The sequence below is a fragment of the Streptomyces sp. NBC_00358 genome (assembly GCF_036099295.1).
Classification (GTDB): domain Bacteria; phylum Actinomycetota; class Actinomycetes; order Streptomycetales; family Streptomycetaceae; genus Streptomyces.
Window position 1 is genome coordinate 859115 of the sequence record NZ_CP107976.1, and the last position, 115343, is coordinate 974457.

Here is a 115343-nt window from a genome sequence, read left to right on the forward strand (position 1 = left end):
GATGCTGGGAAGCACATGCTTCAGCAGGGTCCGGATCCGCGCCTCCAGATCCACCCATCCGGTCATGACCTGCGAGAAGAGCTGCACTCCGGTGAAGCAGGAGCAGAGCAGCTCGGCCGTCTCCATCAGATCCACGTGCGGGCGCAGCTCACCCTGGGCGCGCGCCTGTTCGAGGATCCGGTGATTGCGGTCGACCCAGGTCCTGAAGGGAAGCTTCCGGTCCAGTCCGACCGAGTCCAGTTCCAGTGACAGCCGGACGCTGCCCTGCAGCACGGGGTCCCTGGTCAACTGACACGCGAAAACCAGCCCCAGGTCGACCAGTTCCTGGAGCTTGATGTCCCGGACGACGACCGGGATGTCCGCCTGGCTGGCGAGCACGGTCCGCGCGAGCTCCTCCTTCGAGGAGAAGTGGAAGTAGACCGCCCCCCGGGTGAGGCCCAGCCTCTTGAGAACGTCGGCGACGGTCGTGGCGCTGTAACCACGTTCGGCGAAGACGGATCCTGCGGCCTCCAGGATCATGCGTCGGGTCGCGAGACCTCGTTCCTGCGTCGCCATGGGCCTTACCTCCGGGGCTGTGCGGCAATCTGTGCGGGCGGAGCCGGTTTAACCCACCATTAATCTCACTATGTGAGACACCCCATTGAGCTACATACCGACTCGCACGTATGTTACGTCCCGCTCGGGGTCAACTCGAGCTCAGCTTCAGCATTCCTGGGGGGAAGGCATGCAAGCCATAGCTGTGCGCGTGGAAGAGAGACAGGACTCTACGCGAGAAGAAACGGACATATCACTTGATATACCGTCCCATTCGGTCACCAAAGAGCTGGTGCACCGCACGAACCCGTCGGATGTCCTGCCCGTCGGATGGCGACCTCTGACCAAGGATCGCTATCTGATCAGCGTCGCATGGCCCGAGGACCACCCGTTCTACACACGGGTGCATGGTAACCACGCGGCGAACCTGATCGGCGAGACCATCCGGCAGTGCGGTCTGCTGCTGGCCCACGCCGCCTACGATGTTCCGCTCGGCCACCAATTCGTGATGTGGGACATGACGTACACCCGGGAGCCGGCCCGTCCGGCCGCCCGTCCCGGGACCCACCGGATCGAGGTCGAGGTGGTCTGTTCGGACCTCCGCGTCCGCGGTCGCCGGCTGGGAGCCATGACCTGCGAGATGACCCTGCGCGCGGACGGCAGGACCGTGGCTCGGGGCGGCGGTCGCTTCGACATCGTCAGCCCCGCCGCGTACCGCAGGCTGCGCGGGGACCAGATCCGCACCGCCGCGCAGCCGGCGGTCCAGCCCGCGCCCGTCGCGCCCGGCATCGTCGGCCGCACACGGGCGATCGACGTACTGCTCGCTCCGGCTCCCGAGGCGCAGTGCACGACGGACACACCGTCGGGCCGATGGCAACTGCGCGCGGACTTCGGGCACCCGACCCTGTTCGACCACCGCAACGACCACTTCCCGGGCATGGTCCTCGTCGAAGCGGCGTTCCAGGCCGCAAACGCGATCACCGCACCGGCCCTGCACCACCACACCTCCGCCGAGATCGCGTTCCTCGGGTACGTCGACTACGGCCACCCGTGCTGGATCGAGGCCCGCACCCGGCCCGCCGACCCGGCGCAGCCGGCGGCGATCGAGGTCACCGGGCACCAGAACGGCCGACTGATGTTCTCGGCCCTGCTCGAAGGCACTTCGGCACACGGCTGACAGTCCCTTCGTCCGCTCGCCCGTCGTACGACGGGGCCTGTGTCGCCGTCGACCGCCCCGCTTCACCCGCGCTTCGCCACCGCTGCCGGAGCCTCTCGTTCCTCATCACCGAACACGGTGTCCGGCATGGGACAGACCTGCGCGAATCCCTTCTCGTCACCGTCACTGACGCCTGGTGGCGCCCATTCGTACGCCCTGTGCACAGGGCCTCCGCGGGGGTGCCACCAGGCGGTTCACACGGCTGCCCGCCGAGGGGGACGGCGAAGCCACCACGCGCCGCACGACGCCTCGCGGTGCGTCGGCGCGCGACCGACACTCCGCTTCAGAACAGGAAAGGATCCGACTCCTGTGACGCACGTCTTCACGGCCGAGAACACCGGCCGGCCATCCCCGCACACGTCCAACTCCCGTCCACAGCAAGTCTTTTCCAACGGTGACAGCGCTGTCATCGTAGCCCGCACCACCGGAATTCCCGCCTCCCGCACACAGAGCTGGCCGGTCTCTTTCGCAAACAGGCGTGATCACGAGCGGTGGGTGAACGCGGCGTGAGCGACGACTCGTCCACCATCCTCGTCACCGGCGCGACCGGGTACATCGGCCACCGGGTCGTCCACCGGCTGCTGGCCGACCCGACGCGGCCACGGCTGCGGCTGCTGGCCCACGAGACGAACGTGCCGGACTGCTGCGCGGAGACGGCGTCCGTCGTCCGCGGCAGCCTCACCGAGCCCACGTCCCTGCGCGATGTGTGCCGCGGTGTCGACACCGTCCTGCACCTCGCCTCGGCGATCACACAGGACCCTGCCGTCGCCCACGCCGTCAACGCCCGGGGAACCGAGAACCTGCTGGCCGAGGCGCACCGGTCCGGCGTACGTCGCTTCGTACGGCTGAGTACCGCCGCCGTCTACGGGAAGGGGCCCCACCGGGGTGAGCCGCGCCCGCCCGAGCGTCCGCTGTCGGTGACCAGCGCCTCGCGGCTCGCGGGCGACACGAGCGTCCTCGCCGCCGGCGGTGTCGTCCTGCGCCCCTACCTCGTCTACGGCGCCGGTGACCGGTGGGTCGTCGCCTCGCTCGCGAGGATGATCACCCTGCTGCCGTGCTGGATCGACGGGGGGCGGGCCAGGCTGTCGCTGATCGCGGTCGACGACCTGGCCCGCGTCACGGCGGCCCTGGCAACCCGGGCCGCGCCGCTTCCCGCGTCAGCCGTTCTGCACGCGGCCCATCCCCGGCCGGTGGCCGTGCGCGATCTGCTCACGACGTTGTGCCGGCACCTGGGGCTTCCGTCGCCGCACGGTGACGTGTCGTCGGCGGAACTGGCGGAGCGCTTCGGCGGCTCGGCCGATCCGGCCATGGCTCTGCGGCTCGCCCAGTTCGGCACCGACCACTGGTACGACAGCGCTCCGCTGTGGGCCCTGACCGGTGTCGAACCGGGCCCCGGGTTCACGGACGACTTCGGCGCCTGTGCCCCCTGGTACCGCGAGCACCTGCGGGACCTGGTACCCGCCGCCGCAGTTCCCGCCGCCGTACCTCCGGCCGCCTGACCATGCGTCCTGCCATCGGCCACCCCCACCAGAAAGCGGAATCGACGATGCACCCCACGCAGTCCCCCCAGCAGCCCGCGACGTGCCCCTTCGCCATCGACCCCAGCGGCCGTGACATCCAGGGCGAGATCGGCCGGATCCGGCAGCGCGGCCCGGTGACCCGGGTCGAACTCCCCGGGGGCGTACCCGCCTGGTCGGTCACCAGCGCCGATCTGATCAAGCGGCTCCTGCTGGACCCGCGCGTCTCGAAGGACGCCTACCGGCACTGGCCGGCCTGGATCGACGGGGAGGTCACCGCGGAGTGGCCGCTGTCCATCTGGGTCTCGGTACAGAACATGGTCACGGCGTACGGCTCCGAGCACGCGCGCATGCGCCGCCCGGTCGCCGGCGCGTTCGGTATTCGCCGCGTCAACGCGCTGCGGCCCCGCATCGAGAAGATCGTCGAAGAGCTGCTGGAGCGGCTTGCGGATCGGTCGGCCGCCGCGCCCGACTCCGTCGTGGATCTGCGGGAGCACTTCGCGCACCCGCTGCCCAGCAGTGTCGTGTCCGAACTCTTCGGCGTGCCCGAGTCGGCTCGCGGGGAACTGCTCCAGATCATCAAGGGGTTCTTCGCGACCACGTCCTCGGCGCAGGAGGCGCAGAGCAATGTCGTCCGCCTCTACGCGACCATGAACGACCTCATCGCCCTGAAGCAGCGGGAGCCCGGCGACGACCTGACCACGGACCTGATCGGCGCCCGTGACGAAGACGGCGCGGTGATGAGCGAGAAGGAGCTCGCGGACAACCTCATCCTGCTGCTCACCGCCGGTTACGAGACGACGGTGAACCTCCTGGACAACGCCGTCACCCGGCTGCTCGCCCATCCCGACCAGCTCGAACTCGTCCGTTCCGGGCAGGCCTCCTGGGACGACGTCATCGACGAGTCACTGCGCCTGGACGCGCCCGGTGCGCACTCCGTACTGCGCTACGCCGTGGAGGACCTGGAGATCGGCGGGGTGACCATCGCCCGCGGTGAGGCGATCACGATCTCGTACGCCGCCGCCGGCCGGGATCCCGACCTGCACGGGGACGACGCCGACCGTTTCGATGTCACCCGCGCGACCCGTGGTGACCATCTGTCCTTCGGGCACGGCGTGCACTACTGCCTGGGGGCCCAACTGGCCCGCCTGGAAGCGTCCATCGCGCTCTCCGCGCTCTTCGCCCGCTTCCCCGGCCTGCGCTCCGCCGTACCCGCGGGCGGGCTGCGGCCGCTGGAGTCCTTCATATCCAACGGCCACCAGGAGGTTCCGGTCGCGCTGACCACGCCGTGACATCCCCGGGGGCCGAACGGTCCCCGGGACTCGGACACTCACGGTGACTCCACGCAGGCCGTCGCCCTCTTCCCGAAGGCCGTCGCATGACGCGAACGACCTTCACGGACACCGGAGTTCGAGTCCGGTCTCCGGCGTTCCCGAACGCCGGAGGCCGAGGCCGGCCCGCGTCGGAGCGTCAACTCGCCCTGTGGACGACAGCCGTGGCGTCGTGGGTGCGGTCGTGCTCCACCCGGGCCGTCTCCAGGAGGTGCAGCCAGGAGGTGACCGTCGGGCGGCGGCGCAGCAGGGCCCGGCGCTCGCGCTCGGTCATGCCTCCCCAGACGCCGTGCTCGATGCGATGGTCCAGCGCGTACGCGAGGCATTCGGTGAGAACGGGACAGCCGCTGCACAGTATTTTGGCCCGGTTCTGCGCGGCGCCCTCGACGAACAGGTCGTCGGGATCGGCCGTACGGCACAATCCCCGGTCGCTCCAGTCGGTGCTCGTCATCTCGTGATGCCGTCCTCTCCCCTGGCCCCCGCCTGCGAGTTGCCCGCCTGCCCTGAGCAACAGGCATATGACACTACGCCTTTCGAGGACCGTCACTCTATCTGCAGTACGTCACCACACCTTCGAGTGAGCGCGGCTTGCCTCTCGCACACAGGAGCGCTATGGAGGTGACTCATAGGTTTACGGTCCGGGTCGGGGTTCGGTTCAGCGCGGCCGGGTAGTGGTGCTGCCGGTGATCGAACTCAAGGACAACGACTACCGCTGAGCCCATCGGCGACACCGGAGACCTCGGAGGCACACCCGCGAATCGGCCGGCTACCGGAAACGCCTCGGGGAACGCCGGGGCCGCCCTGTTCAGACCGTACGCAGCGTCGCCGCCGCCTTGTAGGTGCGCAGCACCGGCGCCGTCTCGATCCGTGTCACCGCTTCCCAGGCCACCCGCCGCGTCAGGTAGTGGTGCAGCGCCTCCCCGTCGCGGCACAGCGCGTGGGCGACCAGGTTCGTCGGACCGGTCGTCGCCGCGACCACCGCGAGTTCGTCGTGGCGGGCCAGCGCCGTCGCCACCGTCTCCAGGTGGGCGGGGGCGACCTGCATCCACAGCAGCGCGGACACCGTCACGCCCAGCAGCGCCGGATCGATGTCGACGTCGAAGAACAGCGCGTCGCGCGCCCGTAGTCCGGCCAGTCGGCGGGCGGCGGTGGCCGCGGTGGTCCCGGTGGCGCCGGCCAGATCCGCGTAGCTGAGACGCGCGTCCTCGCGCAGCGCGGAGATCAGCAGCCGGTCCGCTTCCGTGAGGAGGTGTGCGGGGGCGTCGAACACTGCCGGGCCGGAGCCGCCCGCCGTGCCCGACCGGCCGGAGCCGGCCACCGTGCTCGACGTGCCCGCCGCGCCCGCGCCGCCCGCCGTACCCGTGCCGCCCGCCGTGCCCGCCGTACCGGTCTCGGCGCGCAGTCGCGCCTCCTGGTCGGAATCCAGGGCGTCGATCCGCCCGCGCCAGGCTGTCGGGCCGCCCAGATAGGTGTGCAGCAGATAGTGCGCCGACACGGCGGTGATCCCCGCGGTACGGGGGATGTCACGCAGCAACAGCGCGTGCGCGTCCGGACCGGCGGGCTCGGTGTGGATGATCGCGACGATCTCGGTGCCCCCGGAGGTCAGTCGTACCCAGGAGGTGTCAGGACGCCGGGCGAGCGCCAGCGCGATGTCGTGCGCGCTGCGCGTCGCCGCGGTCAGCCGTACGAACCACTGGTGTGTGCCCGAACTGCGGGGCGCGGGCAGGGCGACCACGCGCAGACCGGCCTGCGCGTGGAGCCGGCGGTAGCGGCGGACCACGGTCTGCGTGGAGGAACCCAGAATCTCGGCGACGAGGGTGAACGGCGCCCGTGCGTCCACGTGCAGGGCATGGATCAGTCCCCGGTCCAGCTCATCCAGTACGAGCACATTCACCAGATTAGTCGCCGTGGATGGAAGTAATCATCGATGTCGGCCGAAGGAATGGAAGCCCACCGGAACAGGACGGCACCGTGGTCCCGGCCGCTTTCCGTGCGGCGGCCGCGTCGTCCACGGCCCGGCCGTCACCGGCAGCCAGGCCGTACAGCCCCCCGGGGGGAACCCATGTCCCGCGCCCCTGAACGCTCCACGCATCGCACCGCCGGCCCAGGCGGGCCCGCCACCCTTGCCCCGCAGGAGTCCAGCCACCGCGGGCTCGCTCTCGCCGCGGTGCTGACCGCCGAGGCGATGAACCTGCTCGACGCCACGATCGTGCAGGTCGCCGGCCCCGTCATCCACACCGACCTCGGCGGGGCGCAGGCCGCGATCCCGTGGTTCAGCGCCGCCTACACCCTCGCCTTCGCCCTCGGTCTGCTGACCTGTGCCCGGCTCGGCGACCTCGTCGGCCGCAGGCGGGTCTTCCGCGCCGGTGTCGTCGCGTTCGCAGTCACCTCCCTGGCCTGCGCGCTCGCACCGGGCGCCGCGACCCTGATCGCGCTGCGGGCCGTGCAGGGCGCGGCAGCGGCCGCGATCATCCCGCAGACCTTCGGACTCATCCGCGCCCTGTACGAGGGTGACGAACTCACCCGGGCCCTCGGCATGATCGGCCCGGTCATGGGCCTGTCCGCGGTACTCGGCCCGGTCCTCGGCGGCGTCCTGACCCACGCGGACCTGTTCGGCTCCTCATGGCGTGCGGTCTTCCTCGTCAACCTCCCCCTGGCCGCCGCGGTCCTGGCCGCATCCCCGTACCTGACCGAGGACCGCGCGCCGATCCGGCCCCGCCTCGATCCGGTCGGCACCGTCCTCGCCATGCTCGGCACCGCCCTGGTCGTCTGCCCGTCGGCCTCCGGGAGTCCAGGGGCCGGCCAGTGGGCCGTCGCCGCCGTGGGAGCCGTGCTCCTGGGCCTGTCCGTGGTGCATCAGCGCCGCGCCGGCCGGCGCGGGCGTGCCCCGCTCGTCGAACCGGCCCTGCTGCGCGGCCGGGCGTTTCCCGCCGCGCTGGCCACGTCGACGCTGTTCTTCGCCGTCATGAACGGCGTCATGATCACCGTCGTCCTGCATCTCGAACTGGGCCTCCACGACGGTCCGCTCACCGCGGGACTCACTTTGCTGCCGTGGTCCGCCGGACTCGCGATCGGCTCCTGGGCGGCCGGTACCCGCCCTGTCACGCGGTACGGAACCCGCGTCATGCACACCGGCGTCGCCGTCCTCGCGGTCGGCCTGGCCGCCGCCGTCCTGGCGTACCGGGGTGCCGACCCGGGCGGCTATCCGGCCGTGCTGCCCGCCGCGCTCGCCGTGGCGGGGCTGGGCACCGGCCTGTTCACCCCGCCGTTCTTCGGTACGGCGCTGCGCGGGGTCGGCCCGCAGGAGACCGGCTCGGCCGCCGGTCCGCTGAACGCCGTGCAGCAGCTCGGCGGCACGCTCGGCGTCGCTGCCATCGGCGGCGTCTACCTGGGGACGGCCGGGGACGCGCGTACCGCGGCCGAGCACGCGCTCGGAGCCACCGCGGTCGTGCTGGCCGCGACGGCGGTGGCGGCCACGGTGATGACCGCGCACCCGTCCGACCGCGCACGCCCGGACCACGCGCGATGAGCCGCCGACGGCTGATCGCGGACCGGGAGACGGCCGCGGCCCTCTCCCGGGCGACCGGCGCCGCAGCCGCAGTCGCGGCCGCGGGGCATCAGGCCCGGCTCACGCTTCCGCGCGCCTCGGCAGCCGCCAGTTCGGACGTACGAAGTGGCAGGTGTAGCCGTCGGGGTAGCGCTGCAGGTAGTCCTGGTGTTCCGGCTCCGCGTTCCAGAAGGGACCGGCCGGCGCGACCTCTGTCACGACCTTCCCCGGCCACAGGCCCGAGGCGTCGACGTCGGCGATGGTCTCCTCGGCGACCCGCTTCTGCTCGTCGTCGGCGTAGAAGATGGCGGAGCGGTAGCTGAGACCGATGTCGTTGCCCTGCCGGTTCTTCGTCGACGGGTCGTGGATCTGGAAGAAGTACTCCAGGATCGTCCGGTAGTCGGTCTCCGTCGGATCGAACGTGATCTCGATCGCCTCGGCGTGCGTGCCGTGGTTGCGATACGTCGCATCGGCCACGTCGCCGCCGCTGTATCCCACCCGGGTGTCCAGTACACCCGGGAACGTCCTGATCAGATCCTGCATGCCCCAGAAGCAGCCGCCCGCCAGCAGCGCCTTCTCCTCGTTCCGGCTCATCGCACGCACCCTTCTCCCTTGTCTCCGTCGAACGCGCACGGGCACCGCGCGCGTTCCCGGCGGTCCGTCTCCCCCGCCGTCGTGGCGCCGTGGCACCGATCTGCACAAGCCGGAGGGGCCGGTCGAAATTCCCGGCCCGGCCCCTTCGGGCCGAGGGAAGCCGATCATCACCCCGGCGGTCCGGTCCGACCGCCCGGAGGACAGCCATAACGATCGTGCAATGTTCAATCAGCATCGGCCTGAGAATTTGCTATCGCTACCAAAGAAAGGGCTCAATGTCCTTGCTATGTCAGCAGAAAAGCGTTAGGGAGCGGATGAACGGCACGATCGACGGCTTCAGCTACGGGCTGGTCACACCGGTGGCCGCCTACGTCATGGCCTGCGTGGGCTCGGCGTTGGGGCTGCGCTGTGTGGTGCGGACGGTGCATCACGAGCCCGGCTGGAGGCTGGGCTGGCTCGCTCTGGGAGCCAGCGCTCTCGGCTGCGGCATCTGGACGATGCACTTCATCGCCATGACCGGGTTCTCCGTAGCGGAAACACCCATCACCTACGACGTCCCGCTGACCGTGCTCAGTCTCGTCGTGGCGATCGTGGTGGTCTCCGCGGGCGTGTTCATCGTCGGGCATCGCGGTGCCACCCGGACCTCCCTGACCGTGGGCGGAAGCATCACCGGCCTCGGCGTCGCGATGATGCACTACCTCGGCATGTTCGCGATGCAGCTCAACGGAGACATCAGCTACAACGCGTTCACCGTGGGCCTGTCCGTGGTCATCGCCCTCGTCGCGGCCACCGCCGCGCTGTGGGCGGCCGTCTCCGTGCAGGGCTTTCTCCGCACCCTCGGTGCCAGCCTCGTCATGGGCCTGGCCGTCACCGGCATGCACTACACGGGCATGGCCGCCGTGAGCGTCCATCTCCACAACGGAATTCAGACGGCCACCAGCGGCCAGGAGGGCACCTCGCTCCTCCTGCCCATGCTCCTCGGCCCGATCATCTTCCTCATCCTCGCCGCGGCCATCGTCATGTTCGACCCGGTCCTGATCCTCGGGGACAGCGACTGGGACAAGCCCGCCAAAGGACGCTCCAAGGTCGTGGCGCGCGGCAAGCGGAACGCGGCGCCCGTTCCCGCGCCCGTGCCCGCCCCGGCGTACGGTGTCGGGGCCCCTTCGGTGCCGATGGCGCAAAGCGGCGCTCAGGGCGACGGCTGGCCGTCGGCCCCGCACCAGCCCCACGCCGCCTACGAGCGCGCCCCCCAGTACAACGACACGGGCGCCCGGTACGGCGACACGGGCTCCACCGACGTCTACGGAGCCCGGCACGAGGCGGAGTAGTCCCTCCGTCCATCCATTCCCGGCCGATGGCCCGGCCGACGCGTTCACCTCGCGTCGGCCGGGCCATCGCCACAGGTGGCCCTTTTCAGCACGCAAACCGGCCCGGCCGCTCCGGCGAGGGGTGCGGCGCGAGGTGATTCCCGGTGGCGGAATCCGGTCCGTGCCACGCCCCTCGGAATGATCTTGAGTCTAGGGTGCGGGACATGACCTCCATGACCGCGCGCGGCACCACGCTCCACTACGACGACACCGGCTCCTCGACCGGGCTGCCCGTCCTGCTGATCCACGGGCATCCCTTCAACCGGACGCTGTGGGCCCCGCAGGCCGAAGCCCTCGCCGCGGCCGGACACCGTGCGATCACCCCGGACCTGCGCGGCTACGGCGACAGCGGGGTGGAGGCCGGCACCGTGTATCTCGCCGACTTCGCCGACGACCTCGTCGGGCTGCTGGATCACCTGGACATCGACCGGGCGGTGGTCGGCGGCGTCTCGATGGGCGGGCAGATCGCCATGGAGGTACAGCGCGGCCACGCAGATCGGGTACGGGCGCTCGTCCTGTCGGACACCTCGGCGCCCGCCGAGACGGACGACGGCAGGGCCTTCCGCAACCGGTTGGCCGACCGTCTCCTGGCGGAGGGGATGGACAGGTACGCGGACGAGGTCATCGGCAAGATGCTCGCGGACTACAACGTCACCGCGATGCCGGAGGTCGCCGCGCACGTGCTGCGCATGATGCGCGCCACCGATCCCCGCGGCGCCGCGGCGGCCCTGCGCGGCCGGGCCGAACGGCCCGACTACCGGGACACCCTCGCGGCCGTGCGGTCGCCCGTGCTGATCGTGGTCGGCGCCGACGACTTCTACACGCCGGTCGCCGACGCCGAGGCCATCCGCGCCCTCGTCCCGCACGCGGTCCTGACCGTCGTCGACGGCGCCGGCCACCTCCCCGGTGCGGAACAGCCGGGTCGGTTCAATACGGCGTTGCTGGACTTCCTCGCCACCCAGGTGGCCGCCCGTACCTGAAGGGCCGGACCGGTCGTCGCCGGGTCGTCACCCGGTACGCCGGAGAGGGCGTCCCGCCACGCCGGAGCGGGCGTCGGGCGCGGTGTGTACTGATGAGTCCGTCACCACTCGCTCGGGGGGTGCGTCATGGGGCGGGTCGCTGTTCGGGGCCGCCCCTAGGCGGCACTCAGCGCCCTCTTTCCGCGGTGGCGGAAACCCGGGCGCTGGACAGTCGGTACCCGCAGCCTGATCGAGGGGCGGGAGTCGCCTCCGTTCGGTCCTTACGGGAAGGGTCACCGTGCGGTCCGTACGGAAGGGGTCGCGGCAGGAATTACGACGGAGTCTGCGTCGGCATCTCGAACCACATGGTCTTGCCGGTGGGCGTGCACGTGCTGCCCCAGCTCTCGGCGAGCAGATCGAGCAGTTCGGTACCGCGCCCGCCTTCCGCGTCGGGGTCGGCCTCGCGGCGTACGGGGCAGACGGGATCGGTGTCCTCGACCTCGCACAGCAGCCGGGATTCGCGCACGGACAGGTTGAGCCGCAGCGGGCCGCGCGTATGGCACAGGGCGTTGGTGACCAGCTCGCTGACCAGAAGCTCGGCGGTGTCCGCCAGATCCTCCAGATCCCATTCCTCCAACTGCGCCGTCACCAGACGGCGGGCTCTGCGCGCCGAGGTCAGTTCCCGGGACAGGGGCCAGGAGGCGTCCCAGGCGGTGGCACTGGCGCGGGGCGCGTCGAACGGCCGGATCGGTTCCAGAACGCGCGACCAGAGTGCCATGTTCCGGGCGAGCCAAGAGGTGGGTGCGGCTTCAGCTGACGTTTCCTGCTCCTGAGCTCGGTCCGTGGCATCCTCGCGCCCCGATGCCTCAGGTCGGCGGTAGAGCCGGGCGAAGCGCCCCCGGCGGGATATCGCCGGGAAGTCGATGGCCCCCGGGGCCATGGAAATCAGTCCCTTCTGCACTGCTGGCGACAGACTGCCGGAGAGGCGCGGACCCGTCGACGACCGGTCCGGGCATGTGGCCAGGTCACGCGTTCACGTAACGTCCGTCACGATAACAAATATACGTGTAGCACTCGCTACGGCAAGAATCCTTTCCTAGGGTACGGATCCGGACATATGAGACGTGTTTGGTCTCACGCCGCCACACTGTAGCCACCCGGGGGTTCCTCATGGCACGCACAGCTGACCCGGACAAACGACGCGATCTCATCGACCGGGTCCGCGCGTACCTGATCCGCAACGGCCTGGCCGACCTGTCCCTGCGCCCGCTGGCCCGAGCCCTGGGCACCAGCGACCGCATGCTCCTGTACTACTTCGGGAGCAAGGAGACCATGGTCGCCGAGGCGCTCGCGCTGGACGAGAGGCGACCGCTGCTACAGGCCCGGAGCCGGCTCGAATCCAGCGAAGCCCCCAGGGGCCCGGCGGGAGTCCGCCGCTTCATGGAAGAGGTCTGGCAGCAGTTCAACGCCCCCGAGCTGCGCCGCGCGCTCCCGCTCTATCTCGAGATCATGACCGCCGGCCTGCTCCACCCGGACCGGTACGGACCCGTCATGCGGGACACCCTGGCCGAGTGGACCGGCCTGCTCACCGCCGCCTTCCTCGACCTCGGCATGACCGGGACGCGGGCCCGGACAGAGGCCACGGTCCTGGTCGACGCGACCTTCGGACTGCTCGTCGCCTCCCTGGCGGACAGCTACCGGGACCGGTACGACGCGGCCTACCGCGCCCTCCTCGATCGCCTCGAACCCGGCTGGCACGTCACCTGAGCGGGGCCGGGCAAGCCCGGGTCGGACAAGCCCCTGACCGGCGTCGCCCCGTTCGGAAAGGCTCACCGGGCCTTACAGCCTCGCTCCGAAGTCCTGCGTCCACCACGGACCCCCCGGCCCCTTGTGCACACCCACTCCTATGTTCTTGAACGAGCAGTTGAGGATGTTCGCGCGGTGCCCCGGGCTGTTCATCCAGGAGTCCATCACCGCCTGCGGGGTCTGCTGGCCCATGGCGATGTTCTCGCCGTACGTGGACCAGCGATAACCCGCGGCGGTGATGCGCTCACCGGGGTCGACGCCGTCGGGGTTGGTGTGCTCGAAGAAGTCGCGGGCCGCCATGTCGTCGGAGTGGCGCCGGGCTGCGTCCTCCAGTTGGGCGTCCTCCGTGACAGGACCGCAGCCGGCCGCCGCCCGCTCCCTGTTCACCAGCGCCACCACCTGCGCCACGGTGCTCGACGTGGCCGACCCCGCCCGGGGCGTCCCGGACGCCCGCAGGACCGACCGGGACGAGGACGCTCCGGCCGACGCGCTCGGACCGGCGGAACGGGGTTTCTTCGAGGTCTTCGGCTCGGCCCGTTCCGACGCGGACCGCGACGAGGAAGGAGATGACGAGGCCGGGGCGGTGGCCGACGCGGAGCCGCCGGGGGCGCCCGTTGCCGAGAGGTCCATGACGGGGTCGCCCGCGGTCCGCGCGGGCTCGGCCCCGTCGGTACGGGTTCCGGGCCCGATACCGAGGTACCAGAGGCCACCGCCCGCCATACAGGCCGCCACGAGGGCGGCTCCGAGGGCCCGGCGCCGGAAGCGGCGGCGCCTGCGGGCCTCGCCGCGCGAGGTCGCTCCGCCGCGGGACGCGCGGTGCCCGGCCCCCGCCGGACGCGCTCCTTGACCGGCGCCGGACGCGGTCCGTGACGCGGAGCCCGTGGCCGCCATCCCGCCCGGCTCGGTCCGCAGCGCCTCTATCAGCCCGGGCGCCACGGCTATCAGCGCCAGGCCTGCCAGCAGTCCCTCCGCGGGCACCAGTCCGCTCCACAGACCGGAGCAGCGCACGCAGTCGCGGGCGTGCCGGGCTATGCGCTTGCGCCACAGCGGGGAGGGCCGACCGTCCCAGGTGGCGAGGACGCCCCGCAGTTCCTCGCAGGGCGGACGTGACGCGTCGAGGGCCCGGACCACCACCCGGGCGGTCTCCAACTGGGCCTTCATCCGCTGCACTTGGACCGCGGTGTGCCGGGGCGACAGTTCCAGGGCGTCGGCGACCTCCGTCCGGGTCAGTTCACCGGCGCATTCCAGCCACCACAGCGAGAGCACACCACGGTCGTCGGGTTCGAGCCAGCGGGTCGCCAGCGCGGTCTCCCGGCGCTGGCCGGAGAGCTGGAGCCGCACCATGGTCAGGTCCACGAAGTCGGAGCCGGGGTCCGCGAGGTCCTCCGCCTCGTCCATCGCGCCCAAGGCGAGCCGGCGGTCCCGCCAGTGCGCCCGGACCTGGTTCATCGCGATCGCCACGAGCCAGGAGCGGAAGCTCTCCGGCGCACGCAGCCCGTCCAGGCCGTCCAGGGCACGGAGCATGGTGTTCTGCACGACGTCGTCGACATCGACCGAGCCGTTCAGCGCGCGTCCGACGATGTTGTAGACCAAGGGGAGGAACGCGCTGACCAGGGCGTCCTGGGCCGCCGAGTCTCCCGCTCGGGCGGCGGTCACCAGTGCCGCCGGCTCGACCGCGTGCTGTCTCCTCATGAAAACTTCCCTGCCCTCGACTCCGAACGATGCTGCCGTTGTCTGGGAGACCGCCCGCGGGACCCCGGATAACAGTTCTTCGGGGACTCGTTGCCGCAGAGACTGTCCGCACCGTCCCGCCGCCCGCAAGGAGCAGGGACGAAGGTCACATCGCGGGCGGCCGGGTGCACCACCGGGGCCCGCGGGTGCCCTCGGGCCCGCTGGTAAAATGGGAGGACGCTTCGAAGTCGCCGGGGCCCGTGCCAAGAGGTACGGGCCCCGGGGCGTTCCGGGCGTCAGACTGAGGAAGGTTCCCCATGAACGCGAAGCCGCCGGCCCCCGGCCTCTCCGATGCCGGCGAGGAGCAGCCGCCGACAGCGCCGCAGGAAGACGTCCCGACACCGCGGACCGTCTCCACGGGCCTGCCCGCGGCCGCGTCGTTCGACGCGCTCGGCCTGCCGCCCGGCCTGGTGGAGAAGATGACCGCCCTCGGGGTGACGGAGCCCTTCCCCATCCAGGCCGCGACGCTGCCCAACGCGCTCGCCGGGCACGACGTCCTCGGCCGGGCACGGACCGGTTCCGGCAAGACGCTGGCCTTCGGACTGGCGCTGCTGACCCGGACGGCGGGCCGGCGAGCGGAGGCGAAGCGGCCGCTGGCCCTGGTCCTGGTACCGACCCGGGAGCTCGCGCAGCAGGTGAGCGACGCGCTGGAACCGTACGCGCAGACCTTGAACGTACGGCTGGCGACGGTGGTGGGCGGTCTGTCGATCAACCGCCAGCAGGCGCTGCTGCGGGCCGGCGTCGAAGTGCTCATCGCGACGCCGGGGCGGCTGACCGACCTGGTGTCACGCAGGGACTGCGTCCTGAACCACGTGCGGATCACGGTGCTGGACGAGGCGGACCAGATGTGCGATCTGGGCTTCCTGCCTCAGGTCTCCGATCTCCTCGACCAGATCCCCGAGGACGGGCAGCGGCTGCTGTTCTCGGCCACGCTCGACCACAACGTCGACCAGCTCGTGCGGAACCACCTGCACGACCCGGTTCTCGCCTCGGTCGACCGGGTGGCGGCCTCGGTGACCACGATGGAACACCACGTGCTGAACATCCACGGCGCCGACAAGTACGCGACGGCGACCGAGATCGCCGCGCGGGACGGCCGCGTGCTGATGTTCCTGGACACCAAGGCCGGCGTGGACCAGTTCACCCGTCACCTGCGGGCCAGCGGTATCCGGGCCTCCGCCCTGCACAGCGGGAAGTCGCAGCCGCAGCGGATGCACACGCTCGCCCAGTTCAAGAACGATGAGATCAACGTTCTGGTGGCCACCAATGTCGCCGCGCGGGGCATTCACATCGAGGCGCTCGACCTCGTCGTCAACGTCGACCCGCCCGCCGACGCCAAGGAGTATCTGCACCGGGCCGGGCGCACGGCGCGCGCCGGGGAGTCCGGGAGCGTGGTCACCCTGGTCACCCACGGCCAACGGCGGGATGTGAACCGGCTGATGTCCGACGCCGGAATCCGGCCGACCGTCACCCAGGTGCGCTCCGGCGAGGCGGCCCTGACCGACATCACGGGGGCCAAGCGCCCGCCGACCGGACCGAAGACCGGCAACGCGCCCTTCCGCGGCATCGGCACCCGCCCGGGGCGCCCCGCCAAGGAGTCCCGCAAGACCGCGGACGCCCGAAAGGCGGCGGAGGCCCGCGCGGCGGCCCGGGTACGCAAGAGCCGCTGACGCCGCAGTCGACGCACCGCCGAGGAGGACGGAGGGGGCCCGGAGCGCGACGCTCCGGGCCCCCTCCGTTCCGCCACGGCGGGTGGCGGTGCAGCGGGACGACAACTCCCCTGCCCGTGCCGGTCCGTTGTGGTCAGGGTCGTGCGCCCGGCCTGTCGACGACGTCCCAGGCGTCGCGCACGGCGGCGATGGCATGGGACGAGTCCTGCGGATCCGCCGACGGTACGTGGACGCCCTTGGGCAGGGCACCGGCACGGCGTGCATCACCGCTCCAGGTGCCCGGTGGGCGTCGGCCCACCGATAGCATCACATCGTGCTCACCCCAACACCCCGCCGCAAGCTGCTGATTGCCCTGCTGGTCGCGGCACTTGTCGCGTTCGGCTTCTTCGCTCTGCGGCCTGTCCGGGAAACCTGCACGATCACCTCCGAACCGTACGGCTCCGTCTTCGACCCCGACAGCGTCGAAGGCTCCGGCAACGGCCGGTGCGGCGAAGAGCGCACACGCTTCTTGACCTGGTTCGAGGGATAGGGACGTTCCACCAAGTCAAGGCCACCGACTGCGAGATGCCCGTGGTCGGGGCGCGGTCAGGCGGGCGCCGCGTGGGCCCCCGCGTCACCGCACGGCGACCACCTTGACCATGGTGTCGGAGTCCGGCCCCGACTCCACGGTCGTGAAGCCTTCGTCGAGATACAGACGGCGTGCCCGATTCGCCCGTTCGACGCTCAGGCAGATCCGGGTGAAGCCGCTGTCGCCGGCTCGCCGGGCCATCTCGGCCATCAAGGCGCGCCCCACGCCCCTGCCCCGCCACGACGGGACGACTCCGAGCGACACTTCCGGGACATCCGCGGCCACGAAGCCGTACCCGGCGTCGTCGGCACCGAACAGACGCAGCCACACCGCGCCGACGGGGTGTCCACCCGGGTCGACCGCGACCACACCGAGATCGCCCCGCCGGACCCACCCTTCGACGTAGTGCGCCGTCCGACGGTCTTCGCGAGCCTGATCACGGCTGACCGCCTCCCGGGTGGGGTCCCAGTTCACGGCGGCCAGGAGCATGTCCCAGAGGAACTCCGCATCGTCAACTGTGGCTGCCCGCAACGAAAATCCGATGTCTCCCATACGACAGATCCTCCCTGCCCGGCCATCGCGAGGCACAGCCCCTTCACCAATGCATCGGGTGCGAGGACGTATGCCCACCGAGCGGCAGTCGGGCCGATGCGCTCCCCCGGAGCTGGGAGCCGCGGGTTCGGGGGAAGCGGACGGCCTCCTGGACGGTCAGCGGCGTCGCAGTGACGCGTCGAGGAGCGCGGGCGGAGTGTCGAACTTCTCGTGGGCGGCCAGATCGGTGCCGGGGGCGACGATCGCGTCGATGGCGTCGAGGACGTCGGCCGGGAGCACGGTGTCGGCCGCGGCGAGCTGCGCGTGCAGGTGGTCCGGCGTACGGGGGCCGACGAGCGCGCTCGTCACGCCGGGGTGCGCCGTCACGAATCCGAGCGCGAGCTGGATCATCGTCAGACCGGCCGCGTCGGCCACTCGGGCCAGTTCCTCGACGGCGTCGAGCCTGGCCCGGTTGGCGGGGACGGTGGTGTCGAAGCGCTGCGGCATGAACGTCGAGCGGCTGGTGGTGATCTCCCGGCCCGCACGGACCGCGCCCGACAGCCATCCCGAGGCCAGCGGGCTCCACACCAGCACTCCCAGTCCGTACTCCTGGGTCACGGGCAGGACGTGCGCCTCGATCCCGCGCTGCAGGATCGAGTAGCTGGGCTGTTCGGTGACGTAGGGCCTCAAGTGGTGCTCGCGGGCGGCCCATTGAGCCTGCACAAGACGGTGGGCGGGGAAGGTCGAGGAGCCGAAGTGGCGGATCTTTCCCGTGCGTTGCAGGTCGGTCAGGGCCGACAGGGTCTCCTCGTCACTGGTGTTCGGGTCCCATCGGTGGATCTGGTAGAGATCCACGTGGTCGACACCGAGACGGCGCAGGCTGTTGTCCAGCTCGGTGACCAGCCAGCGGCGCGAACCGCCCCGGTGGTTGCGCTCGTCGCCCATCGGCATGCCCGCCTTCGTGGCCAGCACGATGTCGTCGCGGCGGCCCGCGACGGCTTTGCCGACCATCTCCTCCGACTCGCCGTCGCTGTACATGTCGGCGGTGTCGATGAGGTTGATCCCGCCGTCGAGCGCGGCGTCGACGATGGCGGTCGCCTCGCTCTGGGTGGTGCGCCCGATCCTGCCGAAGTTCATCGCGCCCAGCGCGAGGGTGCTGACCTGTATGCCGGTGCGGCCCAAGGTGCGGTACTGCATGGCCGTGTCTCCTCCATGGCGAATGAAGCGTGGTGGCAGCGTGGATTGGTCGCCGGGTCCCTGGTCTGCCATCATGAACAAACGGAACACCGTCCCGTTTGACGATACGGAACACTGTTCCCCTTGGCAAGGCGATACGGAACGACGTTCCGTTTGATGGACCGGACACGGAGGAGCGACGCGATGAACGACCGCGACGAGACCGCGGGGCAGGCGGCCCGGCCCCGGCGGGCCGACGCCCGGCGCAACCAGGAGACGCTGCTGGAGGCGGCCTCCGCGGTCTTCGCCACGTCGGGCGTGGAGGCGCCCGTGCGCGACATCGCGGCCCGGGCCGGCGTCGGGACGGCCACGATCTACCGCCACTTCCCCACGCGGGCGGATCTCATCGTCGCCGTCTACCGGCACCAGGTCGAAGCCTGCGCCGAGGCGGGTCCGGCCCTCCTGGAGACCTCCGCGTCCCCCCATGCCGCGCTGGCGCGATGGATCGACCTCTTCGTCGACTTCCTCGTCACCAAGCACGGACTGGCCGCCGTCCTCCAGCCCGACAACACCGGCTTCGACGCCCTGCACACCTACTTCCTGGACCGTCTTCTCCCCGTGTGCGCCCAACTCCTGGACGCCGCAGCCCAGTCCGGCGAGATCCGGCCCGGTCCGACCGCCTACCAACTGATGCGCGGCGTCGGGAACCTCTGCATCGGCGCCCACAACGACCCCCGTTACGACCCGCGACGCCTGGTCGCACTGCTCATCGAGGGCCTGCGCCGTACCGACTGACCACCGCTCCGCCCGGTCCCGCCGGTCTCGCTAGCTCTCCCTCGAACTCACCTGAACTCCCCTACCGGACAACGGAGTTCATGACATCGGTCCTCTAGAGCGCCACCAGTCGGCCGCTACGGCCCCGCAGACGGACAGAAGCCAGGGCACCGCAGATCAGCGCCACGCACAGGAGCGTTCCGCAGGCCGCCGCCACCGTGTACGTGTCGCCGCCGAGAGCGGCGCGCACGCCCCGCGCGGCCCAGTAGCCGGGCGAGGCCGGGGCCGCGTCCGAGACCCAGGCCGGCAGCGCGTCGAGCGGGACGAGCGCGCCGCCGACGCTGCTCAGCAGCATGCCGCCGATGTCGAAGGCGGCCGAGAGCGCGCCCGCACTACGGACGAGCACGCCGATCAGCGTGCCGATTCCGAGCAGGGCGCAGCTCCAGCTCAGCAGGACACCGAGCAGCAGGAACGGGTACGGGACGCGCAGGCCGAAGACGCACACACCGAAGCCGACGATGAGGAACTGCTGGACGAGCAGGGCCGCGAAGGCCGGGACGACCTTGCCGACGAGCAGTTCCGCGGGGCGCAGCGCGGTGGCGCGCAGCCGGTCCCAGGTGCGGCCCAGCCGTTCGGTGAGGACCGCGCTGCCGCAGATGCCGAGGGCGAGCAGCGAGAAGGTGACCAGCGTGCCGACGACCGCCTGTTCCGTGCCGGCCGTGCGGCCCTGCCCGGACACGTAGAGCGGTCGCAGCAGCGTGACGAAGACCAGCGGCAGGATCATCCTGCTCAGCACCGGGCCGGGTTCGCGCACCATCAGCAGCAGGTTGTGGCGCATCAGCACGGCCAGGCGGGCGGCGGACTCACGCGGCATCGCGGACCTCCGTCCCGGTCGCGGTCGCCGCGGTCTCCATGGACCGGTAGAGGTCGTCCAGGCCCGGGCGGTGAACGTCGACGGACGTGGGGGTACGGCCCGAGGCGAGAAGCGCCGCCAGATCCGCGCCGGGGTCCGTGGTCGGGAGTCGCAGTTCGGGTTCGGCCGGGTCGGCGAACGTGACCCTGAGTTCGCCGGGCAGGTGGCGGGTGAGCTCCGTCCGGGTACCGCGCGCGATGATCCGCCCGTCCCGGGCGAGAGCCAGTGTGGCATCGAGATCGACGAGCTCCGGCAGGTAGTGGGTCGTGTAGACGACGGCGGCGCCCGCCTCGGCCCGTGCCCTGACGGCGCTCAGCAGGGCCGAGCGTGTTTCCGGATCGGCTCCCGCGGTCGGTTCGTCCAGCAGCAGGAGCGGCGGCGAGCCGACCATGGCGGTGGCCGCCTGGACCCGGCGGCGCTGGCCTCCGGACAGGGCGGCCACGGGCCGGTCCGTCACGGCCGTCAGGTGGAGTTCGTCCAGGACCCGGGCGATCTCCGCGTCCCGGTGCCGCCCCCGCAGCCCCGCCAGCCCGGCGAACAGCCGCACGTTCTCCCGCACGGTGGCCGCGCCGTACAGGGCCGACTCCTGCGGAGCCATGCCGAGGAACCGCCGTGCGGCCCGGCCGGCACTCAGCGCGTCGAGCGCGGCGATGGTGACCCGGCCGGCGTCGGGACGTACGAGACCGGCGACGATCTCGACGAAAGTGGTCTTGCCGGCACCGTTGTGACCGATCAGGCCCACGATCTCGCCGGCCGGGACCGTCAGGTCGAAGCCGTCGAGCGCGCGACGCGGGCCGTAGCGCTTCACCAGTCCCTCTGCGATCAACATCCGTCCTCCATGACGTCTACGGCGTACACGTATACGCCGTACACGTCTACACTGTAGACCCATGAGTGGCAGGCGGGAAGAGATCCTGGACGCGGCACTGGACATCGCCGACGAGCACGGCGTCGACGCGGTCTCGATGCGCACGGTGGCGGATCGCGTCGGTGTGACACCGATGGCGCTGTACCGGCACGTCAAGGACAAGGCAGCGCTGCTGGACGCGATGGTCGGACGCCTGCTCACCGCTCTGCTGCCGGCCGATCCGGCCGAGGATCAGACCTGGGACGAAAGGCTGGACGCCCTCGCGCACGCCTGCCGGAAGGTGACCCGGCAACACCCCTGGTCCGCCCACCTGCTCTTCTCCCGGCCCGCGGTCACCCCGGACGCCCTGCGAGCGGTGGACATCATCTACACCGCCCTCATCGAAGCCGGGGTGCCCGAACCCGAGGTCCCCCGGCTGGAGAGGCTGGTCAGCACCTTCGTCATCGGTTTCGCCGCCTCGGAGGCCGCGGGCCGCTTCACGCCCGGCGTCCTCGACCCGCGCGGCCGTCGCGGTCACCTCCCGGACAGCGAACTGCCCGGCCACCGCGCGCTCGGGCCGTGGCTGGACCTGCCCGTCGACCTCACGACGGAGTTCGAGGCCGATCTCGCCGACATCCGGCGACTGGTCGAGGCGGTCGCACGGCGCAGGTGACCAGCGCCGACGGTGCGCCGCGCCGGACGGGTGCCACACACGGTTCAGGCCGGACGGGTGCCACATACGGTTCGCGCCGGACGGGTGCCACGCACACGGTTCGCGCCGGACGGGCCGCTCCGGTGCGCGGGAGGGGCCGCTCAGTCGGTGAGGCCCAGCGCTCCCGCCGCCTGGATCGCCAGCCAGACCTCGGCCAGGGCCCCCGTCGACGTCAGATCACGGTCGGCGAGAGCGCCGAAGCGGCGCAGCCGGTAGGCCAGGGTGTTGGCTTCAACCGCGTCCAGGCCACCTTCTTCATCGGTGTCCTGTCCATCGGATTCATCTTCCTCGGCCGCTTCGCGCTCAACCTCACGCAGTCCATCTCCACCTTCGCCACGCTGATCATCACCTGCACCGCACCGTGGATGGTCGTCATGGCGCTCGGCTACGTGACCCGGCGCGGCTGGTACGACGCCGAGGCGCTGCAGGTCTTCAACCGGCGTCAGCGCGGCGGCCGCTACTGGTTCGCGCACGGCTGGAACTGGCGCGGCATGGGCACCTGGATCGTCAGCGCGGTCGTGGCACTCCTCTTCACCAACCTGCCGGGCCAGTTCGTCGGCCCGCTGGGCAACCTCGCGAACGGCGCGGACATCTCGCTGCCGGTCGGCCTCGCCCTGGCCGTCGTCCTCTACCTCGCCGCGCTCGTCGTGTTCCCCGAGCCGCGCGCCGTGTTCGGTCCGGCCGGACCGCGCCTCGTCCCGGTGTCCGACGCCGACGTCGCGCCGATCACCGGTGGCGCCGAGGAGATGACCCCCGAGCCCGCCGCGGCCCGCTGAGTCCCCGCCGTCACCGACACCCCCGACCGGGCGCCCGGTCCTGACCACCGGGCGCCCCTCACCAGGAGCCGTGCATGAGCACCACCACCGTCCAGGAGATCCGGTCCGCCGCGGACGCGCTCGTCGCCGCCTTCGCCGAGGGCCGCCTCGACGACTACTTCGGCGCCTTCGCCCCGGACGCGACGTTCGTCTTCCACACCACACCGCAGCGGCTCGGCTCCACGGCCGAGTACCGCGCCCTGTGGCAGCAGTGGGTGGAGGAGGACGGTTTCCGCATCCTCGGCTGCACCTCGTCGGCACAGTTGATCCAGCCCTTCGGCGACACGGCCGTCTTCAGCCACGACGTGGAGACGCGGGTCGCCACCAACGCCGGCGCGGAGACGGTCCACGAGCGGGAGACCATCGTCTTCGCCCGCTCCGAGGACGGCACCTGGCCCGCCGTCCACGAGCACCTGTCCCCCCGTACCGCAGCCTGACCAGGAGAGACGTTCCATGAGCAGCACGTTCCGCAACTACATCGACGGCGCCTTCGCGGATGCCGCCGACGGCCGGACGCTCGATGTGGTGGACCCCACCACCGGTGACGTCTACGCGACCTCCCCGCTGTCGGGCGCGGCCGATGTCGACGCGGCGATGGCGGCCGCGGCCGCGGCGTTCCCCGTCTGGCGCGACGCGACCCCGTCCGTGCGCCAGCGCGCCCTGCTGAAGATCGCCGACGCGATGGAGGCACGGGCCGAGGAACTGGTCGCCGCGGAGAGCCGGGACACCGGCAAGCCGCTGCACCTCACCCTCAGCGAGGAGCTCGGCCCGGCGATCGACCAGGTCCGCTTCTTCGCGGGCGCGGCCCGGATGCTGGAGGGCCGCTCGGCCGGCGAGTACATGGAGGGGATGACCTCGATCGTCCGCCGCGAGCCGGTCGGTGTGTGCGCCCAGGTCGCGCTGTGGAACTACCCCCTGCTGATGGCGGTGTGGAAGTTCGCACCGGCGCTCGCGGCGGGCAACGCGGTGGTCCTCAAGCCCTCGGACACCACTCCGGCCTCCACGGTGCTGATCGCGGAGATCATCGGCGGTGTGCTGGAGGAGCTGGACCTGCCCCGGGGCATTTTCAACGTCGTCTGCGGCGACCGCGAGACCGGCCGGCTGATGGTGGAGCACCCGACCCCGGCGATGGCCTCCATCACGGGTTCGGTGCGCGCGGGCATCCAGGTCGCGCAGAGCGCGGCCAAGGACGTCAAGCGGGTCCACCTGGAGCTCGGCGGCAAGGCTCCGGCCGTGGTCTTCGAGGACGCCGACCTGGCGAAGGCGGTCGAGGACCTGGTGGTCGGCGGCTTCTTCAACGCCGGCCAGGACTGCACGGCCGCGACCCGCGTCCTGGTCCACGAGTCGGTCCACGACGAGTTCGTCGCCGCCCTCGCCAAGGCCGCGGCCGGGACGAAGACCGGGCAGCCGGACGACGAGGACGTTCTCTACGGCCCGCTGAACAACGCCAACCAGCTCGCCCAGGTCAGCGGCTTCATCGAGCGGCTGCCCGGACACGCGAAGGTCGAGGCGGGCGGTCACCGGGTCGGCGACAAGGGATACTTCTACGCCCCGACCGTCGTCTCGGGCCTGAAGCAGGACGACGAGATCGTCCAGAACGAGGTCTTCGGCCCGGTCATGACCGTCCAGTCGTTCACGGACGAGGCCCAGGCCGTCGCGTTCGCCAACGGCATCGACTACGCGCTGGCCTCCTCGGTGTGGACCAAGGACCACGCGCGGGCGATGCGGATGTCGAAGAACCTCGACTTCGGCTGCGTGTGGATCAACACGCACATGGCACTCGTCGCCGAGATGCCGCACGGCGGGTTCAAGCGGTCCGGCTACGGCAAGGACCTCTCCGCGTACGGCTTCGAGGACTACACCCGGATCAAGCACGTCATGACGTCGCTCTGACCGGATGTTCCGACGGCGGAGGGGTGAACGCGGCGAAGCCCCGCGTTCACCCCTCCGTCATGTGCGACGACCGTCAGCCGTGCGAGACGTTCAGACCGTAGAAGGCGACTCGCGCCCCCTTCGTGGTGCTGTCGGAGGACGACTGGTTGTACGAGCCGGCCTTGAAGTACTGCTTGTAGGGGAAGAACGACGACGGTATCGAGTAGTGGGTGGTGCTGCCGTTGACGGTCAGGTCGACGGTGTTGCCGCCGGAGACGGCGATCGTGTAGGTCCAGGTCTTGCCGACCGCCACATGCCCCACCGTGTGGGTCGTCTGTCCGCCGGACGGCGAGTTCTCGGTGCCGAGGACGATGTCGCCGCTGGAGCGGTAGTACAGCTCCACCAGCGGTTTGGTGGACGATCCGCCGGAGCCGAGGTGGATCTGGCCGACACACACGTTGGACGTCACCGACACCACCCGCAGTGTCGCGCTCAGCCGGTGACTGCCGCTCAGCGACCAGTCCGCCGCGCTGCCGCTGCGGTTCATCTCCCGCAGCTCGGAGCGGGCGTAGGACGAGTTCGGCGTCGTGACGCCCTTCTCCGGTGCCCAGAAGGTCATCGCGCCGTCGCGGGTGTCGGTGTAGAAGTACGCGTCCTGGTAGCCGTTCGCCCCCTGCAGACGGGCTGAGGAGATGGTGGTGGGCGAACCCGGGGAGCCCACGGGCTCCTGAAGCTGCCAGACGGACAGGTCGAAGTTTCCGCCGGGCGCGACGTTCGGGTCGGCGGCGCCGGCACTGGAGGTGCCCAGGACGGTCACCGCGGCGACGAAGCCCGCGACGGTGATCGCCGTCAGAAGCCTGGATCGGGTCATGTTGACGTCCTTCGCTGATCGTGGGGGAAGAGAAGGTCGGCAGACTGCGCCGGGCGTCCCGGAGGCGGAGGGCACCTCCGAGAGGATGGCGATGTTCACATGGGTGAACAATAGGTTCACCTGTGAACGAGTGCGTGCCGTGACCGTAAAGGTCTGAACCATCGCCGTCAAGGGGTCGCGCGAGGACCCGGGCGTCGCGGCCCGCTCGGCCTGAAGGCCCGTCAGCGTCCGCGCCGGGTAGCCTGAAAGGCGTGTATACGACGCGGGTCTCGCGGCGGGTGAACGCCTCGCGAGCGGACATCTACCGGGCGCTGCTGGACGCGACGGCTGTCGCGAAGTGGCGGATGCCGGCCGGAATGCGCAGCGAGGTGCACGAGTTCGACGCCCGCGAAGGTGGTGCGTTCCGGGTCTCGCTCACCTATGACGTGCCGAGCGGGACCGGCAAGTCGACGGCACGCACCGACACGTACCACGGCCGCTTCGTGGAACTCGTCCCGGACGAGCGGGTGGTCGAGGTGGTCGAGTTCGAGACGGACGATCCCGCGCTCCGCGGCGAGATGACCATGAGGACCGAACTGACCGAGGCGGACGGCGGCACCGAGGTGGTCATCGTGCACGAGGGGGTGCCGGACGCCGTGCCCGCCGCCGACAACGAGACCGGCACGCGTATGGCACTGGACCATCTCGCCCGGCTGGTCGAACCGGGTCACGACGTCAACCCCGGCGGTTCTCAACGGGGTTGACGCGTGCGCTCGCTCCGGGGCTCAGGTCACCGTCCGCTGTCGGGACGGCCCCCGGCCCCGGTCGGGACCTTCACCTGCGTCCCGCAGGGTCGGACCTGCGCGCGCCGGGTGGCACCGGTCCGGTGCCGTCCCGCCAGGGCCGCCGGGCAGCGCGGTCGCTCGTGCGGCCGACGAGTCCGAACAGGAAGCCGGCCGGGATGGTGATCAGCCCGGGGGTCTGGAGCGGGAACCAGCGGACGTCGTGGTCGGGGAAGACCGCGAACGGGGTGCCCGACATCGCGGGCGATCCCGCGATCAGCAGTACGACGAGGGGAAGGGTCCCGTAGACGGTCCAGCGCACTCCGGTGGCCGAGTGGCCGGGCAGGAAGAGCGCGTACAGCAGGACCGGCGCGAGCACCGAGGCCGCGACGGTGAACGACAGCGAGATCAGCGTCAGTCTGCCGCGGTCTCCGAGGCCCGCCGACACGACGACGGCGGCGGCTCCGACGAGGACGATCCCCAGCCGCGCCCGGCGGATCTCCCCGGCGGCCGAGCGGTGTCCGCTCCCGTGGGCGGGCCGGCCGGCGAAGTCGCGGGCGAGGCTGGAGGCGGCCGCCAGGGTGATGCCCGCGACGGCCGCGAGGGTGGTCGCGAAGACGGCACAGGCGACGACCGCGAACAGCATGCTGTGCCCGGCACCGCCGGAGACCGGGTCGAGCGCGCCCGTCACCATCAGCAGGGCGGTCGCTCCCCCGGGGTCTGCGGCCCGCACCGGGCCCCGGCCGATCAGGGCGCAGGCGCCCAGTCCCGCCACCACCACCGCGGCGCACACCACCATGACGGGGCCGACCGCCCAGCCGACGGCGCGCCGTGCGGTGCGGGCCTTCCCGACCGGGTGCAGCCGCATGGTGATGTGCGGCAGACAGGCGGCGCCGACCAGGAGGGTGGCCTCGAAACTGATCAGGTCGAGGCGCCCGGCGACGGAGTGGCCGAAGTGGAGTCCGGGGCGCAGATAGGCGGCGCCCGCTCCGGAGTGGTCCCGGGCGGAGTCGAGGAGTGCCGGTGGTGACCATCCGAACCGGGCGAGGACGACCCCGGCGAGCAGCAGCATGGCGACGAGCGCCACACCGACCTTCAGGATCTGCACGTATCCGATCCCGCGCATCCCGCCGAACGCGGCGTAACAGACCATCAGCGCGCCTCCGGCGACCGTGCATCCGGCGAGCGCCGCGTCGGGAAGCCCGAGCATGGCCGCCATGATGCGTCCGGCGGTGGACAGTTGCACCAGCAGCAACGGGGTGAGGACGACGAGGGTGGCGACACCTGGAGCCCGGCGCGCGGAGGGGGTGTCGAGCTGGTCGGCGAGGAAGTCCCCGAGGGTGAACACACCCTTGCGGCGTAGGGGTTCCCCCAGGATCCGCAGGACCAGGAAGAGCGAGACGACGGTGGCACAGGCGAAGAGAACGCCGTCCGCGCCGTCCAGGGCGACGGCACCCGTGGTGCTGAGCAGGGTGGCGGCGGAGATGTAGTCGCCGGCGATGGCCAGTCCGCCGCCGACGGGACCGAAGGCCGCGCTGCCGCCCGCGTAGAAATGCTCGGGGTCGTCCAGGTCGGCCGCGGCCAGTCCGCACAGCAGCAGGGACACGGCGACGAAACCGAGGAAGACCACGACGGCGAACGACTGTCCGTCGCCGGCGCTCAACGGTGGCGCTCCGCTGCCGCCGTGGCGTACGGGCGGGCCGTTGCGCCCGGAGCCGGGGACGAGGGCATCGACGGAGGTGCCGGGATCGAGGGAGGCGCGGGAGACGTGTGAGACGCGGGAGACATGCCGGGCATGGCATCAGCCGGGCGGTGCCGCGTACAGGGGCCGGTCCGTTCGGGAGGCGGGTGCACAGCGGTCGTCGGGCACGCCTGTGCGGGGGCACAGATCCCGTGGTGGCGGGCGGACCGGGTTGGTCCATTGGAATGATTCAGCTGCGCCTCAGGGTGAACGAGGGGAGGGTGCGCCCCGCGGGGACGGCCGCCGGTCCCTCGCGGTCACTAGCGTGGCTCCCTGTGTCGATGAGCTATGCCTTTGTGAACCTGAAACCCGGAGTGGGCAAGACGACGAGCGCGGTGTGGTTGGCTCACGCACTGCACGAGTCGGGCCTCTCACCGCTGCTGGTGGACAGTGACCCCGCGTCCTCGGCGCTGCGGTGGAGCGAGCTGGCGGGGGGCTTCCCCTTCCCCGTGTTCTCCCTTCCGGTGGGCGACGTGCACCGGCGCGTGAACGACTTCCTCGGGGACCGGCGGGCCGTGGTGTTCGACGCCCCGCAGATGGAGGACCACGCCCATATCGCCCGGAGCGTCATGCGGTACGCGAGCGAATGGATCGTGCCGGTGACCCCGTCCCCCATCGAACTGGACCGCATGGCACCCATCGGCGGCGAGATGGGCGACGTGCAGTCCCTGCGGGCCCGGCCCGCCCGCTCCGCCGTGCTGCTGAACCGTACGAACCGCCCCGACGCCACGCGCACCGGTCCCGACGCCGACGCCCGCGAAGCGCTCACCGAGCGGGGCTTCGACGTGTTGTCCACCCACATTCCACGACTCGACCTGTACTCCCAGTCGTTCGGCAGTCCCGTCGAGGTCAAGGGATCGGCGTACATGGATCTCGCGGACGAGCTCATCAAACGTCAGGACACGATGTGAACCAGCGCAAGGACACCTACCGAGCCGCCCTGCAGCGCGAACCGGACGCCGCCGCGCCGCGCCACGCGAAGGTCGCGCGGCTGCACACGCGCTATGTCCGTGTGACGATCGAGCTCGACCCCGCGCTGCCGCGCGAACTGTCCCGATGGGTGGGACCGCCGGTGTCCGCGCTGCTGCGCGCCGGCGCCACCGTGCTGCGCCCGCTGACAGGCACTCCGTAGACGCGGTGCCCGTGCCCGCGGGCCGAAAGGTCAGGTCTCCATCGGGTGGCCGCCGTCGCCTTCGACGACGACCCGGTCGACGCCCGGCTCGTCGGCCCGCTCGACCATCGTCAGGTCGATCTCCCCGTCACCGGTGGTGTCGAACTGGTAGAGATCGGCCTTGCCGTCACCCGTGGTGTCGGTCATCCAGATGTCGGTCTTCCCGTCGCCGTTGGTGTCGGCGCTGAGGACGACGTGATGCTCGTCCCCCTGGGTCTCGATCACTTCGTCCGTGCCGTCATTGGTCTCCATGACGGCCGGTTGCCCCGGCCGCCCCGTCCAAAACAAGACCCGCTCAGGCCAGGAACCGCCTCAGCACACGGTCGAGTTCGGCCGGCTGTTCCGTGGGCAGGGAGTGGTGGGAGGCGTTCGGAAGGAGGTCGACAGTGGCTCCGGGCATGAGCCGGCGGGCCCGCGGGGCCACCTTGCGCGCGTTGTGGGCGCGGCTCCTCGCGGCCAGGAGGACCAGCGTCGGAACGGCGCAGATCCTCAGCTCGTCCGCCTTCGGGCGCCGCATGCGGACGACCTTCGACCGGCGGGCCTGCGCGGTGCTGCCGAGGAACGCCCGCCAGGCGGGATTCTCCGGAGTACGGCCCGTCTCCCACCGGTGGAAGGCCTCCACGCGTCCGGCGGTGGGTCTGATCAACACCGGCAGGGCGCGCAGAAGGTAGGCGGGGCTCATGCCGGCGAAGCAGTCGGTGGGATCCAGCAACGCGAGGCGGGTGATCCGGTGCGGTGCGCGCAGCGCGTAGTTGAGGGCGATCCAGGCGCCGTAGGAGTGGCCGCACAGGTGCGCGGCGTCGAGCCGCAGCGCGTCGAAGAGCGTGTCGAGCCAGGCCACGAGGTCGTCGGCGCCGCGCAGGGGCGCCCCGTCGTGCACGCTGCGGCCGATGTCGCCCATGAGGTCGGGGGCGTACACCCGGTGTGCGGCGGCCAGGGCACCCACGTTCGCGAACCACACCACGGAGGTCGCCCCGCCGCCGGGCAGCAGCACCAGCGGGGTGCCGTTCTTCGGACCGGTGACGTGGACCCGGGTGGTGCCGTAGGCGGAGGGCACGTCGACGGTGTCGACCTCCCCGGGCCACTGCCGCAGGACGCTGTCGTACGCCGAGAGGAACGCCGTCCCGCCACCCATGATCGCCGCCTCGTGATTACTCGACCAACGATAGTCTCGATGAACGAGATAATATCCCCGGGAGGGACAACGTGGACGACCCTGGCAGGGATGACCATGGCGGAAACGACCGTGGCGTGGACGACCGGGACCCGGACCTGCAACTGGTCCATCTGCTGCGGGCCGTCACGGTGGAACTGGATCTCTTCGCCGCCGAGTTCGCCGGCCTCCACGGTCTGCATCCCACCGATGTGCGCGCCCTGATCCACCTGCTGGACGCCGGGCGGGCCGGCACGCCCGCGACCCCTGGATGGCTCGGGGCCCGGCTGGGGGTGAACTCGGCGTCGACCACCGCCCTGATCGACCGGCTGGAGCGGCTGGAGCTCGTCCGCAGAGGACGGGACACCCGCGACCGCCGACGGGTCCTGCTCACCGTCACGGACCGCGCCGTCTCCCTGGGCTGGTCGTTCTTCGGGCCGCTGATCGACGAGATGGTCGCCTCGACGCGCACCTTCGACGAGCGGGATCTGGCCACGGTGCGTCGTTTCCTGCTCGCCATGCGCGACGTCGCCGTCGCCGGGCGGAGAAGCCAACGGGACGCCTCCGGCGGAGGGTGAAGGCCCGCGGGGTGCCCGCCGGGCCGGTCCCGCGTCCGGGCCACGCGCGCACGCAGGGCCCCACCACCCCGGCCACCGGCCCCTGCCTCACCCGTAGGGCAGGATGGGTGTCATGACCGAGATCCGCACCCCCCGCCTCCTCCTCCGCCGCTGGTACGACCACGACCTCGCCCCCATGGCGGACATCAACGCGGACCCCGAGGTCATGCGCTGGATCGACGACGGGTCGGTCCTCGACCTGGACGCCACGGCCGAGGCGATCGAGCGGTGGGAGGACGAATGGGACGAGGAGGGCTTCGGCATCTTCGCCGTCGAGCTGCTCGCCTCGGGCGAGCTGGCCGGCTTCGCGGGACTGTCCGTACCCGAGTACCTGCCCGAGGTGCTGCCCGCCGTGGCCATCAGCTGGCGGCTGGGATCGTCGTTCTGGGGCCAGGGCTACGCGTCCGAAGCCGCCCACGCCACACTGGAGTTCGCGCTCCAGGACCGCGGCCTCGACCGCGTCATCAGCATCGACCGGCCGGGCAACGAAGCCTCGGAGAACGTCGTCCGCAAGCTCGGCATGAAGCCGGAGAGCGAGACGGCGCACCCGCTGTACGGCTTCCCACTGAGCGTGCACGCCATCGACCTCACCGAATTCGAGGCGTGACCCCTCTTCTCATGACCGTCGGCACGCTTCGGTGACCCTCAGCGCGCCCCGGTCGAGCCGGCCGTCGCGCCCTCCGGACCCGTGGGCCGGCCGGGCGCGGTGCGGCGAAGGGTCTCGGCCACCGCCGTGTTGGCGACCACGACGATCGCCATGACCACGGCGGCGAGGGGATGCCCCACTCCGTACACGGCCGCCGCGCCACCGCCCAGCACCACCGCCTTGACGAGGAGCACGAGGGGCAGCCCGGGCCGCAGCCGTGCCTTCGGCGCCGCGAACAGCGCCCAGAGCGCGATCGCCACCAGAGGCACCCCCACGCCGAGCAAGAAGTGGGGCAACCAGCCGTGGCCGGTGCTGAACCCCCACCAGCTCAGACAGGCCAGCGCGGCCAACTCCACGACGAAGGCCAGGAGTTCGTTGGCCGTGAACCACGGCCGCTCGGCGAACAGGGCTGTGCCGGGGTCCGTTGACATGACGTCCTCTCGCTGCGCCAGGACGCCCAGCATGACAGGGCGGGACCACGCGACGGGCCTGTTCACCGAACCCGTGGCCAGAGCCTCTTCGAAGGCCGGTGAAAACCTCCGCGAACCACCGCCCCCGGGAACAGAGTTGCGTGTCTGAACTGTTCAGGGCGATGGCATGGTCGGTGCGCGGCCGGCCGGGGCATGACCGGCCAGGGAATCTCCGAGCGAGGAAGAGCGGTGATCGCGGATGAAGGCGGTGCGGTTCCACGAGTACGGCGGGATCGACGTGCTGCGGGTGGAGGAAGTGGAGCGGCCGGCACCGGGCCCCGGGCAGGTGCTGGTCGAGGTCCGCGCGGCCGGGATCCAGCCCGGCGAGACGATGATCCGCGAGGGCGCGCGGCACGGACGCTGGCCGGCGGCCTTCCCCTCCGGACAGGGCAGCGATCTGGCGGGCGTGGTGGTGGACGTCGGTCCCGAGGTGCGCGGCTTCGCGGTGGGCGACGAGGTCCTGGGATTCACCCATGACAGGGCGAGCCACGCGGAGTTCGTCGTGGTCGACGACGTGAGGCTGACCTCCCGCCCGGACGGGCTTCCCTGGGACGTGGCCGGGTCGTTGTACGTGGCCGGTACGACCGCGTACGCCACCGTGTTCGCGGTCGACCCCGGACCGGCCGACACGGTCGTCGTGTCCGGTGCGGCGGGTGGCGTCGGTTCCCTGGCCGTGCAGCTCGCACGGCGGCGCGGTGCCACCGTGGTCGGGCTGGCGAGCGAGCGGAACCACGCTTGGCTGAGGGATCGCGGTGTCGTCCCGGTCGTGTACGGGGAGGGCGTGGCCGAACGGATCCGGCAGGCCTCGGGCGGGAACGTCGACGCGTTCATCGACACGTTCGGCGACGGTTACGTGGAACTGGCGGTGGAGCTCGGCGTGCGGCCCGAGCGGATCAACACGATCCGCGACTGGCAGGCCGCGGCCAAGATCGGCGCGCGGACCTACGGAGAGGGCTCGGCGGCGTGCGCGGTCGTGATCGGCGAGCTGGCCCGGCTCGCCGCGCGCGGGGAGCTGGAGGTGCCGATCGCCCGCGTCTATCCGCTGGAGCGCGTCCGGGACGCGTTCCGCGAGCTGGAACGGCGACAGACACACGGCAAGATCGTGCTGCGGCCCTGACTTCCGGTCTCGAACACCGGACGCCAGGGCCGAGTTCGAGCCGCCCCGCGACCGGCGTCACCCGTCCGCGGTCACTGCCTTGAGACCGGCGAACGACTGTCCGATGAACTCGGACAGTTCCCTGTCGTCGGTCCGATCGACCCAGAGCCGGAACGCGATCTTGAAGATCGCGATGCCCACCTCCGCGGCGAGACCCGCGGAGGCGTCGTCGACACCGCGCTGCCGCAGCGCCCCGGCCAGCGCGGTGGACAGCGAGGCCAGTTTGATCAACTCGCGTTCCTGCAGTTCGGTGTTGGCGTCGATGACCGACTGCCGCCTGCGGGCGTGCTCCTGGCGTTCTTGCAGCACGGCCGCGGCAGCCCCGAGGGCGGCCGCCACGGCGTCCAGGGCAGTGAAGGACTCGGGAGCACCGGCGACAGCGCCCACGAGCGCCTCCTGCAGGAGGCTCGATCCCGCGAACAGCACTTCGCGCTTGTCCGCGTAGTGCCGGAAGAACGTCCGCTCCGTCAGCCCCGCCCGTTCGGCGATCTCCGCCACCGAGGTGCGCTCGAAGCCGCGCTCGACGTAGAGCTCCAGTGCCGCCCGTTCGAGGCGTCCGCGCGCGTCCGGCTGCCATCGACCCATGTCCGCATCGTACTCGATGACAGTCCCTGACATCGAGTGCTACGGTTGATGACAGTGACTGACATCGCTCGGTCGCCACCCTCACGCCCTCCGGCGCGCGGGGTGATCACCCAACGCTGGAGGCTTTCTCATGCGTGTTTTCGTCACCGGGGCATCCGGATGGATCGGCTCCGCACTCGTACCCGAACTCCTCGACGCGGGGCACCAGGTCGTCGGGCTCGCCCGCTCGGACGCCTCCGCCGCGGCCCTGACGAAGGCCGGGGCCGACGTGGTGACCGGCACCCTCGACGACCTCGACGTCCTGCGGGAGGCCGCCGCGGCGGCGGACGGCGTCGTCCACCTCGCCTTCAAGCACGACATCGCCTTCTCCGGAGGCTTCCAGGACGCCGCCGACGCGGATCGCCGTGCCGTCGAGACCTTCGGTGAGACGCTCGCGGGCTCCGGCCGGCCGTTCGTACTCGCCTCCGGACTGATCGGGCTCACCCCCGGGCGGGTGAGCACCGAAGCGGACGGGCGGACCCCCGACGCACTGTCCGCGCACCTGCCGGGCGGCCCGCGCACCCGGATGGGCACCGCCCACCTGACCGTCGCCCTCGCCGACCGGAACATCCGCTCGGCCGTCGTACGGCTCCCCCCGACCGTGCACGGCGACGGCGACCAGGGGTTCATGGCGTCCCTGATCGGCATCGCCCGTGACAAGGGCGTCGCCGGGTACATCGGCGACGGTTCGCAGCGCTGGCCGGCCGCGCACCGCGGCGATGTAGCGCGGCTGTTCCGGCTCGCCCTGGAGGGCGCGCCCGCCGGATCGGTCCTGCACGCGACCGCCGAGCAGGGCGTACCGATCCGTTCGGTCGCCGAGGTCATCGGCCGCCACCTCGACCTGCCGACCCGCTCCGTCCCCGCGGAGGACGCGGCCGGGCACTTCACCTGGATGGCGGGATTCCTCGGCCTCGACAGCCCGGCCGACAGCGGGCCGACCCGCGAACTGCTGGGGTGGCGGCCGAGCGGGCCGGGTCTGATCGAGGACCTCGACGCGGGCCACTACTTCCGGACCGGGAAGCGGTAGTCGCGTGCCCGGCGCCCGGCAGGGCGAGGAGGCCGAGGCGCCGTACGGATGGACTTCCGAAGGGACTTCCGCCCGCCTCGCATCCCGTCACGCCGGGCCGCCCGCCAGGTTCCGTGTTCTGTGTTCTGTGTTCTGTCCGGGCGGAACCTGGGCACAGTGGCCGGCATGCCCCTCTCACTGCATCACCTCGTCATCGACGCGCACGACCTCCCGTCCCTGGCCCGGTTCTGGGCCGGGGTGCTGGGCTGGCGAATCCTGTCCGAGCGGGAACGGGAGGTCGTGATCGGGCCGGACGAGACGGCCCCGGTGGGGATCTGCTTCATGCCGGTGACGGACCGCAAGGCCGTCAAGAACCGCCTGCACCTCGATCTGACCTCCGCGGCCGAGGACCGGGAGGCGGAGATCGAGCGCGTCCTCGCGCTCGGCGCCCGGCGGGCCGACGTCGGGCAGAGCGGCGACGAGTCGTGGACCGTGCTGGCCGATCCGGAGGGGAACGAGTTCTGCGTGGTCCGCCCGAAGGCGACCCTCATCGGCTAGGTCGTGTCCGGCCGCACCGGGCCCGGGACCGCCGGCGCCCGGGTGCCCTCCTCCGGTCGGCTGCCGCGAGGCGCGGTCCCGTGGACGTACCGACGGACGGGCGGGCACGTGGTCACGAGCGTGGGAGGTCGCGAGGGCGGCCTGGCCTTCGGCTCGCCCCTCACCGTGGCCGTACTGACTAGGTGTTCACCGACGCCGGCCGTCGCCTGAGCAGGTAGACGCCCGCGACGGAGACCAGGACGGCCATGCAGGCGATGAAGACGAGCCCGGCGCCCTCCAGTCCGATCGGACCCACCAGCACGCCGACCCCGATCACCGGCACCGAGATTCCCGCGTAGGCGACCACGAAGAGAGTCGAGATCACCGCCGCGCGCTGATGCTCGGGAGAGGCCTGGGCCACGGTGGCGAGGGCCGCGCGGAACGCCAGGCCCTGGCCGCCACCGCCGACGATCGCGCTCAGCACCACCAGCACCAACAGGTCCCAGCGCAGCGCGCCCGCGAGCAGCGCGAGACCGCCGAGGAGCAGGGCGCAGCCCAGTGGCAGTGACCGTCCCACGCCGACCTTGCCGACGGCGAGCTGACCGGCGGTCGAGGCGAAGAAGGCGAGTGCGACGACCAGCCCGCTCACGGCGTGGTTGTCGATGTCCAGGGACTCGGCGAGGAACGAGGGGCTGACCGATGTGAAGACCCCGAACAGCGCGAACCCCACGAAGGCGGCGATCGCGGGGGGCCCGAACACCGGCCGCACCTGCGGGGGCAGGCCCGGTCGCTGCGGTCGTACGGTGCTGAGCGGCCGGCGTTCCCGTACGGTCTCGGGGAGTCGCAGCAGGACGGCGGCCGAGCAGGCCACGAGGACGAGGTGGACGGCGAACGGCAGGTACAGCGGCCAGGGCGCGTACTGCGCGAGCAGCCCGGCGAGCAGCGGACCGCAGCCGAGGCCGCCCATGTTCGCGGCCGTCGCGACGAAGGTGGCGCGGGCGGCGCCGCCCGGCGGTGCCAGTTCCATCACGTAGGCGGTGGCGGCGCCGGTGAACAGGCCGGCGGACAGGCCCGACAGCAGCCGTCCCACGTACAGCCAGCCCAGTCCGGTGGCGCACAGGAAGCAGACGGCGCTCGCCGCCGCGAAGCCGAGGCCCCACAGCAGTACCGGCCGCCGGCCGACGGAGTCGGAGGCGTTGCCCGCGAGCAGCAGCACGCCGATGACCCCGAAGGCGTAGACGGCGTACACGACGGTGACCGTCAGCTCGGAGAATCCGAACTTCTCCTGGTACAGGCCGTAGAGGGGGGTCGGCAGTGTCGTGCCGGCCATGCATACGGCGAACACCGCCCCGCTGAGCAAACACTGGCGCCACCCTTGGCGATCACCGTCCATGCCGCCGACAGTAACGTCGTGGGCCGCCGCGGTCCGGGCCGACGTGCCGCCGGAGGGCGGGGAGGCGGCCGAGGGGCGGGTGCCCGCGATCCGGGTGCCCGGCTCCCCCGCCGGTGAGCGAGGGACAGGGCAGGGTCCGTCCTCCCTTCGCGGGGAGGACGGACCCTGCCGACGGCCCGTCAGCGGGCCGGTGCGAGGCGCGCGCGGAGCAGCGGGGAGGCGTGTGCCGGGCGCCTCGTCGTCAGGAGCAGCCTGCCGGTGTCGCCTGTGACGCGTCGTGGATCAGCGCGTCGTGGGCTGCCTTCAGCCGGGCCACGTCGGGCTTGACCACCCTGCGGTCGTAGGTGATCAGGCCGTTCAGTTCTCCTTCCACGTCCGAGATCTGGGTGTAGACGGCGCCGTTGCCGCCCTTGCAGGCGAGCTGGTGCACCTCGGCGAGACGGGCCAGGTAGTCGTCGGTGTACGCCGAGGGGTCGACGTCCACGTACGACTGCTGCACGGACCAGGCATGGCCGGGCACCGCGAGTCCGAGTCCGCCGTACTCACCGCTGACCAGGGCCCGTTTCCCGTCCGGGTTCGGTGGCAGCGCGGGGCTCGGGTAGCCGTGTTGGTCGATGATGTCGCCGGTGCCTCCGTCCACGCCGAGGTTGATGCCCGACATGGAGTTGACGAGGCGCGTCGGGTCCCAGGCCTTGGCCTGGTCGGCGATGCGGGCCTCGTCGTACTGGCCCCAGCCCTCGTTGAAGGTCACCCACATGACGACCGACGGGCTGCTGATGTGCTCGTCGATCATCTGCTTCATCTCACGCTCGTACTCGGCGCGGGACGCGGCGTTCGGATCGACCCCGGCGGTCATGGCGGGCATGTCCTGCCAGACCATCAGGCCGAGCCGGTCGGCCCAGTAGAACCAGCGGTCGGGTTCCACCTTGATGTGTTTGCGGACCGCGTTGAAGCCCATCGCCTTGTGCATCCTCAGGTCGTAGGCGAGGGCTTCGTCCGTGGGCGCGGTGTAGAGGCCGTCGGGCCAGAAGCCCTGGTCGAGGGTGGCCATCATGAAGACGGGTTTGCCGTTGAGGACGGTGCGCGGGGTTCCGTTCACCTGCTCCACGGCGATCGACCGCATCCCGAAGTAGCTGCCGACGCGGTCGGCGCCGACGGTCACCTTCAGGTCGTAGAGGAACGGGTCGTCGGGTGACCAGAGGTGCGGGTCGGTGATCTTCAGGACGAGCGGCCGCCCGGTGCGGCCCTTCGCGGTGGCGACCTTGCGGTGTCCGGCGTACGCGGTCGCGGTGACCGGCACTCCGTTCCGGATGCCCTGCGGCTCGACGGTGAGCCGGCTGTTCCTGACGTCGGGCGTCAGTTTGAGCGAGTCGACGTGGGCGGCGGCGACCGGCTCCATCCAGACCGTCTGCCAGATACCGGAGGACGGGGTGTACCAGATGCCGCTGGGGTCGATGCGCTGCTTGCCGACCGGCGGGTTCTCGCCGCTCTGTGCGTCGGTCGGGTCGTAGACGCCGACGATCAGTTCCTGGGTACGGCGGCCGGGTTTCAGCGCTGCGGTGACGTCGGCGCTGAACTTGTCGTAGCCGCCCTGGTGTTCGGCGACCTTGGTGCCGTTGACGTAGACCTCGGCCCGCCAGTCGACGGCGCCGAAGTTGAGCTGGAGGCGCTTGCCCCGGCCGACCTTCCAGTCGGCCGGGACGGTGAAGGTGCGCCGGTACCACATGCGGTCCTCGTGCCGTTCGATGCCGGAGAGCTGGGACTCCACGGGGTAGGGCACGAGGATCTTCTCGGCCAGCTTCTTCCCGACCGGCGGCTGCTCGCCCGCCTTGGCGGCGGCGAACTGCCACGAGCCGTTCAGGTTGCGCCAGTCGGGCCGGGTGAGCTGGGGCCTGGGGTACTCGGGGAGGGCGCTGCGGGGGCCGACGTCGTCCGCCCACTTGGTGCGCAGTTCGTGGGTCGAACGGTTGGAGCCGCTGCTCCAGAAGGCGTTGACAACGTTGCCGTTCGTGCCGGAGAGGCCGCCCTTGCCGTCGTAGCGCAGGTCGGCGGTGCCTTTGGCCGTGCCGGTCTTGTTGCCGACGACGGGTTCCTTCAGGCCGACGATCAGGGACTTGGGGTCGGCGGGGTCCAGCTCGGCTGTGGACAGGGGCCACTTGGCGCCGCCGATGACGGCTTCGACGTGGTCGGTGAGGCCGGCCGGTGGCGCGGTGAGCGGCTGGGCGAAGTCCAGGCGCAGGGTCCGGCCGTCGCCCTGGACGGTGGTGGCGATGGCGCCGTCGTAGGCGTAGCCGTCGGGCAGCCGGAGCGCCGACTGCGGAACGGCCGTCTTGGTTCCGCCGGGCGGGGTCCAGCGCAGATGGAGGTTGGAGCCCCCGAAGTGCTCGAAGTACTCGACCTTGATGTCGTAGGCCTGTCCGGCGGTCAGGTCGATGGGCTGGGAGGTCTGTTCTCGGTCCCAGTCGTCGACCCAGTGGTCGATGGCGAGGTGTCCGTCGACCCACAGCCGGAAGCCGTTGTCCCCGATGATCGAGAACGTATGGGCACCGGTCTTCTCGGGGACGATCCGGCCGGTCCAGCGGACGTTGACGTCGTCCGACTGTCCGGTGGCGAAGGCCAGTCGCGGCTCCAGGTTGTCGAAGTCGAGATTCGTGTCCAGTCCGGTGGCCTTCAGCTCGTGGAAGTCGAAGGCGCCGGGGGCGGACTGCGTGTAGTACTCGCCCTTCAGGCCGTGGACTTCCACGGGGTCGTCGGCGGCTGTGGCGGCGGGGACCGCGGTGAGTCCCGCGAGGCCGAGTACCGCGACGAGCAGTAACGCCAGTCGGGTTCTGAGGGTTCTGGGTCCACTGATGCGCACGGATCCTCCTTGGCTGAGGAAGGGTGGCGGCTCGTTGCTTCAGTCTGTACAACGTTGGAAGGAAGGGGAGTTGGCATCACAGCACGGGTCCCGGCCCCTGTCCAGGGGCATGACAAACGCCCAGGTGGCAGGGGCGCACATCGATGAAGAGGAGATCCCTTGCGGGTCAGCCTGAAGGACGTCGCCGAGCACGCCGGCGTCTCGATCAAGACGGTTTCGAACGTCGTGAACAACTATCCGCACGTCGCTCCGGCCATGCGGGCACGGGTCCAGGAGGCCATCGACGAGCTGGGCTACCGGCCGAACCTCACGGCGCGCCACCTGCGCAAGGGCCGCACGGGCATCATCGCCCTCGCCATTCCCGAGCTGGGCAACCCGTACTTCGCGGAGCTCGCGGGTGCCGTCATCGACGCCGCCGCCGAGCACGAGTTCACCGTGCTCCTGGACCACACGCGCGGCGACCGCGAGCAGGAAGTGCTGGTGAGCCAGGGTTTCCGGGCCAATGTCATCGACGGTCTGATCCTCAGCCCGCTGGAGCTGGAGGACGAGGATCTGCGCTCGCGCACCGACGACGTGCCGCTCGTGCTGCTCGGCGAGCGGGAGTACGAGGTGCCCTACGACCACATCGCGATCGACAACGTGTCGGCCGCGCGCAGTGCGGTACGCCATCTGCTGAGCCGCGGACGCTCGCGGATCGCCTATCTGGGGGCCCGAACGGATTCGGCCAACCGGCCGGCGCATCTGCGACTGGCGGGCTGGCGCGAGGAGTTGACGGAGGCCGGGGTGCCCGCGCCCGATGAACTGGTGGTACCGGTCGGCGGCTGGAGCCGCGACGAGGGCGCACGGGCGATGGCCCGGCTGCTGGACTCCGGGGTCCGTCCGGACGCCGTTTTCGCGTACAACGACCTGGTCGCGATCGGCGCGATGCGGGTGCTGCACGAGCGTGGCCTGCGGGTTCCGTGGGACGTGGCGGTGGTCGGCTTCGACGACATCGAGGAGGGGCGGTTCGGCGCGGTCACGCTGACGACGATCTCGCCCGACAAGCAGGCCATCGCGCGGATGGCGGTGGCCTCCCTGTTGCGCAGCCTGTCGGGCCGGACGGAGCCCGGCGGACGTGAACTGACCGCGGATTTCAGGCTGGTTGAGCGCGAGAGCACGCTGGGGCGGCGCTGACGAGATTTCGGACAGAAGGCTTTACAGCCTCCTTTCAACGATGTAAAAACCTCCCCGGAACGACGTGTACACCGAGTTGACCGCAAGAGCCGATCATCCCCGGGAGCGCTCTCAGCCGCCGGGGCCGTGCCGTCTGGGGATCTCATGAAGCCGATCGCACCACGTCACCGCACCTCCGCCAGGACCCTCCTCGCCACCGGCCTCATCACGAGTCTCGCGCTCGTCTCCGGATGCGCGAAGTCGGAGAACGACACCGCCGGCAAGGACTCGAACTCCACCAGCCAGGGTGACGGGGGGCAGGTCGTCGCCTCGCCGTCCTCGGGTTCGGGACCGACCTGCGCCATCGACGCCTACGGCGCCAAGAAGATCGATCTGAAGTCGGCCACCGTCGGCTTCTCCCAGTCCGAGAAGGAAGCCAACCCCTTCCGGATCGCCGAGACCGCGTCGATCAAGGCCGAGGCGGGCAAGCGGGGCGTGAAACTGCTGACGGCCAACGCGCAGTCGCAGTTCTCCAAGCAGATCAGCGACGTCCAGGACCTCATCGCCAAGGGCGCCGACCTCCTCGTGATCGCGCCGCTCAACTCCGACGGCTGGGAACCCGTCCTGCGCTCGGCGTCCGCCAAGCACATCCCGATCATCACCATCGACCGCAAGATCAACGCCACCGCCTGCAAGGACTACGTGAGCTTCATCGGCTCCGACTTCGTGGAGCAGGGCAAGCGGGCCGCCGACCAGATGATCGAGTCGACCGGCGGCAAGGGCGAGATCGCCATCCTGCTGGGCGCCGCGGGCAACAACGTGACGACCGAGCGCACCAAGGGCTTCGAGGAGCGCCTCAAGGAGAAGGCCCCGGGCCTCAAGATCGTCTTCAAGCAGACCGGCGACTTCGCCCGCGAGAAGGGCCAGTCCGTCACCGAGAACCTCATCCAGTCCAAGCCCGGCATCACCGGGATCTACGCCGAGAACGACGAGATGGGCCTCGGCGCGGTCAACGCCCTCAAGGGAGCCGGCAAGAAGCCGGGCGCGGTGAAGATCGTGACGATCGACGGCACCCGCAACGCCGTCCAGGGCATCGTCGACGGCTGGATCGACGGCGTCATCGAGTCCAACCCGCGCTTCGGACCGCTCGCCTTCCAGACCCTGGACACCTTCACCCAGGGCGGGAAGGTGTCCCAGGACATCGTCATCCAGGACAGCGCGTACACCAAGAGCAACGCCAAGTCCGACCTGGGCAAGGCCTTCTGACATGTTGTCAGTGACCGGCCTGTCGAAGTCCTTCCCCGGCGTGAAGGCCCTGTCCTCGGTGGACTTCACGGCCCGCGCCGGGGAGGTGCACGCCCTCATCGGAGAGAACGGCGCGGGCAAGTCGACCCTCATCAAGGTCCTCACCGGCGTGTACCGGCCCGACGAGGGCGAGGTGACGTACGACGGTGCCCCGGTCCGCTTCGCCACACCGCTCCAGGCGCAGCACGCGGGAATCTCCACCATCTACCAGGAGGTCAACCTCGTCCCGCTGATGAGCGTGGCCCGCAATCTCTTCCTCGGCCGCGAACCCCGTGGCCGGCTCGGACTGATCGACTTCCGGAGCATGCACCGGCAGGCCGAGGAGGCGCTGAGCGAACTCGGTCTGCGCGTCGACGTGCGCCGGCCACTGCGTGAACTGGGCGTCGGCGCACAGCAGATGGTTGCCCTCGCCCGCGCCGTCTCGGTGGACGCCCGGGTGGTCGTCATGGACGAGCCGACCTCCTCGCTCGAACCACGCGAGGTGCGGACCCTGTTCGGGGTGATCCGGATGCTGCGCGAGCGGGGCATCGCGGTGATCTACGTCAGCCACCGGCTCGACGAGTTGTACGAGATCTGCGACGCGGTCACCGTGCTGCGCGACGGCTCGGTGGTGCACACGGGCCGGATCGCCGAGCTCGACCGGCTGAGGCTGGTGGCTCTGATGCTGGGGCGGGAGATCGCGGACGTACGGCAGGACGGCCTGACCAAGTTCGCGGGCGGCCGCGACACCGAGTCCGAACCCGTCCTGGAGGCACGGGAATTGAGTGTGCGTCACCAATTGCACGGAGTGTCCGTCTCCGTGCGCCCCGGCGAGGTGGTGGGGCTCGGCGGGCTGCTCGGTTCGGGCCGCACCGAGACCGCCAAGGCCATCGCGGGCGCGCTGGCCACCGACTCCGGGCGGGTCGTGGTGGCGGGCGTCCGGGTGCGGACCGGCTCGACGCCCGCCGCGATCCGCGCCGGCATCAGCCTGCTCCCCGAGGACCGCAAGGCCGAGGGGATCGTGCCGGGTCTCTCGGTCCGCGAGAACATCGCGCTCGCCGCGCTGCCCGGCCTCTCACGCTTCGGCCTGGTCGACGAGGCACGCATCGACCGGATCGTGGACACGTTCATGAAGCGGCTGCGGATCAAGGCGGCGAGCCCCCACCAGAAGGTGGGCGAACTGTCCGGCGGCAACCAGCAGAAGGTGCTGCTGGCCCGCTGGCTGGCCATGCAGCCCAAGGTCCTGCTCCTGGACGAGCCGACCCGGGGCATCGACGTCGGCGCCAAGGCGGAGGTGCAGAAGCTGATCGACGAACTGGCCGACGACGGACTCGGCGTCCTGCTCATCTCCTCGGACCCCGAGGAACTGATCGAGGGAAGCGACCGGGTGATCGTGCTCAAGGACGGCGCGGTGGTCGAGGAGCTCACCGGCGACGCCGTCACCGAGGACCGCCTCATGCGCGCCATCGCCACCGCGCCCACGACCCCCGCGACGCCCGCGGCCCCCGCGGCCACGGCCGCCGGCACGAGCACCGGCCCGGGAGGCCACGATGACTGACCTGACGCTCGGCCGGGTGACCGTCGACCGCGGCCGGCTGCTGGGCCTGCTCCAGGAGTACGGCGTCTACGCGGGCGTCGTGGCCCTGCTGCTGGTGAACACCTTCTTCACCCCGCACTTCCTGTCCACCGAGAACTTCCGCACCCAGGCGGTCCAGGTCTCCCCGGTACTGATCGTCGCGCTGGGCATGGCGCTGGCCATCGGCAGCGAGGGCGTCGACCTGGCGGTGGGCTCGGTGATGGCCCTGTCCACCTCGCTCCTGTCCCTCTACCTCGGCTACGGGCCCGGCGTCGCCATCCTGATCGCCCTGGTGGGCGGCGCCGTGATCGGCGTCGCGAACGGATCCCTCATCGCGTTCGTCGGTGTCCAGCCCATCGTCGCGACGCTCGCCCTGATGGTCGCCGGGCGCGGTATCGCCCTGGTGCTCCTCCCCCAGCTCAAGGACGTCCACGACCCGGCCATGGCGGAACTCGGCTCCGGCGATGTCCTCGGCGTCCCGTATCTGGTGCTGATCGCCGCCGCCCTCGCCCTGCTGGTCGCCTTCGTCGTACGGCGCACGACCTTCGGCCGCCAACTCCTGGCCATCGGGGACAGCCGTCCGGCGGCCCGGCTCGCCGGACTGCCGGTGCGCCGCGTCCTCATCCTGGTGTACGTCTGCTCGGGCGTCCTCGCGGCCGTCGCGGGTGTGCTGGCCACCGCCCGCCTCACCGCGAGCGACCCGACCTCGCTCGGCAACCTGATGGAACTGTCCGCGATCACCGCGGTCGTGGTAGGCGGCACCCCGTTGAGCGGAGGCCGCGTACGCATCGGCGGCACGGTCGCCGGCGCCGTCCTCATCCAGTTGCTCACCACCACCCTCATCAAGCACGATCTGCCGCCGTCGTGGACCCAGATCGCCCAGGCCGTGGTGATCGTCCTCGCGGTCTACGCGGCACGGGAACGAGGAAAGCGATGACGACCGACGTGGACATTCCGGTACGCGCCCGGGACACGGCCGAGGAGGAGCCGTCCGGCGCCGGCCGCTCCGAACGGCTCAGCGCCCTCGCCCAGCAGCACGGCGCGCTGGTCACCCTGATCGTCGCGATGACCGTGGCGTCCTTCAGCTTCGACACGTTCCTGACCGGCGACAACCTGGAGAACATGGCGCTCTCCTCGGCGTTCCTCGCCGTGGTCGCGCTCGGCATGACCTTCGTCATCGTCACCGGCGGCATCGATCTGTCCGTCGGCTCGCTCTTCGCGCTCGGCGGTGTGCTGGCCGCCTGGGGGTCGCGGTACGGAACGGTCGTCGCGCTGCTGCTGCCCCTGGCCGTCTGCGGACTGATCGGTCTGGTCAACGGCTTGCTGATCGCCCGCTCGCGGCTGGCTCCGTTCATCGTGACGCTCGCCTCGATGCTGGGTGCCCGGGGCCTCCTGCTCTCCGTCACCGACGAGGGCTCGAAGACGTATCTCGTGGACAAGGACTCGTTCTTCGCCAAGCTCGGACAGGGTGCGCTGCTGGGGGTCGGCGTGCCCGTGTGGATCACCGTGGCCCTGTTCGTGCTCGGTGCGGTGGTCCTGCGGCGCACCCGGTTCGGGCAGTACGTGTACGCGGTCGGCGGGAACGAGGACGCGGCGGCTCTGATGGGCGCCCCCGTGGCCCGTACGAAAATCTCCGTCTACACGCTCTCCGGGCTGTGCGCGGGACTCGCCGGGGCGCTCAACGCGGCGTGGCTGGTGTCGGGCGTGACGATCCTCGGCTCCGGCATGGAACTGGAGGCGATCTCCGCGGTCGTCATCGGCGGCACCCTGCTCACGGGCGGGTTCGGCTTCATCAGCGGTTCGCTGGTGGGCGTGCTGCTGCTGAAGGTCATCCAGAACGTCATCAACCAGATCGGCTCGCTCGACTCCGCCTACCAACAGGTCGTCAGCGGCGCCTTCCTGGCCGCCGTCGTCATCGCCCAGACGTGGCTGGGACGCCGGCGCCGGGTGCTGTGAAGACCGCGGCCCGCACGCACCGCGGGAAGGCTCGCCCGTCCCCCTCGGGGAGGGCGAGCCTTCCCACGAAGTCGTACGAGCGCCCTCATACCCTCGTCATGGCGACGCGCCAGGCCCGGATGCCCGCCGGGTCCGAGGTGATCTCGATCGTGGCCGGCTCGACGGAATCGATCCGCAGCGCGTCGGTGAACGCGGCCGTGATGTCGTCCCGGGTCAGACGGTGCGGTCCCCTGGCCCCGGTCCGGGGCTCCCGGTCGCTGAAGCACAGCATGAAATAGCGGCCTCCGGGTCGTAGTACGGTCCGCAGTCCGCCGGTGAACGCGGCGCGGTCCTCCGGATCGAGCATGTGGAACAGTCCGGAGTCCAGCACCGTGTCGAACCGCTCCCCCAGATCCGTCAGCCGCCGCGCGTCGTGGTGGAGGAACCGTGCCGTGGCCCCACGCCGACGCGCCTTCTCCCGCGCGGCATCGAGCGCGGTGGCCGCCAGGTCGAGGCCGGTGGCCTCAAGGCCGAGGTCGGCGCACATGAGTACGTGCTCCCCCGTACCGCAGCCGACGTCGAGTACCCGTCCGCGGATGGCACCCGACCGCGCGAGGTCGAGAAGGACCGGCTGCGGATGTCCGATCTCCCACGGCGGCCGGACGGCGTACAGGTCGTCGAGCCACTGCCAGGGATTCGGCGCGTCCGCGTCGTCGTACGAGTGCGGTCCGGTCATGCGATCGGCCTTCCACCGCCGCCGTCGCCCGGGTCCGGAGCCCGGGATCACGTCGGGGCGGCGCTCTACCGGTCGACTGTACGCCGGCACGCCGGCACGTCGGAGGGGCCTCTCGGCCGTGCGGGGGACGGCGCGCCGGGGCGGTGCGCGGCGCCGGGCTCGTGCCTGAACGTCGTGCCCGGACGCAGAAGACCCGCACCGTGCGGGTGCGGGTCTTGTGCGGCGATGCCGTCCTGCGGGTTCGTGACGTTCACCGGGTCCGATCGGGCCCGGGACTACAGCCGGTCACCTCCACGTCCTGACCGGATGTCACCCGCGTACGCCCTGAACTGGGCGGTCTTCAGGAGCTGTTCAGTGACCGATGAGGCCGTGGAGCGGACCGTGACCCTGTCCCTGGCCCTGGCCCTGTCCCTGACCCTGGCCGTGACCCTGACCCTGGCCCTGGCCCTGACCCTGGCCCTGGCCCTGGCCCTGGCCCTGGCCGTGACCCTGACCCTGACCCTGACCCTGACCCTGTCCGTGACCCTGACCCTGGCCCTGACCCTGGCCCTGACCCTGACCCTGGCCGTGACCCTGGCCCTGGCCGCGGTTCTCTCCGCGCCCGCGGTCGTGGTCACGGCCCTGGCCACGGTCGTCGCCGTGTCCACGGTTGTCGCCGTGACCGCGGTGGTCGTCGCGGCCGTGGTCGCGGTGGTCGTCGCGACCGTGACCGCGGTGGTCGTCACGGCCGTGGTCGCGGTGGTCGTCGCGACCGTGACCGCGGTGGTCGTCGCGACCGTGGTCGCGGTGGTCGTCACGGCCGTGGTCACGGTCGTGCTGCCGGCCCCAGGAGACGCTGTCGACGAAGCGGCCGCGGTCGGTGCGCAGCGTGGCGGCGTCGGAGTGGTTGTCCCACACCTCGTTGCGGCGGTCCTGGAAGAGGTCCCGGCTGGTGTCACGGCCGAAGCCCGTGTGGATACGGACGGTGGAACGGGCGGCCAGGCGGTAGTGGGTGAAGGTGTAGCGGTTGCCGTCCCTGTCCGACAGCGTCCAGCCGTTCAGGTTCACGCCACGGCGCGCGGAGTTGGTGATCTCCACCCACTCCGCGTTCAGCGAACGGCTCGAACGGTCGTTGAAGCCCGGCGCGTCGGCCTGAACCCTGCTGATGGCAACGTGGGTGGACTCGAAGCGCGGCTCCGCGGCGGAGGCGGACACCGCGGCCGAGCCGACGAGTGCGCCTGCCGCGATGGCCGCGGCCGCCACACGGCGGGCCGTGACAGACGTGGAAACGGACATGAATGCTCCTCAAGTTCGAGAGCCGGCACACCCCGTGGGAGCACTCCCGTAGGAGAACCTGCACGGTGCGACCCTGTGCGAGTTTCCCGGCCCGGTGGCCGAGGACTCATAAGTTGCTCCACGTCCCCGCCCCGGACGGGCGACACTCGACCGCTGTTACCAATTACGGACATATCAGTTACAGACGCCTGCATAAGGCCTTTAACTGCACAAAGCTGAAAAGTGATGGAGTGTCATCGTCAACTCCCTTACTCCCACAGCATTCGTGCCGTATCCGGTCATCTCCCGCATACCATCACGTCACCCGCTCGTCACCCGAAAGTGGGTAACACCCCTCCGGCCCGATCCGGCCGGGGAAGGGCGTGCCGCGCGCCTTCCGTCACGACACGGCCGTCGCGGCGACGTGGTGACTCGGTGACTCGGTGACTCGGTGACTCGGACAGGTGTCGCCGGGTCCGTTCCTGCGGCCGATGTCCCGCCCGGCCCGGCCTGACGAGTCGGGCCGTACCGGCCGGGTCGGGCCGCCTCAGCGGAACTCGTGCACCAGTTGGATCCGGCCGACGATGTGCGTGTTGAACTCGTCCAGCTCCTCAGCGGGTACCCACAGCTCCAGGATCGTCCGGCCGCCCGCCTGCTGGACGGGATACCGGCGCAGGAACTCCGCGTCGACCTCGAAGCGGGTGACGAAACCGGCGCCGTCGTGCTTGACGTTCCAGTCCCGCGCGATCTTCACCGCGTAGTCCTCGTTGAGGACCGGATAGAAGATCGGCTGCTCAGGCAGTCGCGGCGGCCAGGCACTCCAGTCCAGAGCTCGGACGAGGTCCAACTCCTTGGGGCCGGTCGGGCGCCACAGAGTGGTCGTGCGCCGGGTGTTCATGGGGATCGCTCTCTGAAGGTGGCCGACGGCCGACGCGGTCGGCCGGAGGTCCAGACGGTACGACAGGGCGTGCACCACGGCCAAGGCGTTTCCCTGGTCGCGCGACCCGCGAACAAATCCCGTCGCGGTGTCCGGGCCGGGTCCCTAACCTGGCGTCATGTCCCACTCAAAGACCTCGTACGTCTGTCTGCCGTGCCGTGCCTCGTACAAGCAGTCGTACGACAGGGACCGGCCGCGCCGGATCTGCCCCCGCTGCGCCGAACCGCTGGTGCACGTGGGGTCTGCCTTCGCTGCGCCCAGGCGTCGGGACACCGCCGCCTGGAGGACGCTCTCGGTGCTGGTCCACGCGGGCGTCGGGTTCCACAAGGGGTGCTGCGACTGCGGCCCCGGCTATCGCCCGCGCACCCTGCGCGAAGTCCGCGAGCGGATGACGTACGCCCGACGCACCGGTGAGCCTTTCGCCAGGGCGCTCGTTCGGCCCGAGGTTCCCTGACGGTCCCCCGGGCCTCGGCTCCCCCGCGCCACCGGGCCGCCGTCGCTCCACCGGCGCCGCTGTGACGCCGTCGCGGTCCGGTCAGTTCTCCAGCCGGACCGACATCAGCATGGAGAACGTGTCCTCGTCGTCGGGCCGCCGGATCGCGATGGGCACGGTGGGTGCGCCGATCTCCAGGATCAGCCGGTCCCGGGCTCCTGCAGCGAGCGCGTGCAGCAGGAACTCGCGGTTGACGGCGACCTGGTCCGCGTCGTCGTCCCCGTCCTCGCCGATGACGACCGTTCCGTCGGCCGTGACGCCGAGCATGGTGAGGTCGGGGGCGGTGTCGTCCTGCCCGCGGGCTTCCTCCGTACGGACCGGGCCGGTCTCCACCGCCTTCTGGAAGGTCGCCACGTCGACGAGGGCGCGACGGCCGGCAGGCAGGCGGATGAGGCGACGGTAGTCGGGGAATTCGTGGTCGAGGCACTGGCCGGCCGTCTGCCGGTCTCCGGCCTCCAGCGTCACGCGGTCACCGTCGACGTCGAGGTGTACGGATTCCTCGCCGCCGACCAGTGCCCGCATCGCGTCGACGAGCGGGGACGGGACGATGACCTGGACGCGGGAATCGGCGGGCCGGCCGGTGCCCGTCCGCGCGACAGCCATCCGGTACCGGTCGGTGGCCACGACGGTGAGTGCCTCGCCCTCGATGTCGAACAGGACACCGCCGAGCATCGGCAGTTCCGGGTCGGTACCCGCGGCGAAGCGGACCGCGTCCAGCGCGGCGGCGAGCTCCGGCGCCGGGACAGTCAGGCGGACGGCGGCGGTACGGGGCGGCGTCATGGGTTTCTCCCTGCGTTCGAGGAATGCTCGGAGCGTGGAGAGTTCGCCGCGGGCATCGGAGAGTCCGGCCTCCAGGCGGCGCACATGCGCCCGGAACAGCCGGCGCACCAGGTCGGTGTCCGCGCCGGACCACCCGGCGAGCACCAGCCGGATGTCCGCCAGCGGCATGCCGGCCCGGCGCAACCCGGCCAGCAACCGGGCCTCGTCGAGCTGCTCGGGGCCGTACCAGCGGTAGCCGCTCACCGGATCCACCCAGGCGGGGACCAGCACACCACCGCGGTCGTAGAACCGCAGGGCGCTGACGCTCAGTCCGCTGTCCCGGGACATCTCACCAATGCTGCGCATCTCGCTCTCCACACCCGGAACCCTGAGCCCTCTACCAGGTCGAGGGTCAACCCGGTCCCGGCCGGCGGTTCCTCGGCCGGTCCCCCGGCCGGGCATCGATCAGGCCGGGCAGTCCGACAGCGCGCCGACCGTACCCCAGCGGATCATCAGGTAGCCGGAGCCGCCCCTCACCGCCACGGCGTAGCGGGAGTACGGCCATACGTCGCCCGCGCCGTCCCGCTGCCTGACCAGGGCCCGGCACGCCTCGCCCGCCGCCATCTCCGCCCAGGTCGCGGTCTGCCCCTGGTTCCAGGTGGCGTAGTCCGACCACACATACAGGGCCGAACCACCAGGGTCGAAGCCCATCTTGAGTTCCGCGTTGCCGAGCCGGCCGGCGGTGCCGAGTTCCTTGCGCATCTCGTTCGTCCGCTCGACGACCTTCCTCGTCGCGCCGTCCGCGACCTTGATCTCGTCGCTGTCGGTACTGGGGATCATGGCCTGGCCGAGCCCGTCCTCGCCCGGCGCCCAGCCCGCCCCCGTGTCGAAGGGCAGCCCCGTGCCGTCGTCGGCGGCCGACGCGCACGACGCGTCGCTGCGGAAGTCGTCGTTCCATGTCACCTGTGGGGCGCGGCCCGCGGCCTCCTTCACCATGACGTACGTGCGGTAGGGCAGGGCCGGGTACAGGCCCAGTACGACATCCCTCAGGGTCCGGCACATCGAACCGGCGACCTCCGTCTCCGCGAACAGCGTTCCCTGCTCGTCGGAGGACAGCCGGTACGAGAGGTAGACCTCGCCGCGCGCTGCCTGGAACCTCACGGCCGTAGGGACGAAGTCGACGCCGTCGCCCAGTTCCTGGACGAGAACTCCCTGGTCGTGCAGGACGGCGCGCGCCACGTCGTGCTCGCCCTCTCCCTGTGCCGTCCGTGCGCCGGCCCAGCTCTCCGAGCTCGCCGTGCCGCCGGTCGCGGTCCGCTGCCCCTTCGCCGCCTCGCTCGCCGCCGTGCTCGCCCGCGGGCTCGCCGTGGACGGCCGCAGGCTCGCCGTGGACGGCCGCGGGGACCGGGGCGAGGAGGAAGCGGGAGCGGTGACCGCGGTAGGGGCTCCGTGACGGCCGCCCTCCGTGCCGCCGCCCGGCATCAGGGCCACCACTCCGCCGACCAGGCCTCCGAGGACCGCGGCCGTGACGACGACCAGGCCCGCCCAGGGGCGTCGCGGTCGTCGCGCGGGCTCGGGCCACACCGGATGGTCTCCCTGGGGGATGTCCCAGACGGTGGTGACCATGTCCTCGGCGCGCGTGAACAGGGTGTCGGCGCGCATCACTTGGGTGACCTGGCCCGCCAGGAGTTCGAAGCACTCCTCGGCCGCGTCGGCGGCCGGGGGACGGCTCGCGGGTTCCTTGGCGAGCGCGCTCCGCACGATCTCGCGCAGGGGGCCCGGGACGCCGTCCAGATCGGGATCACCCGACAGTACGCGGAAGGCGACCACGTCGGGCGCGCCGGTCCCGAAGGGCGTTCTGCCGGTGGCCGCGTAGGCCACGAGCGCTCCCCAGGCGAACATGTCGCCCTCCGGGCCGGTGGCCCCCGTGCGGTACTGCTCGGGGCTGATCCAGCCCGGGGTGCCGGTCGTGACGCCGGTCCGGGTGACGCTGGTGCCGTCAGCGGCGTGCGCGATCCCGAAGTCAAGGACGCGGGGGCCGGAGGTCGTGAGGATGACGTTCTGCGGCTTCACGTCCCGGTGCACCACACCGGCGGCGTGGACGGCGGCCAGCGCCTGCGCGGTGGCGGCCGCGAACGCGTACAGACTCGCTCCGGTGAGCCGTCCGTGGGCGAGCACCTGCTGGTTCAACGTGGGACCGTCGACGTACTCGGTCGCCAGCCAGGGGTTCTCCGCGTTCGCGTCGGCTGCGAGCAGGGGGATCACGTACGGGCCGGTGACCCGCGAGGACAATTCCGCCTCGCGCCTGAAACGCGCCCTGAATTCGGGCTCTTGAGCCTGCGCGGGATGAATCACCTTCACCGCCACGCGCGTTCCGTCGGGGGTTGTTCCGGCATGGACGGTACCCATGCCTCCGGCACCGAGACGACCGATGATCCGGTACGGACCTATGCGGGAGGGATCGCCGGCACGAGCCGGCTGGACTCTTCCGGAGGATCCGGCTTCGCTCACTGATGGTTCCTTCGTGCGGGACTGAACGTTGAGCAGGCGCAGATGTGACAGGTGTTCGGGGGATCGGGTCCGGATCCCAGCAGGCTGCCCCAGCAGGCCTTTTGGGCGAGTTCCCGTCCGGATGTTATGCCCTGACCCGCCTCCTGGATAGGGAAACCCCGATCACGGAGTGTGCTCCCGCGGGCCGGGTGACCAGGCGCTCGCGGACCGTGTCGAGGACTCCGCCACGACGTCTCCGTTCCCGGCTTCGAGCCGTACAACGGCCTTACCGCGACGGCCTGTACGGCCTCCGTCCGCGGCGCGCTCCCGGCCGGGCCGGGGAGGGTGGACCCGGACGCGCCCGACGCCGGACCGGGCCGGCTGGGACGGGACGGGCCGGGCCGGCGGACGCCGAAGGGCGGGAGAGGCGCGTTGCGCCCGACCAACGGGTGGGTGTGCCGGCCCCCGGGCCCGGCGGTCACGGGCGGCGCCCGCGGGAGTCGTGCTGCCCGTGCCCCGGTCCGGACCGACAATGGACGTACGGCGGGGACGGGCCCGGGGAGGCGCCGGGGAAGGAACGTCCATGCCGAAGCGGCCCCCCTCCCCCGGTCGCGCACGGGCCGTTCGGCAGTCCGCGCGTGTCACGGTCGCGTCGGCCTCGGGCTTCTACTGGGCCCTGTACGGGCTGGACCGGCCCGTCGTCGCGGTCTACGCCCTCTTCGCGCCCATCGCGCTCGGCGTCCTCTCGCCGCTTCCCGGCGGCGGCCGGACCCGGGCACGTACGGTCCTGTCCGTGCTGCCCGTCGCCCTGGCCCTGACGGCGCTGGGCACCGCCCTCGCCGTGACGACCGCCTCCGCGGTGGCGGGAATGCTGGTCATCGGCTTCACCGTCTGCTTCGCCGCCGCCTACGGTCCGGCCGCGGCGGGTACGGTCCCGGGCCTGCTGCTCTTCTACGTGCTCGCGTGCTTCCCGCCGTACGAGCCGGACACCCTGCCGCAGCGGCTGAGCGGCCTGCTCGTGGGTGTGGCCCTGCTGGTCCTGTGCGAGCTGCTGCTCCTGCCCGCCCCCGCCGTCCAGCCGTACCGTGCGCGGATCGCCGCCGCGCTGGATCTCGCGGCCGCTTCGGCGCTCGGGGCCGCGCAGGGTCACCGTCACGGTCCCGAGGAGGCCCGGCGGCTGCGCGAGGAGGGACTGTCCCTGCGCCTGTCGCGGGCGCCGCCGGCTTCCCGCCCGACCGGGGCGGGCCGCACCGACCGTGGACTGGCGCAGGCCGGGGCCGCGACACGGCGCGTCCTGGACCAGCTGGCCCGGACGGCCGAGCGGCCGGATTCCGCGCCGGTCGGCGATCCGCCCTCCGAGGCACTGCTGCGCGGTGTAGCGGCCGGATGCGCCGCGACGGCCGGCGCTCTGCGCGGTGCGCGCGCCGTTCCGGGACCGGAGGCCCTGGAGGAGATGGTCGCCGACTTCGTCGCCGTCCGCGGACGTCCGCCGGGTACGGGGGGAGGCGCCGACACGAAGGCCTCGCGGCGGCTGCTGGAACGCCGGTCCGACCTGCTGGTGACGGCGGCCTCGGCGCTGACCGTCCAGGCCGCGGTGGCCGTGGCCGTCGGTGGGCGCCGCGACTCCGCGGGACTGCCGCCCGAACAGTTCTGGTACGCGCAGCCGTCGACGGCGCGGCTCCTGACCCTGCGGCTGACCGGCAACCTCACGTTGCGGTCGGTCCTGTTCCAGAACGCCGTGCGAACGGCCCTGGGGCTCGGCGCGGCCCGTCTGGTGGCCGGAGTCCTGGACCTCTCGCACGGTTTCTGGGTCCTGCTGGCCGTGCTGACACTGGGGCGCACGACCGCGGGAGCGACCTGGTCCACGGTGCGCTCGGCGGCGGTCGGAACACTGGTGGGCGCGCTGGCCGCCGGGGTGCTGATCTTCGAGGCGGGCGGCACCGTCGACGTGTACGCCGTCATGCTGGTGCCGGCGATGTTCGTGGCCTTCTCGGTCGGGCCGATCGCGGGACCGGCCTGGGCGCAGGGGTTGTTCACGCTGGTCGTCGCGGCCGCCTTCAGCCAGCTCGCTCCGGCCGACTGGCGGCTGGCGGAGACACGGCTCCTCGACGTCCTGGCGGGCTGTGTGATCGGGCTGGTGTGCGGTGTGCTCGCCTGGCCCGCCGGAGCCCGCGGCGAGGTGCGGCGCAGTGTGGCGGAGCTGTTGCGCGCGGTGGCTCCCCTGGTGCAGGGGACCGTTCTCGCCACGGTCGGGGCGCCGGGCGCCTCGGGCGCGGCCGGCGATCCCGGGCCCCGGGGCGACACGGCCGAGGAGGCGATGCGGCTGACCCGGCACAGGCTCCGTATCGCGGAGGGCGCCTACGCGCAGTACCGGACGGAGGGCGGCATCGATTCCGTCGACGGCGGACCCGACTGGCATCTGGCGCTCAACTGCGCCTCCCACGCGGTGGTCGGCTCCCATTGGCTGCCCCGGCAGGTGTACGGTCCCGCGCCGCCCGCGGCGGTCCGGTGGGCGCGGGAGTCCGTCGGGCAACTGGCCACGGCCATGGACCGGGCGGCGGCGTTCCCGCCCGGGGGCGTGGACGCGCGGCCCGTGCCCCTTCCGTCCGAGATCGTCTCCGCGGCACCGGCCCCCGTACTGCCCGCGCTGGTCGACATCGACAGTTGGCTGCAGACTCTCGCGGCGGAGCTGACGGCGGTCGGCGGGAGCGTTCCGTCCGGGCCCGCGCCCGTCCGCGACCGTGGAACCGAACCGGCCGCCGCCCGCGAGGGACCGGCCGGTACCGGCCGGTGAACCGGGGCGGCGTCTCTCTCAGGGCTCGCGTCCGATGAACGCGAGCAGGCGCGTCTGGACGTCGGCGGTCTCGGGAACGTCGACCCGGGGACCGTACTGCCCGCTCGCGCGCAGCAGGTCGTCGAGCGGCAGCATCCCGTCGAGCAACCGGGCGCACCTGCCGGGGTCGAGGCGTTCGTCCTGGCCGCTGGCCCGCGCCAGGTCCCAGGTGTGCATGAAGACGTCGGCGGTGTAGAAGCGGTCGACCGCCTCGTCCAGCGGTACCTCCCCGATGTGCGGGTTCGCCAACGTCCGGTGCGCCGTGGCCGGATCGTCGAGGAGTGCCTGCACCGCTTCGCTGTGCACCGTCCAGGCCTTCACCGGGTCCTCGTCCACCGACGGTCCTCGGGGGAGTTCGATTCCGGCGCCGCCCTTCAGGAAGTCCGGGAACCACTCGACGAGGTGGCGCACCACGTCCCGGGCGGCCCAGCCCTCGACCGGCGCGGGGTCGTCCCACGCCCCGGGACGGACTCCGCGCACGCGGTCCGTGAAGGTCCCGGCGACGGTGCGGTACTCGTCGGCTGCGCTCGTCATGGTCTCAAGCCTTCCGTCTCGGTCCGTCATCCCGTGTTCCCGCCCGGCGGTCGCCGAGCAGTTCGTCGAGGCGCTCGTGGCCTTCGCGGAGGCCACGCCGCATACCGCTTCTGATCATCGCGTCGCGGGCCTCCACGGACTCCATGAGGGAGGTGGTGGTGATCCGGGTGCGGCCGCCGAGGTCCTCGAAGAGCGTGGTCTCCAGACTGACGCGGTCCGGGAAGCCGTCGTACGCGAACGTCTGGACGATGCGCTCGTCGCGACGCACCTCGTGGAACACCCCGTGGAAGCCGTACTCCGTCCCGTCGTCCTCGCGATGCGTGTAGCCGTACGAGCCGCCGGTGCGCGCCTCGTACCTGTCGATCCGCATGGTGAGCCGGCGCGGGCCGAGCCACTGGACGACGAGATCGGGATCGGTGTACGCCCTGAACACCCGTTCCGGAGCGGCGTCGAACTCCCGGGTGACGATGATGACGGGCAGCGCCGGGTCGGCCACGATCCTCGTCTCCCGGCGCCCGTTCGCGTTCACGGTGGTCACGATGCCGCCTTCTTGGTCGTGGCGCCCTTCACCGGCTGTTCCTCCATCCCGTCGAGGACGGCGTCGAGGCGACGGAACCGGTCCTCCGCCTCGCGGCGGTAGCGTTCGATCCATCGCGTCATCAGGTCGAGGACCTCGCCTTCGAGATGGCAGGGCCGCCTCTGAGCGTCCCGGCTGCGACTGACCAGACCGGCGTCCTCCAGCACCCTGATGTGCTTGGAGACGGCCTGCACGGTCACGTCGTAAGGCTCGGCCAGTTCGTTGACCGTGGCGTCCCCCGTGGCCAGCCTCGCCACGATGTCGCGCCGGGTCGGGTCGGCCAGCGCCGAGAACACCCGGGACAGCCGCTCGTCGGCCACCGCTCACCTCACGTATTCAACCAATCAGTTGAATAACCGTACGACCGGACCCGGCCCTTGTCAACCAACCGGTTGAACAACGACCCGGAGACCGGCTCCTCCCGGTGAGGGCACTCGCGGGTCAGCCCTTCGGGGGCGCCTGCTCGACCACGGTGAACACGGCGGGCCCGACCGCGAGGGTCCCGTCGCTGAGCGGCCGGCAGCGGACTCCCCCGCAACCGCGCAACGCCCGTTGCGCGCCGGGCCCGAGCGTCGTGTCCATCCACGCGCAGGGCCTGGCCGCACGGCGTACGGCCAGCAGGACGGGCCCGGTCCCGCAGTCCAGGGAGACGGTCGCGCCGACCCACGCGTCGATGTCCACGCCGCGCAGCAGGACGTTGCGCCGGGTCAGCCGGAGGTCGGCCGCCTCGGCGGGCCCCTGCGGAAAGCTCTCGGCGGCCATGAGGGTGATCGAGGCGTCGCGATGGGCCGGACGGTTGAAGTACCGGTCGCCGACGATCCCGAGTCCGGCGCGCACCCGGGCCGTCGTCACCAGTTCCGCGTCGGGCAGAGCCGGCACCCCGTCACCCGGACGCCCCTCGAAGCGGTGCACGGCCGAGACCAGCAACTGAACGACTTCCACAGGCTGCACCTCATCAAGCCTAAGGCCGCCCCCGACGGACGATCCGCGGCGCGGGGCGGAGGGCGGCGGCGGAGGACACCGATGGGGCGCGCGCCCGGCATCCCGCTGACACGGGGACGCCTCGCGTGACAGGGTCGGCGGTGATCGAAGACAACAGCGGCAAAGGGGGCTTCCGTGGACACGCGAACGTGGGACACGCTGGTCGGCTCGATGAAAAGCGCCTACGTCAACGGAGTGGGCGAGGGCGCGGCACCCCGGCCGGTCATCATGCCGCTGGTGCGGGGCGAACTGGTCGGGCTGGTCTGGGTCCGCCCGACCGAGCCCGGCGCGGACTCGCTCACCGGGATCGCGGCGCTGTCGAACATCGCCGCCGCGGCCTGCGCGGACGAGGTCGTCCTCGCCTGGGAGACCCATGAGGTCGCCACCGCCTGCCGGTTGCCCGCCCTCGGCCCCGCCCCCTGTCTGAACATGGTCCACGCCACCCCGGACGGGCATGTGCTGCACCAGTTCCCCTACACCGAGACACCACCCCCGTCCGGCGCCCCGGAGGACACGGTCACACCACCTCTCGACTGGCAGCGGGCCCCCGCGCCCCAGCCGGGCGGCGAACTTCCACCGCCCGTTCAGGCCGCCGTCGACTACGCCTTCACCCCCATGGACCTGGACCATCCCAATCCCTTCGGTGTCACGGTCGTCCTGATGGAGGAGGACGGCTACACCGTGCGCCTGAGCGACGGCTTCGAGCACTGATCGCGGCCGCCCATGGGCCCGCGTGACGCGCAGGCCGGGCTCCCGGCGCCTAGGCTGAGCTTGCGCGGCGGGCCCGCGCGCCCTCAGCGGGCGATCCGTGATCGCAGCACAGGAGGAACCGTGTCCGGTCAGTTCGAGGCGACAACCGAGATCAACCGCCCCATCGAGGAGGTCTTCGCCTTCCTCGCCGCCGGCACGAACGACCCCGAGTTCAGCCCCAGGGTGCAGGCGATCACGAAGAAGCCCGAGGGACCGACCGCGGTGGGCACGGTCTTCACCAGCACGGTCAAGGACGCGGGCATGAAGACGGGCCGCGAGTTCCGGATCACCGAGTTCGAGGCGCCCCGCCGGATCCGCTGGGCGGAGGTCTCGAAGAACGCCGTCATGGCGAAAGAGGGCGGCTACGACCTGGAGTCCACCGGCGCCCGCACGACCCGCGTGCGGATCTACAACGTCCTTGAGGGCCACGGCATCGGAAAGCTGCTGGTGAGCTTCGCGCTGGGCGCGGCGCGCAAGGACGCGGACGCCTTCGGCCGACGGATCAAGGCGGCCGTCGAGGCCTCCTGAAGGGCCCGGTCCCGGCAGCACCGATCGCGACACCCGGGCCGTCTCCCGAGCCTTCCCGGTGCTGTGCGTCCTCACCCTCGCCCTGCCGTTCGGGCTGGGCTGGGCGATCGGCGGCACCTGGGTGTACGGCGTAACGGCCCTTCTGTGGGCGGGACTTGTCCGCATCGCACTCCTCCATCACGTGACCTGGAGCGTCAACTCGCTGTGCCATCTGATCGGCGAGCGTCCGTTCCACACCAGGCGCCACGACAGGGCCACCAACCTCTGGCCGCTGGCCCTCCTGTCGTTCGGCGAGAGCTGGCACAACCTCCACCACGCCGACCCCACCTGCGCCCGCCATGGTGTGGACCGCGGCCAGATCGACCCGTCGGCCGCCGTCATCCGCGTCCTCGAACGTCTCGGCTGGGTGTCCGAGGTGCGCTGGCCGAATCCGGAGCGGGTCGCGGCCCGCCGCGTCTGAGACCGGCAGCCCTCCGGGCAAACCCCACCCGTCACACCCGCATCGGCCACGGCGATTCGGCCACCGGCCCGCGGACGCCGGGCCCCGTATCGCGGAAGACCGTGTCGGGCCTCCCCGTCGCGCACGGAATCCGATGCGGCCGAAATACGTGTGTTCGATATCGCGGGAGTCGTCGTTGAGTCCTCTGCAGTCGTCTTCATCCCCATCGAATCGCGCAGGGAGACGAGCAGTTGACCTCACTTTCCGCATCCGTCCCACCGCCGCCGCCCGCTGAGATCACGTACTCCGGGCAGTACTCCGTCAACCCGCTCGGCGAAGTCGGCTTCGGCGCCCTGTGCTCGCAGCTCCCACGGGTGCTCGGGCGCATCGGCCGGATGGCCTGGGGGATCGACCGGCGCGCCGTACTCCTCATCCTCGCCTGCCAGTTGGCGACAGGCGTCACCGCCGCCGTGCTACTGGCCGCCACGGCGAGGGCCATGTCCCCCGTCCTCGGGAGCGGGGCCATGGCGGACCGTCTGTACGAGGCACTTCCGGCTCTGGCGGTCGTCGCCGGAGCGAGCGCCGTCGCCCGGCTCTCGGTGGCCGTGGCCGCGTACGCGGAGCGCCGCATCACCCCGCGGCTGTCGACGAGCACGGACTCGGCCCTGGTCGAGGCGGTCTGCCGGGTCGAGGCCTCGGCGTACGCGGTGGACGGCTTCTCCGACCGCCAGGAGGCCGCGGAGATGGGGGTGATCCGCACACAGGTCATGGTCATGGACGCCCAGCGATTCCTGTCCGCACTGATCAGGATGGTCACCGCGGGCGGCGTTCTGTCCGTCCTCGACCCGCTGATGCTCCCGCTGCTCCTGCTGGCCGTCGCCCCGGCCGGTGTGGGAGCGGTCCTCACCGCGCGCGTCGACTACGAGATCCACTACGCGAACGTCGCCGACCGCAACGTCCGCGGGATGACGCGCTGGTGGGCCACCACCCCGAAGTACGGCGACGAGGTCCGGGCCAACGGCATGACCGACTACCTCCTCTACTGGTACCGGGCCCTGTCCGAGCGGGTCGACCGGCGCACGCTCGCCGCCGCGCCACGGACCCTGCGGATCGCGCTGCTGTCCTCCGTCGCCGGCGGGGCGTTCCTCGCGGCGGCCTGGGGGGTGCTCGCCTGGCTGGCCGTCACGGGACGCATCGCGCCCGCCATCGCCGCCACCGCGGTCGTCGCCGTGCAGACCACGCTGGCCGCGCTGTCGCAGGTCGTCATCAACGGCGCCGCCGTGTTCCACACCAGCCTGTACCTCGGTGACATGCAGGCGTTCTTCGACGACGCCGCCGAGCGCGCGCCCAAGCGAGGGCGAGCGGCCGTCGCGGCTCCCGTGGAGGAGATCCGGCTGGAGGAAGCCACCTACCAGTACCCGGGAAAGGCCAAACCGGCGGTGGCCGGAGTCTCCCTCACGCTGCGGCGCGGTGACATCCTCGCGATCGTCGGCGTGAACGGCTCGGGCAAGAGCACCCTGACGCGCCTGATCACGGGTATCTACCTCGCGGACAAGGGCCGGGTCACCTGGAACGGCACCGACCTCGCCCACGCCGATCCCGCCAGCGCCTGGAGGTGCACGGGCCTCGTGCCGCAGATCTTCGCCCAGTGGCCCCTTCGGGTACGCGAGAACGTGACGCTGGGCCAGCCCAGGTCCACGGACGACCGGCAGGTGTGGGACGCGGTCGACGCGGTGGGCATGCGCGAAGCCGTCGAGGACCTCCCGGCCGGCCTCGACACCCTCCTCGCACGCGAGATCTTCGGCGGGGCCGAACTCTCCGGCGGTCAATGGCAGCGCCTCGCCTGCTCCCGGGCCCTGTACCGGCGGCCCCCGCTGCTGATCCTGGACGAACCCACCTCGCAGATGGACCCGCGCGGGGAGCACGGCATCTTCGAGAGGATCAAGAGCATCTCCGCGGACCGCATCACCATCGTCGTCACGCACCGGCTGGAGAACACCCGGATCGCCGACCACATCGTCGTCATGGATCAGGGCCGCCTCACCGAACAGGGCACGTACGACGACCTCGTCCACGCAGGCGGCACCTTCGCCGATCTCCTGCGCCTGTCCCGGGAACGCTGACCACGGACCCGGTCTCGCCGTCCCGGTCCCACCGCACAACCCGCGACCCGTCCCTCGTCCGATCCGGGCGTCCCGCCCCGGTCGCCTGCCCGTCCTTCTCGCCATCTCCCGACACGAAGGGACCTCCCGCATGACCACCACGAGCGCCACCGATCCCCCGTACAGCCCTCACACCCTGGAGGTGCAGGGCACGGCCGCCCTGCTCGTCGACGACGGCGGGCGCTACCTGCTGCACCTGCGCGACGCCAACAAACCCATCTGGAGTCCCGGGTCCTGGGGTCTCCTCGGCGGAGGCGCCGAGCCCGGCGAGACGTGTGATCAGTGCATCGCCCGCGAACTGCGCGAGGAGACCGGCCTCACCGTCCCCGGCCTCACTCCCTACGTCACCGTGGACACGCTCGACGCCTCCGGCGCGATCGAGGACCGGGTCCTCGTCTACCGGGGCACCCTGAACCGGCCCGCCCACGAGATCCCCCTCCACGAAGGCATCCAGCTCCGCTGGACCCACCTCGGCGAGACGGCGTACATGACCATGGATCCCGGCACAACGGCCGTCCTCGAAGAGCACCGGCGGCACCCGCAGGCCCGCCTCGACAGCGGCGGCACACCGCCGACCCTGCGCGTCCGGCAGGAGGGCCCGCGGCGGCGGGGCAGTATCGTCGGCGCCCACCTCGTCCTCGTGCGCGACGGCGCGGTCCTGCTCGGCAAGCGCCACCCGGACAGCCCCTTCGCGCCCTCGACCTGGCACGTACCGGCCGGACACCGCGAGCCGGGGGAGTCCGCGCTGGCCTGCATGGTCCGGGAGACGTCGGAGGAAACCGGCATCGCGATCGAGGCGAGCGACCTCTCCCTCGTACACACCGTGGACCAGCGAAACCCCTGGAGCCCCGTCCCCCGCCTGCAGTTGTTCTTCGCCGCCTCCCGCTGGAGCGGCGAGCCCAGGGTGCTGGAGCCCGACCGCTGTACGGAGTGGCGGTGGTGGCCGCTGGACGCGCTGCCCGGCGAACTGGTCGAGTACACGCGCACCGCGCTCGCCGCCATCGCCCGCGGGACGTCCTACACGGACTCGGGCTGGACGGAGTGAACCCGGCGGACCGGGCGCCGCCGCTACGTTTCCCCCGCCGTTACGGCTCCGGTGCGGGGCCCGCGCGCAGTTCGCAGATCACGGACCAGGCCACCGACACCATCGGTACGGCCACGACGGCGCCGGTCACACCGGCCAGGATGCTCCCCGCGATGACCGAGAGGGCGACGACCACGGGGTGCAGCCGCACCGCCCAGCTCAGCACGAGCGGATGCAGTACGTGACCTTCCAACTGGCCGATGACGACGATCAGGGCGAGCACGATGATCGCGACGACCGGCCCTTTGGTGGCGAGCGCGACGACGGTGGCGACGCCGAGCGCGACGGGTGAGCCCACCAGAGGGATGAACGCCGCGAAGAACTCCAGCAACGTGAGCGGCAGCGCGAGGGGGACACCCAGTACGTAGAGGGCGATGCCGACGAGGACGGCGTTCGTGGCGGCCACGATGATGATGCCGCGCGTGTACCCGGCGAAGGTCCGCCAGGCCGCCCGCCCGGCCCGGTCCCACGGGTCCCTCGCGCTCCGCGGCATCAACTCCTGGAACCACCGCCAGAACTTGTCCCCGGAACGGATGAAGAACAGCGAGCAGAACAGGGCGAGCACCAGACCGGTGACGAACTCGACGGCCCGTCCGGCACCGCTGAGGGCACTGCTGATCAGTACCGAGCGGTGCTCGGAGACGAAGGTGGCCACCTTGCCCTGGAGGTTCGACATGACCGCGTGGCTCAGATGGAAGGGGGAGCCCTCCAGCCAGCGTTCGATCCGTCCCAGTCCCCCGGCGAACTCATGGCCGAGCTGACCCGATTCCCCGGCCACGACCCGGCCGACCAGCGCCATCACCCCCAGCACGAGCAGAAGGCTTCCGACGATGCTCACGATCACGGCCGGGGTCCTCGGCATGCGACGCGCCAGCAGATCGGCGAGCGGACGCAGCACGGCCGTGACGACCAGAGCGAGGAACAGTGCCACGGCGACCAGTTGCAGTCTGCCCAGAAGGACGAAGATCGTATAGGCGACCACCCCGAGGACGATCAGCCGCCACGCGTACGCAGCGGCGACGCGCAGCCCACGGCTCACCGGGACACCCCGGCGGTCCGCGCCGCCGCCGCGCGGATCCGTGCCGGCCGTCCGTGCTCGCGTCACCGACCAGACGCCTCGGGAGGAACGGTTCCCCACGACGTATCGCATCCGGCGCCCGCCGCGACCCGTGCCGGGCCGGCCCGGCCGCCGGTGCGAACGACGCGATCCGGTGTTCACCTGTGTGCCACCGTCCTCCCGTCGTCGGAACCACCGTCACGTGCTCCCGTACGCGGACCGGCGCGCGACATCGCGCGAATCGGGCGACCGGTCCCGGGCCGTCGATCACGCGGGCGTCCTGGCCAGCGTCGTGGTGCGCACGGTGACCCGCAACCCGGGACGCACCCGCTCCCCGGCCCCGGCCGCCGGACGGACTCCCCCCTAGCGGCCCCGCGCATACGCCACCGGACACCGGCCCTCCCCCGGGGTCGTTTACCGCATTTCATCCTATATTGGGTCTGTGATCAGGCGGCTGGACCTACTCGACACCGCTGACGACGGCATCACGGAAAGCGAGGTCTTCCGGCTCGCCCTTCAGCACTCCATCGCGGAGCTGGGCTGCGTCGGCGGGGCCGTCTACCTGCGGGGCCCCATGTCGGCGCTGCGCCTGGTGTCCTCCACCGGACTGCCGTCGTCCCTCACCCGGGCGTGGGAGATCGTCGACCAGGACGGGCCCACGGCGACGGCCCGCGCCGTGCGCTCCGCGGAACACGCCTGGGTGTCGGCCCTCCCCTCCGACCTGGTCGAACCCTCCGCACCGCTGCTGTCGCGGTCCGGCTGGTTCTCCGTACCCCTGGTCGACGGGCACCGTGCCATCGGCGCGATCACGTGCCTCACCGGGGACAACGAGGAACCGTCGCCGGAGCAGTGGGCCTTTCTCACCGCGGTGGCCCAATGGGCCATGAACCGTCTGCGGAAGGTGCCCGAGCCCACCGGTCTGCGCACGGACCTCGACATCACTCCGATCGGCTCCTGGGAGTGGGACGTCCGCAGCGGTGAGCTGCTGTGGGACGAGACGGCGATGAAGGTCTACCAGACCGATCCGGAGCACTTCGTGCCCGGCGTCGAGAGCTGGATGAAGGTGGTGCACCCGGACGACCTCCCGAGCACCCTGGCGGCGGCCGAACGCACCATCCGCACCCATGCGCCGTTCGAGGCCGAGTACCGGGTCAGGGGGGCCGACGGGGTCTACGTATGGACCCGGGCGTCCGGTCACGTCGTCCTCGACGACCAGGGGCAGGTGACGCGCATCGTCGGCAGGGGCTGGGCGAGCGACGCGGCCCGCTCCACCCGCGACGCCCTCAGCCGCGCCCTGCAGCACATGAGCGACGCCTTCCTGTCCGTGGACGACGGCTGGCGCATCACCTTCGCCAATCTGGAGGCGGAGCACATTCTCGGTTCGGAGGACGAGCAGCTCTTCGGCCGTGCCCTGTGGGACCTTCCCGCGCTGCGCCGGATGCCCGGTCTGGAGGAACGGTGCCGGCGCGGCGCCGCGGAGTCCGTCGCCACCGGCTTCGACGTCACGCTGGCGGACACCGGCCGCCGCTACGACCTGCGGATCGTCCCGGTCCCCGGCGGACTCACCCTTTACTTCACCGATGTCACCGATCGACGCCGCCGTGAGGCCGAGCAGGCGGCGGCCGTCCGCGGCGCGGCCGAGCGGGCGAGCCGGACGGCGGAGCTGACGACGCAGCTCGCCGCGGCGACCACCTCGCAGGACGTGGTGAAGGCCGTCGCCCAGCGGGTGCTGCCCCCGTTCGACGCCCAGGGGCTGCTCGTGCTCGTCCTCGAGGACCAGCGGCTGGTGCACATCGGGTCCGTCGGCTATCCGAACTCCTTCCTCCAGCACATGGGCGGAACGCACGGGATGGAGCTGTCCGACGCCGATCCCGCCGGGCAGGCCGTCCTGACCGGCGAGGCCCGTTTCCACTCGTCGCGGGAGGAATGGGCCTCGGCCTTCTCCGACGGCGACGTCCAGCCGCCGACCAGCAAGGAGGCCTGGGCCTTCCTGCCGCTGACGGCCTCCGGCCACACCTTCGGCGTGTGTGTCATCGCCTTCGACACCGCACGGCGTCTCACCTCCGAGGAACGCACGCTCCTCATCACCATCAGCGCGCTGGTGGCGCACGCCCTGGAGAGAGCGCGGCTCTACGACGCCGAGCTCAACCGCTCCGAGGAACTCCAGCAGGCTCTGCTGCCCCTGGGGCTGCCCACCGTTCCCGAGGTCACGGCGGCGGCGAGGTTTCTGCCGGCCGGTCAGACCTCCGACGTGGGCGGGGACTGGTACGACCTGATCCCGCTGTCCGCGGGCCAAGTGGCCCTGGTCATCGGTGACGTGATGGGCCACGGCCTGCCCGAGGCCGCGACCATGGGCCGCCTGCGTACCGCGCTGCACACGCTCGCCGCCTTGGAGCTGCCCCCGGACGAGATCATGGGCCACCTCAACGACATCGTCGGGGGTCTCGGCGAGCACGCGTACGCGACCTGTCTGTACGCGGTGTACGACTCCACCGACGGCTCGTGCACGATGGTGCGGGCGGGGCATCCGCCGCCGCTCGTCGTCCGGCCCGACGGCAGCGCCTACTTCCCCGAGGTCGCCGCCAACCCTCCCCTGGGCGCCGCGTTGCCTCCCTTCGAGACGACGAAGCTGAAGCTGTCCGCGGACAGTCTTCTGGTCCTCTACACCGACGGACTCGTCGAGTCGCCGCAGCGCGAGATCGACCAGGGGATGGCCCGGCTCGCCGATCTGCTGCCCCGCGAGGCCTGCTGCCCCGATCTGGAGGAGCTGTGCGACACGGTCACCGCGGGCCTGCTGCCGGGCGGGCAGCCCACCACGGACGACGCCGCCCTGCTGATCGCCCGTCTGCACACCGTGGCCGACCGGCAGATGGCCGCCTGGGCCCTGCCGGAGGGGCCTGAGGCCGCGGGTGAGGCCCGCCGCCATGTACGGGAGCAGCTCACGCAATGGCATCTGGACGATCTGGTCATGACGACGGAGCTGCTGGCCAGCGAGCTCGTCGGGAACGTCATCCGCCACGCCAGGGGCCCCATCGGACTCCGCCTCCTGTGCAGCGGAACCCTCGTCTGCGAGGTGTCCGACGCGAGCCTGACCATGCCCCGCATCCGGCGCGCCTCGGAGACCGACGAGGGGGGCCGCGGACTCCAGCTCGTCAACGCCCTCTGCGAACGCTGGGGCAGCCGCTACACCCCGGAGGGCAAGGCCATCTGGACCGAACAGCCCCTCCCGGACACGGAGGACCCGGCCCCGGGGGACCAGCCTTAGCCCTGCTTTGGCCGGTCGTCACCGTCGACGGACGGCGTTTCAGGCCTTCTCGAGCTGGTCGTAGCGGCCCAGGAAATGTGGGGTGCCGTTCTGTACGCGGTACAGGAAGAGGCCGTTCGCCCAGTGGAACTCGTCGGTGACCGCGTCGAATCGGACGGTCTTCGCCAGCCCCTTGTAGGTGGACGCGCGGAGTCTGCGCACCATGGCGCCCCGCTCGACGCCGTCGCTGCCGAGATCGCGCAGGCCCTGGGCGACGAAGTTCAGGGCGTCGTACGCCTCGACGGCGAAGCGCTCGACGGTGCGTACGCCGAAGCGCTTCCTGTACGCCGTCACAAAGCCTGCGGCGGCGGGCAGTTCGGCCGGATCGACGTAGGTCGCGCAGATCACCCAGCCCTCGGCCGCCGGTCCCGCCTCGCTCAGGAACGCCGCCTCCAGGACCGGTTCGGGGGCCATGCGCGTGCCCCGGAAGCCGGCCTGCTCCAGCGCGCGGGCGCACCGGGCGGCGCGGTGCGGTGAGGAACCGCCGTAGACCACGGCCTGCGCCTTGTCGGCGAGCACGGCGGCGGCCACGGTGTCGAAGTCCTGGCTGTCGGCGGGCACGACATGGGTGGTCGTGGTGCCGTTGGAGGGCGGGAACGTCGCCAGGTCCCTGACGATCTGCCAACTGGTGCGGCTGGCGGCCCTGTCGTCGATGAGGGCGGTTCTTCGGCTCTTCTCGGTGTGGGTGAGGTAGGAGATGAAACCCGTGGACAGGGTGTCCTCGTCGGGTCTGAGCTGGAAAAGGGCGCGGGTGGTGGTCGTCGAGTACAGATCGCTGCCGGAGGAGACGGTCACGAGGGGCAGCAGTGCCTTCTCGTAGCGGGCGACGACGCCTTGCGTCAGGGTGGTGCCGGTCGGTCCGATGACGGCGTACACCCGCTGGTCCGCGACGAAGCTTCCGGCGACCTCGCCGGCCCGCTCGGCCACTCCCGCGTCGTCGAGGACCTTCAGGGCCAGATCGAAGGTACGGCCGTCCCGGGGGCGGGAGTTGAACTGTTCCACGGCCAGACGTACGGCCCGCTCCTGGGCCCGGCCCACCGCTTTGTCCCGGCCCGTGAGGTCCGCGTGCACCCCGATGACATACCGGCGCAGTTGTCCGGAACCCGTCGCGCCCGCGTTGCGGGCCGGGGATCGGGAGGCGGCCCAGGCCGCCACTCCCCCGCCGGCCGCGACGACGCCGGCCGCCGAGCCCAACGTCAGCAGGCGGCGCCGTGAGAGGCCGGGCCCCTCGGGCGCCTGCACGAATGTGCCCGGCGCGGGGTCGGGCAGGGCCAGGACCGTGGCCGAGCGTTCCGCGATCAGCCGGGGCAGCTCGGACGGCAGCCAGTCGTCCTCCCCGTCCCCGTCCCCCTCGCCCTCGCCCTCGCCGGCCAGCGCGGCCCGTACCTCCGGCGCGGTGGGCCTGGCCGACGGGTCCTTGGCGAGGCAACGGGACAGCAGCGGGACCAGCGCCCACGGTACGGAGTCCAGGTCCGGCTCCTCGTGGACCGTACGGAAGATGACGGCGGCCGGGGTACCGACGCCGAACGGGCGGCGGCCGGTCGCGGCGTACGCCAGGACACAGCCCAGGGAGAAGATGTCGCTCGGCGGCCCGATGTCACCGCCCTGCGCCCGCGCCTGTTCGGGCGAGAGATAGCCGGGCGATCCGATCACCACGTCGCTCGCGGTCAGCGCGGTGGCGCCGGTGCTGCGCGCGATACCGAAGTCGATCAGCCGGGGCCCGTCCAGGGCGAGCAGGACGTTGCCCGGCTTGACGTCCCGGTGCACCAGGCCCGCGGCGTGCACCTCGGTGAGTGCTTCGGCCAGCCGGGCGCCGAGGGCGCGCACGGTCCGGTCGGGCAGTGGCCCGTGCAGCGCGACGGCCTCGGCCAACGACGGACCCGGCACGAAGGCGGTGGCCAGCCAGGGCTCGCGGTCCTGCGGAGCCGCCGCGGTGACCGGTACGACCCATCTCCCGCCGAGCCCGGCCGCCGCCTCGGCCTCGCGACGGAACCGGGCCCGGAAGTCGTGGTCGGAGGCGTACTCGGCGCGGATCACCTTCAGCGCGACCAGCGCCCCGCCCGTCGAGCGGGCCAGGTAGACCACGCCCATACCGCCCGCGCCGAGCCGCCCGAGCAGCCGGTAGCCGCCGACGAACGGTGGATCCCCGGGCTTGAGCGCCCGCACTCCCGTGTGCCCCCGCGCGGGCGCGTCGCTCACCGCTACACCTGGGAGGGGGCGGCGCCGAGGAAGCGGAACCGGCCACCCTCGACCTGGTACAGGAAGACACCCCAGCCGGCGAACGTGCCGTCCGTCGGCTTGAAGGAGAAGTCCTTGGTGATGCCCTTGTAGTGCCCGTTGCGCAGCAGGCCAAGCAACGCCTGGCGTTTCGGGGGCCGTCCGCCCTTCGTGGCCTTCACCGTCTCCTGGACGACGAGGTTGACGGTGTCGTACGCCTCGGCGGCGTAGTGGCCGGGCTCGGCTCCATAGCGCTTGCGGAAGGCGGCGGTGAAGGCCGCCGCGGCCGGCACGGCCGTGGGGTCGACGAAGGAGGCGGTCAACAGCCATCCCTCGGCCGCTTTCCCGGCCTCCTTCAGGAACTCCGGGTCGATCACGGCCTGCGGGGTGAGCCGTGGCCCGTCGAAACCGGCCGCCGCCAGCGCGCGGGCCACCCGGGCCCCGCCCCGCGCGTCTCCGGCGTAGATGAAGGAGCCGATCCCGGCCCGCAGCATGTCGGCGACGACGGGTCGCACGTCCTCGGTGTCCGCCGGGATCACCCGGGGGTAGACCGGCCGGCCCAGCTTGCGCATCAGGATGGCGTTGATCGAGGCGGACTCCTGGGCGTACGTCCGCGCGGTACGGTCCTGGAGCAGGCCGGAGCGCAGCTTTCCCTTCTGCCGCAGGACATAGATGCTGATCGGCAGGGCGACGGCGGCGTCGCTGGGCCGGCAGTGCAGGAAGGACCGGTACTGCTGCGAGGTCAGGATCAGCCCCCCGGCCGAGATGCACAGCACCGGCAGCAGGGCCTCGTCGTAGGCGCCGAGCACGGCGTCCGCCGTTTCGTCGTTGGTGGGGCCGAGGACGGCGAGCACGTCGGTGTCCTGGATCAGCTTCTTGGCCGCGCCCGGCGCCCGTCCGGCGCTGCCGCCGTCGTCGGCGGTCTTCAGTACGAGCTCGAAGGGCTTGTCCTTACGGGAGTTGTACTGCTCGATCGCCAGCCGGGCGCCCCGCTCCTGCGCCTCGCCCACCGCGCGTTGCGCCCCGCTCAGGTCCGCCTGCACGCCGACGGCCCAGCGGTGGTCCCGCGGCGCGGGCGACCCCGGGTCGTCCTCGTCGCGCAGAGCGGCCCAGGCCGCCACACCGCCACCCGCCAGGAGCACCGCCGCCCCGGAAGCCAGCACCAGCAGGCGCCGCCGGCTCGGCGAGGTCCGTTCCCCGTCCCCGGACGCTTCGGCGACTGTCGGCTCGATGTCGGGCAGCGCCAGCATCTCGGACGAACGGTCGGCGATGGCCCGTACGACGTCCTCGGGCAGCCAGTCGATCTGCCCGCCCTCGGGGATCGCGTCCTCGACCAGCAGCTCCGTGCCGAACCGCCCGGCCGTCGGACGGTCGGCCGGGTCCTTCGCCAGGCATCGGCGCAGCAGTTCAGGCAGGCCGCCGTCGTCCGCGTCCTCCTCGGCCTCGATGCCGGCCAGGTCGGGTTCGTCGTGGACCGTCCGGTAGAGCAGGGCGTCCGCCGTGCCGGTGCCGAACGGCGGCCGGCCGCTCGCCGCGTAGGCCAGCAGGCACCCCAGGGAGAAGATGTCGCTCGGCGGACCGACGGCGGAGCCGCGCGCCTCGGCCTGTTCGGGCGACAGGAATCCGGGGGTGCCGACGACCAGGTCGGTGGAGGTGATCGCGGTCTCGTCGGCCGCGCGGGCGATCCCGAAGTCGATCAGGCGCGGGCCGTCCACGGCGAGCAGGACGTTCGCGGGCTTGACGTCCCGGTGGACCAGCCCGGCGGCGTGCACCTCGCGCAGCGCGGCGGCGAGCATCCTGGCCAGGACGCGCACGCTGCGGGCGGGCAGCGGACCGTGGCGGGTGACCGCCTCCTCAAGCGAGGGGCCGGGCACGAACGCGGTGGCCAGCCAGGGCGCCGCCGCCTCCGGGTCGGCGCCGGTGACCGGCACGGCCCAGGGGCTGGTCACCCGCCGGGCCGCCTCGACCTCACGGCGGAACCGGGCCCGGAAGTCGGGCTCGTCCGCGTACTCCGCCTGGATGACCTTGACGGCGGCCAGCGCCCCGGCTTCCGTACGGCCGAGGTAGACCACGCCCATGCCGCCCGCGCCGAGCCGGGCCAGCAGCCGGTGTCCGCCGATCGAGGCGGGGTCGGTGGGGAGCAGACGCTCGCTCACCGCGCCGCCTCCAGTTCGCTCTCGACCTGAGTGAGCATCTCGCCCGCGCCCTGTAGCAGCGCCGCGTCGACCTCTTCCCCCGACCGGCCCTTGGCGCCCTTGCCGACGACGGCCACGGTGACCTGGGCCATGCGGCTCTGTATCCAGTAGTAGTAATAGGGGCCGCCGAGTTGGTCGCTGTAGTACTGACCGCCCTCGGTGAGCGTGTCCTCGGCGTTGGCGTTGCCGAGCTGGCCGAAGGCGGACCCCTGGGAGAGCAGTCCGGTGATCCGCTCGCCCTGGCGGAGTTGCTGGTCGGGACAGCGCAGGGCCTCTTCGAGGGTTCCGGCCATCTCCCATTCGGCGTCCCGCACGGTGCGGTGCACGGTGACGACGGCGGCGACGCGGATCGGGCCCTTGCCGTTCCCGGCCGGCAGTTCGCTGTAGCGGGTGAGACTGGCGAGCACCGTCGAGGGCAGTGGTTCGCGCTGCCAGACGCAGTTCGCGTCGAGCACGGGCCAGTAGCCGGGGTCACTCTCGTACGGGTTCCGCTTGACGTAGCCGGGGCCCCAGTTGTCGGGGGTCGACGCGATGGCGCGGGCCAGGCGTAAGCCGTCCGCGCGGGTTCTGGGTGCTCGGCCGGGATCGGGACGAAAGCCCAGTCCTGTGCCGCTGGGGGTCGGGGCCGGCGAGGCGGAACCCTTACCGCTGCTGGGAGTCGGGGCCGAGACGGCGCTCGTACGCCTGCTCGCGGTCGCGTCGTTCGAGACCGTGGGTTTCGCGGTCCCGGCGTCCCCCGCCCCCGCCGAGCAGCCGGCGAGCACCAGCCCCGTGGCTAACGCCCCGCAGCACAGCCGCACCGGTCTCCGATACGCCATGAACGTCCCCCATCCGCAAGGGTGTTCCCCCACGGGGAGGGTATCGACTATGCCTCCGGGGCACTACGCATTGCCGCGGTCCGTTGCCTCGCGACGGCCGCGGCACATGCGAACGGGCCACACCGCCGGATCGCCGTCGCCCGAGTCCGCGCCGGACACGCGCCGAACAAGCGGTCCGGGCGTTTCTCAGCGCCGGACCGCTTGTTCGGTCTTGTGGGCCGCCCTCCGGGTCCCGCCGGGAGGCCGCCGGATCAGCCGCGCGCGAAGTCGAGCAGGTCGGCGTTGAACGTCTCGGCGAACTCGGGCACCATCGCGAGGCCGTGGGGGGCACCCGGGTACACCTTGTAGACCGCGCCCTTGACGAGCTTCGAGGACTTGTCGCCGGACGCCACGATGGGCACGATCTGGTCGTCGTCGCCGTGCACGATGAGCGTGGGCACGTCGATCTTCTTGAGGTCTTCGGTGAGGTCCGTCTCGGAGAACGCCTTGACGCAGTCGTAGGCGCCCTTGATGCCCACCGTCATGCCCCAGAGCCAGAACTCGTCCCGCGTCCCCTGGGTGACGGTCGATCCGTCGCGGTTGGCGCCGTAGAACGGGGCGCTGAGGTCCTTGTAGAACTGCGAACGGTCGGTCTCCACCCCCTTGCGGATCTCGTCGAAGACGTCGATCGGAAGACCTTCGGGGTTCTCGTCCGTCTTGAGCATGAGCGGTGGGATCGCTCCGACCAGGACCGCCTTGGCCACCCGGCCGGAGCCGTGCCGGCCGAGGTAGCGCGTGACCTCGCCGCCGCCGGTCGAGTGGCCGACCAGGATCGCGTCCCGGAGGTCCAACTCCTCGATGACCGCCGCCAGGTCGTCGGCGTAGGTGTCCAGATCGTTGCCGTCCCAGGTCTGGCCGGAGCGTCCGCCACCGCGCCGGTCGTGGGCGACGGCCCGGAAGCCGTTGTCCGCCATCACCTTCATCTGGGCGTCCCAGGCGTCCGCGGTCAGCGGCCAGCCGTGGGAGAAGACGACCGGCCGGCCCGACCCCCAGTCCTTGTAGAAGATCTGCGTGCCGTCCTTGGCGGTGGCGAAGGGCATGTGCGGTTCCTCTCGCGTCTGGTTCCGGAAATCACTCTTCACACGCCGACGGTGCCCGCGTCGGTCCGGTCGGCGGCGCGGAGGGATACGGCAGCGTCTCCCGCGCCGGCCCCGGGGCGTGCCCGCCACGCCACAAGCCTGCGGCGGACGTTCGAGGGCGATGGGGGGACCGGCAGCACGAATTGACCGGAATGAGCACGTCGTCCACATCACCCTAGCCGAGGGGCCACGCTTCGTCGCGCCGGGCGGACGCCGCCTGCGAGCGCGACGGAAGACTGAGCCGTAGGGGCGATCTTGCCAGTCCCCACGAGCACTTTGCCGACCGTCTCCGTATCTTCCGGCCGCGTCCGGGAGTTGGCGCGGTGCCCGTGTCGATCATCGAGTCCGGAGCCGACGTGCCCGCTCCTCCTGTCCCCTCCCCGCCCGCCGGCCTGCTGGCCGCACGGGTGCGGGACCCGTACCCGTACTTCGCCTGGCTGCGCCGTCATGCGCCCGCTCACGCGGACCGCAGGCCCGGCCGGCCCACCGTCTGGCAGATCTCCCGTTACGCGGACGTCCGCGCGCTGCTGACCGACGGGCGGCTGAGCAAGGACCCGGGCCGGGTCCCCGGCTATGTGCCGGGGCCGGCCGGGCTCAACCGGCATCTGGTCCACGCCGACCCCCCGGACCACACCCGGCTGCGGACCCTGGTGAACGCCGCGTTCGTCCCCCGCCGTATCGCCCGGCTGGCGCCCTTCATCGAGGACACCGCGAACCGTCTGCTGGACAGGATCGAGCACGACACCCATGTGGACGTGATCGCCGCCTTCGCGGCGCCCCTCACCTTCAGGATGATCTGCGCGATCCTCGGCGTCCCCGGGGAACTCGACACCGCGGCGACCCGGGACACGCTCATGGCCACGATCGCGCCCGATCCGGGCCGGGACCCCGCCCGGGTCGAGAGCGATCTGCACGCCCTCCTCGACAACCTGATCGCCGGCAAGCGAACCGGGGGCGAAAGCGGTGAGGTCGACCTGCTGGGCGCGCTCGTCCGGGCCGGTGACCACAGCGGGGCGATGAGCGAGGAGGAACTGCGCTCGACCGCCTACCTCCTGCTGCTCGTCGGCCACGACACCACCATGAACCTCATCGGCAACGGCATGCTCGCGCTGCTCCGGAACCCGGACCAGGCTGCCCGGCTGACCTCGCCCGACTCCGGCCCGGAGCTGATCGGCACGGCGGTCGAGGAACTGCTCCGCTACGACTCGCCGGTCCGGGACGCGACCTTCCGGTGCGCCGCAGAACCGATCACCCTGCACGGCCGGTCGATCGGCGAGGGCGACATCGTCAGCCTCCTGATCGGCTCCGCCAACCGCGACGAGGCGCGATTCCCGGAAGCGGACCGGCTCGACGCGGGCCGAACACCCAATGACCACCTCGCCTTCGGCTACGGACCGCACTTCTGCATCGGGGCCGCGCTGGCCCGGCTCGAAGGCACCGTCGCCCTTCCTCTGCTGCTCCAGCGGCTGGGCCCGGTGCGGTTGGCCAAACCCGACGACGAACTCCCCTGGCGGCCGGCCCGGGTGATGCGCGGACTGGCCGCGCTGCCCGTCGTACGGACCTGACCTCATCGCCGGTTCCCGCGCCTGCCCGGCCACCGGCCCCCGCCCGTCCGCCCGTCCGCCGGGCATTCCTCGATCGGCACCAGGAGCACACCGTATGGACAGCCATGACCCCGTAGTGACGACGGCCGAACCACGGCCCGGCGTCCTGCTCATCACGCTGAACAGGCCGCGCGTCCGCAACGCCGTCGACCAGGCGCTGGCCGACGCCCTGGACTCGGCCCTGACGCGACTGGAGGCCGACCCGTCCCTGTCGGTGGGCATCCTCACCGGGGCGGGCGGCCACTTCTGTTCGGGGATGGACCTCAAGGCCTTCCCCACCGAAGGCGTTCCGCTCGTCGCGGACCGCGGGCTCGCCGGGCTGACCCGAGCCCGCATCCGCAAGCCGCTCATCGCCGCGGTCGAGGGCGCGGCCGTCGCGGGAGGCTTCGAACTCGCCCTGGCCTGCGACCTCATCACGGCGTCCGAGCCGGCGTTCTTCGCCCTGCCGGAAGTCGCCCGCGGGCTCGTCGCGGCCGAAGGCGGAGCCGTCCGTCTCCCCGGCCGGCTCCCGTACCACGTGGCCATGGAGATGCTGCTGACCGCGACTCCCCTGCCCGCCCCGGACGCGGCGCGGTACGGCCTGGTCAACCGGCTCACTCGCGAGGGCGGAGCGCTCGACGCGGCCCTCTCGCTCGCCGAACGCGTCCAGGCCCAGTCCCGCGACGCCGTCCACATCACGAAGCGGATCGTCCAGGACACCCGCGGTTTCGACGATCACAGCGCCTACGCGGTTCAGGATCCCCTGAGCGCACCGGTCTTCACCACCGGCGCCGCCACCGAGGGCGCCCGGGCGTTCACCGAGAAGCGCCCGCCCGCCTGGAGCCGCTGATCGGTTCGGCCTTCCGCCGCCCTCACGTCGCGGGTCCGCCCTCACCTCCTCCACCGTCGCGCCCGAAGGGGCCGCCGGCCACGACGCCCCGGGTGGAGAAGGTGACGGGCTCGCCGGGCAGGAAGTCTCCCGGTGGGATGCCCGGGTGGTGCCCGTCGCGGGGCGAGGGGTGCCGGGACCGCGGGCCGAGCGCCAGCCGGGAGACGATGCGGTAGCGGTCCCCGCGGTAGACCGAGTGGACGTACTCCACCGGTCGGCCCAGGGCGTCCGAGGTGAGGCGCTCGAACAGCAGGGCCGGGGACAGCTCCGGTACGTCGAGCAGTCCCGCCTCCTCGCGGGTCACCACCGTGGGCTCGATCGACTGCACCGCCTCACTGACCTGGATTCCGTGCCGTTCGCCGAGGTGCTCGTACAGGTCGCCGTTCTCCAGTTCGTCACTGGTCAGGTCGGGCACCAGGTTCGCGGGGACGTGCAGGTACTCGATGGCCATGGGGGATCCGTCGACGAGGCGGAGCCGTGCCACGTACCGGATTCCGGCCGCGGGCGATATGCGGAGCCTGCGGCCCACCCGGGCGCCGGCCGGCATGGTGCTGAACTCCAGGAGCCTGCTGGTCCATGTGCCCGCGGCCTGGGGGAGGCTGAAGTTCCGCCGGTCCGGGACCAGTTCCTGGGTGATCTTCTCAGCGGCCACGAACATGCCTCGCCCGTGCTCGCGCACCAGGAGCCCGGCCACCACGAGTTGGTCCACGGCCGCGCGCAACGTGGGGCGGGACACCCCGAGCCGGGCGCAGAGAGCGCGCTCGGAGGGAATGGCGTCACCGGGGCGACGTTCCTCGATGAGTTCGAGGATCGTGTCACGGACTCTTTCACGCTTGAGTACCGCGCGGGACGCGGCGGGATCGATCTCCATGCAGGGCTCTCGTTCGTCGTCGGTACCGGCCAACTGGTATGGCTCGCGACCATAACTGGTCAGCTGGTCAAGCGGGTTGAACCCGACAGGCTTCAGCACACAGGTAACCCGATTCTTGCCGATCCCAGCAAGTCCCCCTAATTCCAGGGGGGTTGACGATCCCATTGGTCTATGCCACTTTTCAGGCGACGTCAACTGGTAAGCCCCGTCGGCCGACTGGTCAACCACGGCATGTCTTCTCGTGTTCCTGAGCACCCCCACCTCCCGCGGTTCGGCGGGAGCCCACCGAAAGGAACCCGCATGAGAAACCGTCCACCCACGGGCCGCCGTCGCCTGGCCCTCGCCCTGTCCGCCCTCCTGGGTGGCACCGCCCTGGTCGCCGTACCGATGTCCGCACCCGCCGCGGCGGCCGGAGGTCTCGCGGTCCAGTACCGAACGAGCGCGAGCGGGGCCACCGCCGACCAGAGCGAGCCCTGGTTCAAGGTGCGCAACACCGGCTCCGCGACGGTTCAGTTGAGCCAGGTGAGGATCCGCTACTACTTCAAGGCGGACTCGGCGAGCACCACCTACCGGTTCGCCTGTTCCTGGGCGGTCAAGGGATGCGCGAACGTCACCGGTACCTTCGGCACGCTGACCCACCCCACCGGAACCGCGGACCGGTACCTGGAGATCGGCTTCACCTCCACGGCCGGCGCGCTGGCACCCGGCGCCGACACCGGGGACATGCAACTGCGCTTCTACCGGTCCGACTGGCAGTCCCTGATCCAGGCGGACGACTACTCCTTCAACGGTACGCAGACCTCGTACGGGGACTGGAACAAGGTCACCGCCCAGCTCGCCGGATCCACCGTGTGGGGCACGGCACCCGAGGGCAACGACCCCACCGACCCGCCGGACCCGACCGACCCGCCCGGTGGCGGCCAGGCGCTGTTCGACGACTTCAGCTACTCGTCGTCCACCGACCCCGCGATCTCGGCGCACGGCTGGAACGTCCGCTCCAACTCCGGCGGCCCCGGGATTCCCGGCGCGACCTGGGACCCCTCCCAGGTCACCTTCCCCACCGTGTCCGGCAACGCGGTGATGAACCTGCGGACGTCGACCTCGGGCACCGCGGAGTCGACCCGGCAGACCGAAGTCGTGTCCAAGAGCATGAAGTTCAAGAACGGCACCTACGCGGCTCGGGTGAGGTTCGCCGACGCACCGGCCTCCGGCCCGGACGGCGATCACCTGGTGCAGACGTTCTTCACCATCAACGACCTCACGGCTCCGATGGCCGACGACTACGCCGAGTACGACTTCGAGTACCTGCCGAACGGCGGCTGGGGCGAGCCGGGAAACATCCTCTACACGACCTCCTGGGAGACCTACAACCCTGATCCCTGGCAGGCCGTCAACCAGCACACCGAGGCGCGCCAGAGCTACGCCGGATGGCACGACCTGGTACTCACCATCGACAACAGCAGCATCAAGTACTACATCGACGGACAGCTCTTCGGCACCCACGACGCCCAGTACCTGCCCGAGCGGCCGATGTCGATCAACTTCAACCAGTGGCTGATCGACCTCGCCGGTCAGACCTCGACCGCGGCGCGCGCCTACGACGAGCAGGTCGACTACGTCCTGCACGTCAAGGACCAGGCCCTCACCCCGGCCCAGGTGGCCACGAAGGTCGCCGGGTACCGCAGCGCGGGCACCGCCTTCGTGGACGACGTCCCGGCTCCCTGACGCGGTCGGTCCGGGCGGCCTGCTCGCCGACCGGCTGCCGGGTCGCCGGGCAGTCCCGGAAAACCTGTCGGCGAGCGCACGGGCGCTCGCCGACAGAGACGTACAGGCGCTGGGTGCCCCGACCGGGACCGGTCAGTGGCGGCGCCCGGCTCCCTGGTCCAGGTGCGCCAGCACCGCGCGCGCCATGGCCTCCTGACCCTTGGCGTTGGGGTGGGCCGGCGCGGCCGGCGAGGTCGGGCGCAGCGGTTCGATCCAGCGGTCGGCGGGCGCCTTGCACATGTCGTGGCCCACGGTCGGCCCGTAGGTGTCGACGTACTCGGCCCGGTTCAGCAGCGCCACCGTGCGCAGCATCAGATTCAGCCGCTTGCCGGTGTCCCTCAGATAGGGGAAGTCCTTCGCGGCGAAGGGAACGGTCGGATAGCAGCCGCTGCCGTCGTCGGGCAGCAGGTCGGGGTAGCCGACGACGACCACACGCGCGTGCGGCGCTCTGGCGTGCACCTCGCGGATGACCCGGGCGACCTTGGGGGCGGTCTGGAGGATGTTCAGGGTGAGCTGGTCGTAACCCGCGGCGCCGTAGTACTGCTGGCAGGGGTTGCCCGTGAGGTCCTTCGAACTGAGTCCGGCGCAGGTGGCGATGATGGGGCCGAACCCCATGTCGTTGCCGCCGATCTGCAGGGTCACCAGGTCGGTGTCGTGCTTGACCGCGTCGAGCTGGGGTCCGTTGGTCCCCTGTGCCTTCCACATCTCGTCGGTCTTGGCGCCGGAGCAGCTCACGTCCGTGAACGAGGCGAACTTGCGCGCGGCCGCGGTGATCGAGGGGTAGTTGTGGTCGGACCGAGCGCAGTTCGCGTCGACCTGCTGGGGAATCAGCGGCCCCGACGTGTACGAGTCACCGAGCGCGACGTAGTCCACGCCGTGCGATCCGTGCCCTTCGCCCGCCGCGGCGGGGGTCGCCGCGGCGACCCCCGCGACGAGCGCGCAACTGCTCAGCGCGGCTCCCAGCGCCATGGTGCCCCGTCGCCTCGGGACGGCGTCGTCCGGACGCGTGTGATGGTTCATCGTGCCCCTCCCCTGATTCCGTGACGGCCCGCTGAACGGGTACCGGCTTCCCTCGGCGCACCCTGGATCGCCGCGCCGCGACAGGCCGGACGGCTCCTGCCCGGCAGACCCAACCTGGCCTGTATACCGGCCGGTAGGCCGCCGGGCCAGAGTTTGATCGCCCTCCACTTGTCCAACTCTCATCCATCTCCCGCCGGTTCAGTCCGTGTAGAGGCTCTCGATGAGCGCCGCGTGGCGTTCGGCGACCCCTGCCCGGCGAACCTTGTGCGTGACCGTGAGCTCGGTCCCGCCGGGAGTCCATTCCTCGGTGAGGACCGCGTGCCCGCGGATCTGTTCGGGCCGGGACAGCCGGGTGTTGGCGTCCTCCACCGCGAGGGCGACGGCCTCTTCGAGTTCCTTCGCGTAGGCCCTCGCCGGTTCGGCGGCGGACCGGCCCGTCCGGGCGGCCCAGTCCGCGACCTGTTCGGGGTCGAGGACGACGAGGGCCACGTTGTGGGGACGGGCGTCGCCGACGACGACGGCGTGCCCGATCAGGGGCGTGGACGCGGTCAGGACGGCTTCGATCCGCGCCGGGGACATGACCTTGCCCCCGGTGTTGATGATGAGGTCCTTCTTGCGGTCGACGATCCGGACGTAGCCCTCGGCGTCGACCGTGGCGATGTCTCCGGTGTGCAGCCAGCCCTCGCTGTCGATCGCCTCCGCGGTGAGCTCCGGATCGTCCCGGTAGCCGCGCATCACGAAGGGGGCGCTCAGCAGGAGTTCACCGTCCTCGGCGATCCTGACGCGGGCCCCCGGGACCGGCCTGCCCACCGTGCCCGGCCTGGCGTGACCGGGTCGGTTCATCAGTCCCATGCCGGACAGCTCGGACATGCCCCAGGCGTCGCCCAGGGGCAGTCCGATGCCCTGGAAGAACTCGATCAGGCCCTCGGGGGCGGGTGCCGCTCCCGTGACGCAGACGCGAGCGCGGTCCAGGCCGAGGCGGCGCCGCAGCTCGGCCAGAACGGGTTCGGCCCGGGCGAGTTCGCTGGCCTGATCGTCCGTCAGGGGGCCGGACCGGGCGAGGTCGGCCGCCCGGCGTCCGGTGGCGACGCAGCTCTCCACCAGGGCCCGCAGCTCGGGTTCGCTGTCGGCGACGGCCTTGGACAGTACAGCGCGCATACGCTGCCAGACCGCCGGGACCGCTCCGAACATGGTGGGCCGTACCGCGGTCAGTGCCTCGGGCAGCTTCCTGAGGTCGGCGACACAGGTCAGCCGGGTACCGAAGCGCATATGGGTGTAGTGCGAGGCCCAGCGGTCCGCGATGTGGGCGGCGGGCAGGAACGACACATGGGTGTCCTCCTCGGTGAGGCCGAACAGTTCGCCGGTCGCGTCGAGTTGGGCCGTCATTCCGGCGTGGGTGATCTCCACCGCCTTGGGACGGCCGGTGGTGCCCGAGGTGTGGATCAGGGTGAGGACGTCGTCCGCCGCCACGCGATGCCAGTGGGCGGCGAAGTCGAAGTCGTCGGCCGCGGCTTCCGCCAGGGCCGGCAGGTCCAGGGTCCCCTCGGCGGCTCCGTCCATGGTGATCAGGTGACGCACGTCCGTGCCGGTGAGCGCCTGCCGCAGGACCGGGAGGAACCGCGCCTCGGTCACGAGGACACGGGCGCCGGAGCGCGTGAGGAGATCGGTGATCTGGTCGGGGGGCAGCGTGTTGTACAGCGAGAAGGGGATCGCGCCGAGATGGAGGGCGGCGCAGTCGACGATGTGGAACTCGGGCCGGTTGGTGAGCATGAGCGCGACCGTGTCGCCGTGCCGCGTACCCAGGCCGTGGAGCCCCCCGGCGACGGACGCGGCACGGGCCGCGTACTGCGCCCAGGTGATCGCTTCGCCCTCCGGGGTGAGCAGGGCCGGGGCGTCGGGCCGTGCGGCGGCGGTGCGCTGGAAGGCATGGCAGAGCGTGGCCGGGGACGCGCCTTGTGCGGGCATGGCGGCTCCTGTCGCGAGGGGGCTCTAGAGGTTCGGGGTGGTCGTACCTGTCGGCGCGGACGGTGTCGACGGTCCGGACGGACCGGACGGACCCAAGGGCGCGGACGGCGCGGGAGGGGAAAGCGGCGCGGGTGGGGAAGGCGCGATCGATCCGGAGGGCGCCGACATGGCGGGGGCCGCGTCCCCGAATCGGAGGGTGAAGTCGTTCAGGGCCAGGCTGAGGAACGGCGGCCGGCGGCCCAACTCCCGCAGGGGGCCGCCTTCCTGTGCGGTCCAGCGGGCCCGTGCGGTGCGTACGGTGGAACGCGAGCGCACGGAGCTGGTCTTCAGTCCGCCGTCGAGGTTCTGCGCCACACGGTAGGTGAGCGGCCAGCGGCCGGGTATCCGGCGGCCGGGCTCGAAGGCCGCGGTGGCCAGTACGTCCTCCCCCGTCGCCGCGGCGGCCCGTACTCCGGCGGTCCGGTCGATGGCGAAGTCCGCCATCTCCTTGGGGATGCCCCACAGTTCACGGCCGCCCGCCATCGACGCGGCGCTGTCCACCCAGATGTCGGTGACGCACACACGCGGACGGCTGCCGTCGCGTACGAGGACGGCCCGGAGCAGTTCGTTGTAGTGCAGGACGCTGTCGTTCTCGTAGACGACCCACGCGGCGCCGACCGCGCCGCGTCCGGCGATGGTGAGGGGCCGGGTGCCGTCCGCCACCGTGGGCAGTTCGCGGGTCGGCACCAGCCACAGCGACAGGTACATCTGGCCGGCCAGGTGCCAGGGTTCCTCGGGGTAGGGCGTCATGGGGTGTCCTTTCCGGTGGGAGGATCCAGCCGCAGCGCCGCCGGGGCGGTCGCGGGCACGGCCGGGTGCCTCGGCGGTACCGGCCGCAGTCGGCGGTAGGGCAGGCCGGGCGCGGGCCGGAGGTCGTCCTCGCCGTGGTTGGGCCACAGGGCGACGGCCCGTTCGGCCAGTGCGGTGATGGTGAGGGAGGGGTTCACCCCGAGGTTCGCGGAGATGGTGGAACCGTCGATGACATGCAGGCCCGGGTGCCCGTGCAGCCGGTGGTAGGGGTCGACGACTCCGGACTCCGGGCTCTCGCCGACGGCACACCCGCCGATGAGATGTCCGGTGGTGGGGATGTCGAACAGGTCGGCCCAGGTGCCGCAGGGCTGCCCGCCGATCCGCTCGGCCGCTCTGCGGGCCATCCGGTGGCCCGCGGGTATCCAGGTCGGATTGGGCGTGCCCTCGCCGGGGCGGCTGGTCAGTCGCCTGCGCCCGGTGAGGGTGCGGCGGAGGTAGGTCGTCACGGAGTTGTCGAGGGACTGCATGACCAGCAGGACGACGGACTGCTGGGACCAGCGGCGCGGGCTGTGCAGGCTGGGCAGGTCGCGCAGGTTGCGTGCCATCGCCACCAGGCCGACGAGCAGGCGGGAACGGCCGGGAACGGGGTCGACGAGCATCGCGCCGAGCAGCCCCAGCAGGTTGCTGCCGCGGCCGTAGCGGACCGCTTCGACGTGTGTGTTCGCGTCGAGGTGCACGGAGGAGGTGATGGCGACGCCCCGGCTGAAGTCGGTGGTGCTGTCCCTGGCCCGGACGCCCAGAATGGCCTCGGAGTTGGTGCGGGTCAGCAGTCCGAGGCGGGGCGACACCCGCGGCAGCGAGCCGCCGGCCCGCAGCCGGTGCAGCAGCCGCTGCGTGCCCAGGGCGCCCGCCGCGAAGACGACGTGCCGGGCGGTCAGGGTCCGCCTGCGGCGCGGCGGCCCGCCGCCCGTGCGTACGGAGGTCACGGCCCAGCCGTCACCGTCCCGGGTGACGTCGGTGACCGTGCGCAGGGCCAGTACCCGGGCGCCGGCGCGTTCGGCCAGGCCCAGGTAGTTCTTCGGCAGGGTGTTCTTCGCGTTGTGCCGGCAGCCCGTCATGCACGCGCCACAGTGCAGACAGGCGTTGCGGTCCGGTCCGGCCCCGCCGAAGTAGGGGTCCGCCACCCGGGCACCGGGGACGGCGTCGGGCGGCCCGAAGTGCACGCCGACCGGCGCGGACGTGAAGGTGTCCGCGCGGCCGAGGTCGTCCGCGGTGTCCTTGAGGAGCCGGTCGGCCTCGGTGAACAGGGGGTTGGGGGTGACGCCCAGCATGCGGCGGGCCTGCCCGTAGTAGGGCGCGAGTTCGCTTCGCCAGTCGGTGATGCCGGCCCACGGCGACCCCTGGTAGAAGGCCTCGGGCGGTTCGTAGAGCGTGTTGGCGTAGCCGAGGGAGCCGCCGCCGACACCCGCGCCCGTGAGGACGAGGACATCTCCGAGCAGGGTCATGCGCAGGATGCCCGTGCAGCCGAGCCGCGGGGCGAAGAGGTAGTCGCGCACATGCCAGGACGTACGGGGGAGGTCGCTGTCGGCGAAACGGCGGCCGGCCTCCAGGACACCGACGCGGTACCCCTTCTCCGTGAGGCGCAGTGCGGTGACGCTGCCGCCGAATCCGGAGCCGATGACGAGTACGTCGTAGTCGGGTTCGCCCATCACGGCCTCTTCGGCACGAAGTCGGCGAGGACCGGGTCGATCAGCCGCGCGACGTTCGCCCGGCGGACTTCCGGGTGTTCTCCCGCGAGCCGCACCGGTCCTTCGAGGCCGGGTGCGTGGGCCACCAGCGCGAAATACGGCAGCAGGACGAGCAGCAGCGACAGCAGGGCGTCGATGTCGGCGCCTTTGCGCAGGTCGCCGGTCTCGACCGCCCGCTCGACCAGGGGCCGCAGACCGGCCAGGTAGATGTCCTGCACCGGAGCGCGTACGGCGTTGCGGACGGCCGGGTCGAGCTCCATGTTGGTCGCGGCGGTGACCCCGCGCTCCAGGGGATGGCCGGCGAAGTAGTCGATCCAGGCCTCCAGCGCGTCGGTGAGGTAGCGGGAGAACTCCGTGGAGCCGTCGTACCCGTCGAGCCAGGGCCGCATGGCGGTGTAGATGCGCAGGGAGGTCTGCTCGGCCACGTAGGCGAACAGGTCGAGCTTGCCCTCGAAGTACTGGAACAGCGAGCCCTTGGCCACGCCGGCCTCGCGGGCGATGACGTTGAGGCTTCCGGTGGAGTAGCCGTGGGTGCCGAACTCGTCCATCGCGGCGACCAGGACCCGTTCGCGGCGCACCGGTGACAGACGGGTCCAGGTGGAAGTGGGCATGAGCGCTCCTGCGTATGACCGGGCGGTCATGTGACCGCCCGGTCATCGTGGATGCGATGGGGGCGGCTGTCAACGAGTCGTACAGGAAACGCTATTGGCTCCACACGCGCCCGAACCGGTTCTGGGTGCAGGGTCATTGACAGACCGCATGCCACGCAGCAGCCTGTGACCACCCGGTCATGTGACCGGGTGGTCACAGGAAGGGGCGGACATGGAAAGGGTGTGTGTGATCGGGGCGGGCTCGTCCGGGATCGCGGCCTGCCAGGTGCTCGCGGCGCGCGGTATCCCGTACGACTGCTACGAGACCGGCTCCGAGGTGGGCGGCAACTGGCGCTATCTGAACGACAACGGGATGTCGTCCGCCTACCGCTCCCTGCACATCAACACCTCGCGCCAGATCATGGAGTACGCAAGCTTCCCCATGCCGCAGGACTGTCCGCTCTACCCCGGCCACGCGCACATCGCCCGGTACTTCGACAGCTTCGTGGACCACTTCGGGCTGCGGCCGTCGATCTCCTTCCGCACCGAAGTGGTCCGCGTGGAGCAGGTTCCGGGCGGGCGGTGGAGCGTGACGACCCGCCACCGCGACTCGGGCGAGACGGCCGAACGGATCTACGGAGCCGTCCTGGTCGCCAACGGCCATCACTGGAAGCCCCGTTGGCCCGGGCCGTCGCTGCCGGGAGCCGAGGACTTCACCGGCACGCAGACGCATGCGCACGACTACCGGACACCGGAGGCGTTCGCCGACCGCCGGGTCCTCGTCCTCGGTATCGGCAACTCCGCCTGCGACATCGCGGTGGAGACCTCGCGGGTGTCCCGGCGGACGGTGCTCGCCATGCGCCGCGGCGCGCACATCCTGCCCAAGTACCTGTTCGGCGTGCCCACCGACCATCTCACCGGCTCCTGGCTGGCACGGGCTCCGCTGTCCGTGCAGGAGCACGGTCTGCGGCTCATGCTGCGGCTCAGCCGGGGCAGGCTGAAGGACTACGGGCTGCCGACGCCCCGCCATCGCGTGCTGGGGGCCCATCCGACCATCTCCGACGACCTGCTGTCGCGCCTCGGCCACGGCGACATCGCCGTGCGGCCCGCTCCCGTACGACTGGAGGGCGACCGGGTGACGTTCGAGGACGGGAGTACGGAGGAGATCGACGCGATCGTCTACTGCACGGGCTACGACATCGCGTTCCCGTTCCTGAAGGACGAGGTGATCGACCCGTCCGACAACGACATCGACCTCTACCACCGGGTGGTCGCGCCGGACCGTCCCGGCCTCTACTTCATCGGGCTGGTCCAGCCCCTCGGCGCGATCATGCCGCTCGCGGAGGCCCAGTCGCACTGGGTCGCGGACCTGCTGGAGGGCCGGTGCGCGCTGCCCGGACCCGAGCGGATGCGCCAGGAGACCCGGGCGTACCGCGCGGGGCTCGCGCGCCGCTACGTCACCTCGACCCGGCACACCATCCAGGTCGACGCGCAGGCCTACCTCCGGGAGCTGCGGGCCGAACGGCGCAGGGGCGGGGCCCGGGTCCGGCGGCGGGCCGCCGGCCGCTGAGAACCCGGCCCGCAGGGCGGCCGTGCGGGGGCATCGCCGTGCGCGATGCCCCCGCTCGCGTGTCCGCCCCCGCCGAGCTCCCCAACTCACCCTGGGCGCACGCCTGTTCCGCGCCCGGACCGCAGCAGAGCTCAGCGGACCCCGCCCGCGTGACCCAGATCACCCGGCCGGGGTGCATAGTGCGGTGCCCTCCAGCGTCTTTCCCCAGGTGTACGAAGGCGGCAAGCACGGGGACGGTGCGGATGGAACAGGCAAGAGCCGAGGGGATCGACGGCTTCGACGGGTTCGTCGCGGCCCGTTGGTCGGCGCTGTTCCACCTCGCCCGCCTGCTCTGCGCGGGTGACCGGCACCGCGCCGAGGATCTGCTCCAGGAGGCACTGGTCAAACTCTGGTTCGTCTGGCCGAAGATCGCCGACGAGGCACCCGAGGCGTACGTGCGCAAGGTGCTGGCACGCGCCGCCGCCCGCTCCGCCCGGCGGCGGTGGTGGGGCGAACGCCCCGTGGAGGCGCTGCCGGATCTGGCGCACACCGGCGACGAGTCCGCGGCCGTGGTGGAACGGTCGCGGCTGGAAGCGGCTCTGGCCCAACTCCCGTCCCGGCAACGGGCGGCCGTCGTGCTGCGCTACTACCAGGATCTGCCCGAACGGCAGGTCGCGGAGGTCCTGGGCTGCCCGCTCGGCACCGCCCGTTCCCACGCGTCACGCGGTGTGGCGCGGCTGCGCCAGATCCTGACGGATGTCATCGAGCCGGTGGGGTGAAGGGAAGCATGGATCACTTCGAGCGGGAGTTGGCGCGGATGATGCGCGACTCCCAGGAACACACCCCCTTCGAGCCCGCACAGCAGAACAGCCTCCGGGCCGGTGTGCGCGTCCGCCGCCGGGTCCGCGCGGCGCGACGGGCGGCGAGCTGCGTCCTGGCCGCCGCCGGGGTCGGCGTCGGCCTGTTCCTGCTGCCGCACACCCCGGAACACGACGTGCCGCTGGGCCCCGTACCGCGGCCCGCGACCAGCCCCACCGCCCGGTACGCCGAACCGTCACCGACCCCGTCGTCGAGCGGGACCCCCACCGGGTCGGCCACCGCCACGGCCCAGAACACCGCCGGAACCTCCGGTCCGCCCGACTCGCCCAGCGCGACCGGGAGTTCGACCTCGGTGTCCTCCGGCCCCGGGGGAACCGAGACGACCAGTGCGCCCCCTACGGCGCCGGTGACGCCGAGCGAGACTCCGTCGTCGCCGCCCGCGTCGATCGACGAACCGTCGTCCTCGGCCGACGCGACCAGCTCCGGGTAGCTCCGGCACGACCTCCGCCGGACCGCCCCCGGGCCCGTCCGGCGATCCACCCCCATCCGCACACCGTCGGCGCAGTTCGGCCATGAGTGTCCTCGGCCTGCCTCGCGACGGAGAACAGAACAGGACGAAACATGACGAAGGCATTGTGGTCCGCTCCCCGGGACTTCGAGGGCCTCGCGGACTCCGAGGACCGCGATCGGGGACTGCCCATGGAGCGAGATCCCCGAAAACGGCGGCCTGTCGACCGCCGCCTCGGCATCGGCCGCCTCCGTGCCGGCCGACACCCCGTCGAGCGCCTGTCCGTCGACGGACACCCCGTGGACCGCCTGCCCGTTCGCCTTCCGTTGCCGGCGGAGCACACGGAGCCCGTCCTGGACGTGGTCGTCCCCGTGTTCAACGAGGAGAAGGATCTGGAACCGAGTGTGCGGCGCCTGCACGCGCACCTGCGCGACACGTTCCCGTACCCGTTCCGCATCACCGTCGCCGACAACGCCAGCACCGACGCCACCCCGCGGATCGCCGCCCGGCTGGCCGCCGAACTGCCCGAGGCCACTTGGATACGGCTCGACGAGAAGGGACGCGGCCGGGCTCTGCGCACCGCGTGGGCGGGCTCGAACGCCCCGGTGCTCGCCTACCTGGACGTGGATCTGTCCACCGAACTGAACGCGCTCCTGCCGCTGGTGGCCCCGCTGATATCCGGGCACTCCGACATCGCCATCGGCTCCCGGCTGGCCCGCGGCTCCCGGGTGACCCGCGGCCCCCGGCGCGAGATCATCTCCCGTTGCTACAACGCCCTGTTGCGGTCCACTCTCGCCGTCGGCTTCTCCGACGCGCAGTGCGGCTTCAAGGCCGTCCGCCGCGATGTGGCCGAACGCCTGCTGCCCCTGGTGGAGGACTCGGGGTGGTTCTTCGACACCGAGCTGCTGGTGATCGCGGAACGCGCCGGACTGCGTATCCACGAGGTACCGGTCGACTGGGTGGACGACCCCGACAGCCGGGTCGACCTGGTCTCCACGGCCGTGGCCGACCTGCGCGGCATCGCGAGGATCGGCCGCTCGCTGGCCCGCGGCACACTGCCGACCGCACGGCTCGGGCGCTCCTCCGAGAACGCGCAACCCGCTTCACTGACCGCGCAGTTGCTGCGGTTCGGCGCCGTCGGCGCGGTGAGCACGCTCGGCTACGTCCTCCTGTACGCGGCCCTGCGCCCGGTGACGGGGCCTCAGGCGGCCAACGCCTGGGCACTGCTGGTCTGCGCCGTCGCCAACACGGCCGCGAACCGCAGGGTCACCTTCGGGCTGCGCGGCCGGGGCGGAGCGCTGCGCCACCAGGCCAAGGGGCTGGCGGTGTTCGGCCTCGGCCTGGCCCTCACCGGCGGCGCTCTGGCCGCGCTGCACCGCTGGACGCACCAACCCGGGCGGTCCGCCGAGATCATGGTGCTGATCGCCGCCAACCTGGCCGCGACGCTGGTGCGTTTCCTGCTCCTGCGCACCTGGGTGTTCACCGCCGACGCCCACGGCGACACCACGGGAGCCGGGCCGCGATGAACGACTCCGGCCCGCCGAACACCCCGGCACGACAGCACAACAGGCCGCGCTCCGGCGTCCGTTGGCCCCGCAGCGAGCAGCCGGACGCCCCGAGGCCGCCCCACGGCACCGGCTCGGCACCCGGCATCCGTGCGACGTACGACACCGGCTCGGCTCACGGCCTGTGCTCGACACACGACACCGGTTCGACGAACGGCCTGTGCTCGACGCACGGCATCCGTCCGCACGGCGAGGAGACCGCCGCGCACTCCTCCGGCGCACCCGCCGCCGCCTGGGCCCGCGCCAGCGCCCGCGAGGGCTGGACGCGGCTGTGCCGGGCGGCGAGGCCGCACGCCCCGGTCCTCGCGCTGTACGGCACGATGAAGCTCATCGGCTTCTGCGTCTTCATGTACCTGCTGGACTCCTCCGGGGACTTCCGCCGGAAGAACCCGCGCTTCGGAGGCGGCGCCCACACCTGGGACGTCCTGGCCACCTGGGACGGCTGGTGGTACCAGCAGATCGCCGCGCACGGCTACCATCCCGCCCTCGTACCCGTACCCGGCGCCACCGGCCTGATCACCCTTGAGGGCAACTCAGCGGCGTTCTTCCCGCTGTACCCCGCCCTGATGCGCCTCGTCTCCTCCTGCACCGGGCTCGGGCTGCTCGGCGCGGGCCTGGTGGTCTCCGTCGCCGCCTCGTTCGTCGCCGCCCTGGCCGTCCACGCCGTGACCGCCCGGATCAGCGGCCGGCGCGCCGGGCTGGCCGCCGCCGGGCTGTGGGCCGTGTGGCCCGGCTCCGGCATGGAGTGGTCCGGCTATTCGGAGTCCCTCTACGTCGCCCTCGCCGCCTGGGCCTGCTACGCCGTCATGCGCCGGAACTGGATCACCGCCGGCCTCCTGACCTGCGCCGCGGGCCTCACCCGGCCGACGGCCACCGCACTGATCGCGGCACTCACCCTCGCCGTACTGGTGGAGCTGCTCCGGCAGCGGCGCGCGGTACGCCGTTGGGGAGGCTCCCCCGCTCCGGACGGGTCGGGGCGCCCGGACGCGGTCCTGCGCCCGCTGGCGGCGGTGGTGATCGCCCCTCTCGGTCTGGTCGGCTACCTCGGCTGGGTGGGCTACCGCATGGGCGACTACGGCGGGTACTTCAAACTGCAGGACGGCGCCTGGGCCCACACGTTCGACTACGGCCGGCACACCGTCAAGGTGCTCACCTCGCTCATGGTCGGCCACTACGACTACCTCTACGCCTACCCCTTCGAAGACGTCATCGCCGCGGGCACCGTCCTGCTGGCCCTGCTCGCCCTGCCGCTGCTGTTCCGGCTGCGCCCACCGCTCGTCCTGACCGTCCACACCGTCCTGACGACGGCGCTCGTCCTCGGGAGCCAGCAGATCTTCGGCAACGTCTCCCGCTATCTGCTCCCGGCCTTCCCCCTGCTCATCCCCTGCGCCACCGCCATGCGCCGGCTCAGCACGCCGGTGCTGTGCACGGTCCTCACGATCGCGGCCCTCGCGTCCGGCTCCTACGCCGGATACGTCCTGTTCGAAATCGGCATTCCGTGACGAGCACCCGTGCTACGTGCGGCCGGCCCGCGGCGCGGAAGCGCCACGGGCCGGTGGGTGCCGACGATCCGCCTACGGCTGGGCCGGCGCCGCCTGCTGCACGACCTCGAAGGACCACAGAGTGGAGCCACTGGCCGCCGGCTTGGGACGCTCGGCGCCCTGCGCGTCACCGCCCTGGTGGGCGGCCTTCATCGGGCCCTCCATCCAGGCCTGGAACGATTCCTCGTCGCGCCACCGGGTGTAGACGAGATAACTGTCGGTGCCTTCGACGGGCCGGAGGAGTTCGAACCACTCGAACCCGTCGGAGCCCTCGACGGCATGGGCGCGGGAGGCGAAGCGCTTCTCCAGCGTCTCCCGCTGCTCGGCGGGTACGGCCAGTACGTTGATCTTGACTACGCTCATCCCCCCATCCTGCCGCACCACGGTCGGCGCGAGGCTCATGGGCCGACCGACGGCTGCGGGATCGGGTCAGGCGTTGGTGAGGAGCTGGAGCGTGTCGATCACTCGGTTGGAGAAGCCCCACTCGTTGTCGTACCAGGCGACCACCTTGATGTGACGGCCGTCGACGCGGGTGAGGGCCGAGTCGAAGATCGACGAGGCCGGGTTGCCCGTGATGTCGGACGACACGAGCGCGTCCTCCGAGTATTCGAGAACACCCGCGAGCGGGCCCTCGGCCGCGGCGCGGTAGGCCGCGAGGACCTCGTCACGCGTCACATCGCGGGCCACGGTCGTGTTGAGCTCGACGATCGAGCCCACCGGGACCGGCACCCGGATCGAGTCGCCCGACAGCTTGCCTTCGAGGTTCGGCAGCACGAGGCCGATCGCCTTGGCGGCACCGGTCGTGGTCGGCACGATGTTGACGGCGGCGGCACGAGCACGGCGGGCGTCGCGGTGCGGCCCGTCCTGCAGGTTCTGCTCCTGGGTGTACGCGTGCACCGTCGTCATGAACCCGTGCTCGATGCCCGCGAGATCGTCGAGCACCGCGGCCAGCGGCGCGAGCGCGTTCGTGGTGCACGACGCGTTGGAGACGATCGTGTGCGCGGCCGGATCGTAGGCGTCGTTGTTGACACCGAACGCGAGGGTCACGTCGGCGCCCTCCGCCGGCGCGCTGACGAGGACCTTCCTCGCTCCGGCGTCGAGGTGCGCCCCGGCGGCCTTGGCCGAGGTGAAACGGCCGGTGGCCTCCAGTACGACGTCGACGGCGAGCTCGGCCCAGGGCAGCTCTCCCGGTTCGCGCTCGGCCAGCACCCTGATGCGCCGGCCGTCGACGACGAGGGTGTCCCCGTCGACGGTCACCGGGCGGCCGAGCCGGCCGGACGTCGAGTCGTAGGCGAGCAGCCGCGCGAGCGTGGCGGGCTCGGTGAGGTCGTTGACCGCGACGACCTCCAGGTCGGTGTCGCGTTCCAGCAGCGCGCGCAGCACATTGCGTCCGATGCGGCCAAATCCGTTGATGGCGATACGAGTCATGAGTGGTGTCCCTTCGGCTCCCCTCCAGGTTCGCGCGCCGCATCGGGCCATGACAGCGGCGAGATCGCCACGGTCCGCAAGGATCGCGCCACCGGACTACTGGGCCCGTACGGATCGCGCCACCGGGTGACAGGGGCCCGCACGGAACACGCCGGCCCGTGACGGGGCTCGTCGGTCGCCTACTCGCCGCGGGTGAACGTGCGCCGGTATTCACTCGGCGTGGTGCCGAGGATCCGCTGGAAGTGCAGCCGCAGATTGGCGCCGGTGCCGAGACCCACACCGGCGGCGATCTGCTCGACGCTCCATTGCGAACGCTCCAGGAGCTCGCGGGCCATGTCGATGCGGGCGCGCATGACCCATTGCATGGGCGTGTAGCCCGTGTCGTCGGCGAAGCGTCGCGAGAAGGTCCGCGGCGACACGGCGGCGTGCTGGGCGAGCGCCTCCAGCGAGAGGGGTTCGCCGAGCCGGTGCAGCGCCCACTCGCGGGTGGCGGCGAATCGTTCGCCCAGCGGCTCGGGGACGCTGCGCGGCACGTACTGCGCCTGGCCGCCACTGCGGTAGGGGGCCGCGACGAGACGCCGGGCCGCATGGTTCGACGCGGCCACTCCGAGGTCGCCGCGCAGGATGTGCAGGCACAGGTCGATGCCCGAGGCCGCGCCGGCCGACGTGAGCACGCTTCCCTCGTCGACGAAGAGGACGTTCTCGTCGACCTTGATGAGCGGATGTCTCGCCGCGAGCGCCCGCGTGTAGTGCCAGTGCGTCGTGGCGCGTCTGCCGTCGAGCAGCCCCGTGGCGGCGAGCGCGAACGCCCCTGTCGAGATGGCGGCGAGGCGCGCGCCCCGCTCATGGGCCCCGATCAGCGCGTCGACGACGGCCCTTGGCGGGTCCTCGCGGTCCGGAGACCGGTAGCCGGGGACGAAGACGAGTTCGGCCCAGGCGAGTTGTTCGAGGCCGTGGGCCACGTGGTACGAGAGGCCGTCGCCGCCGGTCACGAGACCGGGTGCCGCGCCGCACACCCGTACCTCGTACGGCATGCTCGCCCGGGTGGTGAACACCTGGGCGGCGATACCGACATCGAGTGGTTTGGCACCTTCGAGCACGAGGACGGCGACGCGACGCAGGGGGGAAGCTGATGGCACGGTGACGAGGGTACGTGGGCGGGCGGATCACGGCGGTCCGACGTGCTCGCGCCGACCGCTCTCGTGCCCCTCTCCTGCCGGCCTCTCGACACTTGAGGGCGTGTCAACCCTCCGATACGGCAGGTGGCAGCGGTGTCTGACGCCCTGCCAGGGGGGACGGCGGGTGTCCGGCACGGTCGGCCGAACGGGCCGGGAAGCGACGGCCGGACACCGACGGGTCCTGCCTGTTGCGGGGATTGCCCGCCCGAGCGCGGAGCTGCGGCTTTCCGTGGTCTCACCTGGATACCGCTTCGGCAACCCCCTTCACAGGAGCCACACACGCCGTGCGAGGATGCGGCTCCGGTATCGAATACCGGCGTAGAGGGGAACACCATTGAAATCAAGGAAACTGAGCCGTAAGCGGCAACGCGCAACCATAGTCGGGGCGGCGGCCGCCTCGGTCGTCGCCGGCGCAGCTCTGCTGCCCAACTGGTCCGCGGGCGCGGCGAGTGTCACCGCCGACCCCAAGGTGGACGCGTCGACGAAGGCGACCTTCCAGCGGTTGGCGGACGCGGTCTTCACCGACCGTACCGACGCCCTGGTGGCCGACGACGGGGCGAAGCGGAAGACCTCGCGGTTCTCCGGCGAGGTGCGCCTGTCCTCGGCCCAGTCGCGTGCCGAGAAGTCCGCGCTGACGAAGCTGGAGGACCGCAAGGCCCGTCTGGCGGCGCTCGGCGAGAAGTACCGCTCGGCCAACACGACTGTGGTTCTGGACCGTACGCAGGTGAAGGGCCGTCACGCCAGCGTCGACGTCACCGAGACGACGACGCTGGCCTACGACAAGGCCAAGGGCACCGAGCCGAAGACCACCGGCTTCGCTGCGCACCACACGCTCACGTTCAAGGCCGACCGCAAGGGCGACTGGCAGCTCACGAACATCCGTGACACGGACGACGGGGTGGCGGTCAACCAGGTCGCGGCCACCACGTACGTGGCCACGCCGATGACCGGCGACAGCACTCCGCCGGCCGCGACCCGTTCCGCCATCACGCAGCCCGCGCCGGCCAAGCCGAAGAACTTCTCGGCCACCGGTCTGGACTACAAGGCCATGGCGACGTACGCGGCGAAGTACTGGAACAACTACAACCCGGCCTACCCGAACTTCAACGGGGAGGGAGCCGGCGGCGACTGCACCAACTTCGTCAGCCAGACCCTGAAGGCCGGCGGCTGGAAGCACGTTCCCGGTTACACGAACGACTTCCACAAGTGGTTCGGCAACTCCGACATCCAGTCGGACTCGTTCGTCGGCGTCAACGAGTTCTCGTGGTTCGCCCTGTCCTCCAAGCGGGCCACCAGCCTCGCCAACGTCTATCAGGCCGACGTCGGTGACGTCATCCAGATGGACTTCAACAAGGACGGGTCCAAGGACCACACGATGATCGTCACGTACCGCAGCCCGCAGGGCGTGCCGTATGTGTCGTACCACTCCACCAACACCTACAACAGGTCGTTGGCGAGCATCATCGCGTCGTACCCGAACGCGGCGTACTACGCCTACCGCACCTGAGCGGTCGCGGTCCCGGGGCGGGAGGCCGGCATCACGTGCCGGGCTCCCGCCCTTCGCGTTGCGTGCGCCGTACCGGTCAGAGCCGGACGGTCCCCAGCCAGACGGCCGCCGCGGCGGCCACCAGCAGGACGATGTTGAGTCCGAGCACCCGTATCTCGCCGCGCGTCACATGGACGACGATTCCGCCGACCTGGATCAGGACGAGACCGCTCGCCGCGGCGACGGCGAGCCACGGCGCGATCCCGGTGAGCGGCGGCAGGATCAGGCCCGCGGCACCGAGGACCTCCAGCGTCCCGATGAGCCGGACCGCCGGCATCGGAACGCGGTCGACCCACCCCATCATGGGCTGGAGCTGCTCCTGGCTCCGCAGGATCTTCAGGCCTCCGGCGTAGAGGTAGAAGGCCGCCAGCAGCGCTGCGACGATCCAGTAGGCGACGTCCATGATGGCCCCTTGCACGATGGTTACCAGGCGTAAGTGGCCTCATGATGGGTCACTGCCGGAACGCGTGCAAAAGGCACACGGGTGTGCGCGAGGAACAAGGAGCTGTCATGTCGCAGTACGAGGACACGTGCATGATCCGCGGGGACGGCGGGCGGACGATCCGCGCCGTGCTCGACCGGATCTGCGACAAGTGGACGCTGCTGATCGTGACGACCCTGGAGCGGGGGCGGCTGCGCTTCACCGACCTGCAGCGGCAGGTACCGGGTATCTCGCAGCGCATGCTGACGCTGACTCTGCGGAACCTGGAGCGCGACGGTCTGGTGTCCCGGACGGTGTACGCGGAGGTCCCGCCCCGCGTCGAGTACGCGCTGACCCCCACCGGGCAGAGCCTCATCCCGCCGGCGCTCGCCCTGGCCGGCTGGGCGATCGAGCACATCGCGGAGATCGAGGCCAGCAGGACCGCGTATGGGGAACGGTCCGGCTGAATCCGATGGGGCGGGGGTCCCGCGCCGGGCTCAGCGCTGGAAGGCGGCGCCGAGGGCCGCGCCGGTGACGGGCGCCGCGAGGGTGTGCGGTCCGTAGCTCACCGCTCCGGTCGCGGTGACGCCCGAGGCGGTGCCCGGGAAGACCCAGACGCCCCCGGAACCGCTGTTCTCCTTCGGCGCCGAGACGACGACGTACCCGCCGACGACGGCCGTGCGGCCGCCGAAGGCGTCACCGTTCTCCGCCGTACCGGGCACTCCTGCCGTGTTCTGGCTGAAGACCTGGACCGCGGTGCCGGTGAGGCCCGCCCGGCTCCCCCGCAGGACGGCGAAGGTGCCGGCGTCGGTCCGCCCGGCGTGGTCCTCGCCGGGCACTCCGGCGACGACGTCGGCGTAGCCGTCGCCGGTGACGTCGCCGACGGAGACGTCGGTGCCGAACCGGTCGCCGCTCTCCCCCGTACCGGGGACACCGGGGGTGTCCTGGCCGATCAGGGTGGCCCGCGCCGCGAACCCGTTCGCCGTGCCCCGCACCACCCCCACGAGGCCGCCGCCGCCGGCGGTACTGCGGCCGAAGACGACGTCCTGGCGCCCGTCGTGGTCGACGTCGCCGAGGGCGATGCTGTCGGCGGAGACGGTGTCGGGCGCGGCTATGAGCGGCCCCGCCACCAGACCGTCGTGGGTGCCTCGCAGCAGTTGGAGCCGAGGGGGCGGGACCGCGCCGCCGTCGTCCGAGTCCCACGAACCACTGCTGACGACCAGGTCGGTCGTGCCGTCTCCGTCCACGTCACCCGCCGCCATGGCGTAGACGTGGACGTCCAGGTCCACGAGGGGTCCGGTGCGGGCCGCGGCGCCGGTCCGGCTGATGGGGCCGTACCGGGTCTCGTAGGCCGTCGCCAGGTCCAGGTGTCCGTCCCCGTCGAAGTCACCGGCCCGGGTCGCGTTCCTGCCCTCCCCGACGACGGCGGCGGTGGCGAGTCCGCCCACGCTGCCCCACAGGACGGTCTGCCGTCCGACGTCACGGGCGCTGCCCACGTCCTCGCCGGGAGACCCGACGACCAGGTCGGTGAAACCGTCGCCGTCCAGGTCCGCGGCCGTGAGGTCGCTGCCGAAGCGGTCACCGGCCTCCGCCGTGCCGGGGATTCCGTAGCGGTCCTGGCTGACGAGCTGGCGCTTGACGCCGTCCGGGCCCTTGCCCATGCCGTAGACGACGGCGAAGTACCCTGCTCCGGCCCTGCCGTTGACGGTGCCGCCCGGGGCGCCGATCGCCACGTCGAGGTATCCGTCACCGTCGAAGTCGGCGCGCACCGACCCCGTCGCGGTGGCCGCGAGGACACCCGCGGAGACGTCCTGCGGCGAGGCCGCAGCGGGCGCCACCCCCGTGGCGGACAGGGCGACGGCGGCGGCGACCACAGGCAGGCGAAGCTTTCGGGAGGACAAGGCGGACCCCTCGGGACGGTGGTGAGCGCTCGACCGGGCTGTGGACGCCCGGTGCCCCACAAGACCCGCGCAGGACCACGAAGGTTGTACGCCGCCCCTCCGCCTCGGATTCACCGGGACGCGGCTGTCCGGTCGTACCGGCGCGGCTGTGCGGCTGTGCGGCTGTGCGGCTGTGCGGACACTCTCCTGATGGAGGACGGCAACCCGGCCGCGGCGCCGTGCCGTCGAGGCCGGCCCGTACCGGCGAAGGAGGCGGGCCGCGGATTCGCGCTTCGCGGGAGGGCGCCACGCCCGCTCGGCGCGTTCGGGAACCGGCCCGGCCCGCTCCCTAGGATGCGACGCATGTCTGATGCCCCGCCCCGCCCCGAGCCGTTCAGTCCGCGGACCGACCCGTCCGTGCTCGACGACCTCCGCTCACGACTGCGCGGAACGCGCTGGCCGGACGCCCCCGAGGACGCCGGCTGGTCGCTCGGGACCGATGTCGGCTATCTCCGCGAGCTCGTCGCCTACTGGGCCGACGGCTTCGACTGGCCGGCGCGGGAGGCGGAGCTCGCGCGGCTTCCCCGTTTCCGCGTCCCGGTCGGCGGTCTCGGGATCCACTTCGTGCACGCCCGAGCCGTCGCACCGGCCGGGCCGGTCCTGCCGCTGGTGCTCAGCCACGGCTGGCCGGACTCGTTCTGGCGGTACACGAAGGTCATCCCGCTGCTGACCGATCCCGGCGCGCACGGGGGCGACCCCGCGGACGCGTTCGACGTGGTCGTGCCCGACATGCCTGGCTACGGATACTCCGACCGGCCCACCGGACCGCCGCTGGACTCCGTCTCGGTGGCCGGTCTGTGGGCCGAGCTCATGGGTGTCCTCGGCTACCGGCGCTTCGGCGCGGCCGGCGGTGACATCGGCAGTCATGTGAGCCGCTACCTCGCACTCGACCACCCCGACCGCGTCGTGGCCGTCCACCGCATGGACGGGGGCCTTCCCGTGTTCACCGGCGACCCCGCCGAGCTCACGCCCGAGGAGCGCGCGTGGATGGAGGGCGCGGGGGTCTGGGGCGGTACGGAGGGTGCGTACGCCGCCATGCATCGCACGAAGCCGCAGACCGCCGCCGTGGGGCTCACGGACTCGCCGGCCGGGCTCGCCGCCTGGATCGTCGAGAAGCTCCGGGCGTGGAGCGACTGCGACGGCGATGTCGAGCGGTCGTTCTCGAAGGACGAGATCCTCACGAACGTGACGCTGTACTGGCTCACGGGGACGATCGGTTCGTCGATGCGGATGTACCGCGCGAACGGGGCTATCCCGCCCGCGCAGCTCGCCCGCCGGGTGGAGGTGCCCTCCGGCTTCTCGATCTTCCCCGGCGACATGGTCCGCCCGCCGCGGGCGTGGCTGGAGCGCACGACGAACCTCACGCGTGTCACCGAACCGGCCCGCGGCGGCCACTTCGCCCCGTTCGAGGAGCCCGAGCTGTACGCGGAGGAACTACGGGCGTTCTTCCGCCCGTACCGGCCGAGGGCGACGCACTGACGCGACGCGTCCCGCTCGGCCGGGTCGCGCCGCAGGTCACTGGGTCCCGGGAACACCGATCGGCGTGCTCATGCGTTCCGTCGGCCCGCCGAAGCGCGGGACGAGCGCCCTCTCCCCTCCCCACCGACCCGCTCACCGCGAACACGACCGGATTTCTGCGGCCCGGCGGCCGGCGCAGGACTCCGTACCGGAACCCGGGAAGCCCTCGGACGCCTCCGCCTCGCCTCAATTCACCGCCGGCCGGAGCCACCGCGGCCCGGGTACTCCGCGACAAGCGCGGGATTGCTGCCGGATTCAACATCTTGGTATTCTTCACGGCACTGTCGGCTCCCTTCAGTCCGGTTCCCCAAGAAGCCCTTCCATGACCGCCGTTGCCGTGCGTCGTCCGGCTCTCCTGCGGGCGTTTCCTCCACCGGCGAGGACGGATTGTTCGACGGCCGACTTCTCGGCCGGGCAGGAACTTCTCGTCCCCGGGTGCCCTTCGCACCCACCGCCAGTGGAGATCGAGTCCCCCGCGCCGCACAATTTCTCGTGGCGTTCGGATCTCGTACCTCCGAGTCCGGTGTCCTGCCGGCATCGGGAGGCGGGAGATGGGCAAGTGGTCCTGGATCACGAGCTGTTGATCGGATGCGACAACGCGGTCACGGCGGCCGCGGCACCGCCCCCGGAGCCGGCGGGCATCCGGCGCGCGCCGGGTCGTGGTGCGGTCCATGGGGCGCGTTCCGCTCCGGCGGGCCCGCCGGATCCGGGGGATGAACCCTGCGGCTGCATTACGCCCCAGGACACGCGAACCCTCACAATCGCACGGCGGGAGGAGGCGCGAGGTGCCATAACTCGCCAAGTTCCCCACCTCCGTTGACGGGCCAAACAGTGGCTAAATATCATCGTTCTGAAGTTCGGTTAGAGGTCGATTGATCTGCATGTCTCGCGATTCGGGCCGATCCGGCCCCTTTCCGCGGGCATCGAACGGCACTGCATAAACGGGGGGATTCGTGATGTCAGGGGTCGAGACCGCCGGACCTTGTCCGGCGTTTTTCATTCCGGGAGAATTACCGGAGTTCAGATACAGGAATGTCCGGCCATTGCCCGATGGGCGGGTCGTATGCCGTCGTTTTTCTGTGGCGGGGGGCATTCCATGTTGTTTTTCTCCGTGCTAGGTCACGTCGAAGTACGCGCCCGTGACCGGGTGTTCCAGCTCGCCGGCGCCATGCAGCAGCTGTTGCTCGCGGCGCTTCTCGTCTCACGGGGCGAGCTCGTCACCGTGGACTCGCTCATCCTCGAACTGTGGGGCGGCAATCCACCGTCCAAGGTGCAGAACGCGCTCCAGGCCCAAGTGAGCAGGATCCGCAGGAGTCTGGCGCTGCTCGAACCCGAGCGGCCCGGATCACGGGTGATCACGACGCCCTCGGGCTATCTGTTCTCGGTCGGCCGACAGGAACTCGACGCGCATGTCTTCATGGACACCGTCGATCGTGTGAGGCGAACCGTCGCGGACGGCGCGTCGACGGACCCGGGCCAGGACGTACGTGAACTACGTCGGGCACTGGCGTTCTGGAGCGGCCCGGTATTCGGCGGCCTTCGTGTCGGACCCCTCTGCCAGGCTGTCGCGGCCCGGTACGTGGAGGCCAAGAACGCGGCACTCACCCTGCTCTTCGAGTTGGAGCTGAAGTCCGGCTCGCATGCCCGCATTCTTCCGGAACTGGCGGAGGCGTACGAGCAGAACCCCACGAACGAGAAACTCTGCATGCTCCTCATGGGGGCGCTCTACCGCTGCGGACGCCAGCGGGACGCGCTCGGCGTCTACCGCAAGTGCCGGCGCAACCTGGTCGACGACCTGGGGGTCGAACCGACACCCGCGCTGCGCCGCTACGAGAAGGCCATCCTCACCCACGACCCCGAGCTGCTCGGCGAACCCGTGGGGCACTCCGGCCGGATGGGGATGTGAGCCCTGCCGCGTCACGGCACAAAAGCCGTGACGCGCGGACGTGAACAGGCCTGATCGAACCGGTGCAGGACCGTCTCCACCACTTCCGGGGCGTCGCCGAGCACCGGCGCGACGAGATCGGCCCGCGCGGCACCCCGCGCTATGCGGTCGGTCAGGAACCCGGGAGCCAGGACGTAGCAGGCGACCGCCACCCGGGCACAGCCCAGGGCACGCAGCCGTCGCACGGCCCACGCGGTTCCGGCGCCGACGGCGCCGGAACCACCGACGGCCGGCGGCTCGTCGGCGGGCAGGGAGGCGAACGCGGGTCGCACGGCGCACCAGCCGGTGCGCCGCCACTCCCGCGCGATTTCCGCGATCACCGCGTTCGCCTCCGGATCGGAGGTTCCCGCCGAGGCCAGCACCAGCCCGGTCGAGGACTTGTCTCCGGGCGTCAACCCGGCCTCGTACAGCCGTCGTTCGAGAGCCCGCGACAGCGGCGGCGCGGGTCCGAGGACAGCGGCCTGCTCGATCCGCAGCTCCGGCGGCGACTGCCGCAGCAGCGCCGGGATGTCCGCCCTGGCGTGGAAGGCGCGACTCAACAGCAGTGGTACCGCGACGACTTCGCGCGCCACCCGCGCCTCCCCCGGTCCCGCGCGCCGCACCTCACTCGCCAGCGCCGTCAACACCCCCTGCACCGAGGGGACGTCGAAGTCCAGGAACGCGATCTCCACCCGCAGCCCCGGTCGCCGGGCGCGCACCCGCCCCGCAAGGGCGCGCAGCGTCTTGGCGTGCCGCGGATCGCGGCTGCCGTGGGCGACGGCGAGCAGCACGGGCTGCACCGGGATCACAACGCCCGCTCGAACAGACCTCGGCTGCGCAGGACACGCCGTTCCAGCGGGGAGAAGACCAGTACGTCGATGCCGATACCGACCAGCAGGATGAGGATGATCGTGGCGAGCACGCCCGACATGTCGCTGTAGGTCCGGAAGTTCTCCAGCAACTGGCCGAGACCAGTGCCGAGATCGGGCGAGCTGGCGATCAGTTCGGCGGCCATCAGGGAGCGCCAGGCGAACGCCCAGCCCTGCTTGAGTCCCGCGAGAAAGCCGGGGAGCGCGGCGGGGAGAAGTACATGGCGGACCGAGGCCAGTCCGGTGGCGCCGACGACCCGGCCCGCGCGCAGATACAGCGGCGGGGTCTGATCGACGCCCGCGACCAGGCCGTTGGCGATGGAGGGCACGGCGCCGAGCAGCACGACCGCGTACACGGTGGTGTCGGTGAGCCCGAACCAGATCATCGCGGCCGGTACCCAGGCCACCGACGGCAGCGACTGCAAACCCGACAGGATCGGCCCGATCGCCGCCCGGACGGGCCTGATCCGCGCGACCGCGAGACCGAGCGGTGTGCCGATCGCGATCGACATGCAGAAGCCGAGCGCCCCTCGGGAGACGCTGGTCCACACATAGCCGAACAGCGTGCCCTCCAGCCACAACTGCCGGATGGACCGGGCCACGTCGAGCGGACCGGGCAGGACGTGATCGGGCTTGAGATCCATGACGGCGGCGAGCTGCCAGGCGCCGATGATCAGAGCGACGGTGCACAGGGGCGGGAGCACGGTGGACAGGACCCGGCCCGCGAACGGGGTCCGTGCGGTGGCGGTGGGCCTCTCCAGCGCGTCGAGTCCCGCTTCGAGCCCGGCCAGACCGCTCGTGTCCTCGGTCTCACTGCCTGCCATGGCGGCGGATCTCCCCTCGCAGTTCCTCGGTGATCTCCACGGAGAGTTCGGCGACCGCGGAGTCCTCGATCCGGCGGGGCTGCGCGATGTCCACCGTCCATTGCCGGGCGATGCGCCCGGGGCGGGAGGTGAGCAGGACCACGCGCTGCGCGAGCCGCACGGCCTCACGGACGTTGTGCGTGACGAAGAGGACCGACAGTCCGGTCTCCGCCCAGACGCGGGTCAGTTCGTCGTGCAGTACGTCCCGGGTGATCGCGTCCAGGGCGGCGAACGGCTCGTCCATCAGCAGCAGCCGGCTGTCCTGGGCGAGGGCCCGCGCGAGTGCCACCCGCTGCCGCATACCACCGGACAGCTCGTGCACCCGCTTGCCGTACGACCCCTTCAGCCGGACGAGTTCGAGGAGCCGCTCCGCCTCCGGGCGCCGCTCCGCCCTGGGCAGGCCGCGCATGCGCAGCGCCAGTTCGATGTTCTTGCCCGCGGTCAGCCAGGGAAAGAGGGCGTGTTCCTGGAACATCAGGGCCGGGCGCCCGCCGGGCACGCCGATCGTCCCGCGGGTCGGCTCGTCGAGACCGGCGACCAGGTTGAGCAGCGTCGATTTGCCGCACCCCGAGGCGCCCAGCAGCGTGACGAACTCTCCGGTCGCCACATCGAGGGTGATGTCGTCCAGCACGGGCTGACCGGCCGGCCGGCCGAACGACTTCGACACACGGTCGAGCCGCGCGGCGGGGAGCGGCGCGTCACGGGCGGACTCGGGAGTCCGTTTGACGAGGTGGGTGGCCATGAGTGTCGCCTTCCGGTCAGTCGGCGCCGAGGCCGGCGTCGTCGACCGCGGGCCGTCCCGCGGCTCTGAGGGCCTTGTTGAGGGGCCGGAGGTCGTAGATGCGGTCGAGCAGCGGGTTCTGGAGCAGCCCGGCCGCGACCGCGTGGGCCGCTTCCTCGCGCAAGGTGGCGGCGAGCGGGTCGTCGAGGATCTGGACGTGGTCGAAGGCCATGTCCAGTACCTTCGGCGGCAGTTCCTTGCCCGAGTCGGCCTTCAGTCTCCTGTCGACGGAGGCCTTCGCCTGCTCGGGATGGGCGTTGATCCAGGCGTTGGTGCGCACGGAACCGCGCAGCAGTGCCTCCACGACATCGCGATGTCGTTTCAGGAACCGCTGGGAGACGATCATGTTCGTGATGACGAACCGCCCGTCCTTCCAGAGCTTCTTCTCGTCCACCAGGACCCTGCCCCCGGCAGCGACCAGCCGGGCCGCCGTCGGTTCCGGCACCCAGGCCCCGTCGAGGTCGCCCCGTTCGAAGAGGGCGGGGATCTCCTTGTTGTCGACGCGCTGGACCTTCACGTCTCCCCGCCCGCTCCGGGCGTCGACCTTGAGGCCCCGGCGCGCGAGGTAGTCGAGGAGGGCCACGTCCTGGGTGTTGCCGAGCTGCGGCGAGGCGATCGTCCGGCCTTTGAGCGCAGCCGGTGAACCGATCTTCCGGGGGTTCACCACCAGGCTGACGCCGCCCGAGGCCGAGCCCGAGATGATCCGCAGACTGGTGCCGTTGGACCTGGTGTAGCCGTTGATGGCGGGTGACGGGCCGATCCAGCCGATGTCGATCGCGCCCCCGTTCAACGCCTCGATCTCGGAGGGACCCGCGTCGAACGCCTGGGTCCTGATCTTCGTTCCCCCCAACTCCTTCTGGAAGAAGCCTTGTTGGAGACCGACGAGGGCGGTGGCATGGGTGATGTTCGGGAAGTATCCGATCCGCACCTGGTCCACTCCGCCGATCTTCGCGCCGGTCGCGAGGACGGCCGGGCGGCCCGCGTCCTCGGCCTGGGAGCCGTAGCCGCAGCTCGCGGCGGCGAGCACGGAGAGAAGGACTACGGGGAGACATCGCCTCGCGGAACGGATGGTGAGTGGGGCTGGCACGGCTACTCCCTTGCCTCACAGGCCGGTTGAGGTCGTCGCAGAGTGGTGCGGGTGCGTGGCGGGGGCGGCCTCCGCCATGCCCGCGGTGAGTGTGGTGCCGTCGCTCGGGTCGATCAGGATGAACGAACCGGTGCGCCGGGAGTCGGCGTAGGCGTCCACCGGCAGTGGTTCCGCGGTGCGGAGGCTCACGCGGCCGATGTCGTTGGCCACGAGCCGGCCCGGGTGCGGGTGCAGCGAGAGGTCGTCCAGGGTCAGCCGGGACGGGATGTCCTTGACGATCGCCTTGACCGTGCGGGTGCCGTGCTTGAGCAGCACCCGGTGGCCGACGGTGAGCGGCTGGTCGGCGACATGGCAGACGGTCGCCTCGATGTCCCGCGTGGTCGCCGGGGCGTCCTTGCCGGGCGCGATCAGGTCGCCGCGTGAGACGTCGAGGTCGTCCGCCAGGAGCATGGTCACCGACTGCGTCGTCCAGGCGGCCTCCACCGGCTCGCCCAGCAGGTCGATGCCGGAGATCGTCGAGGTGCGGCCCGAGGGCAGCACGATGATCTCCTCGCCGACGCGGAAGGTACCGGCGGCGATCTGACCGGCGTAGCCCCGGTAGTCCGGGTGTTCGGCGGTCCCCGGGCGGATCACGTACTGCACGGGCAGCCGGGCGTGGCAGTGCGCCGGACCGTGGCCGACCTCGACCGTCTCCAGGTGCTCCAGGACGGTCGGGCCGCCGTACCAGTCCATGTTCGCGGACGGCTCGACCACGTTGTCACCGGCGAGCGCCGAAACAGGGATCGCGGTGACTTCCGGGACGCCCAGTTCGAGCACGTACGCCGTGAACTCCTCGGCGATCGCCGCGAAGACGGACTCCCTGTACTCGACGAGGTCCATCTTGTTGACGGCGAGGACGACGTGCGGGACGCGCAGCAGCGCGGCGATCGCCGCGTGCCGACGGGTCTGCTCGACCACACCATTGCGGGCGTCGACGAGGATCACCGTCAGCTCCGCGGTGGAGGCGCCGGTGACCATGTTCCGCGTGTACTGAACGTGCCCGGGGGTGTCGGCGAGGATGAACCGGCGGCGCGCGGTGGCGAAGTAGCGGTAGGCGACGTCGATGGTGATGCCCTGCTCGCGTTCGGCGCGCAGGCCGTCGGTGAGCAGAGCGAGGTCCGGCACTGCCTGGCCGCGGTTGCGGGAGGCGTGCTCGACGGCCTCCAACTGGTCGGTGAGGAGGGACTTCGAGTCGTGCAGGAGGCGCCCCACCAGGGTGGACTTGCCGTCGTCGACGGAACCCGCGGTGGCCAGACGCAGCGTGTCAGCGGTCATGTCTAGAAGTACCCCTCGCGCTTGCGGTCTTCCATCGCGGCCTCGGACATCTTGTCGTCGGCGCGGGTGGCACCGCGCTCGGTGAGCCGGGAGGCGGCGATCTCGGTGATGACGGCGTCCAGCGTGGTCGCCTCGGAGTCGACGGCGCCGGTGCAGGACATGTCACCCACGGTCCGGTAGCGGACGAGCCGCTTCTCGACCGTCTCGCCGTCCTTCGGGCCGCCCCACTCACCGGCGGTCAGCCACATGTTCGACCGCTGGAACACCTCACGCTCGTGCGCGAAGTAGATGTCGGGAAGTTCGATGCCCTCGCGGGCGATGTACTGCCACACGTCCAGCTCGGTCCAGTTGGACAGCGGGAACACCCGCACGTGCTCGCCGGGCGCGTGACGGCCGTTGTAGAGCTGCCACAGCTCGGGGCGCTGGCGGCGCGGGTCCCACTGCGAGAACTCGTCCCGCAGCGAGAACACCCGCTCCTTGGCGCGGGCCTTCTCCTCGTCACGGCGGCCGCCGCCGAACACGGCGTCGAAGCGCTCGGACTGGATCCTCTCGGTCAGCGGCAGCGTCTGCAGCGGGTTGCGCGTCCCGTCCGGGCGCTCGCGCAGCACACCGCGGTCGATGTAGTCCTGCACCGAGGCCACGTGCAGCCGCAGGCCGTGCCGCTCCACCGTCCGGTCGCGGTATTCGAGGACCTCGGGGAAGTTGTGCCCGGTGTCCACGTGCAGCAGCGTGAAGGGCACCGCGGCCGGCGCGAACGCCTTCAGCGCGAGGTGCAGCATCACGATCGAGTCCTTGCCACCGGAGAACAGGATCACCGGCCGCTCGAACTCACCCGCCACCTCACGGAAGATGTGCACGGCCTCGGACTCCAGCGCGTCCAAGTGGGAAAGGAACAGGGTCACTTCGGCGGTCGGCGCGCTCACACCGGCCCCCGCTCCGCGAGCGGGGCGTGGACCGCGTCGCCGTCCAGGACCTCCACCCGGTGGCCCTCCTCGCGCAGCCGGCCCGCCAGTTCACAGGCGATGGTGGTCCTGCCCGCACTGGGCAGACCCGTGAGCCAGACGGTGGCTCCGCTCGTCACTTGCCGCTCCTGGGAAATCGTGGGGTCCGCGGCGGGCGCGGCCGTCGTCGTGTCCGTCATCCGTGCAGCCCGCACTCGGTCTTCGCCCGGCCCGCCCAGCGGCCGGCGCGCGCGTCCTCGCCCTCCAGCACCCGGCGGGTGCAGGGCGCGCAGCCGACGGACGCGTAACCGTCCGTCAGCAACGGGTTGGTCAACACGCCGTGTTCGGCGACATACGCGTCCACGTCCGCCTGCGTCCAGCGGGCGATCGGCGAGACCTTGACCTTCCGCCGCTTCTCGTCCCAGCCCACGACCGGGGTGTTCGCCCGGGTCTCGGACTCGTCGCGACGCAGCCCGGTCGCCCACGCGTCGTACGCGGTCAGGCCCTCCTCCAGCGGCTTGACCTTGCGCAGGGCGCAGCACAGGTCCGGGTCACGGTCGTGCAGCCTCGGCCCGTGCTCCGCGTCCTGCTCGGCCACACTCCGACGCGGGGTGAGGGTGATGACGTTGACGTCCATCACCGCCTCGACCGCGTCACGGGTACCGATCGTCTCCGGGAAGTGGTAACCCGTGTCCAGGAACACCACGTCCACGCCGGGCTTGGCGCGCGAGGCGAGATGCGCGACGACCGCGTCCTCCATGGACGAGGTCACACAGAACCTCGACCCGAACGTGTCCACCGCCCACCTGAGGACCTCCAGCGCCGACGCGTCCTCCAGGTCACGCCCCATCCGCCCGGCGAGCAACCGGAGTTCGCCGGAACGGCCGGTGTCAGCGCCCTTCATTCGCCGCTCCCTGGCCGACGCCCAGCGCCACGAGTCCGAGCAGCCGGAGGAACGAGAAGCTGAACGCGCGCTCGCACGCGCCGCATTTCCAGGTGTCATGCCCCTCACCGGCCCGGAAGAGCCCCTTGTACTCGCAGTACGGGCAGGGGTGGAGCAACTCGCGTTCAGTCATTGGTTCTCCTGTCCGGAAGCACTGTGACAAAGGGTTCTCTCGATGACGGTAAAAGCCTCGAAGGGAAATACCCTTTTCCGGAGATCGGCAGTGCCGGTCACCTTAGCAACGGCCGCGGATAGGCCACTGACACGGCGCTGATGCGTTCCGCGGTCCGGCGCCGCAAGCGCTGTGTCAGCGTGCGGTCAGCGGTGTTTGAGATAGTCGCGGATGGATTTCGCGGGCCGCTGCGGGACTCATCGGCGGCCCACCTTGAAGATCCGGGAAATCCCTTGCCCAGAGCCCCTCGGTCCGGGGCCATTGCGCATGCCTGCGACCGGGGGACCCGAACCGCAAGTTCCAGAAGAGGGGCAATTGCACGATGAGACTATCCAGGCTCCGAAGAACAGGGTTCTCACGGCGTTTGTCCGTGGTTCTTCTGACCTTAGGACTGACCACTGCCCTCCTCGGCGGATCCGGTCAGGCACAGGAGTCGGCCACGTCGTGGACCTCCGAGTTCACGGCGTCCAACGGAACGACCTACACCGCCACCAACCATCTGCTGGCCAAGGCGCGCGGACACGGGCGCGAGTGGCTGCTCGCCTGGGCGGGTCCGGTGGACCACACCACGCCCGACTTCCTCACCGTCATCGACGCGACACCCGACTCACCGCACTACGGCGAGGTCGTCAACACGGTGACGATGGGGCCGGGCAAGGGCAACGAGCCGCACCACATGCAGTACCTCTGGCACAAGGGCGCCCGGCTGTTCGCGGGCGGCATCCTGACGGACACGACGTTCGTGTTCGACACGAAGGCCCTGCCGGCCGTCAAGCTCGTCGGCGTGAACGTCCCCACGGACACCCCGTGCGGCACGCTGCCGGACGCCTACCAGGTGCTGCGTGACGGCACCGCGTACGGCACGTACATGGGCGGCCCGAACATCACCGGACCGTGCACCTACACCAACGGCGAGGTGCGGGAGGGCAACGGTGCCGGGGGCTCGCCCGGCGAGATCGTCTACTTCGGCAAGGACGGCCGGACCGTCTCCGAGATCCCCGCGGCCGTGAAGGGCGGCGAGGACCCGGTCCAGTGCGGCAACGTACCGGTGCTGAAGGAGGCGAGCTGCGCCAACCCGCACGGCATCGCCGTACGCGAGGACATGAACATCATGGTCGCCAGCGACTTCGTCGAGGCACGCAATTTCGTGACCCCCGACGTGGAACTGCGTGAGGACCTCGCGCGGCAGACGGTCCGCGTCTGGGACATCAGCGACCGGGCCGACCCGAAGCTGAAGTCCGTCTCCAAGGTCGCGGACGGTCCCCGGCTCGCCCAGGAGAAGGACCCGATCTTCGGCGAGTCCCGGGTGCTCATGGAGACGGCGCTGCCCAACAAGCACGGCCACAAGGGTGCGTTCGTCTCCTCGATGACCGGCGGCGCGGTCTTCTACACGCCGGACATCACGGCCACGAAGCCGAAGTGGAAGGAGGTGCTGGACGACACCACGCCGTACCAGACCTTCGCCCCCGACGGCTCGGTGACCGGTGGCGGCGACAACTCCAGCTGGCTGGCCGTCAGTCCGGACGACCGCTACCTGTTCCACACGGTGATGGGCGCGTCGAAGCCCTACGGAGAGCCGCTCGACCGGACGACCGGCATGGTCTATGTGCTGGACATCCACAAGCTGCTCGCCTCGGGCGACGACCCGCGGTGCTCCATCGACAAGCTCGACGAGGTCTACAAGGGCGGCGACGAGAGCGACTGTCCCGGCCTGGTCGGTACCGTCCCGATCCGGGACACCACCGACGGCGGACCCCACTGGGGCGCGATGGACAACTTCACCCAGGGGAAGGACGGCATGTACCGCGAGGCCACCCAGGTCAAGCGGATCGCCACCGCCAACTACTTCCTGGCCGGCGCCTTCGGCGGCGACGGCGACCACCGGGTGTGCATGTTCACCCTCGGCGGGAAGACGGGGATCTCCCTGGACAAGCGGTTCCGCGACGAGGTCACCGGCGAGCCGTGCGTCAGCTTCAACCGGACGTCGTGGCCGCACGGCGACACCGGTGACGCTCGGCCCCACGGTGTGCTGTTCGTCGTGAGCGACGGCGTGCTGCGGTGAGCAACACCTTCTCGATCCAGTCGTCCGCGGCGGCCGTCGGCCGCCGCGGGCCCCTGGTCCTGGCCGCGCAGGACTTCCGGCCGTTGTACGGCGTCCTGCTGGGCGCGTTCGTCCTGACGTGCGGGATCGGCCTGATCATGCTGCAACTGCGGTACGGGCGGCTGCGCCGACGGCGTACCGTACTCGCCTCCTCCGCCGTCATCGTGGTCACGTCCGTGCTGGTGGGTATGACCGCGTCGCACGACTCCGGATCCACCGCCGTCGGCGAACCCGGTGTACCCCTGCTGAGCGCCGCCCGGTCGGGGGCACAGCGGGTACCGGTCCTCGTCGTGCCGAACCGTCCCGGGTTCAACCTGGTGGGCATCGCCGCGGACGTGGCGTCCGCCGGCACCGACCCGGCACGGCTCGCCGACGGCCGACGGCACGGCGGTTCGGAGCGCACCTGGGTGGGGGTCACCCTCAAGGCCGGCGCACAGCGGCTGTACGTCTCCGCCGACGGCGTCTCCGCGTCGCTGGACGTCGACACCGGCCACCGGCCGGCCGCGGAGTCCGCCACCCTGCGCGGCGCGGACGGCCCGGAGTGCGCCTCCGCGGCTCTGGGCGCGCTGCTCGCCAGCAGCGAGCGGCCCTGGTCCGGGTGTCCAGCCGACCGGCTCACCACCGCCGACGCCGGCATGCTGCGGGCGACCGTGCGTTTCGTGGCGGGACGCGGGGCACGGAGCGTCGCCCTGCGCGCCGACGGTTCACCCCGTGACCGGGCCGCCGCCACCGTGGTCCGCGAAGCCGCGGCCCGCGAGGGACTCACCGTGGTGGCGCCGGGCAAGGGTGCGGTTCCGCTGATCGTGGTCACCGACTGGGCGGTCGCCGCGTCCCAGGTCAAGGAGGTCGAGTCGGGCCGGGTCAGGGCCGAGGGCACCTACCTGGCGCCCTGGCTGCTCTCGCCGCCGGTGCTCGGCCCCGCCGCGGGCCAGCTCATCCCGCTGCGGTACGACCCGCGGGGCCCAGCCGCCGAGCGGTACCTGTCCGCGTTGAGCCGACGGTTCCCCGGAGAGATCCCCAGCGCCGCCGGATACGAGGCCTGGCAGCGGCAGTTGGGCGGCGACTTCGGCCCGGTCCTGCTGTACGCGGCGGCCGAGGTGTACATCCCGGGCATGCCCGCGCACCAGCACACGGGCGCGGACTGGCTCACCAGCGGAATGATCACCCCGGTCTCGGGTCCGCTGACACAGCCGACGCCATGACGATCCGAAACCATGACGATCCGAGGCCAGCCGCTCTCCGCGGCCGGGTCGAGGCCGGAGAAGGGCAGCACACCATGACGGACACGGCGCCCGCCTCGCGCCCCCCGCGGGCCCGGCGTGAGGGCTCGCACGGCGAGGGCCAGTGGGCCCACGGACAGCACGAACCCCTCAACAGGAACGAGGAGATCAAGAAGGACGAGGACCCGCTGCGGGTGCGCGAGCGCGTCGAGCGGATCTACGCGCATCACGGCTTCGCCTCCATCGAACCGGACGATCTGCGCTCCCGGCTGCGCTGGTGGGGCCTGTACACCCAGCGGCGCCCCGGGATCGACGGCGGGCGCACGGCCGTCCTCGCCCCCGAGGAGCTGGAGGACGAGTACTTCATGCTCCGCGTCCGCATCGACGGCGGACGCCTGGACCTGCGCCAGCTCCGCGCCGTCGCCGACATCTCGGTCCGCTGGGCCCGCGGCACCGCCGACATCACCGACCGGCAGAACATCCAGCTGCACTGGGTACGCGTCGAGGACGTCCCCGAGATCTGGCGCCGGCTCGAAGCGGTCGGGCTGTCGACCACCGAGGCGTGCGGCGACTGCCCCCGGGTCGTCGTCGGCAGCCCGGTCGCGGGCGTCTCTGCGGACGAACTCCTCGACGCCACCCCGGCGATCGAGGAGATCACGGCCCGCTACATCGGCGACCCCACGCTGTCCAACCTGCCGCGCAAGTACAAGACGGCGGTGAGCTGGCTGCCCGACATCCCGTACGAGATCAACGACCTGGCGTTCCTCGGCAGCGTCCATCCCGAGCACGGTCCGGGGTTCGACCCGTGGGTGGGCGGCGGACTGTCCACGGCGCCGCGGCTGGCCGAACGGCTGGGCGCCTGGGTGCCGTTGGAGGACGTGCCCGAGGTGTGGGTGGCCGTGACCCGGCTGTTCAGGGACTACGGCTACCGCAGGCTGCGCAACCGCGCACGGCTGAAGTACCTGGTGGCCGACTGGGGTGTGGAGCGGCTGCGCAAAGTACTGGAGGAGGAGTACCTTCGCCGCCCGCTCACCGACGGCCCCGCCCCGGTGCTGCCGCCCGCGCCCCTCGACCACATCGGGGTCCGACGGCAGCGCGACGGGCGCTACTTCGTCGGAGCGGCACCGGTGGCCGGGCGGGTCTCCGGCGCAGTCCTGGCCCGGCTCGCCGACCTGGCCGAAGCCCATGGCTCGACGCGGGTCCGGCTCACCCCGTACCAGAAGATCCTGGTGCTCGACGTGACCGATCCGGCCTCGCTCGTCGGGGAGTTGCGCGCCCTCGGCCTGGAGGCCGAGCCGTCGTCCTGGCGGCGCAACACCATGGCCTGCACCGGCATCGAGTACTGCAAGCTGGCGATCGTCGAGACCAAGGAGCGGGCGGCCACGCTGGTCGCCGAGCTCGAACGGCGGCTCGCCGAGGAGGCGTTGGACATCACCGTCAACGTGAACGGCTGCCCGAACGCCTGCGCGCGCACCCAGGTCGCCGACATCGGGCTCAAGGGACAGCTCGTGACCGACGCGGACGGCAACCAGACCGAGGGCTTCCAGGTGCACCTCGGCGGCGGCCTCGCGCTGCGGGACGGAGCGGACGGCCGCTTCGGCAGGAAGCTGCGCGGTCTGAAGACCACCGCGGCCGAACTGCCCGACTACGTCGAACGTCTGACACGCGCCTACCTGGCGGGCCGTGAGAACGAGAACGAGACGTTCACCGAATGGACGGCGCGTGCCACGGAGGACGAACTGAAACAGACGGGTGTTCACCCCGGCGAAGGGCCGGGGTGAACACCGAAAGGCCGTGGACCGCACCTGAACAATCCGAACTCCTGGCACAGAGAAAGGACGGGCCGTGCGGATTGAACTGCTGGGACCTCTGGAAATCATCGACGAGGACGACATCCACTTCCGTATACCGGGTGAAAAGCTGCGGACCATTGTCGCGGCGCTCGCCCTGTCCAGCGGAAAGGTCGTCTCCCGCGACGAACTGATCGACGAACTCTGGGCGGAGAGGCCGCCCCGGGACGCAATAAATTCACTGCAAGGACATATCGCGCGGCTGCGGCGCATTCTCGTCACCCGGATCGGCAGGGAGAACCTGCGCGGGGTCGTGCAGACCACACCCGCCGGATACCGGTTGCAGCTCCCCGCCGACCACATCGACGCGCTGCGCTTCACCGCACTCGTGGAGTCCGCGGCGCCACTGCTCGAAGAGGACCCCGGAGCGGTCATCCGGACGCTGAACAGCGCGCTCGCCCTGTGGCGGGGACCCGCGCTGTTCGACACCGGCCAGGGCATGATCTGCCGCATGGCCTACACCCACCTGGAGGAGAGCCGGCTGATCGCGCACGAGCGCAGGATCGACGCCCAGCTCGACCTCGGTCTCCACCAGGCGGTCATCCCGGAGGCCGAGCGGCTCCACATGCGCTATCCCCTGCGCGAGCACTTCTGCCGGCAGCTGATGGCCGCACTGTGCCGCTCCGGACGGCAGGGCGAGGCGATCAACGTGTACAGCCGTACCCGCCAACGCCTGGTGCGGGAACTGGGCATCGAACCCTCGCCCCAGCTCAGGCGTGTCTTCAGCGAGATCCTCTCCCAGACCTGACCTCCGCTTCCCGGTACGGTGATCGCGGCGGGTGCCCTGGCCCTCAGGCCCGCCCGAGAACCAGCACCGCGTTCTGGCCGCCGAACCCGAACGAGGTGCTGACCGCCAGCTCGCCCGTGAGATCACGGGGAGCCTTGGCCACGACGTCGATCTCGATCGCCGGATCCAGACTCTGCAGGTTCGCGGTGGGCGGCACGAGCCGGTGCTCCAGCGTGAGCGCGGTGACGGCCGCCTCGATGGCGCCGGCCGCCCCCAGCGAGTGGCCGACCACACCCTTCACGGACGTGACCGCCGGACCGTCGCCCAGCACCCGGCGCAGCATTCGGGCCTCCGTGACGTCGTTGAGCGGTGTCGCGGTGCCATGGGCGTTGACGTGCCCGATCTCGTCGGCGCCGACCCCCGCGTCGGCCAGGGCCGTGCGCAGCGCCAGTTCCGCGCCGCGGCCGTCCGGATCGGGAGCCGTGGCGTGATGGGCGTCGGCGCTGGCGCCGTACCCGCTGATCAGCGCGTGGACCGAACCGCCGCGCGCCCGAACGTCCGCGGGCCGCTCCAGGACCAGCACGGTCGCTCCCTCGGCGGGTACGAACCCGTCCCGGTCCACGTCGAAGGGGCGCGAGGCGTTGGCCGGGGCGTCGCGGCGGGCGGAGAGCGCGCCCATCTGGCTGAACCCGGCGACGATCGAGGGGATCAGGCAGGCCTCGGTGCCGCCGGTGATGACGACATCGCAGGTGCCGGCGCGCAGCAGTTCGCGAGCCGTGCCGATCGCGGTGGTGCCGGAGGCGCAGGCGGTGGACGTCACCAGGTTGGGACCCCGGGCCCCGCACTCCATGGCGATGTAACCGGCCGTCATGTTCACAGCGAGCATCGGAATCAGCATCGGGGAGACCTGGTCGAAGCCCTGGTCGAGCAGCACGTGGTGCTGCTTCTCCCAGGTGGCCGCTCCTCCGATGCCGCTGCCGATGACCACGCCGACCCGGGCGCCGTCCCACACGGCCGTGTCCAGGCCGGCGTCGGCCAGCGCCTCGGCCGCGGCGGCCAGCGCGAACTGGCTGCTGCGGTCGAGACGCCAGGCCTTGCGCCGGCCCAGGGCCTTCGCCGGGTCGAAGCCGGGCACATGACAGCCGAAGTCGGCGCGGGTGCCCGCCAGCGCGGGTACCTCGCTCGCCTCCGTCGTCTCGCCCCGCAGGATGCGCGTCCAGGAGGCGGCGGTGCCGATGCCCGCCGCGGTCACCATGCCGATCCCGGTGACCGCGGCGGCGAACGGGGGCCTGACGTCCGGCATCAGCCCGTCACTCCCGGCTGCCCGGCGGCCAGCTTCTTCTCCACCATCGCCGCCGCGTCGGCCACCGTGGCGTCCAGTTCCAGCTCGTCGTCCTTGATGGGGACGCCGAACTCCTGCTGGGCCGCCAGGCCCAGTTCGACCAGGGCGAGCGAGTCCACTTCGAGTTTGCGGAAGGTCACTTCGGGCGAGATCTCGTCGGCCTCCAGGCCGCAGACCCGCACCAGCAGGGCGACCAGACGATCGCTCGTGTCACTCATGGGATGCCTCTCCTCGGTTGTCCGTCGTGATGTGCCGGTCGGCCGGTGATGTACGAGGTGGTCGGTGGGATATGCGGTGATCAGTGGCGTACGAGGTGGTGGGCGGTGCCCGGTCGGTGGCGTACGAGGGGTGCGGTTCAGTACGCCTCGACGGCCGGCCAGCGGACCGTGCAGGCCCCCCAGGTCAGCCCGCCGCCGAACGCGGTCATCAGCACCCGGTGGCCGGGGCGCAGCGTGCCGCTCGCGACGGCGTCGGCGAGGGCCAGCGGCACGGAGGCGGCCGAGGTGTTGCCGACGCGGTCGAGGTGGATCGCGCACCGCTCCCGTTCCACGCCCATCCAGTCGGCCAGGGCGTGCATGATCCGTACGTTGGCCTGGTGGGCGACGAGCAGGTCCACGTCCGCCACCGACCAGCCCGCGCCGCGCAGGGCCTGTTCGGAGGACTCGGCCATGGATTCCACCGCGTGCCGGAACACGGCCCGGCCCGCCATCCGGAAGTAGGGGTCGCTCTGTGCGGCCGTCGCCGCCCGGAACGGGTCGCGGGACCCGCCGGAGGGCACCTGGATCAGGTCGTCCGCCGATCCGTCGGAGCCGAGCTGGAAGGGGCCGAGCGCACCGGGTTCGTCCGGCCGGCCCGCCCGCAGTACGACCGCTCCGGCGCCGTCACCGAAGATGGACCGGGTGGAGCGGTCACCGGGGTCGAGGATGCGGGAGAACGCGTCCGCGCCGATGACCAGGACGGAGTCGGCGGACCCGGCGGCGATGAACCCGGCCGCGGTCGCCAGCCCGTAGAGGAAACCGGTGCAGACGGCGGCCACGTCGAACGCCGGGACCGGGCCGAGCCCGAGCCGGGCCGCGACGCGGGGCGCGGTCGCCGGGAGGGGGTGGTCGGGGGTCGCCGTGGCCAGCACGACCGCGTCCACCGCGATGTCCGACGCGGACTTCAGCGCCCGCGCCCCCGCCTCGACGGCGAGGTCCGAGGTGGCGAGCTCCTCGTCGAGGATGTGGCGGGCGCCGATGCCGGTGCGCGTGCGGATCCAGGCGTCCGAGGTGTCGAGTTCCC

At 71.5% G+C, this 115343-nt stretch carries 103 protein-coding genes and 3 pseudogenes (2 of these 106 running past the window's edge); 51 read left to right on the plus strand and 55 right to left on the minus strand.

Features of this window, described 5'->3' with window-relative positions:
- Positions 1-555 carry the 5' portion of a ScbR family autoregulator-binding transcription factor gene (locus OHT01_RS03515; RefSeq protein ID WP_328551619.1) on the minus strand. 123 nt of this gene lie to the left of the window's left edge, so the window shows 555 of its 678 coding nt (coding positions 1-555); it begins with the start codon at positions 553-555; its stop codon lies off the left edge, out of view.
- Between the two features lie 169 nt (positions 556-724).
- On the opposite strand from OHT01_RS03515, the gene OHT01_RS03520 reads away from it, so the two are divergent.
- The 3 genes from OHT01_RS03520 (at position 725) to OHT01_RS03530 (ending at position 4559) form a co-directional block, all read left to right on the plus strand.
- Positions 725-1711, plus strand: a complete 987-nt coding sequence (locus tag OHT01_RS03520) for a ScbA/BarX family gamma-butyrolactone biosynthesis protein (protein WP_328551620.1) — start codon at positions 725-727, stop codon at positions 1709-1711.
- Between the two features lie 545 nt (positions 1712-2256).
- The gene (locus OHT01_RS03525) at positions 2257-3249 is read left to right on the plus strand and encodes an NAD-dependent epimerase/dehydratase family protein (RefSeq protein ID WP_328551621.1); all 993 of its coding nucleotides are present in this window, start codon (positions 2257-2259) and stop codon (positions 3247-3249) included.
- 47 nt (positions 3250-3296) lie between these two features.
- Entirely contained in the window at positions 3297-4559 is a 1263-nt protein-coding gene (locus OHT01_RS03530) for a cytochrome P450 family protein (RefSeq protein WP_328551622.1), read from the plus strand.
- 178 nt (positions 4560-4737) lie between these two features.
- Here OHT01_RS03530 and OHT01_RS03535 read toward each other — a convergent pair whose 3' ends face one another.
- Together OHT01_RS03535 and OHT01_RS03540 are read right to left on the minus strand one after the other, a co-directional pair.
- The gene (locus OHT01_RS03535; protein WP_405918374.1) at positions 4738-5112 is read right to left on the minus strand and encodes a WhiB family transcriptional regulator; all 375 of its coding nucleotides are present in this window, start codon (positions 5110-5112) and stop codon (positions 4738-4740) included.
- 291 nt (positions 5113-5403) lie between these two features.
- Positions 5404-6486: an Lrp/AsnC family transcriptional regulator gene (locus OHT01_RS03540; RefSeq protein WP_328551624.1), complete on the minus strand. Its 1083-nt coding sequence runs from the start codon at positions 6484-6486 to the stop codon at positions 5404-5406.
- Positions 6487-6660: 174 nt separating this feature from the next.
- Here OHT01_RS03540 and OHT01_RS03545 point away from each other — a divergent pair, with 174 nt between their 5' ends.
- Positions 6661-8127 carry an MFS transporter gene (locus OHT01_RS03545; RefSeq protein ID WP_328551625.1) on the plus strand — a complete coding sequence of 489 codons (1467 nt, stop codon included), beginning with the start codon at positions 6661-6663 and terminating at the stop codon, positions 8125-8127.
- Between the two features lie 99 nt (positions 8128-8226).
- Here the strand turns inward: OHT01_RS03545 and msrA are convergent, their stop codons facing one another.
- Positions 8227-8739, minus strand: a complete 513-nt coding sequence (gene msrA / locus OHT01_RS03550) for a peptide-methionine (S)-S-oxide reductase MsrA (protein WP_328551626.1) — start codon at positions 8737-8739, stop codon at positions 8227-8229.
- Between the two features lie 314 nt (positions 8740-9053).
- Here msrA and OHT01_RS03555 point away from each other — a divergent pair, with 314 nt between their 5' ends.
- The gene (locus tag OHT01_RS03555; protein WP_328551627.1) at positions 9054-10067 is read left to right on the plus strand and encodes an MHYT domain-containing protein; all 1014 of its coding nucleotides are present in this window, start codon (positions 9054-9056) and stop codon (positions 10065-10067) included.
- A 203-nt stretch (positions 10068-10270) separates the two neighbouring features.
- Entirely contained in the window at positions 10271-11086 is an 816-nt protein-coding gene (locus tag OHT01_RS03560) for an alpha/beta fold hydrolase (protein WP_328551628.1), read from the plus strand.
- A gap of 310 nt (positions 11087-11396) precedes the next feature.
- On the opposite strand, the gene OHT01_RS03565 is transcribed toward OHT01_RS03560, so the two are convergent.
- Complete coding sequence (locus OHT01_RS03565) at positions 11397-12005, minus strand: ATP-binding protein (protein WP_405915137.1); 609 nt, start codon at positions 12003-12005, stop codon at positions 11397-11399.
- A 230-nt stretch (positions 12006-12235) separates the two neighbouring features.
- On the opposite strand from OHT01_RS03565, the gene OHT01_RS03570 reads away from it, so the two are divergent.
- Positions 12236-12832, plus strand: a complete 597-nt coding sequence (locus tag OHT01_RS03570) for a TetR/AcrR family transcriptional regulator (RefSeq protein ID WP_328551630.1) — start codon at positions 12236-12238, stop codon at positions 12830-12832.
- A 72-nt stretch (positions 12833-12904) separates the two neighbouring features.
- Here OHT01_RS03570 and OHT01_RS03575 read toward each other — a convergent pair whose 3' ends face one another.
- The gene (locus tag OHT01_RS03575) at positions 12905-14563 is read right to left on the minus strand and encodes a sigma-70 family RNA polymerase sigma factor (RefSeq protein WP_328551631.1); all 1659 of its coding nucleotides are present in this window, start codon (positions 14561-14563) and stop codon (positions 12905-12907) included.
- A gap of 296 nt (positions 14564-14859) precedes the next feature.
- Here OHT01_RS03575 and OHT01_RS03580 point away from each other — a divergent pair, with 296 nt between their 5' ends.
- A complete protein-coding gene (locus OHT01_RS03580) occupies positions 14860-16272 on the plus strand; it encodes a DEAD/DEAH box helicase (protein ID WP_328551632.1) in 1413 nt (470 codons plus the stop codon).
- Positions 16273-16585: 313 nt separating this feature from the next.
- A complete protein-coding gene (locus OHT01_RS03585; RefSeq protein ID WP_328551633.1) occupies positions 16586-16801 on the plus strand; it encodes a hypothetical protein in 216 nt (71 codons plus the stop codon).
- Between the two features lie 84 nt (positions 16802-16885).
- Here OHT01_RS03585 and OHT01_RS03590 read toward each other — a convergent pair whose 3' ends face one another.
- Together OHT01_RS03590 and OHT01_RS03595 are read right to left on the minus strand one after the other, a co-directional pair.
- Entirely contained in the window at positions 16886-17392 is a 507-nt protein-coding gene (locus OHT01_RS03590) for a GNAT family N-acetyltransferase (protein WP_328551634.1), read from the minus strand.
- Between the two features lie 156 nt (positions 17393-17548).
- Positions 17549-18568: an aldo/keto reductase gene (locus OHT01_RS03595; RefSeq protein ID WP_328551635.1), complete on the minus strand. Its 1020-nt coding sequence runs from the start codon at positions 18566-18568 to the stop codon at positions 17549-17551.
- A gap of 183 nt (positions 18569-18751) precedes the next feature.
- Between OHT01_RS03595 and OHT01_RS03600 the strand changes: the two genes are divergently transcribed.
- A complete protein-coding gene (locus OHT01_RS03600) occupies positions 18752-19342 on the plus strand; it encodes a TetR/AcrR family transcriptional regulator (RefSeq protein ID WP_328551636.1) in 591 nt (196 codons plus the stop codon).
- A gap of 94 nt (positions 19343-19436) precedes the next feature.
- Here OHT01_RS03600 and OHT01_RS03605 read toward each other — a convergent pair whose 3' ends face one another.
- Both OHT01_RS03605 and OHT01_RS03610 read right to left on the minus strand, forming a co-directional pair.
- Positions 19437-20195, minus strand: coding sequence for an ABC transporter permease (locus OHT01_RS03605; RefSeq protein ID WP_328551637.1), 759 nt, complete (start codon positions 20193-20195; stop codon positions 19437-19439).
- On the minus strand, positions 20185-21063 hold the full coding sequence (locus tag OHT01_RS03610; protein WP_328551638.1) for an ABC transporter ATP-binding protein: 879 nt from the start codon (positions 21061-21063) through the stop codon (positions 20185-20187). Before OHT01_RS03610 ends, OHT01_RS03605 begins: the two co-directional genes overlap by 11 nt.
- Before the next feature lie 61 nt (positions 21064-21124).
- Between OHT01_RS03610 and OHT01_RS03615 the strand changes: the two genes are divergently transcribed.
- From OHT01_RS03615 to OHT01_RS03630, 4 genes and pseudogenes are all read left to right on the plus strand, one after another.
- Positions 21125-21754, plus strand: a complete 630-nt coding sequence (locus tag OHT01_RS03615) for a TetR/AcrR family transcriptional regulator (RefSeq protein WP_328551639.1) — start codon at positions 21125-21127, stop codon at positions 21752-21754.
- Positions 21755-22023: 269 nt separating this feature from the next.
- Positions 22024-22569: pseudogene (locus OHT01_RS03620) on the plus strand (cytosine permease); the annotation flags it as partial.
- 74 nt (positions 22570-22643) lie between these two features.
- A complete protein-coding gene (locus OHT01_RS03625; protein WP_328551640.1) occupies positions 22644-23045 on the plus strand; it encodes a YybH family protein in 402 nt (133 codons plus the stop codon).
- A 16-nt stretch (positions 23046-23061) separates the two neighbouring features.
- Positions 23062-24501 (plus strand): gamma-aminobutyraldehyde dehydrogenase, encoded by a 1440-nt coding sequence (locus tag OHT01_RS03630; protein ID WP_328551641.1) that lies wholly within the window; start codon positions 23062-23064, stop codon positions 24499-24501.
- Positions 24502-24574: 73 nt separating this feature from the next.
- On the opposite strand, the gene OHT01_RS03635 is transcribed toward OHT01_RS03630, so the two are convergent.
- Positions 24575-25351, minus strand: a complete 777-nt coding sequence (locus OHT01_RS03635) for a polysaccharide lyase family 7 protein (RefSeq protein WP_328551642.1) — start codon at positions 25349-25351, stop codon at positions 24575-24577.
- Positions 25352-25602: 251 nt separating this feature from the next.
- Between OHT01_RS03635 and OHT01_RS03640 the strand changes: the two genes are divergently transcribed.
- On the plus strand, positions 25603-26094 hold the full coding sequence (locus OHT01_RS03640) for an SRPBCC domain-containing protein (protein ID WP_328551643.1): 492 nt from the start codon (positions 25603-25605) through the stop codon (positions 26092-26094).
- Between the two features lie 70 nt (positions 26095-26164).
- Here the strand turns inward: OHT01_RS03640 and OHT01_RS03645 are convergent, their stop codons facing one another.
- The gene (locus tag OHT01_RS03645; protein WP_328551644.1) at positions 26165-27775 is read right to left on the minus strand and encodes a sodium/solute symporter; all 1611 of its coding nucleotides are present in this window, start codon (positions 27773-27775) and stop codon (positions 26165-26167) included.
- Between the two features lie 359 nt (positions 27776-28134).
- Between OHT01_RS03645 and OHT01_RS03650 the strand changes: the two genes are divergently transcribed.
- A complete protein-coding gene (locus OHT01_RS03650) occupies positions 28135-28764 on the plus strand; it encodes a ParA family protein (protein WP_328551645.1) in 630 nt (209 codons plus the stop codon).
- Positions 28761-28985 (plus strand): hypothetical protein, encoded by a 225-nt coding sequence (locus OHT01_RS03655; RefSeq protein ID WP_328551646.1) that lies wholly within the window; start codon positions 28761-28763, stop codon positions 28983-28985. The genes OHT01_RS03650 and OHT01_RS03655 overlap by 4 nt, the downstream gene beginning before the upstream one ends.
- 30 nt (positions 28986-29015) lie before the next feature.
- Here the strand turns inward: OHT01_RS03655 and OHT01_RS03660 are convergent, their stop codons facing one another.
- On the minus strand, positions 29016-29276 hold the full coding sequence (locus tag OHT01_RS03660; RefSeq protein WP_328551647.1) for a hypothetical protein: 261 nt from the start codon (positions 29274-29276) through the stop codon (positions 29016-29018).
- Positions 29277-29319: 43 nt separating this feature from the next.
- On the minus strand, positions 29320-30159 hold the full coding sequence (locus OHT01_RS03665; RefSeq protein ID WP_328551648.1) for an alpha/beta fold hydrolase: 840 nt from the start codon (positions 30157-30159) through the stop codon (positions 29320-29322).
- Between the two features lie 116 nt (positions 30160-30275).
- Between OHT01_RS03665 and OHT01_RS03670 the strand changes: the two genes are divergently transcribed.
- Entirely contained in the window at positions 30276-30755 is a 480-nt protein-coding gene (locus OHT01_RS03670; RefSeq protein WP_328551649.1) for a MarR family winged helix-turn-helix transcriptional regulator, read from the plus strand.
- A gap of 112 nt (positions 30756-30867) precedes the next feature.
- Positions 30868-31401 carry a GNAT family N-acetyltransferase gene (locus OHT01_RS03675; protein WP_328551650.1) on the plus strand — a complete coding sequence of 178 codons (534 nt, stop codon included), beginning with the start codon at positions 30868-30870 and terminating at the stop codon, positions 31399-31401.
- 38 nt (positions 31402-31439) lie between these two features.
- Here OHT01_RS03675 and OHT01_RS03680 read toward each other — a convergent pair whose 3' ends face one another.
- On the minus strand, positions 31440-31871 hold the full coding sequence (locus OHT01_RS03680) for a YrdB family protein (protein WP_328551651.1): 432 nt from the start codon (positions 31869-31871) through the stop codon (positions 31440-31442).
- 238 nt (positions 31872-32109) lie between these two features.
- Between OHT01_RS03680 and OHT01_RS03685 the strand changes: the two genes are divergently transcribed.
- Positions 32110-33027, plus strand: a complete 918-nt coding sequence (locus OHT01_RS03685) for an NADP-dependent oxidoreductase (protein WP_328551652.1) — start codon at positions 32110-32112, stop codon at positions 33025-33027.
- Between the two features lie 57 nt (positions 33028-33084).
- On the opposite strand, the gene OHT01_RS03690 is transcribed toward OHT01_RS03685, so the two are convergent.
- The gene (locus tag OHT01_RS03690; RefSeq protein WP_328551653.1) at positions 33085-33651 is read right to left on the minus strand and encodes a TetR family transcriptional regulator; all 567 of its coding nucleotides are present in this window, start codon (positions 33649-33651) and stop codon (positions 33085-33087) included.
- A 130-nt stretch (positions 33652-33781) separates the two neighbouring features.
- Between OHT01_RS03690 and OHT01_RS03695 the strand changes: the two genes are divergently transcribed.
- Together OHT01_RS03695 and OHT01_RS03700 are read left to right on the plus strand one after the other, a co-directional pair.
- A complete protein-coding gene (locus OHT01_RS03695) occupies positions 33782-34717 on the plus strand; it encodes an SDR family oxidoreductase (protein WP_328551654.1) in 936 nt (311 codons plus the stop codon).
- 165 nt (positions 34718-34882) lie between these two features.
- A complete protein-coding gene (locus OHT01_RS03700) occupies positions 34883-35254 on the plus strand; it encodes a VOC family protein (RefSeq protein ID WP_328551655.1) in 372 nt (123 codons plus the stop codon).
- A 178-nt stretch (positions 35255-35432) separates the two neighbouring features.
- On the opposite strand, the gene OHT01_RS03705 is transcribed toward OHT01_RS03700, so the two are convergent.
- Together OHT01_RS03705 and OHT01_RS03710 are read right to left on the minus strand one after the other, a co-directional pair.
- Positions 35433-36626, minus strand: a complete 1194-nt coding sequence (locus OHT01_RS03705; RefSeq protein ID WP_328551656.1) for an MFS transporter — start codon at positions 36624-36626, stop codon at positions 35433-35435.
- 241 nt (positions 36627-36867) lie between these two features.
- Positions 36868-39483, minus strand: a complete 2616-nt coding sequence (locus OHT01_RS03710; protein ID WP_328551657.1) for a PA14 domain-containing protein — start codon at positions 39481-39483, stop codon at positions 36868-36870.
- Between the two features lie 159 nt (positions 39484-39642).
- On the opposite strand from OHT01_RS03710, the gene OHT01_RS03715 reads away from it, so the two are divergent.
- From OHT01_RS03715 to OHT01_RS03735, 5 genes are all read left to right on the plus strand, one after another.
- Positions 39643-40656 (plus strand): LacI family DNA-binding transcriptional regulator, encoded by a 1014-nt coding sequence (locus tag OHT01_RS03715; protein ID WP_328551658.1) that lies wholly within the window; start codon positions 39643-39645, stop codon positions 40654-40656.
- 144 nt (positions 40657-40800) lie between these two features.
- Positions 40801-41901 carry an ABC transporter substrate-binding protein gene (locus OHT01_RS03720; RefSeq protein ID WP_328551659.1) on the plus strand — a complete coding sequence of 367 codons (1101 nt, stop codon included), beginning with the start codon at positions 40801-40803 and terminating at the stop codon, positions 41899-41901.
- Between the two features lies 1 nt (position 41902).
- Entirely contained in the window at positions 41903-43477 is a 1575-nt protein-coding gene (locus OHT01_RS03725; protein ID WP_328551660.1) for a sugar ABC transporter ATP-binding protein, read from the plus strand.
- The gene (locus OHT01_RS03730; protein ID WP_328551661.1) at positions 43470-44432 is read left to right on the plus strand and encodes an ABC transporter permease; all 963 of its coding nucleotides are present in this window, start codon (positions 43470-43472) and stop codon (positions 44430-44432) included. The genes OHT01_RS03725 and OHT01_RS03730 overlap by 8 nt, the downstream gene beginning before the upstream one ends.
- Positions 44429-45451, plus strand: a complete 1023-nt coding sequence (locus tag OHT01_RS03735) for an ABC transporter permease (RefSeq protein ID WP_328551662.1) — start codon at positions 44429-44431, stop codon at positions 45449-45451. The genes OHT01_RS03730 and OHT01_RS03735 overlap by 4 nt, the downstream gene beginning before the upstream one ends.
- 85 nt (positions 45452-45536) lie before the next feature.
- Here the strand turns inward: OHT01_RS03735 and OHT01_RS03740 are convergent, their stop codons facing one another.
- From OHT01_RS03740 to OHT01_RS03750, 3 genes are all read right to left on the minus strand, one after another.
- Positions 45537-46166 (minus strand): class I SAM-dependent methyltransferase, encoded by a 630-nt coding sequence (locus tag OHT01_RS03740; protein WP_328551663.1) that lies wholly within the window; start codon positions 46164-46166, stop codon positions 45537-45539.
- 351 nt (positions 46167-46517) lie between these two features.
- On the minus strand, positions 46518-47441 hold the full coding sequence (locus OHT01_RS03745; protein WP_328551664.1) for a lamin tail domain-containing protein: 924 nt from the start codon (positions 47439-47441) through the stop codon (positions 46518-46520).
- A gap of 526 nt (positions 47442-47967) precedes the next feature.
- Positions 47968-48318: a hypothetical protein gene (locus tag OHT01_RS03750; RefSeq protein ID WP_328558012.1), complete on the minus strand. Its 351-nt coding sequence runs from the start codon at positions 48316-48318 to the stop codon at positions 47968-47970.
- 157 nt (positions 48319-48475) lie between these two features.
- Between OHT01_RS03750 and OHT01_RS03755 the strand changes: the two genes are divergently transcribed.
- A complete protein-coding gene (locus OHT01_RS03755) occupies positions 48476-48811 on the plus strand; it encodes a deoxyxylulose-5-phosphate synthase (protein WP_328551665.1) in 336 nt (111 codons plus the stop codon).
- An 81-nt stretch (positions 48812-48892) separates the two neighbouring features.
- Here the strand turns inward: OHT01_RS03755 and OHT01_RS03760 are convergent, their stop codons facing one another.
- Positions 48893-49975 carry a DNA polymerase III subunit beta family protein gene (locus OHT01_RS03760; protein WP_328551666.1) on the minus strand — a complete coding sequence of 361 codons (1083 nt, stop codon included), beginning with the start codon at positions 49973-49975 and terminating at the stop codon, positions 48893-48895.
- Between the two features lie 99 nt (positions 49976-50074).
- Complete coding sequence (locus OHT01_RS03765; RefSeq protein ID WP_328551667.1) at positions 50075-52120, minus strand: serine/threonine-protein kinase; 2046 nt, start codon at positions 52118-52120, stop codon at positions 50075-50077.
- Positions 52121-52682: 562 nt separating this feature from the next.
- On the opposite strand from OHT01_RS03765, the gene OHT01_RS03770 reads away from it, so the two are divergent.
- Positions 52683-54893, plus strand: coding sequence for an FUSC family protein (locus OHT01_RS03770; protein WP_328551668.1), 2211 nt, complete (start codon positions 52683-52685; stop codon positions 54891-54893).
- 18 nt (positions 54894-54911) lie between these two features.
- Here OHT01_RS03770 and OHT01_RS03775 read toward each other — a convergent pair whose 3' ends face one another.
- The 4 genes from OHT01_RS03775 to OHT01_RS03790 all read right to left on the minus strand — a co-directional run bounded on the left by OHT01_RS03775 (position 54912) and on the right by OHT01_RS03790 (position 56994).
- Entirely contained in the window at positions 54912-55466 is a 555-nt protein-coding gene (locus OHT01_RS03775) for a TIGR03086 family metal-binding protein (RefSeq protein ID WP_328551669.1), read from the minus strand.
- 4 nt (positions 55467-55470) lie between these two features.
- A complete protein-coding gene (locus OHT01_RS03780; protein WP_328551670.1) occupies positions 55471-56004 on the minus strand; it encodes an SRPBCC family protein in 534 nt (177 codons plus the stop codon).
- Complete coding sequence (locus OHT01_RS03785; RefSeq protein ID WP_328551671.1) at positions 56001-56363, minus strand: ArsR/SmtB family transcription factor; 363 nt, start codon at positions 56361-56363, stop codon at positions 56001-56003. Before OHT01_RS03785 ends, OHT01_RS03780 begins: the two co-directional genes overlap by 4 nt.
- 121 nt (positions 56364-56484) lie before the next feature.
- A complete protein-coding gene (locus OHT01_RS03790; protein ID WP_328551672.1) occupies positions 56485-56994 on the minus strand; it encodes a molybdenum cofactor biosysynthesis protein in 510 nt (169 codons plus the stop codon).
- A 165-nt stretch (positions 56995-57159) separates the two neighbouring features.
- Between OHT01_RS03790 and OHT01_RS03795 the strand changes: the two genes are divergently transcribed.
- The 5 genes and pseudogenes from OHT01_RS03795 (at position 57160) to OHT01_RS03815 (ending at position 61948) form a co-directional block, all read left to right on the plus strand.
- Positions 57160-57735: a hypothetical protein gene (locus OHT01_RS03795; RefSeq protein WP_328551673.1), complete on the plus strand. Its 576-nt coding sequence runs from the start codon at positions 57160-57162 to the stop codon at positions 57733-57735.
- Between the two features lie 120 nt (positions 57736-57855).
- Positions 57856-58302 carry an SRPBCC family protein gene (locus tag OHT01_RS03800; protein WP_328551674.1) on the plus strand — a complete coding sequence of 149 codons (447 nt, stop codon included), beginning with the start codon at positions 57856-57858 and terminating at the stop codon, positions 58300-58302.
- A gap of 22 nt (positions 58303-58324) precedes the next feature.
- A pseudogene (locus OHT01_RS03805) lies at positions 58325-58762 on the plus strand (fatty acid desaturase); the annotation flags it as partial.
- 374 nt (positions 58763-59136) lie between these two features.
- A complete protein-coding gene (locus OHT01_RS03810; RefSeq protein WP_328558013.1) occupies positions 59137-60864 on the plus strand; it encodes an ATP-binding cassette domain-containing protein in 1728 nt (575 codons plus the stop codon).
- A 130-nt stretch (positions 60865-60994) separates the two neighbouring features.
- Complete coding sequence (locus tag OHT01_RS03815; protein ID WP_328551675.1) at positions 60995-61948, plus strand: NUDIX hydrolase; 954 nt, start codon at positions 60995-60997, stop codon at positions 61946-61948.
- A gap of 40 nt (positions 61949-61988) precedes the next feature.
- Here OHT01_RS03815 and OHT01_RS03820 read toward each other — a convergent pair whose 3' ends face one another.
- Complete coding sequence (locus OHT01_RS03820; RefSeq protein ID WP_328551676.1) at positions 61989-63092, minus strand: AI-2E family transporter; 1104 nt, start codon at positions 63090-63092, stop codon at positions 61989-61991.
- A 394-nt stretch (positions 63093-63486) separates the two neighbouring features.
- On the opposite strand from OHT01_RS03820, the gene OHT01_RS03825 reads away from it, so the two are divergent.
- Positions 63487-66309, plus strand: coding sequence for a SpoIIE family protein phosphatase (locus OHT01_RS03825; protein WP_328551677.1), 2823 nt, complete (start codon positions 63487-63489; stop codon positions 66307-66309).
- A gap of 39 nt (positions 66310-66348) precedes the next feature.
- On the opposite strand, the gene OHT01_RS03830 is transcribed toward OHT01_RS03825, so the two are convergent.
- The 4 genes from OHT01_RS03830 to OHT01_RS03845 form a co-directional block, all read right to left on the minus strand.
- Positions 66349-68514 carry a bifunctional serine/threonine-protein kinase/ABC transporter substrate-binding protein gene (locus OHT01_RS03830; RefSeq protein ID WP_443043511.1) on the minus strand — a complete coding sequence of 722 codons (2166 nt, stop codon included), beginning with the start codon at positions 68512-68514 and terminating at the stop codon, positions 66349-66351.
- Between the two features lie 35 nt (positions 68515-68549).
- The gene (locus tag OHT01_RS03835; RefSeq protein WP_328551679.1) at positions 68550-70721 is read right to left on the minus strand and encodes a bifunctional serine/threonine-protein kinase/ABC transporter substrate-binding protein; all 2172 of its coding nucleotides are present in this window, start codon (positions 70719-70721) and stop codon (positions 68550-68552) included.
- Complete coding sequence (locus OHT01_RS03840; protein ID WP_328551680.1) at positions 70718-71578, minus strand: hypothetical protein; 861 nt, start codon at positions 71576-71578, stop codon at positions 70718-70720. The genes OHT01_RS03835 and OHT01_RS03840 overlap by 4 nt, the downstream gene beginning before the upstream one ends.
- Positions 71579-71829: 251 nt before the next feature.
- The gene (locus OHT01_RS03845) at positions 71830-72657 is read right to left on the minus strand and encodes an alpha/beta fold hydrolase (protein WP_328551681.1); all 828 of its coding nucleotides are present in this window, start codon (positions 72655-72657) and stop codon (positions 71830-71832) included.
- Between the two features lie 362 nt (positions 72658-73019).
- On the opposite strand from OHT01_RS03845, the gene OHT01_RS03850 reads away from it, so the two are divergent.
- Entirely contained in the window at positions 73020-74261 is a 1242-nt protein-coding gene (locus OHT01_RS03850; RefSeq protein WP_328551682.1) for a cytochrome P450 family protein, read from the plus strand.
- 94 nt (positions 74262-74355) lie between these two features.
- Entirely contained in the window at positions 74356-75129 is a 774-nt protein-coding gene (locus OHT01_RS03855; protein WP_328551683.1) for a crotonase/enoyl-CoA hydratase family protein, read from the plus strand.
- 22 nt (positions 75130-75151) lie between these two features.
- On the opposite strand, the gene OHT01_RS03860 is transcribed toward OHT01_RS03855, so the two are convergent.
- Positions 75152-76039, minus strand: coding sequence for a GntR family transcriptional regulator (locus OHT01_RS03860; protein WP_328551684.1), 888 nt, complete (start codon positions 76037-76039; stop codon positions 75152-75154).
- A 300-nt stretch (positions 76040-76339) separates the two neighbouring features.
- On the opposite strand from OHT01_RS03860, the gene OHT01_RS03865 reads away from it, so the two are divergent.
- Complete coding sequence (locus OHT01_RS03865; RefSeq protein ID WP_328551685.1) at positions 76340-77764, plus strand: cellulose binding domain-containing protein; 1425 nt, start codon at positions 76340-76342, stop codon at positions 77762-77764.
- Positions 77765-77896: 132 nt separating this feature from the next.
- On the opposite strand, the gene OHT01_RS03870 is transcribed toward OHT01_RS03865, so the two are convergent.
- The 5 genes from OHT01_RS03870 to OHT01_RS03890 form a co-directional block, all read right to left on the minus strand.
- A complete protein-coding gene (locus OHT01_RS03870; protein WP_328551686.1) occupies positions 77897-78823 on the minus strand; it encodes an SGNH/GDSL hydrolase family protein in 927 nt (308 codons plus the stop codon).
- A gap of 198 nt (positions 78824-79021) precedes the next feature.
- Positions 79022-80788: an AMP-dependent synthetase/ligase gene (locus OHT01_RS03875; RefSeq protein WP_328551687.1), complete on the minus strand. Its 1767-nt coding sequence runs from the start codon at positions 80786-80788 to the stop codon at positions 79022-79024.
- Positions 80789-80812: 24 nt separating this feature from the next.
- Entirely contained in the window at positions 80813-81577 is a 765-nt protein-coding gene (locus tag OHT01_RS03880) for an acetoacetate decarboxylase family protein (protein ID WP_328551688.1), read from the minus strand.
- Positions 81574-83286, minus strand: coding sequence for a GMC family oxidoreductase (locus OHT01_RS03885; RefSeq protein WP_328551689.1), 1713 nt, complete (start codon positions 83284-83286; stop codon positions 81574-81576). Before OHT01_RS03885 ends, OHT01_RS03880 begins: the two co-directional genes overlap by 4 nt.
- A complete protein-coding gene (locus tag OHT01_RS03890; protein ID WP_328551690.1) occupies positions 83286-83936 on the minus strand; it encodes a TetR/AcrR family transcriptional regulator in 651 nt (216 codons plus the stop codon). The genes OHT01_RS03885 and OHT01_RS03890 overlap by 1 nt, the downstream gene beginning before the upstream one ends.
- Positions 83937-84147: 211 nt before the next feature.
- On the opposite strand from OHT01_RS03890, the gene OHT01_RS03895 reads away from it, so the two are divergent.
- The 5 genes from OHT01_RS03895 (at position 84148) to OHT01_RS03915 (ending at position 89858) form a co-directional block, all read left to right on the plus strand.
- Complete coding sequence (locus tag OHT01_RS03895; protein WP_328551691.1) at positions 84148-85485, plus strand: flavin-containing monooxygenase; 1338 nt, start codon at positions 84148-84150, stop codon at positions 85483-85485.
- Between the two features lie 242 nt (positions 85486-85727).
- Positions 85728-86243 (plus strand): SigE family RNA polymerase sigma factor, encoded by a 516-nt coding sequence (locus OHT01_RS03900; protein ID WP_328551692.1) that lies wholly within the window; start codon positions 85728-85730, stop codon positions 86241-86243.
- Positions 86244-86251: 8 nt separating this feature from the next.
- The gene (locus tag OHT01_RS03905) at positions 86252-86773 is read left to right on the plus strand and encodes a hypothetical protein (RefSeq protein WP_328551693.1); all 522 of its coding nucleotides are present in this window, start codon (positions 86252-86254) and stop codon (positions 86771-86773) included.
- A 317-nt stretch (positions 86774-87090) separates the two neighbouring features.
- Positions 87091-88317 carry a bifunctional glycosyltransferase family 2/GtrA family protein gene (locus OHT01_RS03910; protein WP_328558014.1) on the plus strand — a complete coding sequence of 409 codons (1227 nt, stop codon included), beginning with the start codon at positions 87091-87093 and terminating at the stop codon, positions 88315-88317.
- A 359-nt stretch (positions 88318-88676) separates the two neighbouring features.
- A complete protein-coding gene (locus tag OHT01_RS03915; RefSeq protein ID WP_328558015.1) occupies positions 88677-89858 on the plus strand; it encodes a hypothetical protein in 1182 nt (393 codons plus the stop codon).
- Between the two features lie 72 nt (positions 89859-89930).
- Here OHT01_RS03915 and OHT01_RS03920 read toward each other — a convergent pair whose 3' ends face one another.
- From OHT01_RS03920 to OHT01_RS03930, 3 genes are all read right to left on the minus strand, one after another.
- Positions 89931-90260 (minus strand): antibiotic biosynthesis monooxygenase family protein, encoded by a 330-nt coding sequence (locus OHT01_RS03920; RefSeq protein WP_328551694.1) that lies wholly within the window; start codon positions 90258-90260, stop codon positions 89931-89933.
- 66 nt (positions 90261-90326) lie between these two features.
- Positions 90327-91325 carry a type I glyceraldehyde-3-phosphate dehydrogenase gene (gene gap / locus OHT01_RS03925; protein WP_328551695.1) on the minus strand — a complete coding sequence of 333 codons (999 nt, stop codon included), beginning with the start codon at positions 91323-91325 and terminating at the stop codon, positions 90327-90329.
- Between the two features lie 179 nt (positions 91326-91504).
- The gene (locus OHT01_RS03930; protein ID WP_328551696.1) at positions 91505-92464 is read right to left on the minus strand and encodes a GlxA family transcriptional regulator; all 960 of its coding nucleotides are present in this window, start codon (positions 92462-92464) and stop codon (positions 91505-91507) included.
- Between the two features lie 373 nt (positions 92465-92837).
- On the opposite strand from OHT01_RS03930, the gene OHT01_RS03935 reads away from it, so the two are divergent.
- Entirely contained in the window at positions 92838-94010 is a 1173-nt protein-coding gene (locus OHT01_RS03935; protein ID WP_328551697.1) for an amidase domain-containing protein, read from the plus strand.
- 76 nt (positions 94011-94086) lie between these two features.
- On the opposite strand, the gene OHT01_RS03940 is transcribed toward OHT01_RS03935, so the two are convergent.
- Complete coding sequence (locus OHT01_RS03940) at positions 94087-94452, minus strand: DoxX family protein (protein ID WP_328551698.1); 366 nt, start codon at positions 94450-94452, stop codon at positions 94087-94089.
- A gap of 107 nt (positions 94453-94559) precedes the next feature.
- Between OHT01_RS03940 and OHT01_RS03945 the strand changes: the two genes are divergently transcribed.
- Positions 94560-94937 carry a winged helix-turn-helix transcriptional regulator gene (locus OHT01_RS03945; protein ID WP_328551699.1) on the plus strand — a complete coding sequence of 126 codons (378 nt, stop codon included), beginning with the start codon at positions 94560-94562 and terminating at the stop codon, positions 94935-94937.
- A gap of 30 nt (positions 94938-94967) precedes the next feature.
- On the opposite strand, the gene OHT01_RS03950 is transcribed toward OHT01_RS03945, so the two are convergent.
- On the minus strand, positions 94968-96371 hold the full coding sequence (locus tag OHT01_RS03950; RefSeq protein ID WP_328551700.1) for an FG-GAP-like repeat-containing protein: 1404 nt from the start codon (positions 96369-96371) through the stop codon (positions 94968-94970).
- Between the two features lie 342 nt (positions 96372-96713).
- Here OHT01_RS03950 and OHT01_RS03955 point away from each other — a divergent pair, with 342 nt between their 5' ends.
- Together OHT01_RS03955 and OHT01_RS03960 are read left to right on the plus strand one after the other, a co-directional pair.
- Positions 96714-97889, plus strand: coding sequence for an epoxide hydrolase family protein (locus OHT01_RS03955; RefSeq protein ID WP_328551701.1), 1176 nt, complete (start codon positions 96714-96716; stop codon positions 97887-97889).
- A 1135-nt stretch (positions 97890-99024) separates the two neighbouring features.
- Positions 99025-99834, plus strand: coding sequence for an AfsR/SARP family transcriptional regulator (locus OHT01_RS03960; protein WP_328551702.1), 810 nt, complete (start codon positions 99025-99027; stop codon positions 99832-99834).
- An 11-nt stretch (positions 99835-99845) separates the two neighbouring features.
- Here the strand turns inward: OHT01_RS03960 and OHT01_RS03965 are convergent, their stop codons facing one another.
- The 9 genes and pseudogenes from OHT01_RS03965 to OHT01_RS04005 all read right to left on the minus strand — a co-directional run bounded on the left by OHT01_RS03965 (position 99846) and on the right by OHT01_RS04005 (position 106783).
- Positions 99846-100658 (minus strand): sirohydrochlorin chelatase, encoded by an 813-nt coding sequence (locus OHT01_RS03965; RefSeq protein ID WP_328558016.1) that lies wholly within the window; start codon positions 100656-100658, stop codon positions 99846-99848.
- Positions 100658-101545, minus strand: a complete 888-nt coding sequence (locus OHT01_RS03970; RefSeq protein ID WP_328551703.1) for an ABC transporter permease — start codon at positions 101543-101545, stop codon at positions 100658-100660. Before OHT01_RS03970 ends, OHT01_RS03965 begins: the two co-directional genes overlap by 1 nt.
- Complete coding sequence (locus OHT01_RS03975; RefSeq protein WP_328551704.1) at positions 101532-102326, minus strand: ABC transporter ATP-binding protein; 795 nt, start codon at positions 102324-102326, stop codon at positions 101532-101534. Before OHT01_RS03975 ends, OHT01_RS03970 begins: the two co-directional genes overlap by 14 nt.
- Positions 102327-102342: 16 nt before the next feature.
- Entirely contained in the window at positions 102343-103452 is a 1110-nt protein-coding gene (locus tag OHT01_RS03980; protein WP_328551705.1) for an aliphatic sulfonate ABC transporter substrate-binding protein, read from the minus strand.
- A gap of 15 nt (positions 103453-103467) precedes the next feature.
- Complete coding sequence (locus OHT01_RS03985) at positions 103468-104766, minus strand: sulfate adenylyltransferase subunit 1 (RefSeq protein WP_328551706.1); 1299 nt, start codon at positions 104764-104766, stop codon at positions 103468-103470.
- Positions 104767-104768: 2 nt separating this feature from the next.
- Positions 104769-105689: a sulfate adenylyltransferase subunit CysD gene (gene cysD / locus OHT01_RS03990; RefSeq protein ID WP_328551707.1), complete on the minus strand. Its 921-nt coding sequence runs from the start codon at positions 105687-105689 to the stop codon at positions 104769-104771.
- A 29-nt stretch (positions 105690-105718) separates the two neighbouring features.
- Positions 105719-105907, minus strand: a pseudogene (locus tag OHT01_RS03995) (adenylyl-sulfate kinase); the annotation flags it as partial.
- Complete coding sequence (locus OHT01_RS04000; protein ID WP_328551708.1) at positions 105904-106611, minus strand: phosphoadenylyl-sulfate reductase; 708 nt, start codon at positions 106609-106611, stop codon at positions 105904-105906. The pseudogene OHT01_RS03995 and the gene OHT01_RS04000, both read right to left, overlap by 4 nt.
- Positions 106598-106783, minus strand: coding sequence for a hypothetical protein (locus OHT01_RS04005; protein ID WP_328551709.1), 186 nt, complete (start codon positions 106781-106783; stop codon positions 106598-106600). The genes OHT01_RS04000 and OHT01_RS04005 overlap by 14 nt, the downstream gene beginning before the upstream one ends.
- A gap of 409 nt (positions 106784-107192) precedes the next feature.
- Between OHT01_RS04005 and OHT01_RS04010 the strand changes: the two genes are divergently transcribed.
- The 4 genes from OHT01_RS04010 (at position 107193) to OHT01_RS04025 (ending at position 112741) form a co-directional block, all read left to right on the plus strand.
- Entirely contained in the window at positions 107193-108884 is a 1692-nt protein-coding gene (locus tag OHT01_RS04010; RefSeq protein ID WP_328551710.1) for a hypothetical protein, read from the plus strand.
- Positions 108881-110125: a hypothetical protein gene (locus tag OHT01_RS04015; RefSeq protein WP_328551711.1), complete on the plus strand. Its 1245-nt coding sequence runs from the start codon at positions 108881-108883 to the stop codon at positions 110123-110125. The genes OHT01_RS04010 and OHT01_RS04015 overlap by 4 nt, the downstream gene beginning before the upstream one ends.
- A 74-nt stretch (positions 110126-110199) precedes the next feature.
- Positions 110200-111924 (plus strand): nitrite/sulfite reductase, encoded by a 1725-nt coding sequence (locus OHT01_RS04020; protein WP_328551712.1) that lies wholly within the window; start codon positions 110200-110202, stop codon positions 111922-111924.
- A gap of 64 nt (positions 111925-111988) precedes the next feature.
- Entirely contained in the window at positions 111989-112741 is a 753-nt protein-coding gene (locus OHT01_RS04025) for an AfsR/SARP family transcriptional regulator (protein ID WP_328551713.1), read from the plus strand.
- A 43-nt stretch (positions 112742-112784) separates the two neighbouring features.
- Here the strand turns inward: OHT01_RS04025 and OHT01_RS04030 are convergent, their stop codons facing one another.
- The 3 genes from OHT01_RS04030 to OHT01_RS04040 form a co-directional block, all read right to left on the minus strand.
- Positions 112785-114023 carry a beta-ketoacyl-[acyl-carrier-protein] synthase family protein gene (locus tag OHT01_RS04030; RefSeq protein WP_328551714.1) on the minus strand — a complete coding sequence of 413 codons (1239 nt, stop codon included), beginning with the start codon at positions 114021-114023 and terminating at the stop codon, positions 112785-112787.
- Positions 114023-114280, minus strand: a complete 258-nt coding sequence (locus OHT01_RS04035) for an acyl carrier protein (protein ID WP_328551715.1) — start codon at positions 114278-114280, stop codon at positions 114023-114025. The genes OHT01_RS04030 and OHT01_RS04035 overlap by 1 nt, the downstream gene beginning before the upstream one ends.
- Positions 114281-114417: 137 nt before the next feature.
- On the minus strand, positions 114418-115343 hold the 3' portion of the coding sequence (locus OHT01_RS04040) for a beta-ketoacyl-ACP synthase III (RefSeq protein ID WP_328551716.1). The gene runs 79 nt beyond the window's last position; 926 of the gene's 1005 nt are visible here — the last part of the coding sequence; the start codon falls outside the window, past its right edge; the stop codon is at positions 114418-114420.

Coding starts and splice junctions, on each gene's coding strand:
- OHT01_RS03520 (WP_328551620.1), top strand. CDS start 725: ATGCAAGCCATAGCTGTGCGCGTGGAAGAGAGACAGGACTCTACGCGA.
- OHT01_RS03530 (WP_328551622.1), top strand. CDS start 3,297: ATGCACCCCACGCAGTCCCCCCAGCAGCCCGCGACGTGCCCCTTCGCC.
- OHT01_RS03545 (WP_328551625.1), top strand. CDS start 6,661: ATGTCCCGCGCCCCTGAACGCTCCACGCATCGCACCGCCGGCCCAGGC.
- msrA (WP_328551626.1), bottom strand. CDS start 8,739: ATGAGCCGGAACGAGGAGAAGGCGCTGCTGGCGGGCGGCTGCTTCTGG.
- OHT01_RS03555 (WP_328551627.1), top strand. CDS start 9,054: ATGAACGGCACGATCGACGGCTTCAGCTACGGGCTGGTCACACCGGTG.
- OHT01_RS03560 (WP_328551628.1), top strand. CDS start 10,271: ATGACCTCCATGACCGCGCGCGGCACCACGCTCCACTACGACGACACC.
- OHT01_RS03565 (WP_405915137.1), bottom strand. CDS start 12,005: ATGGCCCCGGGGGCCATCGACTTCCCGGCGATATCCCGCCGGGGGCGC.
- OHT01_RS03570 (WP_328551630.1), top strand. CDS start 12,236: ATGGCACGCACAGCTGACCCGGACAAACGACGCGATCTCATCGACCGG.
- OHT01_RS03575 (WP_328551631.1), bottom strand. CDS start 14,563: ATGAGGAGACAGCACGCGGTCGAGCCGGCGGCACTGGTGACCGCCGCC.
- OHT01_RS03580 (WP_328551632.1), top strand. CDS start 14,860: ATGAACGCGAAGCCGCCGGCCCCCGGCCTCTCCGATGCCGGCGAGGAG.
- OHT01_RS03590 (WP_328551634.1), bottom strand. CDS start 17,392: ATGGGAGACATCGGATTTTCGTTGCGGGCAGCCACAGTTGACGATGCG.
- OHT01_RS03595 (WP_328551635.1), bottom strand. CDS start 18,568: ATGCAGTACCGCACCTTGGGCCGCACCGGCATACAGGTCAGCACCCTC.
- OHT01_RS03600 (WP_328551636.1), top strand. CDS start 18,752: ATGAACGACCGCGACGAGACCGCGGGGCAGGCGGCCCGGCCCCGGCGG.
- OHT01_RS03605 (WP_328551637.1), bottom strand. CDS start 20,195: ATGCCGCGTGAGTCCGCCGCCCGCCTGGCCGTGCTGATGCGCCACAAC.
- OHT01_RS03610 (WP_328551638.1), bottom strand. CDS start 21,063: ATGTTGATCGCAGAGGGACTGGTGAAGCGCTACGGCCCGCGTCGCGCG.
- OHT01_RS03615 (WP_328551639.1), top strand. CDS start 21,125: ATGAGTGGCAGGCGGGAAGAGATCCTGGACGCGGCACTGGACATCGCC.
- OHT01_RS03625 (WP_328551640.1), top strand. CDS start 22,644: ATGAGCACCACCACCGTCCAGGAGATCCGGTCCGCCGCGGACGCGCTC.
- OHT01_RS03630 (WP_328551641.1), top strand. CDS start 23,062: ATGAGCAGCACGTTCCGCAACTACATCGACGGCGCCTTCGCGGATGCC.
- OHT01_RS03635 (WP_328551642.1), bottom strand. CDS start 25,351: ATGACCCGATCCAGGCTTCTGACGGCGATCACCGTCGCGGGCTTCGTC.
- OHT01_RS03650 (WP_328551645.1), top strand. CDS start 28,135: ATGAGCTATGCCTTTGTGAACCTGAAACCCGGAGTGGGCAAGACGACG.
- OHT01_RS03660 (WP_328551647.1), bottom strand. CDS start 29,276: ATGGAGACCAATGACGGCACGGACGAAGTGATCGAGACCCAGGGGGAC.
- OHT01_RS03665 (WP_328551648.1), bottom strand. CDS start 30,159: ATGGGTGGCGGGACGGCGTTCCTCTCGGCGTACGACAGCGTCCTGCGG.
- OHT01_RS03675 (WP_328551650.1), top strand. CDS start 30,868: ATGACCGAGATCCGCACCCCCCGCCTCCTCCTCCGCCGCTGGTACGAC.
- OHT01_RS03680 (WP_328551651.1), bottom strand. CDS start 31,871: ATGTCAACGGACCCCGGCACAGCCCTGTTCGCCGAGCGGCCGTGGTTC.
- OHT01_RS03685 (WP_328551652.1), top strand. CDS start 32,110: ATGAAGGCGGTGCGGTTCCACGAGTACGGCGGGATCGACGTGCTGCGG.
- OHT01_RS03690 (WP_328551653.1), bottom strand. CDS start 33,651: ATGGGTCGATGGCAGCCGGACGCGCGCGGACGCCTCGAACGGGCGGCA.
- OHT01_RS03695 (WP_328551654.1), top strand. CDS start 33,782: ATGCGTGTTTTCGTCACCGGGGCATCCGGATGGATCGGCTCCGCACTC.
- OHT01_RS03700 (WP_328551655.1), top strand. CDS start 34,883: ATGCCCCTCTCACTGCATCACCTCGTCATCGACGCGCACGACCTCCCG.
- OHT01_RS03705 (WP_328551656.1), bottom strand. CDS start 36,626: ATGGACGGTGATCGCCAAGGGTGGCGCCAGTGTTTGCTCAGCGGGGCG.
- OHT01_RS03720 (WP_328551659.1), top strand. CDS start 40,801: ATGAAGCCGATCGCACCACGTCACCGCACCTCCGCCAGGACCCTCCTC.
- OHT01_RS03725 (WP_328551660.1), top strand. CDS start 41,903: ATGTTGTCAGTGACCGGCCTGTCGAAGTCCTTCCCCGGCGTGAAGGCC.
- OHT01_RS03730 (WP_328551661.1), top strand. CDS start 43,470: ATGACTGACCTGACGCTCGGCCGGGTGACCGTCGACCGCGGCCGGCTG.
- OHT01_RS03735 (WP_328551662.1), top strand. CDS start 44,429: ATGACGACCGACGTGGACATTCCGGTACGCGCCCGGGACACGGCCGAG.
- OHT01_RS03740 (WP_328551663.1), bottom strand. CDS start 46,166: ATGACCGGACCGCACTCGTACGACGACGCGGACGCGCCGAATCCCTGG.
- OHT01_RS03745 (WP_328551664.1), bottom strand. CDS start 47,441: ATGTCCGTTTCCACGTCTGTCACGGCCCGCCGTGTGGCGGCCGCGGCC.
- OHT01_RS03750 (WP_328558012.1), bottom strand. CDS start 48,318: ATGAACACCCGGCGCACGACCACTCTGTGGCGCCCGACCGGCCCCAAG.
- OHT01_RS03755 (WP_328551665.1), top strand. CDS start 48,476: ATGTCCCACTCAAAGACCTCGTACGTCTGTCTGCCGTGCCGTGCCTCG.
- OHT01_RS03760 (WP_328551666.1), bottom strand. CDS start 49,975: ATGCGCAGCATTGGTGAGATGTCCCGGGACAGCGGACTGAGCGTCAGC.
- OHT01_RS03770 (WP_328551668.1), top strand. CDS start 52,683: ATGCCGAAGCGGCCCCCCTCCCCCGGTCGCGCACGGGCCGTTCGGCAG.
- OHT01_RS03775 (WP_328551669.1), bottom strand. CDS start 55,466: ATGACGAGCGCAGCCGACGAGTACCGCACCGTCGCCGGGACCTTCACG.
- OHT01_RS03810 (WP_328558013.1), top strand. CDS start 59,137: ATGGCCTGGGGGATCGACCGGCGCGCCGTACTCCTCATCCTCGCCTGC.
- OHT01_RS03815 (WP_328551675.1), top strand. CDS start 60,995: ATGACCACCACGAGCGCCACCGATCCCCCGTACAGCCCTCACACCCTG.
- OHT01_RS03840 (WP_328551680.1), bottom strand. CDS start 71,578: ATGGCGTATCGGAGACCGGTGCGGCTGTGCTGCGGGGCGTTAGCCACG.
- OHT01_RS03845 (WP_328551681.1), bottom strand. CDS start 72,657: ATGCCCTTCGCCACCGCCAAGGACGGCACGCAGATCTTCTACAAGGAC.
- OHT01_RS03855 (WP_328551683.1), top strand. CDS start 74,356: ATGGACAGCCATGACCCCGTAGTGACGACGGCCGAACCACGGCCCGGC.
- OHT01_RS03860 (WP_328551684.1), bottom strand. CDS start 76,039: ATGGAGATCGATCCCGCCGCGTCCCGCGCGGTACTCAAGCGTGAAAGA.
- OHT01_RS03865 (WP_328551685.1), top strand. CDS start 76,340: ATGAGAAACCGTCCACCCACGGGCCGCCGTCGCCTGGCCCTCGCCCTG.
- OHT01_RS03870 (WP_328551686.1), bottom strand. CDS start 78,823: ATGAACCATCACACGCGTCCGGACGACGCCGTCCCGAGGCGACGGGGC.
- OHT01_RS03875 (WP_328551687.1), bottom strand. CDS start 80,788: ATGCCCGCACAAGGCGCGTCCCCGGCCACGCTCTGCCATGCCTTCCAG.
- OHT01_RS03880 (WP_328551688.1), bottom strand. CDS start 81,577: ATGACGCCCTACCCCGAGGAACCCTGGCACCTGGCCGGCCAGATGTAC.
- OHT01_RS03885 (WP_328551689.1), bottom strand. CDS start 83,286: ATGGGCGAACCCGACTACGACGTACTCGTCATCGGCTCCGGATTCGGC.
- OHT01_RS03890 (WP_328551690.1), bottom strand. CDS start 83,936: ATGCCCACTTCCACCTGGACCCGTCTGTCACCGGTGCGCCGCGAACGG.
- OHT01_RS03895 (WP_328551691.1), top strand. CDS start 84,148: ATGGAAAGGGTGTGTGTGATCGGGGCGGGCTCGTCCGGGATCGCGGCC.
- OHT01_RS03900 (WP_328551692.1), top strand. CDS start 85,728: ATGGAACAGGCAAGAGCCGAGGGGATCGACGGCTTCGACGGGTTCGTC.
- OHT01_RS03905 (WP_328551693.1), top strand. CDS start 86,252: ATGGATCACTTCGAGCGGGAGTTGGCGCGGATGATGCGCGACTCCCAG.
- OHT01_RS03915 (WP_328558015.1), top strand. CDS start 88,677: ATGAAGCTCATCGGCTTCTGCGTCTTCATGTACCTGCTGGACTCCTCC.
- OHT01_RS03920 (WP_328551694.1), bottom strand. CDS start 90,260: ATGAGCGTAGTCAAGATCAACGTACTGGCCGTACCCGCCGAGCAGCGG.
- gap (WP_328551695.1), bottom strand. CDS start 91,325: ATGACTCGTATCGCCATCAACGGATTTGGCCGCATCGGACGCAATGTG.
- OHT01_RS03940 (WP_328551698.1), bottom strand. CDS start 94,452: ATGGACGTCGCCTACTGGATCGTCGCAGCGCTGCTGGCGGCCTTCTAC.
- OHT01_RS03945 (WP_328551699.1), top strand. CDS start 94,560: ATGTCGCAGTACGAGGACACGTGCATGATCCGCGGGGACGGCGGGCGG.
- OHT01_RS03955 (WP_328551701.1), top strand. CDS start 96,714: ATGTCTGATGCCCCGCCCCGCCCCGAGCCGTTCAGTCCGCGGACCGAC.
- OHT01_RS03960 (WP_328551702.1), top strand. CDS start 99,025: ATGTTGTTTTTCTCCGTGCTAGGTCACGTCGAAGTACGCGCCCGTGAC.
- OHT01_RS03970 (WP_328551703.1), bottom strand. CDS start 101,545: ATGGCAGGCAGTGAGACCGAGGACACGAGCGGTCTGGCCGGGCTCGAA.
- OHT01_RS03975 (WP_328551704.1), bottom strand. CDS start 102,326: ATGGCCACCCACCTCGTCAAACGGACTCCCGAGTCCGCCCGTGACGCG.
- OHT01_RS03985 (WP_328551706.1), bottom strand. CDS start 104,766: ATGACCGCTGACACGCTGCGTCTGGCCACCGCGGGTTCCGTCGACGAC.
- OHT01_RS04000 (WP_328551708.1), bottom strand. CDS start 106,611: ATGAAGGGCGCTGACACCGGCCGTTCCGGCGAACTCCGGTTGCTCGCC.
- OHT01_RS04005 (WP_328551709.1), bottom strand. CDS start 106,783: ATGACTGAACGCGAGTTGCTCCACCCCTGCCCGTACTGCGAGTACAAG.
- OHT01_RS04020 (WP_328551712.1), top strand. CDS start 110,200: ATGACGGACACGGCGCCCGCCTCGCGCCCCCCGCGGGCCCGGCGTGAG.
- OHT01_RS04030 (WP_328551714.1), bottom strand. CDS start 114,023: ATGCCGGACGTCAGGCCCCCGTTCGCCGCCGCGGTCACCGGGATCGGC.
- OHT01_RS04035 (WP_328551715.1), bottom strand. CDS start 114,280: ATGAGTGACACGAGCGATCGTCTGGTCGCCCTGCTGGTGCGGGTCTGC.